The following is a 115,343-nucleotide window of genomic DNA, read 5'->3' as shown; positions in this document are numbered from 1 at the left end:
GACCTGCTCGACCCCGCCCACTACACCGGCTTCGCCGGTTCCCTCACCGACCGTGCCCTGGAGCGATCTTGACCGCGAAACTCCTCAACCACCTGGAAGAAGGCCCGGCTTCCGCTCCCCCGCTGCTGCTCGGGCCCTCGCTCGGCACCTCCCTGGCCCTGTGGGACCAGGTCGCGCCCGAACTGTCCGCCGCCCACCGGGTCGTCCGCTGGGACCTGCCCGGGCACGGGGGCTCGGCGGCGGGCCTGATCGGGCCGGGCGCGCGTGTCGGCGACCTGGCCGCACTGGTGCTGGAGCTGGCCGACACCCTCGGCATCGACCGGTTCGCGTACGCGGGCGTGTCCCTGGGCGGCGCCGTCGGCCTGCACCTGGCCGTCCACCACCCCGAGCGGCTGTCCTCGCTGGCGGTGCTGTGCTCCTCCGCCCACTTCGGCGGGGAGGCGCCCTGGCGGGAGCGGGCCGAGCGGGTGCGCCGCGAGGGCCTGGCCGGGCTGGCGGACGGCGCCGAGGCGCGCTGGTTCACGCCCGGGTTCAGCGTGCCGGGGCTGGTCCGCGACCACCGGGAGGCCGATCCCCAGGCGTACGCCGCCTGCTGCGACGCGCTCGCCGCGTTCGACCTGCGCGACCGGCTGGGCGAGATCACCGTGCCGACGCTGCTGGTGGCGGGCCGGCAGGATCCCGCGACCCCGCCCGCCCATCTGCGGGAGATCGCCGACGCGGTGCCGGCGGCGACGCTGGTGGAGCTGCCCGGGGCCTCCCACCTGGCGCCGGCGCAGTGCCCGCGGGCCGTGCTGAGCGCGCTGCGCACCCACCTCGACGGACCGGCGGCGAGCGGCATGGCGGTGCGCCGGGAGGTGCTGGGCGACGCCCATGTGGATCGCGCGCAGGCCCGGCAGACCCCGTTCACGGCCCGCTTCCAGGACTTCATCTCCCGCTACGCCTGGGGGGAGATCTGGACCGACCCGACGCTGTCCCGCCGCGAGCGCAGCATGATCACGCTGACCGCGCTGGTCGCGCACGGTCACCACGACGAGCTGGCGATGCACGTCCGGGCGGCGCGGCGCAACGGGCTGACGCCGCAGGAGATCGGCGCGGTGCTGTTGCAGACCGCCGTGTACTGCGGGGTGCCGGCCGCCAACTCGGCGTTCGCGACGGCCCAGCGGGTCCTCGCCGAGGAGGAGACGGGCTGAGGGGCGAGGGTGACCCTGCTGGCCGCACTCCCGGCAGCGGCTCGCTCCCGGCGCTCGGGCGTGCCTAGGCTGGCGGTATGTCCACTGTTCTGATCACCGGCGCCACCTCGGGGCTCGGCCGGTACGTCGCCTTCGAACTGGTCCGCTCCGGTCACCTCGTCCTGGCCCACGGCCGCGACCGGGCGCGCACCGAGCGGCTGGTCGAGGAGCTGCGCACGGAGGGCGCGGCCGAGGGGTTCGTCGCCGATCTGGCCCGGCTGGCCGAGGTGCGGGAGCTGGGCGCGCGGGTGGCCGAGGCGCATCCCGGCCTCGACGTGCTGGTCAACAACGCGGGCGTGGGCGCCGGGACACCCGGCTCCGGGCGCGAGCTGAGCGCTGACGGGCATGAGCTGCGGCTCGCCGTGAACTACCTCGCGCCCGTGGTGCTGACCCGCGCCCTGCTGCCGGTGCTGCGGGCGAATCCGCCGGCCCGGATCGTCAACGTCGGCTCGGGCGGCCAGGAGCCCGTCGATGCCGCCGATCCCGAACTCACCCGCGGCTACAGCGGGATCTCGGCCTACTGCCGCAGCAAGTTCGCGCTCGCCGCGTACACGTTCACCCTGGCCGAGGAGTTGGCGGGCAGCGGTGTGTCGGTGAACGTGCTGCACCCCGCCACCTACATGGACACGGCGATGGTCCGCGAGGGCGGCATCACCCCGTGGAACTCCGTCGCCGACGGGGCACCGGGCGTACTGGCCCTGGCCACCCGGGAGACGGGCAGTGGCGGGTACTACGACGGGACCCGGCCGGCGCGGGCGCACGAGGCGGCGTACGACGCTGACGTGCGCAAGCGGCTGGCGGCGGTGACGGAGCAGTTGCTGGGCATGTGACGCCGGGGACGCCGGGTCGGTGCAGGCCCCGCCTGTCCAGCGCGGCTCAGCGCAGCCCCCGCCCCGTCTCCAGCACCTCCCGTGCCCGGGCCGCCAGGTGCTCGGCGCCGCACGCCCGGGCCAGGTCCAGGCTCCGGCCCAGTTCCGCGGCCGAGCGGGCGGCGATGCCGTACTCGACGCGGGCCGCCGCGTGCTCGTACTGGCAGGGTGAGGCCTCCAGGTAGGTGACGGCCCGGGCGGCGAGCTGGACCGCCCGCTGTCCCGTCGCCAGGGCGGCGGCGCAGCGCAGGGCCTCGCCGACGGCGGTGTCCGTGCCGAACCGCTCGGCCTGCCGGCGGGCGTCGGCCGCGAGCTGGGCGGCGCGGTCCGGGTCCTGCCCGGCGAGCGCCTGGGCGAGGTCGATGGACCAGGGCGCGAGGACCGGGTTGTGGCCGCCGCGGGAGGCTGCGGTCTTCTCGGCGGCCTCCAGTTCGTTGATGCCGTCCTCGGTGCGGCCGACGGCGAGCAGCAGCCGGCCGCGCACGGAGCGGATGTCGGGCAGCACGATGGTGGACGGGTACGGCGGCGCGAAACCGTACCGTTCGGCGACCGACCATGCCTCCTTGACCCGGCCCCGGGCCAGCAGGGTGTCGACCAGACCGCAGGTGGCCGACCAGTACAGCGGCAGGCGGCGGCCGACGCGTTCGGCGAGGACCACGGCCTCGCGCAGGGTGGACTCGGCGTCGCGCAGCCGGCCCTGCCTGCGGTAGGCGAGCCCGAGGAAGGCGTTGGCCAGGGAGAGGTGGACGCCGTGCCAGCCGGCCGTGGTGTAGACACGCCGGGCTTCGGCGAACAGGCTCTCGGCGCGGTCGAGCCGGTCGGCGTAGGTGTAGGCGCTGCCGAGCATCATCAGCAGTTCCATGCCCCACTCGGTGTCGGTCCAGCCGAGGCCGGGCGCGAGGCGGCCGTTGACCAGGGCGCGGTCGCACAGGTCGATGACCTCGTCGGCGCTCTCGCCATGGGTCATCGCGTCGAAGGCGCGCAGGATCAGCAGGACGCGTTCGGCGTTGTCGCGGCCCGCACAGGTGCTCGCCAGTTCGGCCAGGCGCCGGGAGCGGGCCGGGGAGACGGTCTCGCCGTGGATGCCCTCCCACATGAACTGGAAGGCCCGCAACCGCATCCGGACGGGGCCCGCCTCGTGCCGGGCGGCCTCGGCCTCGACCGTGCGGACGGCCTCCTCCAGCTGGTCGTTGTGGAGCAGCGCCTGGGAGAGGCGGACGACGGCGTCGACCCGGTCGCCGTCGAGGCCGGGCATGCCGAGGGCGCTCTGGAGGTGGTCGATGGTGACCGCGGGGTCGGTCAGCAGGGTGGCGCAGCCGAGTTCGTAGAGGACGTGCGCGTGCACCTCGGGGAGGGGCGGCTCGGCCAGGGCGCGTTCCAGGCAGCGGCGGGCCGCGTCGGGCGCGCCGACGGCGAGGTGTTCGCGGGCGGCCTCGCGCAGCTGCTCGACCAGTTCCTCGTCGTCGTCCGGGTGCACCTTCAGCAGGTGGCGGGCGGCCTCGGCGGCGCCGCGGCCTCGCTCGGTGATCATCTGCGCGGCGACGCCGTGCATGGCGGTGCACACGCCGGACGGGATGGAGTTGTAGACGGCGGTGGCGATGAGGGGGTGGACGAACTCCAGCTCGCCGTCCGTGCGTCGGGTGCCGGCGGACGGTTCGGGCGCGGTGAGGATGCGGGCGTCGCAGAGGAGTTCGGCGCACGTGCGGGCCAGTTCGTCGTTCATGGTGGCGAGTTGGGCGACCATGTCGACGGTGATGCCGGTGCCGAGGATGGCGGCGGCCCAGGCGAACCGGGTGGCCTCCAGGCCGAGGCCCTTGAGCCGGTCGACCAGTCCGCCGTCGCGGGCGGCGCGGTTGAGGGCGCGCAGCTCTCCCGCCTGCGCCTCGACGGGCGGGAGTTCGCTGTCCCGGACCTTGGCGAGGAGTTCGACGGTGTCGTAGGGGTTGCCGCCGGTGACGGCCCAGACCTCGCGGCAGAACGCGTCGTCGGCGTGCCGGCCGACGGTGGCGCGGGTGAGTCCGGCGGTGGCGTCCGGGGTGAGGGCGCTGAGGTTGTGGACGGGGCGGCCGGCGGCGGCCACCGCGTCGAGCAGGCGGGCGCCGTCCCCGCTGACCTCCCCGGGCCGGCGGGCGACCACGACGAGGACGGACAGGTCGTCCAGGCGCTCGGCGAAGGCGGCGAGCCAGCGCAGGGTCTCCTGGTCGGCCCAGTGCGCGTCGTCGACGAGCAGGACCAGCGGCCACTGGCGGCGGGAGAGCCGGCGCACGGCGGCGACGAGTCCGTCGCAGACGTACTGCGGGTCGGCCTTGTCGGCCCGCGGTTCCGCTATGCCGAGGGCGGGACCGGCGATGTCGTACCAGTCGCCGAGGTACTCGCGGGCCTCCTCGGGCAGTAAGGACAGCAGCGCGGGCTGGAGCAGTTGCCGTACGACGTGGAAGGGGACGGATCTCAGCGTCTCGGCGCCGCGTGCGGACCAGACGGCGCAGCCGCGGCGTTCGGCGATGCGCCGGATCTCGGCCAGCAGCGCGGTCTTGCCGAGTCCCGCCTCGCCCCGGATGACCAGCAGGCTGCCCGCGGACGACTGGTCCGCGCACAGGACGTCGAGCGCCCGCGCGACGGTGGCGAGCTCGGCGTCCCGCTCCCACAGGGGAGCCGAGCCGGCCGCCGACGGCCGTCCCTCCGTCATCCCGTTACCTCCCCAGGTCGCCCGAATGACGTACGGAACCCGAGCGTAGCCGTCGGGCGGGGCCCTCGGTGGCCGCTCGCGGCAGCTGCTGCCCGGCCGGGTGAAACAGGGGGCGGGCGGGCGACGCGACCGCCCGCACGACCAGCGAACGGAGTGTCAACGACGTCTGACGGAGGGCGGCACCGAAAAATCCGGGGAAAAATATTCCGCTTTGCCCCCTTGGCGGCGGATCCTCTCATCCCGCTTTCACGGTCGCCTCATACGGTGGGGGCATGACGCAGGTGACTCCTCCCGGGTGGTACCCCGACCCCGGGCAGACGAACGACGGTCCGCCCACCGAGCGCTGGTGGGACGGCAAGGCATGGACGGACCAGACCCGCCCCGCCGGCACGGCCGCCGCGTGGGGTCCCCCGGGCGGGCCGGTGCCGGACGGCGGACCGCACCCGGCCCAGCCGGCGGGTCCGGCGCCCTCGGCTCCCGCCGGGTTCGGCGCCCATCCGGGGTATCCGGAACAGCAGGGGTATCCGGGCCGGCAGGAGTATCCGGCGCAGCCGGGCTATCCGGCGTATCCCGCCCCACCGCCCGCCCCCTCCCGGCGCCGGCTGCGCACGGGCATAGCCGTCGCGGTGACGGCCGCGGTACTGGCGAGCATCGGGGTCGGCGTGTACGCCCTCACCAAGGACGGCGGGGGCGGCGACGACCGCGCCGGGTCGCAGCAGGGGCCGGGCGGCGGCCAGGACGGCGGCCGGGGCGGACCGTTCGGCGGGCCCGGCGGCGGCTCGGGCGGGAACGGCGGCTCCGGCGGGAGTGGCGGCTCCGGCGGGGCCTCGCCGTCCCCGCGTCGGTCGGAGGCGCCGAAGGTCAAGGGCGGCGGCTCGGTGCCGGACCCGGTCAACGGCATCAGCCTGCCGGTACCGAAGGGCTGGACCGGACAGACGATCAGCGTCGGGGCGCAGGTGACCTCCGACGACGCCTACAAGTGCCCGGGCAACTCGGCCCAGACGTGCACCGCGGGCGGCGCCTACACGGCCCCGGCGGTGGCGCTGGGCATCGAGGACGACACGGCGGAGGAGGTCGCGAAGGCGGACATCGCCGCCAACGCCAAGCAGTCGTACGGCGGCACCACCTACGGCAGCATCACCTCGCACGAGGTGCTGGCCTCCGAGGCGGTGACGGTGGCCGGGCAGAAGGGCTACCTGGTGCGCTGGAAGGCGGTCACCAGCAAGGGGTCCGACGGCTATGTCGAGTCGGTCGCCTTCCCCTCCCCCAACGACGCCCGGCAGATCGTGGTGGTCCGCTTCGGCGTGGACGTCGGGCAGAAGCTGTCGGTCGTCGACGAGATCCTCAAGGGCATCAAGGTCTCGTCCGGCGGCGGGAGCGGCCAGGACGTCTGAGAGACGGATCGGCCGGGTGGGATTCCCCTCCGCTCAAGGGGAACCCCACCCGGCCGGGGGGTGCGCGCCGCCCCCGTCCCCACGGTGCGGCGCGGGCAGGTCACCGTCCAGTCATCCCGTGAACGGCGGCCTGGGTCTCATGTCAGTCCGAGCGAGGGCAGCACGGCGGCCTCCACGAAGCGGACGAGGTAGTCGGAGTCGGCGTAGTGGCCGTCGAGCACCGGCCGCACGCGCAGGACGCCGAACATCATGGCCGGGACGTACTCCAGCGCCGGGTGGCCCGCCCGGACCTCGCCCCGGGCCACGCCCCGGGCCAGGATCTCCTCCAGCGCGGCGATCTCCGGGTGCACCAGCGCCTCGCGCAGCGCCTGGGCCAGCTCCTGGTCCGCCGTCACCGCGTGCCCCAGCGCCTGGAGCAGCCGGGTGTCCTTGCCGGACCAGTCGCCGGCGGCCCGCGCGGCCTGGCGCAGGTCCTCGGCGAGCGATCCGGTGTCGATGCCGGCGAACTTCACCCGGCGGTTGGCGCGCAGTGCCGCCGCGACGAACTGCGGCTTGGTCTTCCACTGCCGGTAGAGCGTGGACTTGCTGCACCGGGTGCTGGCGGCGATGCCCTCCATGGTGACGGAGTCGTAGCCGCACTCCCGGATCTGTTCCAGCACGGCGTCGAAGAACTCCCGCTCACGCTCCGGCGTGATCTTGGAGCGGCGCGAGGCGACGACCGTGTCCGGTGCGTCCGCGGCCTGCGACGTCATGCGGTGCTTCCCCTCACTCGTGCTTGTTTCCCGTGGCTGCGCGGTGCCTGGTGCCCGCGCGTGGTTCCAGTGTGGCGCACATCAATCGATACGCAAGTGTACCGGTACCGGACCGTATCGGTACACTGGCGTATCGGTACGGCAACGTATCGATGAGTTCCGGTGCGGACCGGGGCTCGTCCGCACCACGACACGCACCACCGTCAGCGAGGGGGCCGGGGGATGAACGCCCGAACCGAGCCTGCGGAGACGGAGGCGGAACCGGGGACTCCGGCCCGTCCGTCTCTGATACGTGAGTTCCTGCTGGTCGCCGGGCTCTTCCTGGTCTACAAACTGGGCCGCCAACTGGCCACCGGCCACACCGCGGACGCCTTCCGCAACGCCCGGCACGTCTGGCACCTGGAGCGGAGCGTCCACCTCCCCGACGAGACCGCCGTGCAGTCCGCACTGCTGCACGGCGACACCCTGGTCCACCTGGCGAACACCTACTACGCGACCGTCCACTTCCCGGCCACGGTCGCCTTCCTGGTCTGGCTCTACCTGCGGCGGCCCGCGCACTACGTCTGGGCCCGACGAGTCCTCGCGGTCCTCACGACGGCCGCCCTCGTGCTGCCGTTCACGTTCCCGCTCGCCCCGCCGCGCATGCTGACCGGGACGGGCCTGGTCGACACCGCCCGGATCTACGGCCCCTCCGTGTACGGCCCGCCGTCCAGCGACCACCTCTCCAACCAGTTCGCGGCGATGCCCTCGCTGCACTTCGGCTGGGCGCTGATGGTGGCGATCGGCCTGATGGCCGCCACCCGGTCCCGCCGGCGCGGGCTGTGGCTGCTGCACCCGCTGATCACCCTGCTGGTGATCGTGGGCACGGCGAACCACTACTGGCTCGACGCGATCGTCGCCACGGCCATGCTCGGCCTCGCCCTCGCGGTCGTCCCTCCGCCACGGCCCACGGCCACCACGGCGGGACGCGGCACCGGCCTGCTGAAGCCGCGCGAGACCGTCCTGGCGGGAGCGGGCCGATGAGCGCCGCCGCACTGGCCGCCCTCGGCCTGTCCCTGGTGTCGGCCGTCGCCTACGCGCTCGCCGCCGTCGCCCAGGAACGGCTCGCCTCGCGCAGCGCCGGCACCGGCCTGCTGCGGCTGCTGGGCACCGGCGCCTGGTGGTCGGCGGTCGGACTGAACGCCGCCGCCGCGCTGCTGCACGTCGTCGCCCTGAAGTACGGCCCGCTGACCGTCGTACAGCCGCTGGGCGCGCTCACCCTGGTCGCCGCCGTGCCCCTGGGTGCGCGCGCGGCCGGCCGGCGGGTGAGCGCGCTGGAGTGGCGCGGTACGGCGCTCACGCTGCTCGGGCTCGCCGCGCTGCTGGTCACCGCCTCCGGCCCGGCGCCCGCCCGGGTGCTGTCGCTGACCGAGGCCCTGGTGGTCGCGGGTACGACCGCCGCCGCGATCGGCCTGCTGTCCCGGCCCGGCGCCCGGCCGGGCCTCAGGCACGCCACCGCGTCCGGCTTCGCCTCCGGGGTCGCCTCCGCGCTCACCCAGACGGTGACCGTGGCGGCGACGGACCGCTCGGGCCCGGTGCTGAGCACCGGGGTGATCGTGGTCGCCGTACTCGTCGCCGCGTTCGCCGTCGGCGGACTGCTGCTGTCCCAGACGGCCTATCGCGGCGGCCTCGGCGCCCCGCTGGCCGTGGTCACCCTCACCAACCCGGTGGCCGCCGCGGTGATCGGCCTGACGCTGCTGGGACAGGGCCTCCAGGGCGGTGCCGCCGGGGTGCTGCTGGCCCTGGCCGGCGCGGGGCTGGCCTCCTGGGGCGTGGTGCTGCTGACCCGGGCGGCCCCCGCGCCCGCCGGTCATGAGGAGGCCGGCGACGACGACGAGCACCCGGTGGCGGCCGTGCTGGCGCTGGAGCCGGGAACGGCGACCGCGGAGCCGGTGCTGCTGCCCCGGCAGCCGGAACAGCCGGGGCACCTCACGGCACTGTGACCACCCGGGCACACGGCGGCGGCCGGTGCGCGCGTTCCGCGGGCACCGGCCGCCGTCGCCGTGCTGCTTCCTGCTGTCCCGTGTGCCGGTCAGCCCCAGCCGCGCGCGTCCTGCTTGAGCGCGGTGTCCACCGTCAGCGCGGTGGCCACCACGAGGCTCAGCAGCGGTTCGGGCAGCTGGTAGTGGATTTGCAGGACGTAGTTGTCCGCCGTCGTGAACAGCGTCTTGGCGAGGCCTTCCCAGGTCTTGGTGATCCGGGCGACCTCGTTGTCGGCGTGGTCGACGATCGCGAAGTTCCAGGCCCGCCAGTTCTCCGCCTTGATCGCGCCGACCTGCTGGCCGTTCGCCGTCATCGCGAAGTTGATCTTCCCGATCATGTTCTTCTGGACGATCTCACCGACCGGCGAGCCGTCCGGGCGGGTCACGATCACCCGCGACTTGAAGATCTTCGCGGGCCGGGTCAGCAGCAGCTGCGGCTGGCCGTAGGCGTCGCGGATCTCCAGCTTGTGGGTGAGGAACTGGTCCAGGCTGGAGACGAAGCGCAGGATCTTGCGCAGCACGCCCTGGCCGACCTGGGTGACCGAGCCGATCTCCCGGCCGTTCTGATCCATGACCTTGTACTCGTTGGTCAGCTCGATCAGCTTGGCCTTCTGGTTCACGACCAGGACGGGCTCGGTGAAGAGGGTGCCCCCGCCGGGGCCGCCGGCCGCGACGCCGGCCTGCTGCTGCACCTGGCGCTGCACCCTGGCCTCACCGGCCTGCTGCTGCGGGAAGGCTGCCTGCTGCGGCGGAACCTGCCCGGCCTGCTGCTGGGCCGGGTTGGTGTGCTCGGTCCACTGCGCGCCGTCCCAGTAGCGGAGCGTCTGCGCCGCTCCGTGCGGATCCGGGTACCAGCCAGCAGGAGTGTTCGATTGCGTGGTCACCGGGGCACACTACCCTGATGTGACCGGTACCCGACCAGTCCGCACGGAGCGGTGTTCATCGCCCGTTCACCCCGTGACGATCGCCGGGTCGCTGACGCCGGGCCGCCCGTTCTCCACGTGCCCGGCGAAGCCGCGCAGGAAGGCCGGGTCGGCGTCGGAGGTCACGGTCAGGTCGTACCAGCGCTTGCTGGCCCCGAGCGCGACGGTGTGCCGCACGGTCGCGCCGGGCCGGACCGTCACCGTGACCGGCTTGCCGCCGTAGCCGTTGACCAGCTTCAGCTTCGCCGTGCCGGAGCCCTTGTTGGTGAAGGTGAGCTCGACGTCGTCACCCTTGTGCCGGGCGGTGACCTCGGGGCCGGCGGCCTTGTTGTGGCCCTTGAAGACGCGCAGGAAGCCGTTGGGGCCGTGCACGGCGAGGTCGTAGTCACCGCCGGAGTACGCCGAGTTCCAGGTGTCCGAGAGGGTCTTGCCGGCCTCCGTGGTGTACGTCCAGGGGCCGTCGGTACGGCTGTTGGACGTGACGAGGAAGACCGCCCCCGCGTGCGCCCCCGAGGCGAACGTGAGCGTGAACTTGCCGGCCGCGGTGTCCGCCGAGCCGTCGACCACCGGGGCGTACTTCAGCGGGCGGGTGGGCCGGCTGCCCCGCTCCTGCCGGGGAAGGGTGCCGTTCGCGGGAGGCTTGGGCACGTAGTCGGGGTGGCGGTCGTGGTCCTTGGGCTGGTAGCCGGCCGTGGAGGGCAGCACGACCCGCGCGGTGTCCTTGCGGGAGAAGTCGAAGGCGCTCGTCAGGTCGCCGCACACGGCCCGCCGCCAGGGCGAGATGTTCGGCTCCTGGACACCGAAACGTCGCTCGATGAACCGGATGATCGAGGTGTGGTCGAGGGTCTCCGAGCAGACGTACCCGCCCTTGCTCCAGGGGGAGACCACCAGCATCGGCACCCGCTGGCCGAGCCCGTAGGGGCCGGCGGCATGGCCGGCGTCGCCCTTGAACAGGTCCGGCGCGGGGTCGACCGTCGACTTGCCCTGGGCGGCCGAGGCCGGCGGGTAGGGCGGGATGACGTGGTCGAAGAAGCCGTCGTTCTCGTCGTAGGTGATGAACAGCGCGGTCTTCCCCCACACGTCGGGGTCGGAGGTGAGCGCGTCCAGGACCTGGGAGACGTACCAGGCGCCGTAGTTGGCGGGCCAGTTAGGGTGCTCGGTGAAGGCCTCGGGGGCGACGATCCAGGAGACCTGGGGCAGCTTGCCGCTCCGGACGTCCGCCTTCAACTGGTCGAAGAAGCCCTCGCCCTTGCGGGCGTCGGTGCCGGTGCGGGCCTTGTCGTACAGCGGGTCGCCGGGCTTGGCGTCGCGGTACTGGTTGAAGTACAGCAGCGAGTTGTCGCCGTAGTTGCCGCGGTAGGCGTCGTTGATCCAGCCCCAGCCGCCGGTCGCGTCGAGGCCGTCGCCGACGTCCTGGTAGATCTTCCAGGAGACCCCGGCCCGCTCCAGGCGCTCGGGGTACGTGGTCCAGCCGTAGCCCGCCTCGTCGTTGCCGAGGACCGGGCCGCCGCCCTTGCCGTCGTTGCCGGTGTAGCCCGTCCACATGTAGTAGCGGTTCGGGTCCGTGGAGCCGATGAACGAGCAGTGGTAGGCGTCGCAGACGGTGAAGGTGTCCGCGAGCGCGTAGTGGAAGGGGATGTCGTCGCGGGTGAGGTACGCCATCGTCGTGGCGGACTTGGCGGGCACCCACTTGTCATACTTTCCGCCGTTGAAGGCGGTGTGTCCGTCGTTCCAGCCGTGCGGGAGGTCCTGGATGAAGGCCAGGCCCAGGTCGTCGGCGTCCGGGTGGAAGGGCAGGATGTCCTTCGTGCCGTCGGACTGCTTCCAGACGGACCTGCCGTTCTGGGTGACCGGGCGGGGGTCGCCGAAGCCGCGGACTCCTCGCAGCGAACCGAAGTAGTGATCGAAGGAACGGTTCTCCTGCATGAGGACGACGATGTGCTCGACATCGTCCACCGATCCGGTGCGGTGGTGGGCGGGCAGGGCCGCCGCACGCTGGATGCTGCTGGACAGCGCCGTGAACGCCGTGGTGGCGCCCGCGATCTGGAGGAAGCGCCGCCGGTTGACTTCGGACATGGGTGAGGATCCTCTCATCCTGACGTACGCGATGCCGCCAGGTGACGGAATCCGCGCGGAGCGAGTGTTCCAAGAGCAGCAAACGTCAGGGAAGGGTGCGGTGGCGCCCACATGAAGTCGTGGAGACGGAAGGAACTCGGGTGCCGCCCGGCCTCTCGCCTGCCCCGGCTCCCGGTTCCGCGGGTGTGCGCGGGCGCCCCGGCCAGTCGTGCTGCCGGGGCGCCCGGTCCGGTCGGCAGGACGGGCCGGTCAGGACGTCTGGTACGCCTCCACCTCGCTGAACTGGCCCGCCGGCCAGCCCGTGTTGGCGGTGACGGTCAGGCGCAGGTAGCGCAGGTTGGTGCCGCTCGGCAGGGTCACGGTCGCGGTGTTGCCGGTGGCCGGGTCGAAGCGGTAGCCCTGCGCGCCCAGCACGGTCGAGTACCCGGAGCCGTCGGTGCTGCCGAGCACCGTGACGGTCTGGGTGCGGGCGCCCCAGGCCGAGGACGGCGGCAGCTTCAGCACCAGGCGGCGCACGGCGTAGGAGGAGCCGAGGTCGACCGTGAGGGACTGCGGGAAGGCGTTGTTGGTGGACTCCCAGTACGAGTTCGCGTCGCCGTCGACCGCCTTGCCGGGGGTGTAGACGTCCTGGGAGCCGGTCGCGGTGGCCGGACGGCCCTTGGCGAGGTTGCGGTTCGGGTCGGGCTCCGGGTTGCCCTGCCCCGGCTGCGGCCAGGTGGAGCAGTCCGACCAGGTGCCGGACCAGCCGGAGTTGCCGCCGCCGTCGGTGAGGGCGAAGGAGCCGGAGTTCGCCGGGTAGGGGCAGTTGTAGACGCCGGCCGCGCCGACCTGGGTGGCGGTGACGTTCTTGAAGGTCGCCGCGCCCTGCGCCTCGGCCTGGACCACGACCGTGCCGGTGTTCCGCACGGTCGCGCCGGTGACGTTGACGTTCCGCACCGGGTAGCCCTGCCCGCCGCCGGAGACGAACTCGAAGGCGCTGTACGGGCTGTCGGTGATCGTCGTGTTGGTGATGTTGACGGTCGCGTTGATGGCGCTGTCGTAGGAGTCGACGCGCAACGCGCCCATGGGGTGGTTCCAGTTGGGGTTCATCGCGCCGGTGCGCACCAACGTGTTGCCGTCGACCGTGATGGTGCCGGCGAGGGGGTGGAACGGGTCGAGGAACTTCTGGTTGGAGATGGCGATACCGCTGCCGAGGGCGTTGGTGTCGGAGATCAGGTTGTTGCGTACGGCGATGTCGGTGCCGCCGTAGATGGCGATGCCGTTGGCGAGGTTGGGCTGCGAGATCGTGTTGTTCTCGAAGCTGGAGTCGGTGTCCGGGGAGTACAGCGACCACATGGCGAGGGAGTCGTCGCCCTGGTTGCGCAGGAAGTTGTTGCGGACGCGGACGCCCTTCGCCGTGCCGTTGAGGTTGAGTCCGTCGGCGGTGGTGTCGAGGATGCGGTTGTTCTCCACCACCAGGTTGTCGTTGTTGCCCGTGAGCCACAGGCCGACCTTCAGGTGCTGGATCCACATGCCGGAGACCGAACTCCCGGGTCCCAGTGAGCCGTTGACGAAGTTGTCCGGGCTGGAGTCGACGCGTTCGGTGACCTCGCCGATGACCGCGAAGTCCTTGATGCGGACGTTGCCCGCCGAGCCGGACTGGTCGATGAAGCGGGAGGTGTGCACGACCGAGTACCAGCTGCCCGCGCCCTGGAGGGTCACGTTCTGTACGCCGCTGAGCGAGGACGTGATCCGGTAGTCGCCCGGCGGTATCCACACCGTGCCGCCCTGGGCGGCGGCGATGGCGTCCCGGAAGGCCTGGGTGGAGTCGCCGTTGCCGCTGGGGTCGGCGCCCTTGGAGACGACGGACACCGAACCGGCGGGCTGGCCGGCGGCCGGGGCGACCTGTTCGAAGTCGGCGACGTCGACGGTGACCTGGACGCCGGCCGCCTCCACGGCGACCTTGTCGCCGGCCTGGACGTTCTGCCCGAGCAGCAGCCGGGTGTTGTCGAAGAAGTGGTGCGTCCTGGCGCCGGGGATCCAGCCGGTGTCGACGTAGGAGTACTTGGAGGTCACCGGGAGGGTCTTGGCGAGCCTGGTGCCGTTGACGTACACGTTCGGGGCGCCGGACTGGCCGTCCGGCACGCTGTAGGCGATGTTCACCGCGTTGGAGGCGCGTGGCACGGTGAACTCCACCCGCTGCCCGGGGGACAGCCGGACGGCCTGCCGGCCGGAGGCCTCCGAGGCGAGGCTGCCCTGCGTGTAGTCCGGGCCGATCTTCGTGCCGTTGCCGGTCGCCGACTCGGCCTCCACGGAAGTGAAGGGGAGGGTGGCGCCCGCGGCGGCGTGGGCGGCCGGGGCGATGCTGACGAGCATGCCCGCGGCGAGGGCGACGACCGCCCCGACGGCGGGCATGCGCCGGAGGTGTCCGACGGTGCTGCTGTGCATGTGCTGATCCCTTCGTGGTGGGGGTGCGTGGGATAGCAAGGTGCGTACGGGCGCGGCTCAGGCGCGCAGCCAGGCCGCCGTGTCCCGCGGCAGCCGGCCCGTGTCGTCCAGCGGGCCGCTGCTGAGCAGGAGCCGGGAGTGCGCGGGCAGGTCGACGGGCGTGGCCGCGAGGTTGACCACGCACAGCGCGTCCGCGCGGGAGAAGGCGAGCACGCCGTCGGGGGCGGGCAGCCAGGTCAGGGGGCCGTCGCCGAACTCCGGGCGCAGCGCGATGGCCTCGCGGTAGAGGGTGAGCGGGGAGTGGGGGTCGCGCTGCTGCCGGTCGACCGCGTACGAGGGCCAGTCGGCCGGCTGCGGCAGCCAGGGCTCGTCGCGGGAACCGAAGCCCGCGTGCGGCAGGCCGGCGGCCCAGGGCAGCGGCACCCGGCAGCCGTCGCGGCCGGGGTCGGCGCCCCGCGAGCGGAAGTACATCGGGTCCTGGATGCGGTCGGCCGGGATCTCGGCCTCCGGCAGGCCCAGCTCCTCGCCCTGGTAGAGGTACACCGACCCGGGCAGCGCGAGGGACAGCAGGGCGGCGGCCCGCGCCCGCCGGGTGCCGAGCGCCAGGTCGGTGGGGGTGCCGAAGGCCTTGGTGGCGAAGTCGAAGGCGGTGTCCTCGCGGCCGTACCGGGTGACCGTGCGGGTGACGTCGTGGTTGCACAGCACCCAGGTGGCCGGGGCGCCGACGGGGGCGTGCTCGGCGAGGGTGGTGTCGATGGAGGCGCGCAGCCGGCCGGCGTCCCAGGGGCAGGACAGGAAGGAGAAGTTGAAGGCGGTGTGGAGTTCGTCGGGGCGCAGGTAGCGGGCGAAGCGCTCGGGGTCGGGGAGCCAGACCTCGCCGACGAACACACCGCCGTACTCGTCGGCGATCCGGCGCCAGGAGCGGTAGATGTCATGGAGTTCGTCGCGGTCGACGAACGGGTGCGGCTCCGGGTGCGTGGCGAGGTCGGGGAGGCCTGGGTCCTTGGCGAGGAGGGCCGCCGAGTCGATGCGGACGCCGGCGACGCCCCGCTCGAACCAGAAGCGCAGGATGTCCTCGTGCTCCTGGCGGACCGCCGGGTGCGCCCAGTTGAGGTCGGGCTGTTCGGGGGTGAACAGGTGCAGGTACCAGTCGCCGTCGGGCAGCCGGGTCCACACCGGGTCGGTGGAGCCGACGAACTGGGACGGCCAGTCGTTCGGCGGGAGTTCACCGTGCGCGCCGCGTCCGGGCCGGAAGTGGAACAGCTCGCGCTCGGGGCTGCCCGGCCCGGCGGCGACCGCGGCCCGGAACCAGGGGTGCTGGTCGGAGACGTGGTTGGGCACGATGTCGACGATGGTCCGGATGCCCAGCTCACGGGCCTCGGCGATGAGTTTCTCGGCCTCGGCCAGGGTGCCGAAGGCCGGGTCGATGGCCCGGTAGTCGGCGACGTCGTAGCCGCCGTCCTTCAGCGGAGACACGTACCACGGCGTGAACCACAGGGCGTCCACGCCGAGTCCGGCGAGGTACGGCAGCCGGGCGCGGACGCCCGCGAGGTCGCCGGTGCCGTCGCCGTCGCCGTCCGCGAAGCTGCGGACGTACACCTGGTAGATGACGGCCGAGCGCCACCAGTCAGGGTCCTTCCGGGCATGGCTGGGCTGTCCCACTGGGCTTGCCTTTCTGTAGACGGGGGCGGCGGCGTCAGCCCTTGGTGCTGCCCGCGCTGATCCCGGCGATGATGTGCCGCTGGAAGACGAGGAACAGCGCCACCATCGGGATGCTGGCGATCACCATCGCGGCGATGAGCACGGTGAGCTGGATGTTCTGCGACAGCTGGACCAGGGCGACGCTGATCGGCTGCTTGCCGGTGTCGGAGAAGACCATCAGCGGCCACAGGAAGTCTTGCCAGACGGCGACCAGCGCGAAGATCGACACCACGCCGAGCACCGGCCGGGACATGGGCAGGACGACGGACCACAGGATGCGGAGCTTGCCGGCGCCGTCGATCTCGGCGGCCTCCAGGACATCGCGCGGCAGCTGATCGAAGAACCGTTTGAGCAGGTAGAGGTTGAAGGCGTTGGCGACGGCCGGCAGCCAGATGGCGAGGGGGTCGTTGAGCAGGCTGGTGTGGATCAGCGGCAGGTCGGCGACGGTCAGGTACTTCGGGACGACCAGCGCCTGCGCCGGGACCATGAGCGTGGCGAGGATGCCGCCGAGGACCACCTTGCCGAAGGCGGGCTTCAGCTTGGACAGGGAGTAGGCGGCGGCCGTGCAGAACACCAGCTGGAAGGCCCAGGCGCCGGCCGCCTGGACGAGCGTGTTCCCCAAGTGCCGGGGCAGCTCCATGAGGTCCCAGGCGTCGGTGTAGCCGCTGAGGTGCCAGTGCTCGGGAAGCAGCGTCGGCGGGGTCCGGGCCACTTCGTCCGGGGACTTCAGGGCGCCGGTCGCCATCCAGTACACGGGGAAGAGGAAGGCGAGCGCGAAGAGGACGACGACGGCCGTGAACACCGTCCAGTAGAGGGCCTTGCCGCGCGGGCGGGCGAGGGTGGCCGGGGAGATCAGGGTGCGGGTGCCGGTGGTCATGCGTCCCCCTCGGAGCGGGTGAGCCGCAGATAGACCGCGGAGAAGGCGCCGAGCAGCAGCAGGAGCATCACGCTGAGGGCGCAGGCGCCGCCGAAGTCGTTGTAGAGGAAGGCGTACTTGTAGATGAGGTACAGCACGGTGACGGTGGCGTTCTCCGGGCCGCCGCCGGTGATGACGAACGGTTCGGTGAACACCTGCATGGTGGCGATGATCTGGAGGAGCATCAGCATCAGCATCACGAACCGGGTCTGCGGGACCGTGACGTGCCGGACGCGCTGGAGGAGGTTCGCGCCGTCCAGTTCGGCCGCCTCGTACAGCTCGCCGGGGATGGACTGGAGGGCGGCCAGGTAGATGAGGACGGTGCCGCCCATGTTGGCCCACGTGGCGACGATGACCAGGGAGATCAGCGCGGTGTCGGTGCCGTTGGACCAGTTCGAGGTGGGCAGGTGCAGGAAGCGCAGCGCCTCGTTGGCGAGGCCGGCTCCGGGGTCGTAGAACCACTTCCACAGCAGGGCGCTGACCACCGGCGGGATCATCACCGGCAGGTAGACCACGACCCGGAAGAAGGCCTTGGCGTGCCGCAGCTCGTTGAGCACCAGGGCGAGGACGAAGGGGATCGCGAAGCCGATCAGGAGGGCCAGCAGGGTGAACGTGAGGGTGTTGCGCCAGGCGGCCGTGAACTCGGGGTCGTGCAGGACCCGGGTGAAGTTGGCGGTGCCGATCCACTCGGGCGGGGAGCCCGGGGTGTACTTCTGGAAGGCGATGACGACCGCGCGGATCGCCGGGTACCAGGAGAACAGGGCGAAGCAGAGCAGTCCGCCGAGGAGGAAGCCGTAGGCGCGGAGCTGGTCGGTGAGGCGGCGCCGCCTCCGGTCCCCTGCCGGGGGCGGCGCCGGGACCGGGGGGACGGCGGTGTGCGCCGGGAGCCGTCGCTCGGCCGTCTTCGTCATGGCGGTCAGCTCCGGGCCAGAATGCTGTCGATCTTGCCGGACGCCTCCTTGAGGAGCTGGTCGATGTCGGCGTCCTTCTTGGTCAGGACGGCGGAGACGGTGCCGTCGAGGACGGAGTAGATCTGCTGGGCGTGCGGCGGCTCGATCTTCAGCTGGAGCTTGTGGTTGCCGTCGAGGAACGCCTGGTAGTTCTCCACCGGGACGTTGGCGTTGGCCTTCTTCACCCGCTGGTCGGTGGCGTCGGCGGCGCCGGTGAACAGGCGCGGCTCGGGCAGGCCGACGGGGGCGTCGTGCTTCTTGGCGCGCGCGTAGTCGCCGAGGAAGCCCTTGCCGGGGGTGAGGAACATGTGGTCGAGCCACTTCAGGCCGGCGCGGATCTGGGCGGGCGTGGCCTTCCTGTTGAACATGTAGCCGTCGCCGCCGATGAGGGTGCCCTTGCCGCCCGGCATGGGGGCCAGGGCGAGGTCCTTGTAGTTTCCGCCCTTCTCCTTGACGAGGATCGGGATGTTGTCGGGGGCGGCGAGGTACATGCCGAGTTTGCCCGAACCCATCATCTGCTGCGCGTCGTTGATGACGAGGAGCTGCTTGCTGCCCATGGAGTCGTCGGTCCACCGCATGTCGTGCAGGTTCTCCAGGACGGCGCGCCCCTCGGGGGTGTCGATGGTGGCCTTCTTGCCGTCCGCGCTGACGACGTCGCCGCCCTGGGAGTACAGCTCGGCCGTGAAGTGCCAGCCGCCCTGGTTCTGCGCGCTGTAGTCGGCGTAGCCGACGGTGCCGTCGCCGAGGGCGGCGATCCTCTTGGCGGCGGCACGGACCTCGTCCCAGGTCGCCGGGGGCTTGTCGGGATCCAGGCCGGCCTTCTGGAAGAGCGCGCGGTTGTAGACCAGCCCCATGGAGTACCCGGTGCGCGGGATGCCGTAGACCTTCCCGTCGACGGTGTAGATGTCCCGCAGCTGCTTCTGGATGCTGTCGTAGTCCTTAAGTTCCCTGAGTTCCTTGAGGTACGGGGTGAGGTCGGCGGCCTGGCGGACGTCGACGACGTGCCGGGCGTCCGTGAAGTACGTGTAGAACACGTCCTCCATCTGGCCGCCGGCGAGCTTGGCGTCGAAGGTCTTCGGGTCCTGGCAGGGGAAGGCGTCGTGCGCGACGACGTCGACGTCCGGGTTGGCCTCCTCGAAGGCCGCGATGTCCGCCTCGAAGAAGGAGCGGTCGAGCTTGGCACTCCTCGGCGGTTCGCAGTTGACGGTGATGCGGGTCTTGCCGCTCGCCGAACCGTCGTCACCGGACCCGCAGGCGGTGGCGGCGAGGGCGAGGGAGGAACAGACGCCGATCGCGAGGACGGCACGGCGGAACCCGGTGTGTCTCATCGGTGGACCCCTCATGGCACTCAAGGCAGGAGCGGTGGGCGTCGCACACTCAAGCACCGCCGACATCGGTCCGCAAGATGTCGCGCGGAATCTGCAATTGTTCGACAGTGAGCTGGATCTTCCGGAGCTCAGTCGCGCGGGGCTTGCGCGGTGGAGCCGCGCACCACCAGCTCCGGCTCGAACAGCAGCTCCTCGGCGGGTACGACGGTGCCCCCGATCTGCGCGTTCAGCAGCTCCACGGCCGCGCGCCCCATGGCCTCGATGGGCTGGCGGACGGTGGTCAGCGGGGGCTCGGTGCAGTTCATGAACGCCGAGTCGTCGTAGCCGACGACCGAGATCCGGCCCGGGACGTCGTACCCCTTGCGGCGCGCCGCCCGGACGGCGCCGAGCGCCAGCGGGTCCGAGGCGCAGATGATGCCGGTGACGCCCCGGTCGATCAGGCGTGCGGCGGCGGCGTGGCCGCCCTCGATGGAGAAGATGGCCCGCGCGACGAACTCGTCCGGCAGCCCGCCGGCGATCGCCCGGGCGGCGGCCAGCTTGCGCGCCGACGGCACGTGGTCGCCGGGGCCGAGCACCAGCCCGATGCGCTCGTGGCCGAGGGAGGCCAGGTGGCGCCAGGCCTGCTCGACAGCGACGGCGTCGTCGCAGGACACACCGGGGAAACCGAGGTGGTCGATGGCCGCGTTGACCAGCACGACCGGGATGTTGCGCTCGGCGAGCAGCCGGTAGTGGTCGTGCGGCGCGTCGGCCTGGGCGTACAGGCCGCCGGCGAACACGACGCCGGAGACCTGCTGCTGGAGCAGCAGCTCGACGTAGTCCGCCTCCGACACGCCGCCCTTGGTCTGGGTGCACAGCACCGGGGTCAGCCCCAGCTGGGCCAGGGCACCGCCGATGACTTCGGCGAACGCCGGGAAGATGGGGTTCTGCAACTCGGGCAGGACGAGACCGACGAGCCGGGCGCGCTCACCGCGCAGCTGGGTGGGGCGCTCGTAGCCGAGGACGTCGAGAGCGGTCAGCACCGCCTGCCGGGTGGCTTCGGAGACTCCGGGCTTGCCGTTGAGGACCCGGCTGACCGTGGCCTCACTGACCCCGACCTTCTTCGCCACTTCCGCAAGTCGTCGCGTCATGCGCGCAAGAGTAGCGCAAACGATGCAAGCGGCTTGCGTCGACGACGCGCACAAGGAGCCGGAGATCCACGTGAGGAGTCGGGGGTGCGCGAGAGGAGTCGGGGGTGCGCGGAAGAGGCCGGGGGTGCGCACGGTAGGGACCGGGGATGCGCGCGGAAGGGACCGGGGGGCGCCGGGGCGGTGACGCGCCGAAGGAGCCGGGGGCTGCGCAAGGGGTCGGGGTCCACGCCGGGAGCCGTGGGGAGCGCACGGAGTCGGCCGTGCACCGAAGGAACCAGGAACCGCGCAGCGAGCCGCGGGGCGCGCAAGGCGTCGAGATCCACGCCAGCAACCGTGGGGAGCGCAAGGCGTCGGGATCCACGCCAGCAACCGTGGAGGCCGTGCGGAATCGGCCGCGCACCGAAAGAGCCGGGGACCGCCCCCGGATTCGGGGTGGGCGACGGCCGTACCGCTCGGCTCCCACGGGGAGCCCGTGTGCCGGCCCGGCGCCGTCGGCGACCTGAACGCCGGCGGTGCCGGGTCAGTCCTCCGTGGACGGCACGACCGTCAGGTGCGAGGCGGCGTCCCGCGGGCGGCGCGGGCGGCGCACCGGCACGGCGGGCCGGCGGGGATCGCGCAGGACCATCGTCAGACGCCGGTAGCCCAGTTCCCGCAGCGGCTGCGGGATCTCCTCGACGATGCGGCACTCGGTGCGCCCGCGCCGCGGGTCCGGGTGGTGCAGGAGGCGTACGGCGCCGTCGAGGCGGGTCGCGGCCTCGCCGACGGCCCGTATCCAGTGCGGCAGGCCCTGCCGGTACGCGGCTTCCATGATCGGGTCCTGGGCGATCTCCCGGCGGACCGCCTGGAGTTCGTGGTCGTGCCCGTGGGTCTCCAGGGCGGTGCGGAGCTGGGCCAGCATCGGCAGGCACCAGCCGGGCTCGTGCTCGCCGAGGACCTCGCCGGCGTCGGGGTGGAAGAGCACGAACCGGAGGAAGTTCTCCCCCGGCATGGCCGTGGGGTGGGGGCGCACCCCGTGGAAAAGTGTCTCGAACGCGCTGTTGGCCATGACCACGTTCCAGTGGTGGTCGACGACCAGGGACGGGCAGGACTGCGACTCCAGCAGCGTTCCGTAGTCCTGGAGGTACGCCTGGATCTCGCAGGTGTCGGGGACGGGCCGCGGTGCCGGCCGCTGCCCTCCTGCCTGATATGCCATCGGGAGGTCACCCCTCTTGCCTCTGCGGCCTTTCTCGCGGCCATGCGATCCTGCTGCCCAGGCAAGAGCCATGTCAACTATCGTGGCATTTCGTGCCGGTCGACGGCTGAAATTCGCCACAGTTGTGGCGACACCTGGATGTGAGTTCGAGACACCCGCTACTCTCCGGGAAGTTCACGCCGATCGCTCGTGAGAAGCACGGACGCATCTGAAGCCCTCTAGAGACGTAGGAGTTCTGTCGGTGACGGATGGCTACGAGGATCCGGGCGCCTCGGCGACCGCCCAGCTGCCGGCCGTCGTCGCCCGCGTCACCGCGCTCGCCGACCGCCTCGGCGTCCCGCACGCCGAGGTCTTCGACGTGGGGCGGCTCTCGACCGCCTGCGGGGTGCCGGAGCCGGTGGTCAAGGCCCTGCTCAGCGGTCGGCCCGCGGGCGAGCCGGACGTCCAGGCCCGCTTCCTGCAACGCCTGGACCTGCTGCGCCGTACCCGGCTGAAGCCGGGCGGACGCCGGTACACCCAGCAGGAGATCGCCGACGGCGCGGGCATGTCACGGCAGCAGGCCGGCGCCCTCATCAACGGCGACCGGCGGCCCACCATGGAGCACTGCGACGCCCTCCAGCGCTTCTTCCGGGTGCACGCCGGCTTCCTCACCGCGGAGGACCCCGAGGCGCTGGCGGGGGCGCTGCAACGCACCGAGCAGGAGCTGTTGCAGAAGCTCGCGGACCGGGAGCGGGCCGCCGCCGAGGACCTGGAGGATCCGCTGGAGCGGCTGTTGCAGGACCACGGCGTGCGCGGAATCGCCTGGCGCGCCGCGCAGTTGCCCACCGACCAGCACCGGGACAAGGTCGCTGAGTGGCTCGACATGCTCCTGGAGAGCGTCAAGCGGCCCGAGTCGTGAGCCGGGGGAGAACTGTGGGCATCGGCAGGGACATGCGCCGGCTGTGCAACGAACTGGTGGGCGGGCTCACGCTGCCCGTGCCCGCGCCTCCGGATGAGCTGTACCGCGCGCTGTGCGAGGCGATGAGCCACCGGCGCGGGCGTGCGGTGCACTTCCGCACGGCCGCCTTCCCGCCCGGCACGGCCAGCGGGCTGTGGCTGGACCTGACCGACCGGGACGTCGTCGTGGTGGAGGAACGCACCGCCCCCGAACACCAGTTGGTGATCCTGGGCCACGAGCTGTGGCACATGCAGGCCGACCACTGCGGGCTCCACACGGACGGCGTCGGCACCGCGACCCGGCTGCTGAGCGACCACACCGACCGGGAAGCGCTCCAGGCGGCGGTGCAACGCGTCGCGGCCCGCAGCCGCTTCGACGTCGCCGAGGAGCGGGACGCCGAGACGTTCGGGCTGCTGCTGGCCAGCAAGTGCCGCACCTGGCTGGCCGGTTCGGGGTTGCGCGGGCCGGCGCAGCGGGACGGCGTGGCCGGCCGCATCGAGGCGTCGCTGGGGTACCCGGGTCCGCAGGGCTGAACCGGACCGGGGTCGCCGGGCGGCCGGCCCTGTGGCACTCCGAGCGCGCCCGGCGCCGTACGGCGGGAAGCCGACGCCGCACCGCACGGGAGCCAGGTGTGCCGTGCGGAAGTTGAGAAACGTTTCGTCGGGTCGGGCGGCACGTCGTGCGGGGTGATCGGGGCGGTTCCGCCTCGGCTAAGCGGGCTAACCGGCGCGGAGCCGGGCGGCGTTGTCAGTGGTGGGCGGCAAGCTGGGAGTGTGCGCCGTACGACGCGGTGCACGGCGCCGCAGGGCGCGTGACCGTGACGCCTACTCGGGGAGAGCCGACCGATGCCCACCGCCGTACTGACCGACCGCGAGCGTACCGCCGTACAGGCCTACCTGCGTCTGCTGCACACGGTGCGCGCCGCCTTCGACGGGCCACCGGAGGAGGACCGGCCCGCCGTCGTCCCGCCCGTCGTGCTCGCGGAGGCGGAACAGGCACTGGCCCGTGCGGGGCTCGCGGGCAACGAGGCGGAGTTCTTCCGGCTCCTGCACGACTGGTGCCGGCCCGTGTGAGCGTCGTGACGGCTCGGCGCCGCCGCCGTCACCCGGACGACGGTGGCGGTGCGGGCCGGGTGGGACCGGCTGTCAGGGGCGTGGGGCGGGGTGCGGTATGACCACCGACGTGGCCACCACGCCGTGCCGTACGGTCCACCGGCCCTCGAAGACCTGGAGCCGGTGCCCGCCGATCACGGGGCCGGGGACGAGGAGCTCGGCGCGCAGGCCGCCGGACGATTCGCCGTCGGCGTCCGGCCGCACGGTGATGTCGGCCTCGGAGAAGTCCAGCCACATGCGGGTGAGCGGGAACCACGCCTTGTAGACGGACTCCTTGGCGCTGAACAGCAGCCGGTCCCAGTGCACGGCGGGCCACCGCGCGGCCAGCCGGTCGAGGCGCTCGGTCTCGGCGGGCAGGAAGACGGACGGGCCCACCCCTTCCGGCAGCGGCCCGTGCGGTTCGGCGTCGATGCCCAGGGAGGCGAGGTCGGTGGCGCGGACCAGCGCGGCGGCGCAGTAGCCGTCGCAGTGGGTCATGCTGCCGAGCAGCCCGTCCGGCCAGCGCGGGGCCCCCCGCTCACCGGTGAGCACGGGCTGCGGCGGCACGCCGAGCTTCTCCATGGCGCGCCGGGCACAACCCCGGACGGCCGCGAACTCACGGCGCCGCTTGGCCACCGAGCGCGCGACGAGCGCCTCCTCCGCCGGGTAGAGCGGGGAGTCCCACAGCGGGTCGTCAGCGCGCGCCTCCACGGCCACGACCGACTCCGGGAGCAGCTCCTCGATCACCTGCTTCGACCTCCATCGGCAGGACACGGCGCAGCCTTCCCGGCGGATCCGGACGCTTGCGCCACTCGCGGGGATATCCCACGGAGACCTCCATGAAGCGGACTCCGTCGTGCCACGTGGTGCGGGGGATGTGCAGATGGCCGTAGACCGCGGTGGCGACCCGGAACCGGCGGTGCCAGTCGGCGGTCAGCGTGGTGCCGCACCACATGGCGAACTCGGGGTGCCACAGGACCTCGGTGGGGTGCCGGTCCAGCGGCCAGTGCCCGGCCAGCACGGTCGGCAGGTCCGCGGGCAGCTCGGACAGCCTGCGCTCGGTCTCGGCGACCCGCGCCCGGCACCACGCGTCACGGGTCGGGTAGGGGTCGGGGTGCAGCAGATACTCGTCGTTGCAGACGATGCCGGTGCTCTCCGCGTAGGCCAGGCCCTCCGCCTTGGTGGCGGAGCCGGCCGGCAGGTACGAGTAGTCGTAGAGCAGGAAGAGCGGGGCCACGACGGCCGGGCCGCCCGCGCCGCGCCACACGGGGTAGGGGTCCTCGGGGGTGACGACGCCGAGCTCGCGGCACACCTCGACCAGGTGCTCGTAGCGGGCGACGCCACGCAGCGTGACCGGATCGCTCGGATGGGTCCACAGCTCGTGGTTCCCGGGTGCCCACAGCACCTTGCTGAAGCGGCTCGCGAGCGTGCCGAGGGCCCAGCGGATGTCGGCGACGGTCTCCGCGACGTCACCGGCCACGATCAGCCAGTCGTCGTCGCTCTCGGGGCGCATGTCGTCGATCAAGGCGCGGTTGTCCGGATAACCGATGTGGAGATCGCTGATGGCCAGCAGCTGTCCGGCCCCGGCCGTCGACTCCACCCCGCACACCCCTTCCGATCATCCGATGACACAACGAGAACACATGCCCCGGGCACGGGACAAGAGGTTCCGGCCGCCGCGTGTCGCGATCCGGGCCCGGTCCGCCTCGCGCGCGTCCGGGACGACCGGGACGAGACGGCCGCGCGTCCGGGACGGGACGGCCCGCGCATCCGGTACGAGACGGCCCGCGCGTCCGGTTACGGGACGGCCCGCGAATGCGTGACCGGACGGCCCGCGAATCCGTAACACCCGCGTTGCACGAGGGACCCCTGGAAAGCCGTATGATCGCCCCAACACCAGCGCCCTCAACCCCCCTGTTTCCAGGGCTGTTTGGTGACCCTTCCTCCTCCCTGCCCGGGCACGGGCCGCTCCGCCCTGCCCGCACACCCGAAAGGGGCCCGCATGCTCTCTCGCGTACGCGTCTGGCTCAACCGCACGTACGCGGAGAACGTGTTCTTCATGGATCAGCTGCGGAGAAATCCCAGCGACCGCGCGGTCGAGATCCACGCCACGCACGGCGACCCGGACTCCCCCGTGCTGGCCGCCGCCGACACCGCCGAGCTGGAGCCGGAGGGCCTGTCCCCGGCCGCGTACGTCGAGTACGCCCTCGACCAGTGCGCCCGGCGCGGCATCGACGTGTTCGTGCCCCGGCTGCACCAGGCCGCGATCGTGGCGCACCGGGCCGAGTTCGCGGCGGCCGGTACGGCGCTGCTGGCCCCGACGCCCGAGGCGGTCGCCGTGTTCGAGGACAAGGCGATCGCGTACGCGGCGGTCCGCTCGGTGGGCGTCCCGGTGCCGCCGTGGCACCGGGTCCGCACGGCGGACGAACTCCTCGCCGCGGTCGAGGAGTTGGAGGCGGACGGGCACCGGGCGTGCTTCAAACCGGCCGCCGGCGCGGGCGGGGTCGGCTTCCGGATGATCACCCGTGCCCCCTTCTCGCTCACGCACCTCACCGGCTTCCCGGGCCCGTACGTCCAGCTGGACCTGGTCGTGGAGGCGCTGCGGCGGGCCGAGGAACCCGTGGACTGGCTGGTGATGCCGCGCCTGGAGCAGCCCGAGGTGTCCGTCGACTGCCTGACCGGGCCGGACAACCGGGTCCGGCTCGCGGTGGGCCGCACCAAGAACGGCCGCCGCCGGGGCTTCACCCTGGACGAGCGGTGGCTGGCGCCGGCCCGGCTGATCGCGGAGGGCTTCGGGCTGCACCACCTGTCCAACATCCAGTTCCGGATGCTCGGCGACCGGCCGGTGCTGCTGGACGTCAACACGAGGCCCGCCGGTGGCCTGCACCAGCTGTCGCTGTGCGGGGTGAACGCGCCGTGGGCCGCGGTGCAGGTGGCGCTGGGCGAGGACCCCGGAGTCATCGAGCCGCCCTTCCTGGGGCAGGACTACACGGTGGTGTCGGGGCCGCGTCCGCTGGCGCCCGTGACGCTTCCGCGGCAACGGGTGGAGTCCGAGGTCCTGCTGCCCGTGGCGCCGGCGCCCGTGCCGGCGGCTTCGGCGGGCGAGGTACTGCCGCTCTAGGTGACCGGCCGGCCGCGGGTGCGTCGTGGCTCGTAGCGCGGTTCCCCGCGCTCCTTCCGGAACACTGGCGCCCACCGGTATGGACCAATTCCGTTCTTCTCCTTGACAGGGTGGATTGGTCCATACCACATTCATTGACGCAACGCTTCCGCACTCCCCAGCACTCCCGAACACCCCACCCCTGACAGGGAGATCGCGTGCGCGACACACTCGGGCGTTCCAGACGCCGGCTCCTCGCTCTGCTCGGCTCCGCCGCCCTCGCGGTCGGCGGGGCCATCGCCCTCCCCGGTACGGCCCACGCGGCCAACATCCTCACCAACCCCGGCTTCGAGTCCGGCGGCCTCTCCCCCTGGACCTGCACCGGCAACCTCGGTTCGGTCGTCTCCTCCCCCGTGCACGGCGGCGCCAAGGCGCTCCAGGGCGCGGTGACGTCGAGCGACAACGCGCAGTGCAGCCAGACGGTCGCCGTCCAGCCGAACACGACGTACAGCCTCAGCGGCTGGGTGCGCGGCAGTTACGTGTACGTGGGCGTCAACGGCGGCGCGTCCACCTGGACGTCGTCCCCGTCGGCGTACAGCCAGCTCAGCGTCTCCTTCACCACCGGCGCCTCGCAGACCAGCGCCACCATCTATGTGCACGGCTGGTACGGCCAGGGCACCTACTACGCCGACGACATCGGCCTGGACGGTCCGGGCGGCGGGGGCGGCGGCGACACCCAGGCGCCGACCGCGCCGAGCGGGCTCGCCTCCACCGGCAAGACGTCGTCGAGCGTGTCGCTGAAGTGGAACGCGGCCACGGACAACACGGGCGTGACGGCGTACGACATCTACAGCGGGGCCAACCAGCTCCTGAGTGTCTCCGGTACGTCGGCCACGGTCAGCGGGCTGTCGCCGAGCACGAGTTACACCTTCACCGTGAAGGCGCGGGACGCGGCCGGGAACGCCTCGCCGGCCTCCAACTCCGTCACCGTGACGACCGACGCGGGCACCGGCGGCGGCACCGGCTTCAAGCAGGCGGCGCCGTACCTGTACCAGGGCTGGGGCGACCCGCCGAACCCGACCACGGTGATGAACGCGACCGGGGCCAAGTGGTTCACGATGGCGTTCGTGCTGGACTCCGGGGGCTGCACCCCGGCCTGGGACGGCAGCCGGCCGCTGACCGGCGGCGTGGACCAGTCGGCGATCAACCAGATCCGGTCCGCCGGTGGTGACATCGTGCCGTCGTTCGGCGGCTGGTCGGGCAGCAAGCTCGGCGCCAACTGCTCCTCCGCGAGCGCGCTCGCCGGGGCGATCCAGAAGGTGGTCGACGCCTACGGCCTGAAGGCCATCGACTTCGACATCGAGAACACCGACGAGTTCGAGAACGAGGCCGTCCAGGCGAAGATCCTCACCGCGCTGAAGACGGTCAAGGCCAACAACCCCGGCCTGAAGACCATCGTCACCTTCGGCACGTCCACCACCGGGCCGACGTACTACGGCAACCGGCTCATCGAGCAGGCGCAGGCGCTGGGCGCGAACATCGACGTGTTCACCATCATGCCGTTCGACTTCGGCGGCGGCTCGGACATGTACGGCAACACGGTGAACGCGGCGGAGGGGCTGAAGAACAAGCTGAAGTCCACCTTCGGCTGGGACGACGCCACCGCCTACGCGCACATCGGCATCTCCGGCATGAACGGCCTGTCCGACCAGCAGGAGTCGACGACTCCCGCGATCTGGACGCAGATCCGGGACTGGGCGAACTCGCACCACATCGCGCGGCTGGCCTTCTGGTCGGTCAACCGCGACCGGCCCTGCCCGGGCGGCGGTGTCGCCGAGAACTGCTCCGGGATCAGCCAGAGCAACTGGCAGTTCACCTCGATCACGGCCGGCTTCACCGGCTGACGCGCGGGTGAGGTGACACGGAGGGCCGCTCCGCGGAGCGGCCCTCCGTTCTCATGCGAGGTACGCCAGGCCGGGGTGGACCTCGGTGTAGCGCTCGACCAGTCTGCGGGCGACGGTGACCGAGTCGACCAGCGGATGCAGCGCGAAGGCCGTCACGGCGGAAGCCCGGGAACCCGACTCGGCGGCGGCGAGCACCTCCCGCTCGACGGCCTTGACCGCGCACACCAGGCCGGTGGCGTGGCCGGGGAGCGGATCGGCGGCGAAGGGGTGGGCCCCGCTCGCGTCCACCAGGCACGGGACCTCGACGACCGCGTCGCCGTCCAGGGCGGAGAGGGTGGAGCGGTTGCGGACGTTGAGGATCAGGGTGGCGCGTTCGTCGCGGGCGATGGCCCGCATCAGGGCGAGGGCGACCCTCTCGTACCCGCCGGACAGGTCCTCGGCCTCGCGTTCACCCGCGCCGGCGCTCTCCCGGTTCTCGGCCATGTAGGTCGCCTCGCGTTCGGCGCGGGTGCGGTCCCAGGCGCGCAGGGCGGAGACGGCGGGGTCGGCCGCCTCCTCGTAGAACCGGGCCTGCTGGTCGCGGAGGAAGGCGCCGCGGGTCTTCCCGGCCTCCTGGCAGGCGCGGACGGTCTCCCGGTTGAAGTAGTAGTAGTGCAGGTACTCGTTGGGGATCGCGCCGAGCGAGCGCAGCCAGTCGGCGCCGAACAGCCTGCCCTCCTCGAAGGATCCGAGCAGCGCGGGATCGCCGAGCAGGCGCGGCAGTTCGTCGCGCCCGGCGACGCGCAGGCCGCGCACCCAGCCGAGGTGGTTGAGGCCGACGTAGTCGACGTAGGCCTGTTCCGGGCGGGTGCCGAGGACCCGGGCGATACGGCGGCCGAGGCCGACCGGCGAGTCGCAGATGCCGATGACGCGGTCGCCGAGGTGACGGGACATGGCCTCGGTGACCAGCCCGGCCGGGTTGGTGAAGTTGATGACCCAGGCGTCCGGGGCGAGCCGGGTCACGCGCCGGGCGATGTCGACGGCGACGGGCACGGTGCGCAGGCCGTAGGCGATCCCGCCCGCGCCGACGGTCTCCTGGCCCAGCACCCCTTCGGCGAGCGCGACCCGTTCGTCGTTCGCCCTGCCCTCCAGGCCGCCGACGCGGATCGCGGAGAAGACGAAGTCGGCGCCGCGCAGGGCCGCGTCCAGGTCGGTGGTGGCGGTCACCGCGGGCGCGTCGGGGACCCCGGCGGCCTGTTCCGCGAGGACACGGGTCACCGCGCGCAGTCGGCGGTCGTCCAGATCGTGCAGGACGACCTCGGTGACCCGCCCCTCGGCGTGGTCGGTCAGCAGCGCGCCGTACACCAGGGGAACCCGGAATCCGCCGCCGCCCAGAATCGTCAGCCTCACGCCCGCACCTTTCCTCACACCCGCACTCTCGCAGACCTCCGCGGTGAGGGACGAACCCGTGCCGACACCGCGCTCGCGGGCCACGGGGCGGCCATCGAGTCAACGCCGTTTCTTCGGGGCGGCTTCACCCGGGAGTCCCGGGGCCACGGAATCATGCGGCGCGTGGACGAGGGACGACCGGCCGGGCCCGTGGGCGCGGGGCCGGACGACAGCGGTACGGCCGCGCCCGGCCGCCGCGGGGCGTACGGCGGTGACGCCGGCGCGCGGGTGGGGCCGCAGAGCGCGGCACCGGTCGGTGTCCGGTGTCACCGGCACGAGGGGATCGTGGTCACCAACCGGCAGCGCGTCCGGGGCCTCGGATGGCTGGCGGCCACCTGGGAGCTGGCCCTGGCCGACGGCCGCCTGCTGACCGCGCCCGCCGGGCTGCCGGATCTGCGGCCGGGCGAGACCGCGGCCGTGCCCCTGCCGTGGCGGCGGCCGGCGGAGGGCGGTCCGGCCTGGCTGACGCTGCGCGTGGTGACGGCCGAGGACCGGCCGGGGGCACCGCGCGGTACGGAGGTGTGCGCACCGTGCGTCCCGCTGCGGGGGGCGGGGGGCGACAGCTCGGTGGACGGCTACCGGTCCTACGGCCGTGCGGTGCTCGGAGACGTGGTGATCGTCCGGAACGGCAGCGCGGTCTGAGCCGGTACGGGCGGCCTCACCCCGTGAACTGCCGTACCGGGCAAGGACTTTCCTTGCTTCGACTCTTGACGGCCCCCGGGGCGGGGAGCACATTGGCGGCACCGTGAGAGCGCTCTCAAGCAGGCGTGCCCCAGCACGTCTGGGAGCGCTCTCAGGGAACCTCCGCACACACCCGTACCCGAGAGGCTCCCCATGAGCGCATCCTCCGGCATCCCCAGACCCCGCCCGCTGCGGCGCGCGTTCACCGCCGCCGTCGCCACGCTCGGCCTGGCCGCGGCCCTCGCCACGGCCGCCACCGCACCCGCCGACGCCTCCGCGCCCGCTCCGCCCTCGCGCTGTCGCGAGGGCAGCGGCCGGGTACCGGGGGTACGGGCCAAAGGCGTTCGCCGGACCCCGTGGCCGGCGGGCGGGCCGGCGGGCTCGGGTCCGGTGCCGCCGCGAGCGCTCAGCGCAGCTCCGCCCGGAAGGCCACCGGCGTCTGGCCGGTGTGCAGGTGGAAGAACTTGGTGAAGTTCGCCGCGTCGGGGAAGCCCACGGCCACCCCGACGCGGCCGATCGGCAGGTCCGTGTGGGCGAGGAGGCGCTTGGCCTCCAGGACGACGCGCTTGTCGATGAAGCCCTTGGGCGTCTCGCCGGTGGCCGCGCGGACGGCGCGGACCAGGGTGCGGCGGGAGTAGCCGAGGGCGTCGGCGTAGGCGCTGACGCTGTGGTTGGTGGGGAAGCCCCGCTCGACGGCGTCCCGGAAGCGGGTGAAGGTGCTGTCGGCGTGCTGCCGGGAGGTCTCGGCCGAACTGGCGGCGAGATGGGCGAGGCGCAGCAGGCACGCGGTCAGACTGTGCCGCAGGACGGCCGTGTGCAGGCTGAGCGGGAGCGTCTCGGTGTCCTCGTACTCGCGGCGCAGCTGGTCGAAGGCCGCGTGGAGCGCGGCCAGCTGCGCCGGGTCGGGGTGCAGCAGCGGCGGCAGGTCGTAGCGGTACAGGCCGGCGGCCTCGACGGTGGCGCGGGGCAGGAAGCCGGGCTGCATGGTCAGGACGGTTCCGCGGTACTCGGACTCACGGGAGAACCGGTGGACCTGTCCGGGGCGGATCCACAGCAGGTCGCCGGCCGTGGCCTCGTACTCGGCGAAGTCGATCATGTGCCGTACCGGGCCGTCGATGAAGAGCATGACGACATGGAAGTCGATACGGTGGACGCGGTGCAGGGGGGCGTCGACGTGCCAGCGGTGGTCGGTGCCCATCGGGCCGATCTGCATGCCGACGCCGCCGACGGCCAGGTCGGCCGGGAAGGGGAACGTTCTGATCACGTCACCCTCAGCCTGCTGTCTTATGCCCGTCATGCCCGGTTCGCCCTATCTCTGTCGGGTGATCACTGTCCCAGATTCACCACAGGCTGACACACCCCGACCTTTCCTCAAAAAAGTCAGACTTTTAAGTTTGAACGCGTCCGGCCAGCCATCCCGTACTAACCGAGGACTTCTTGAAGATGACTACGCAGACTTCCGACAGCTTCGAGTGGACCGACCTCGACCGGCGTGCCGTGGACACCGCCCGACTTCTGGCGGCCGACGCGGTGCAGAAGGTGGGTAACGGACACCCGGGCACCGCGATGAGCCTGGCGCCTGCCGCGTACACGATCTTTCAGAAGGTGATGCGACACGACCCGGCCGACCCGGAGTGGACCGGCCGTGACCGGTTCGTCCTCTCCCCCGGCCACACCTCGCTGACCCTCTACACGCAGCTGTTCCTCGCCGGCTACGAGCTGGAGCTGGACGACCTCAAGGGCTTCCGCACGCACGGCTCGAAGACGCCGGGCCACCCCGAGTACGGGCACACCGCAGGTGTGGAGACCACCACCGGCCCGCTCGGCCAGGGCGTCGCCAACGCCGTCGGCATGGCGATGGCCGCCCGCTACGAGCGCGGCCTGTTCGACCCGGAGGCCCCGGCCGGCGCCTCCCCCTTCGACCACACCGTCTGGGCCATCGTCTCCGACGGCGACCTGGAGGAGGGCGTCTCCGCCGAGGCCTCCTCGCTCGCCGGCCACCAGAAGCTGGGCAACCTGGTCTTCGTCTACGACGACAACCACATCTCCATCGAGGGCGACACCGCGACCGCCTTCTCCGAGGACGTGCTGAAGCGGTACGAGGCCTACGGCTGGCACACCCAGCGCGTCGCGCCCACCGCCGAGGGTGACATCGACGTCCCCGCCCTTCACGCCGCGCTGGAGGCCGCCCGGGCCGAGACCGAGCGGCCCTCGATCATCGCCATGCGAACGATCATCGCCTGGCCGGCCCCGAACGCCCGGAACACCGAGGCCTCGCACGGCTCCGCGCTGGGCGAGGAGGAGATCGCCGCCACCAAGCGCCTCCTCGGTTTCGACCCGGAGCAGACCTTCGAGGTGGCCGACGAGGTCCTCAAGCACACCCGGGGGGCCCTGGACCGGGGTGCCGAGGCGCACGCGGCCTGGGACAAGCGGATCGCCGAGTGGCGCGCCGCCAACCCCGAGCGGGCCGAGCTGTTCGACCGCGTCAGCAAGGGCGAGCTGCCCGAGGGCTGGGAGGAGAGCATCCCGGTCTTCGAGGAGGGCAAGTCGGTCGCCACCCGCGCCGCCTCCGGGAAGGTGCTCCAGTCGCTCGGCCCGGTGCTCCCCGAGCTGTGGGGCGGCTCCGCCGACCTGGCCGGCTCGAACAACACCACCATCGACAAGACCAGCTCCTTCCTGCCGAAGGGCAACCCGCTGCCCGGGGCCGACCCGTACGGCCGAACCGTGCACTTCGGCATCCGCGAGTTCTCCATGGCCGCGGAGATGAACGGCATCGCCCTGCACGGCAACACCCGGATCTACGGCGGCACCTTCCTGGTGTTCTCCGACTACATGCGCAACGCCGTCCGGATGTCGGCGCTCATGCAGCTGCCGGTGACGTACGTGTGGACGCACGACTCCATCGGCCTCGGCGAGGACGGCCCCACCCACCAGCCGGTCGAGCACCTGGCCTCCCTGCGCGCGATCCCGGGCCTGAACGTCGTCCGCCCGGCGGACGCCAACGAGACCGCGATCGTCTGGGCCGAGATCCTGAAGAGGCACGCCACGCACCCCGCCCCGCACGGGCTCGCGCTCACCCGCCAGGGCGTGCCGGTGTACGCGCCGGACGCGGACGCGGCCAAGGGCGGCTACGTGCTGCGCGAGTCCTCGACGGAGGTCCCGGAGGTGATCATCATCGCGACGGGCTCCGAGGTGCAGCTCGCCGTGGCCGCGCGGGAGCGGCTGGAGGCCGAGGGGATCGGCACGCGGGTGGTGTCCATGCCGTCCGTGGAGTGGTTCGAGGAGCAGCCGCGCGAGTACCGCGAGCGGGTGCTGCCGCCGGCCGTGAAGGCCCGGGTCGCGGTCGAGGCCGGCATCGGCCTGACCTGGTACCGGTTCGTCGGTGACGCCGGACGCATCGTCTCGCTCGAACACTTCGGTGCCTCCGCCGACGCCAAGACCCTGTTCGCCGAGTTCGGCTTCACCCCCGAGAACGTCGCCGCGGCGGCCCGCGAGTCGCTCGCCGCCACGCGCGCCTGACACCGCGCACACCAAGCGCACCGACGCATACCAAGCACACCGACGCACAGAAGACGCACCAAAAGAGAGATGAGCACAGTGACCGAAGCAATCCCGACCCCGGGAGCCCTCAAGCGCCTCGCCGACGAGGGCGTGTCGATCTGGCTGGACGACCTGTCCCGCAAGCGGATCACCTCGGGCAGCCTCGCCGAGCTGGTGGCGAGCGGAAGCGCCGTCGGTGTCACCACCAACCCGTCCATCTTCCAGGCCGCCATCGGTTCCGGTGAGGGCTACGAGGAGCAGCTGACCGACCTCGCCGTGCGCGGGGTGACGGTCGACGAGGCCGTACGGATGATGACGACCGCCGACGTGCGGGACGCCGCCGACATCCTGCGTCCCGTGTACGACGCCTCGGGCGGCCGTGACGGCCGGGTCTCCATCGAGGTCGACCCGCGCCTCGCGCACGAGACCGAGGCCACGATCGCCGAGGCCAAGCAGCTCGCCTGGCTGGTGGACCGGCCCAACGTGATGATCAAGATACCGGCGACCAAGGCGGGCCTGCCGGCGATCACCGAGGTCATCGGCCTCGGCATCAGCGTCAACGTGACCCTGATCTTCTCCCTGGAGCGCTACCGCGAGGTCATGGCCGCCTACCTGGCCGGCCTGGAGAAGGCCCGCGAGCGGGGCGTCGACCTCTCCACGATCCACTCGGTGGCGTCCTTCTTCGTCTCCCGCGTGGACAGCGAGATCGACAAGCGGCTGACCGCCCTCGGCACCGACGAGGCCCTCGCCCTGAAGGGCCGCGCGGCCCTCGCCAACGCCCGCCTCGCCTACGAGGCGTACGAGGAGGTCTTCGCGTCCGACCGCTGGCTGGCGCTCGCCGGGGACAAGGCGAACAAGCAGCGCCCGCTGTGGGCGTCCACCGGTGTGAAGGACCCCGCGTACAAGGACACTCTGTACGTGGACGAGCTGGTCGCGCCGGGCACCGTCAACACCATGCCCGAGGCCACGCTGAACGCGGTCGCCGACCACGGCGAGATCACCGGTGACACGGTGACGGGCGGCTACGCGCAGGCCCGCGCCGACCTGGCCGCCGTCGAGCGGCTCGGCATCGCCTACGACGAGGTCGTCCGGCAACTGGAGAACGAGGGTGTCGCCAAGTTCGAGGTGGCCTGGCAGGACCTTCTGGACGCCGTAGCGACGTCCCTGAAGAGCAAGGGAGTTGACGCCCGATGACCGAGAACGCACCCGCCCAGGCGCCCGCACCCGAGGAGGTGCGCGTACCGGTGGCCCCGGCCGCCGACTGGGTGAACCCGCTGCGGGACGCCCGGGACCGCCGGCTCCCGCGCATCGCCGGTCCGTCGGGCCTGGTCATCTTCGGGGTGACCGGTGACCTGTCCCGCAAGAAGCTGATGCCGGCCGTGTACGACCTGGCCAACCGCGGTCTGCTGCCGCCGGGCTTCTCCCTCGTCGGGTTCGCCCGCCGGGACTGGGCCGACCAGGACTTCGCGCAGGTCGTGCACGACGCCGTGAAGGAGCACGCCCGCACCCCGTTCCGCGAGGAGGTGTGGCAGCAGCTCGCCGAGGGCATGCGGTTCATCCCCGGCGACTTCGACGACGACACCGCGTTCAAGCAGCTCAAGGACGCCGTCGACGAGCTGGACTCCTCCCGGGGCACCGGCGGCAACTTCGCCTTCTACCTCTCGGTGCCGCCGAAGTTCTTCCCGAAGGTCGTCCAGCAGCTGAAGAAGCACGGCCTGGCCAGCCCGCCGAAGGGCTCCTGGCGGCGCGCGGTCATCGAGAAGCCGTTCGGTCACGACCTGGACAGCGCGCGTGAGCTGAACGCGATCGTGCACGAGGTGTTCGAGCCGGACCAGGTGTTCCGCATCGACCACTACCTCGGCAAGGAGACCGTCCAGAACATCCTGGCGCTGCGCTTCGCCAACCAGATGTACGAGCCGATCTGGAACCGGTCGTACGTCGACCACGTTCAGATCACGATGGCGGAGGACATCGGCATCGGCGGCCGGGCCGGCTACTACGACGGCATCGGCGCCGCCCGGGACGTCATCCAGAACCACCTGCTCCAGCTCATGGCGCTGACCGCCATGGAGGAGCCGATCGCGTTCGACGCGGAGGCGCTGCTCACCGAGAAGCTGAAGGTGCTGAAGTCGGTGCGGCTGCCGGAGGACCTGGGCGGGCACACCGTGCGCGGTCAGTACGCGGCCGGCTGGCAGGGCGGCGAGAAGGTCGTCGGCTACCTCCAGGAGGACGGCATCGACCCCAAGTCGAAGACCGACACCTTCGCCGCGATCAAGCTGGGCATCGACAACCGCCGCTGGGCGGGCGTCCCCTTCTACCTGCGCACCGGCAAGCGGCTCGGCCGCAGGGTCACCGAGATCGCGGTGGTCTTCAAGCGGGCCCCGCACTCCCCGTTCGACTCCACCGCCACCGAGGAGCTGGGGCAGAACGCGATCGTCATCCGCGTCCAGCCGGACGAGGGCATGACCGTGCGGTTCGGCTCGAAGGTGCCGGGCACGTCGATGGAGATCCGGGACGTGTCGATGGACTTCGCCTACGGCGAGTCGTTCACCGAGTCGAGCCCGGAGGCGTACGAGCGGCTCATCCTGGACGTACTGCTCGGCGACGCCAACCTGTTCCCCCGTCACCAGGAAGTGGAAGAGTCCTGGAAGATCCTCGACCCGATCGAGGAGTACTGGGCGGCGCACGGCAGGCCGGCGCAGTACGCGTCGGGCAGCTGGGGACCGAGTGAAGCCGACGAGATGCTCGCACGAGACGGACGGAGCTGGCGCAGGCCATGAAGATCGACCTGACCGACACCACGGCAAGCAAGATCAACAAGGCGTTGGTGCAGGGCCGCCGCGCCATCGGGACGCCCGCCGTGGGCATGGTCCTGACGATGGTCATCGTCACGGACGAGGAGAACGCCTACGACTCGATCAAGGCGGCCGAGGAGGCCTCGCACGAGCACCCCTCGCGCACCCTGGTCGTCATCCGGAGGCAGGCCCGCACCCTGCGCGACCGCACCCACTCGCGGCTCGACGCCGAGGTCCGGGTCGGCTCCGAGGCCGGCACCGGCGAGACGGTGGTGCTGCGCACCTACGGCGAGGTGTCCGACCACGCCGACTCGGTGGTGCTGCCGCTGCTGCTGCCGGACGCCCCGGTGGTCGTGTGGTGGCCGGTGGACGCGCCCGAGGCGCCGTCCAAGGACGCGCTGGGCGCGCTCGCCCAGCGGCGGATCACCGACCTGTACGCCGTCGAGCGCCCGCTGGAGGTCCTGAACACCCGGGCCCGCACCTACGCCCCCGGTGACACCGACCTCGCCTGGACCCGGCTGACCCTGTGGCGGTCCATGCTGGCCGCGGCCATGGACCAGGCCCGTGTGAAGGTGACGTCGGCGGCCGTCGAGGCCGAGGCCGACAACCCCAGCGCCGAGCTGCTCGCCCGCTGGCTCCAGGCCCGCCTGGGCGTGCCGGTGGACCGGGTGCACAGCGCCGGCCCGTTCGTGACGACGGTACGGCTCGGCACCGCGAACGGCGAGATCGTCGTCGACCGCCCCGAGGGCCCGCTGGCCACGCTGACCCTGCCGGGCCAGCCGCCGCGCACCCTCGCCCTGAAGGTCCGCCCCACCTCCGAACTCATCGCCGAGGAACTGCGCCGCCTCGACGCGGACGAGATGTACGCCATCGCCCTCCAGGGCGAGGGCACCAAGGAGAACGCCTGAGATGGCCGAGTACCCGAAGCTCACCCACCGGCCCGAGTGGACGGCCCTCGCCGACCACCGCGCCCAGGGCCAGCCGCGCCTGCGCGAGCTGTTCGCGGCCGACCCCGGCCGCGCCGAGCGGTACGTCGTGCGGGTCGGCGACCTGCACATCGACTACAGCAAGCAGCTGATCACCGACGAGACCCTGGCGCTGCTCCAGGAACTCGCCACCGCCACCGGCGTGTTCGCGCTGCGGGACGCCATGTTCCGCGGCGAGAAGATCAACCTGACCGAGCGGCGGGCCGTGCTGCACACCGCGCTGCGCGCCTCGCGGGACGCGGTGGTCGAGGTCGACGGCGAGAACGTCGTGCCGAAGGTGCACGCCGTGCTCGACAAGATGGCCGGCTTCGCCGAGCGGGTCCGCTCCGGCGAGTGGACCGGCCACACCGGCCGGCGCATCAAGAACGTCGTCAACATCGGCATCGGCGGTTCCGACCTCGGCCCCGCGATGGCCTACGAGGCCCTGCGCCCGTACACCGCACGGGAGTTGACGTTCCGGTTCGTGTCGAACGTGGACGGCTCCGACCTGCACGAGGCCACCCGCGACCTGGACCCGGCCGAGACGCTGTTCATCGTGGCGTCCAAGACGTTCACCACGATCGAGACGATCACCAACGCCACCTCCGCCCGCTCCTGGCTGCTGAACGGCCTGGACGATGGGGGCACCTCCCGTTCGAGCGAATTCGAGAACGGGGGAGACAAGGCCGTGGCCAAGCACTTCGTGGCGCTGTCCACGAACGCGGAGAAGGTCACCGAGTTCGGCATCGACCCGGACAACATGTTCGAGTTCTGGGACTGGGTCGGCGGCCGGTACTCCTACGACTCCGCCATCGGCCTCTCCCTGATGATCGCCATCGGACCGGACCGCTTCCGCGAGATGCTGGACGGCTTCCGGATCGTCGACGACCACTTCCGCACCGCGCCCGCCGAGGCCAACGCGCCGCTGCTGCTGGGCCTGCTGGGCATCTGGTACGACAACTTCTTCGACGCCCAGACCCACGCGGTGCTGCCGTACTCGCACTACCTGTCGAAGTTCACCGCGTACCTCCAGCAGCTGGACATGGAGTCCAACGGCAAGTCGGTGCAGCGCGACGGCAAGCCGGTGGAGTGGCAGACCGGCCCGGTCGTCTGGGGCACGCCCGGCACCAACGGGCAGCACGCCTACTACCAGTTGATCCACCAGGGCACCAAGCTGATCCCGGCCGACTTCATCGGCTTCGCCCGGCCGGTCGCGGAGCTGAGCGAGGAACTGAAGGCCCAGCACGACCTGTTGATGGCCAACTTCTTCGCCCAGACCCAGGCGCTCGCCTTCGGCAAGACCGCCGAGGAGGTCCGCGCGGAGGGCGTGGCCGAGGAGCAGGTCGCGCACCGCACCTTCCGCGGCGACCACCCGACCACCACGATCCTCAGCCCCGAGCTGACCCCGTCGGTGCTCGGCCAGCTGATCGCCCTCTACGAGCACAAGGTGTTCGTCCAGGGCGCGGTGTGGAACATCGACTCCTTCGACCAGTGGGGCGTGGAGCTGGGCAAGGTCCTCGCCAAGCGCGTCGAACCGGCCCTCACCGAAGGCGCGGACGTGCCGGGTCTCGACCCGTCCACCACGGCCCTCGTCGCCGCCTACCGCACTCTCAAGAACGCATCGGAGAACTGATCATGCAGCTCGGTCTCATCGGTCTCGGCAAGATGGGCGGCAACATGCGCGAGCGGATCCGCCGCGCCGGCCACACCGTCATCGGCTACGACCGCAACCCTGAGGTCTCCGACGTCAAGAGCCTCGCCGAACTGGTCGAGAAGCTCGAGGCGCCCCGCCAGGTGTGGGTGATGGTCCCGGCCGGCACGGCCACCCAGACCGTCGTCGACGAACTCGGCGACCTGCTGTCCCCCGGCGACACGGTGATCGACGGCGGCAACTCCCGCTGGACGGACGACGAGAAGCACGCCGCCGCGCTCGGCATCAAGGGCATCGGCTTCGTCGACGCCGGTGTCTCCGGCGGTGTGTGGGGCCTGGAGAACGGCTACGCGCTCATGGTCGGCGGCGACAAGGAGAACGTGGACCGGCTCCAGCCGATCTTCGACGCGCTCAAGCCGGAGGGCCCGTACGGCTACGTCCACGCGGGCCGGGTCGGCGCCGGGCACTTCTCCAAGATGGTCCACAACGGCATCGAGTACGCCATGATGCAGGCCTACGCCGAGGGCTGGGAGCTGCTGGAGAAGGTGCACTCCGTGGAGAACGTCCGCGAGGTGTTCCGTTCCTGGCAGGAGGGCACGGTCATCCGTTCCTGGCTGCTGGACCTCGCGGTCAACGCCCTGGACGAGGACGAGCACCTGGAGAAGCTGCGCGGCTACGCGGAGGACTCCGGCGAGGGCCGCTGGACCGTCGAGGCGGCCATCGACAACGCCGTACCGCTGCCCGCGATCACGGCGTCGCTGTTCGCCCGGTTCGCCTCGCGGCAGGACGACTCCCCGCAGATGAAGATGATCGCCGCGCTGCGCAACCAGTTCGGCGGCCACGCGGTCGAGAAGAAGGACTGACCTGCCGTGGGGGACCTCCTTCTGGTCCGCCACGGTGAGACGGAGTGGAGCCTGTCGGGACAGCACACCAGCTGGACCGACCTGCCCCTCACGGAGCACGGCGAGGAACAGGCCAAGTCCCTCGCCCCGCTTCTCACCGGCCGGACCTACGCCCTGGCGCTGGCCAGCCCGCTGAGCCGCGCCCTGCGCACCGCCGAACTGGCGGGCATACCCGGGGTCGTGCCCGACCCCGACCTGCACGAGTGGGACTACGGTGGCTACGAGGGCATCACCACCGTCGACATCCACCGTGCCCGGCCCGACTGGGACCTGTGGACCGACGGCGTGCCGCCCGGCCCCGAGGGACACCCGGGCGAGTCGCCGGAGGAGATCGGCGCCCGCGCCGACCGGGTCCTGGCCCGGCTGTCCCCGGCCCTGGCCGAGGGGGACGTGGTCCTCGTCGCCCACGCCCACTTCCTGCGGGTCCTCACCGCCCGCCGGCTGGGCCTGCCGCCCGCCGAGGGACGGCTGTTCCAGCTCGCCACGGGCACGGTCAGCCGTCTGTCGACGGAACACGACCGCCCGGTGATCACGGAGTGGAACGTCCGGCCGTAGCCGCGGCGCACAGCCGTGTGCCCCCGGTCCGCCGACAGCGGCGCACCGGGGCACACCCCGTTCAACGCCCCGGCGGTCCGGGCGGATTGACAGGTGCCTGCCCCTCGGGTGAGAGTCCCGCTGGTGGAGATCGACGATCTGACGGCGGCCGAGGAACGGGTGTGGCGGGCCTTTCCGCGCGGGGAGCCCGTGGACTTCCGTCAGTCGCCCGGCGAGGACCCCGCCGACGGGGCCGGCTGGGGCGCCGAACGGACCGTGCGGGCCCGGGTGCTGCGGGCACTGCTCCTCGGCGGCCCGCGGCAGGACGGGGAGACGGCCGCGCTCAGTCTCGCGGGCGCCCGGATCACGGGCCGACTGGACGTGCAGTACGCCACCATCGACCATCCGGTGCGGCTGCGGCACTGCCACTTCGACGAGGCCCCGCGGTGCCACGCCGCCCGGCTGCGCGAGCTCAACCTCAGCGAGTCCGTCCTGCCCGGACTCGTCGCCCATGCCGTGCAGGTCGACGGTGTCGTGCGGCTGACCCGCGCCCGGTGCACGGGGATCGTGCGGCTGGCCGGCGCCCGGATCGCCGGCAGCCTGTACCTGGAGGGCGCCGAGGTGGCCGCGCCGGACGCCGGGGAGCCGGTGCTCCAGCTCAACCAGGCCGCGGTCGGCGCCGACCTGTGGGCGCCGGGGCTGCGCGTCCACGGGCAGACACGGCTGAGCGGCGCCACCGTCGCCGGGTCGGTCAACCTCGGCGAGGCGCGGCTCGGCAACCCCGGGCACGCCGCGCTGGAGGCGGAGACCTTCACCGTCGGCGGCGACCTGCTGGTGCGGCACGCGCAGGTGCGCGGCTCGGTGGGCCTGCGCGGCGCCCGCATCGCCGGGCGGCTCGATCTGTCGTACACCTGCCTGTCCCATCCGGAGGGTTCGGCGCTGCGGGCCAGCAGCTCGACCATCGGCGAGCTGTGGCTGCGCAAGGGGCCGCCCATGGACGGCGCCCTCAATCTGCGCCGCGCGCAGATCGACGTCCTGTTCCTGGAACCGGAGTCGGCGCCCGGCGAGGTGCTCCTCAACCACCTGTCGTACACCTCCCTCGTCCCGCACGAGCCCGCCGAGCGCCGCCTGCCCATGCTGGAACGGGACCGCGACGGCTACATCCCGCACGCGTACGAGCAGCTGACGACCGCCTACCGGCGCGTCGGCGACGACCACGCGGCCCGGCTGGTGCAGCTCGCCAAGCAGCGCCGGCACCGCCACACCCTCCCCTGGTACGGCCGGCTGTGGGGCCTGGTCCAGGACGTCACCGTGGGCTACGGCTTCCGGCCGCTGCGCGCCGCCGGCTGGCTGCTGTCACTGCTCGCGCTCGGTTCCGTCGCCTTCGCGCTGCACCACCCGCAGCCGCTGAAGGCGGACGAGGCACCGCCGTTCCAACCGGTGTTCTACACGCTCGACCTGCTGCTGCCGGTGATCTCCTTCGGGCAGGACTCCGCCTTCGCACCGCGCGGCGGCTATCAGGTGCTCGCCTACGTCCTCGTCCTCACCGGCTGGATCCTGGCGACGACGGTGATCGCCGGCGTCACCCGCGCGGTCAGCCGCCAGTGAAGCCGCGCACCGCGTGCTGGGCCGCCAGCCGCACCGGCGCGTTCACGGCGCCGTACCCCTGGTAGCCCGGATCACGCTGGACCAGCTCGAAGAAGACGCGGCCGACGGTCTCGGTGTAGCAGTGCCGGAAGGCGCCGCCCGCCTCGCGGTCGTAGAGGATGCCGAGGTCGCGGTACGCCTCCAGCTCCCCGTCGGCGAACTCGTACCGGGCGGCGAGGTCGTCGTGGTAGTTGGCCGGTACCGGCAGCAGCCGTCCGCCCGCCGCGCGGAAGGCACGGGCGGCGGCCACCACGTCGTCCACGGCGAGCGCGATGTGCGCCGCGTGCACGGTGTCGTCACCGGGGGCCGCGCCGACCGCGAGGGCGATCCGGACGCTGCCGTCGGCATTGGTGACGGCACGGCTGCGCAGGAGCCCGTAGGGGTCGGCGAGGTCGACGCTCTCCTGTGCGTGCAGGCCGAGGACGCTGCGGTGGAAGAGCGTCGCCTCGTCGAAGTGGTGCCAGGGCTGGGCGAGCGCGAGGTGGTCGATGCGGGAGACGGAGTCCGCTGCCTCCGCCAGATCCTCGAAGTCGGCGCGCCAGTCGGGGAGTCCGGGGTGTCCGGTGGCGCAGAAGAAGAGTTCCGTGCCGTCGGGTGCGGCCACCGCGTCGAGCGGGACGTCCTCGGGGGCACGGCGCCGGGGCAGCACCGGGGCCAGCAGGTCCTCCGCTCGGCGGGCCGCGCCGGCCGGGTCCGGGGACTCCAGGCCGATCGCGGTCAGCCGGGTACCCGCCCGGCGGGCGGCGGGGCCGGTGTTGACCAGGACCCGGGCGGTGCCGCGCTGCCACAGGTCGACGGGTTTGCCGCGGTGCCGGGCGGCCCGGGTGAAGCCGAGGGCGCCGAGCAGGGCGGTGACGGGTTCGGCGTCCGGGGTGAGGAGTTCGGCGAAGGCGACGCCGGTCGGGACGACGGGCGCGGGCAGCTCGGCCACGCCGACGGCCTCCTGGAGGAGCAGCAGGGAGCGGTGGGCGTCGACGGCGGTGGGACCGGCGTCGGCCTGCCGGAAGACGTCGTTGAAGACCTCCAGGGAGAGCGGACCGCAGTAGCCGGTGCGCAGCACGTGGGTGAGGAGGCCCGGCAGGTCGAAGCCGCCCTGGCCGGGGAAGCAGCGGTAGTGGCGGCTCCACTGGAGGACGTCCATTGCGAGCAGCGGGGCGTCCGCCAGCTGGAGGAAGAAGATCTTCTCACCGGGGATGTCCTCGATGCCCTTGGGGTCGCTGCCCCGGGACAGGATGTGGAAGCTGTCCAGGCAGGTGCCGAGGGCCGGGTGCCCGGCGGCCTCGACGACGCGCCAGGCGTGGTCGTACGTACTGACGTGCCGCCCCCAGGCGAGCGCCTCGTACGCCACCCGGATGCCGGACTCGTCCGCCAGGTCGGCGAGCCGGCTCAGCTGCTCGGCGGCGAGGGCGTCGTCGTCCAGGGCGTCCGGGGAGACGCTGGAGCAGACGAGGACGGTGTCGGCGCCGAGCCGCCGCATCAACTCGAACTTGTGCCGGGCACGGCGGAGATTGCGCGCGAAGACCTCGTCCGGCACGGCCTCGATGTCCCGCATCGGCTGGTAGAGGTCGATGGCCAGACCGAGGTCGGCGCAGCGGGCCCGGACCTCCTCGGGCGAGAGGGGGCTGGCGAGGAGGTCGTTCTCGAAGATCTCCACGCCGTCGAACCCGGCGCGGGAGGCGGCGGTGAGCTTCTCGGTGAGGGGGCCGCTGAGGGAGACGGTGGCGATGGAGGTGTGCACGGGGGACTCCTTGGGATTTCACGGTGCCTGTGCCGTTCCCCGGGGGGTGCGGGGCTGTGTTCACGCGGGCGGACCGGCGACGGGCGCGGACCCTCACCTGTGGCCCCGCCTCGTGGGCGCGACCGCTACGACGGGCCCGCGGCCGTCAGCCGGCAGCGCTCCCCGAGCGCTCGGCCCCGGCCAGTTCCTCGATGTCGGCCAGCATCCGCGCACTGTCCGGCTCCCGCCCGGTGAACAGCCGAAACGCGTCCGCGGCCTGGAAGACGGCCATCCCGCCGCCGCCCAGCACGGCGCAGCCGGCCGTCCGGGCGGCCCGCACCAGTTCCGTCTCCAGCGGCCGGTACACCACTTCGGCGACCCACAGCCCGGGCCTCAGCCACTCCGCCGGCAACGGCAGACCGGGGTGGGCGGCCATGCCGGTGGGCGTGGCGTGCACGAGGCCGTCGGCATCGCGCAGTGACGCCTCCAGCCGGTCCGCCGTCGCCGTCCCCGCCCGGTCGAGGCCGAAGTGCCGCTGGAGGGAGGCCGCCAGGGCGGCGGCCCGGTCGGGCAGGGCGTCCACGACGGTGACCCGGCCGGCGCCGAGGGTGAGGACGGCGTGCGCGACGGCCGCGCCGGCGCCGCCCGCGCCGAGCTGGACGACCCGTTCCATGGGGGCGTCCGGCAGACCGCGGGCGAAGGAGGCGGCGAAGCCGGTGACGTCGGTGTTGTGCCCGACGGTCCGGCCGCCGTCGAAGACGACGGTGTTGACCGCGCCGAGCGCCTCGGCCCGTGGGTCGAGCGCGTCCAGGTGCGGCAGGACGAGCTGCTTGCAGGGGTGGGTGATGTTGAGCCCGTCGAAGCCGAGGTCGCGGGCGGCGCGGACCAGGTCGCCGACCGCCTCCGGCGGCACGCCGAGGACGTCGGTGTCGAGGAGCCGGTACAGGTACCGCAGGCCCTGCCGGTCCGCCTCCCGGTGGTGCAGGGCCGGGCTGAGCGAGGGGCCGATCCCGGCCCCGATCAGCCCGACGAGATACGAGTCCTTGGCCACGCGGGACCTCCCGAGGCGAAGCTAATGTACGAACCAGTACGTTAGCTATATCAGCCGCACGGATGGTGCGGAAGACCCCCGCCGTGAGCCCGAGCCCTGCTTCTACAATCACCGGCACGCGAACGAGCGCGCCGCCCCGGCGCCTCACGGCCCGAAGGACAGCGATGACCAGCGTCGACGAACCGGTACGACCCGGCGGGCGGGTGCGCGACGCCGCCCGCACCAAGGCCGAGATCCTCGACGTGGCCACGCAGGAGTTCGCCCGGGCCGGCTACGACGGCGCCCGCGTGGACGAGATCGCCGCCCGCACCCGCACCACGAAGCGGATGATCTACTACTACTTCGGCGGCAAGGAGCAGCTGTTCACGGCCGTGCTGGAGCGGGCGTACGGGGTGATCCGGGAGGCCGAGCAGCAGCTGGACGTGGACCACCTGGACCCGGTGGCCGCGATCCGGCGGCTGGCCGAGCTGACCTTCGACCACCACGAGCGGCACCCGGACTTCATCCGGCTGGTCAGCATCGAGAACATCCACGGCGCCGAGCACATCGCGGCCTCCGAGAAGCTCGGCCGGATCGGCTCCCCGGCACTGGACGTGATCCGCCGCATCCTCGCCGCGGGGCAGGAGTCCGGGCTGTTCACGGCCGACGTGGACGCGGTCGACCTGCACGCGATGATCAGCTCGTTCTGCTTCTTCCGGGTCGCCAACCGGCACACGTTCGGCGCCCTGTTCGGCCGGGACCTGGTGGACCCGGCGCAGCGGGAGCACTACCGGACCATGCTCGGTGACATGGTGATCGCCTACCTGACGGCGGAGCGGACGGCCGGCTGACGGTTTCGCGGACGGCCGGCCGACGGTTTCGCGGGCGGCCTCCCGGGACCGGGGACGCGCGAACTCTTGACAGCGGGGAAACGCGGGCGCAACATCCCACCCAACCACGACTAACTACCCAGTGGGTTAATTAGCCGCCGCGATCCGGCCCTCGCCCCGCTCATCCCCCTCCCCCTCCCCCTCCCCCTCCCCCGCGCAGGGTGGAGTCCTCCCCGAAGGAGCACCGCCGTGTCCGTCCCCGCCCCCGCTCCCGCCCCCGGCCCCGCGGCCCCGCCCGGCCAGCCGTGGAAGGCGGCCATGGCCGCCTGGATCGGCAGCGCGCTGGAGTACTACGACTTCTTCCTCTACGGCAGCGCCGCCGCCCTGATCTTCCCGAAGGTGTTCTTCGACGCCTCCGACCCGGCGACCGCGACCCTGCTCTCGCTCGCCACCTTCGGCGTCGCCTACGCGGCCCGGCCGCTCGGGGCGCTGGTCCTCGGGCACGTCGGCGACCGGCTCGGCCGCAAGAAGATCATGGTGTTCACGCTCATGCTGATGGGTGTGTCGACGTTCCTGATCGGCTGTCTGCCCACCCGCGCCCAGGTCGGCACGCTCGCGCCCGTCCTGCTGGTGCTGTGCCGCGTCCTGCAAGGCGTCTCGGCGGCCGGCGAACAGGCGAGCGCCGGCTCGATGAGTCTGGAGCACGCGCCACCGGACCGGCGCGGCTTCTTCACCAGTTTCACGCTCAGCGGCACCCAGGGCGGCCAGCTCATCGCCACCCTCGTCTTCATCCCGGTCGCCCAACTGCCCGAGGAGCAACTGCTGTCGTGGGGCTGGCGGGTGCCGTTCTGGCTGAGCGTGGCCGTCGCCGTCGTCGGCTGGGCCGTCCGGCGCCGGCTGCACGAGACCCCGGCCTTCGCCCGGCAGGCGGCGGACGGGGGCGTGGCCCGGCTGCCGCTCGCGGTGCTGCTGCGCGAGCACTGGGCGGATGTGCTGCGGGTGATCGCGGGCGCGCTCATCGCGTCGGTCAGCACGGTCTTCACGGTGTGGGCGCTGACGTACGCCACGAGCGACGCGGTCGGCATGTCCCGTACCGCGATGCTGTGGGTGGGCGCGCTGGCCAACCTGGTGGCGCTCGGCGCGATCCCGTTGTGGGCGACGCTGTCGGACCGGATCGGGCGCCGGCCGGTGTACCTGATCGGCGCGGTCGGCAGCGCGGTGGCGATGACGGGTTATCTGTGGGCGATCTCCACCGGCTCCTATCCGCTGACGCTGCTGCTCGGCGTCGTGGCCTTCGGCATCGTCTACAGCGCGGCGAACGGCGTGTGGCCCGCCTTCTACGGCGAGATGTTCGCGACCCGGGTCCGGCTGTCCGGCCTCGCGGTCGGCACGCAGACCGGGTTCGCCGTGGCCGGGTTCGCGGTCACCTTCGCCGCCGAGATCGCCGGTCCGGGCGGCGACGACTGGGCGGCGGTGGCCCTGTTCACGGCGGCACTGTGCGTCCCGCCGGCGCTCGCCGCGCTCACCGCCCGCGAGACGCACCGGGTACCGACGGAACTGCTCGGCGAGCGCGCGACACGCGAGGCGTCCCGCCGGGAGCGGGTTCCGGCCTGACACCCGGGGTGCCGGGCGAGAGGACCTCGCCGGAGGCACGCCGGGGTGACCACGGCCTACGGCCACAGGCCAGCGAAGGGACCGCGGGGAAGGCACGCCGGGGGGACCAGAGTCCTACGGCCACAGGCCAGGCGAAGGGATCGCGGGAAAGGCACGCCAGGAGGCCAGGTGCCCACACGAAACGGCCACGCCGGAGGCACACCGGGGTGGCCGGGCGCCCACGGCCACCGGCCAGGCGACACGGCCGCGCGGAAGGCACACCGGGGCGGCCAGACGTCCACGGCCACAGGCCAGGGGCTTGGAAGCTGCGCGGACAGGGGCGTGTCACGGTGGTCGGCTTGAGCTGTTGTCCCAGCGGTGGGTGCTCCAGGTGCGGCGGATGAGGCTACGCGCGGTACGCCTTCAAGTGGCCTTTGCACTTGGAGGTGCTCGCTCAGCAGGTCAATGTGTTCTCGTCGTCCGGTCGTGGCCGCGACCTGTCACGGACTCAGATGCTGCTATGAAGGCTTGTACGAGGGGACGGTTGTCTCCTCGGCGGGTGGCCATGAAGATCCGGCTCGCTGTGGGAGGCCCGTCGAGTTCGAGACGTTGGGCGCCTGGGGGGAGCAGCGTCGTGACGCTGTAGGGGGCGATGGTGACGCCAAGGCCGGCGGCGACGAACATGATGATGGTGTGCCAGTTCGAGCACTCCTGCGCGACCTGGACGTCGATACCGGCATCCCGCAGTGGCTGCGTGTTGAGGTCGAACGCTTGAGCTCCTGCTGTACGCGGGAACAGGATCAGCGGGTCAGCGGCCAGCGCCGTTGCTTCCACATGGTCACCCCGTGCGGCGGGGTGCTCGGTGGGGATGACGGCGACAAACCGTTCCGTCGTCAGCAGGGAAAGGTCGATGCCGTCTCGCTCCTCAGCGTCCCGCACGATCCCGACGTCGGCTGTGCCCCGCTCCAGGGCCGCCAGGACATCGACAGTGAAGCCGTCGTGCAGCTTGATCTGGACGTCTGGGCGGCGGCGTGAGAATTCACGGAGCCGTTCGCTGACGATCGCGGTGGCGGAGGTGATGAAGGCGACATCCAGGCGGCCGGCCTCGCCTCGCCCGACACGGCCGGCCTCGTCGAGGTCGGCCGCCAGACGGCCCAGAAGGTCGCTCGCCCGTGGCTGGAACGCCGCTCCCGCCTCTGTGAGGCGGACGCTTCGGGAGGTCCGCCGGAACAGCTCCACCCCGACAGCCTTCTCGAGCTGCCTGATCTGCTGGGACAGGGCCGGCTGGGCAATGTTCAGCCGCTGGGCGGCACGGCCGAAGTGGAGTTCCTCGGCTACAGCCAGGAAGTACCGCAGATGGCGGAGTTCGATTCGCTGATCCATAGCTCAAACTTATCGATAGAGGCTACTGGCTGTATTGGACATATGGGTGAGTGGGGCCGGAGGCTGCTAGCGGGAAGCTGCACCGGAAAGGAAACCTGCCTCATGCCGTACACCTCTGCCCCGACCGTGGTCTCCTCGATCGCCTCACAGAGTGATGCCGACGCGTTCCGCGCGTTGAACGAGGAGTGGATCTCGCGCCTGTTCACCCTTCAGGAACAGGACCGGGCGGTTCTCGGAGATCCGTTCGGCCGCATCGTGGGCCAGGGCGGCGACGTGCTCCTGGCACGCGAGCCGGGCAGCGGCACCGTCGTCGGATGCGTCGCGCTTCTGGCCTACCCGGGAGCCGTGTTCGAGCTGGCGAAGATGGCCGTGGCCCCGGCCGCGCAGGGACGCGGCATCGGCCGCCAGCTCATAGCCGCAGCGATCGACCGCGCCCAGGCACTCGGTGGGGCTCGGCTGTTTCTCGGCACGAACAGCAAGCTGGCTGCCGCCATCCACCTCTACGAGGAAGCCGGGTTTGTCAGGATCACCCGCGACCGTCTCCCGGTGACCGACTATTACGCCCGCGCCGACACCCTCATGGAACTGAAGTGACGCCGCGGCCCAGAGCCCGAAGTCTGCCTCGCCACGGCTGTCTTCACCAGCATGTCGGTTCCTCCACCGCCCGCAGCACGCGATACCTGCCAAGTCGTGGCCGGACCATCCGGGCGGCTACCTCGACGACACCCCGCACGGGTCGACCGCACTTGCTCACGCCTGGCAAAACGCCTTTCACCGCCTCGCCCGCTGCTACGAGCGGCACGTCACCGTCATCGACGCGTTCTTCGACCTCGCCGACACGATCATCACCGTGCGTAGCCTGAACCGACGGGCGTGGACGACTCGACTCACCGCTGGAACGAACGCCCGAACCGCCGACCATGACCACACGCCTATCCGGGCGGCCTCCTAGACGCCCGTGGCGGCGTCGAGCAGGGGGCCCAGTTCCTGCACGACCGTCGTGAGAGGCCGCACGTCCTGCTCCGCGCGCGCCATCAGGATCGCCCCCTCCAACGCGCTGATCATGAGGGTGGCCAGGGACTCGGCGCTGGACGGGGGGACGCCCATGCGGGTCAGCGCCTCGGCGACCGGGCCCCGCCAGGTCGCGAACGCGGTGGCCGCCGCCTCCCGGGTCGAGTCGCCGGACGTGGCGCAGTCGACGGTGGCGGCGGCGACCGGGCATCCCGCCGCGAAGCCGTCCGCCGCGTACTCGTCGGCCCACTGCGCGGCCATCGCCGCGAACAGGCCGCTCGGCGTCGGCCGGTCGAGTCCCGCGAGGAAGCGGTCGACCCTCTTGCCCGCGTACCGGCCGGCCCACGCGACCGCCTCGTTGACCAGCTGTTCCTTACCCCCGGGGAAGTAGTGCTGGAGGGAGCCGCGCGGTGCGTCCGCGTGCGCGGCGACCTCGCGCATGCCGGTCGCGGTGACCCCCTGCCGCCGGATGAGCTGGGCCGCGCTGAACACCATCCGCTCCCGCGGTCCGCGCCGCGCCTGCGTCATCGTCGACCTCCGTTCCTCCGCCGCCACTCTATGACCGGCGTCATAGCGGCGGCTACTATGACCGCTGTCATAGTCGACCCGCGGCGCGGAGGGCGGCCAGCCATGCACGTCGGATTCATCGGTCTGGGAGTGATGGGGCGGCCCATGGCCCTGCGCCTGGCGTCGGCCGGCACCCCCCTGCTGGTCTGGAACCGGACCCCGGAGCGGGCGGAGCCGCTGCGCGTGGCCGGTGCCGAGGTCGCCGCGGACGCCGGCGAGGTGTTCGCGCGGGCCGAGGTGGTACTGCTGATGCTCGCCGACGAGGCGGCGACGGACGCGGTCCTCGGCCGGGGCACGCCGGAACTGGCCGCGCGGGTCGCGGGCCGGACCGTCGTCCACATGGGCACGACCTCGCCGGAGTACTCCCACGCCCTGGAGACCGAGATCCGCGCCGCCGGCGGCCGGTACGTCGAGGCGCCCGTCTCCGGGTCCCGGGTGCCGGCGGAGCAGGGTCAGCTCGTGGCCATGCTCGCCGGGGAGGAGGCCGCCGTGGCCGCCGTACGGCCGCTGCTCGCGCCGGTGTGCCGGGAGGCGTTCGCGTGCGGGGCGGTGCCGGGTGCGCTGCTGATGAAGCTGGCGGTGAACCTCTTCCTGATCACCCAGGTGACCGGGCTGACCGAGGCGTTCCACTTCGCCGAGCGGCAGGGCCTGGACCGCCGGCTGTTCCTGGACGTCCTGGACGCGGGCCCGATGGCCAGCGCGGTGTCCCGGATGAAGGCGCCCAAGCTGCGCGAGCGGGACTTCGCGGTGCAGGCGGCGGCGCTGGACGTGCTCAAGAACAACCGGCTGATCGCCGAGGCCGCCCGCAAGGCCGCTCTCGCCTCGCCGCTCCTCGACGTCTGCCACACCCTGTTCGAGGAGACGGTGGCGCAGGGGTACGGCGGCGAGGACATGGTCGCCGTGCTGCGGGCGATCGAGGCGCGGACCGCCGAGGCGCCGTGAACGGGCGACCGGGGGTGGGCCCGTTCTGCGCGGCGCGGTGAGCGGGCGGCCGTGGGTCAGCCCTTCGCGGCGCCGTGAGCGGGCGGCCCGGTGCGGGTCAGCCCTTCGGGATGCCGTACGCCCGCTCGACGCGCAGCCGCACCACCAGGCGGCGGTCGCGGACCATCGCGGCCCGGTAGTCGTCCCAGTCCGGGTGCTCGCCGAGGACGTCCCGGTAGAGCCGGACCAGCTCCTCGACGGTCTCGTCGTGCGGGCCGGCGGCGACCGGTGTCAGCTCGGCGGTGCCCTCGGCGACGGTGTACGCCCAGCGGTCGTCGCTGGTGACGTGGTACGAGGCGCGGGGGTCCCGGCGGAGGTTGCGGGTCTTGGCGCGGTCGTCGGTGACCGAGATCCGGATGATCCCCTCCTCGGGGTAGTAGGCGTGACTGACGTTGGACAGCTGGGGGCGGCAGTCGCGCCTGAGGGTGACCAGTACGCCGGCGTGTCCTGCGGAGAGGAGACCGAGCAGCGCGTCCTGCGAGGAGTCCTGAGTCATACCAGGGTCAACTCGCGGCGGCTCCCCGTGCATTCCCCGGCCGAAGGTGAGCAGTAGACAGTGTCTACGCACGCCTGGTAGACACTGTCCATGACCGACTCCGACGCGGGCCTGCGGGCCCGGCTGGTGGACGTGGGCGTGGAGCTGCTGGCCGCCGAGGGCCCGCAGGCGCTGACCCTGCGGGAGATCGCCCGGCGCGCGGGCGTGTCGCACGGGGCGCCGCGCCGCTACTTCCCCACCCACCTGGAACTGCTCTCCGCCATCGCCCGGCGGGGCTTCACCGAGCTGGGCGAGCGGGCACACGCGACGCTGGCACAGGAGCCCGGAGGGCCACGCGCCCAGGTGGCGGCGCTGGCGCGGACGTACCTGGAGTTCGCGCTGGAGCGACCGGGCATGTACGAGCTGATGTTCCGTCACGATCTGCTGGAGAGCGGCCACCTGGGGCTGCGGGACACGAGCCTTCCGCTCTTCACCCTGCTGGCGCGGCTGATCGGCGACGCGAACCCCGGTGCCGACGCCCGGCGGGTGGCGGGTGCCCTGTGGGCGAACCTGCACGGAACGGCGCAGCTGTGGCGCTGGCGCAGTCTCCAACTGGCCCTCGGCGAGGAGGACTTCGGCCCGCTGCTTGACACTGTCCTCACCGCGTACCTGGGCGCCACCGGGGACGGCCGGTGAACCGGCCCTGGACGCTGGCGAGCAGCGTGGCGGGCGCGGTGGTCGTCGCGCTGGACGGTACGGTCCTCACCGTCGCGCAGCCCAGTCTGCAACGGGAGTTGCACGCGTCGTTCGCCGAGGTGCAGTGGACCAGCACCGCATACCTCGTCGCGGTCGCGAGCCTGCTGGTGTTCGCGGGGCGGCTCGGTGACCGGTACGGGCAGCGGCGGGTGTTCGGGCTCGGCATGCTGGGCTTCGCCGCCGCCTCGGCCGGCATCGGCCTCGCGCCCGGGGCGGGGTGGGTGATCGGACTGCGGGCGGTGCAGGGTGTGTTCGGGGCGTTGGCGCAGCCGGCCACACTGGGCATGCTGCGGGCCGCCTATCCGCCGGACCGGCTCGCGTCGCCGCTGGCCGTGCGGACCGCCGCGATCGGGCTGGCGGCGGCAGCGGGACCGCTGGTGGGCGGGGCGCTGGTGACCGGCCTCGGCTGGCGGGCGGTGTTCTTCGTCAGCGTGCCGACCGCGCTCGCCTTCGGCCTGCCCGCCCTGCTCCGCCCGGAGCGGCGCCCGGCACCCGCCCGGACCCCGCTGGACCTGCCCGGGGCCGTCCTGCTCGCGGTGACCCTGGCCGGCCTGGTGTACGCGGTCACGGCCCGGCCGGTCTCCGGGGCGGGCCTCGCCCTGTCCGTGGTGACGGCGGCCGTGCTCGTCCGGCACGAGCGGCGTACGGCGAGCCCGCTGCTGCCGCCCGAGGTGATCGGCTCGCGTGCGGTGGGGGCGGCGCTCGGCATCCTGGTCGCCGTCTCCGCGTCGCTGTTCGGCACGCTGTTCGTCGCCACGTACGTCCTCCAGCGCCACCTCGGCCTCGACCCGTTCGACAGCGCCCTGCGCAGCCTGCCGCTGGCCGTGTTCATGGTGGTCTCGGCCTCTCTGTGCCCCGCGCTGCTGCGCCGGTGCGGTGCGCGGGCGACGACGGCGGGGGCGACGGCGGTGCTCGCGCTCGGCGTCCTCGTGCTGTCCGGGGCCACCGGAACGCCCGCGCTCGGGTGCGGGTTCGCGCTGCTGGGCGCCGGGTTCGGCACGGTGATGGTGGCGGCCACGCAGGTGATCGTGCGGCGGGCGGAGGTGACGGTGGCCGGGGTCGCGGGCGGGTTGCAGCAGACCGCGCTGAACGTCGGTCCCGCCGTGGGCGTGGCCTGCGCGACCGCGCTGCTGAGTACGGGCACCGGTCCGACCCTGCTCGCCCTGGCGGCCCTGACCGCCCTCGCCCTGCCCGCGACCCACGCCCTGCCCGCCCGCGCACACCCCACCCCGCCGGCAGCGACCACGCCCCCGATCGCACACACCCCGCACCCCTGAGAAGGGCCCCGCGCCCCGCCCCCGTCGCGCGCCCCGCCCGCCGGCCGGCTCCCCCGGCTCCCCCGGCTCCCCACGACGTCGAATCGATCACACCCACCCCGGATGGACCCGTCCCGACCAGGGGTCCTGCGCGACGATGAGAGGTGGGTGCGGGCCCGCGCGGGAGTCGGGCCGCATCGGCGACGACGCGACCGGAGGAGAGCGATGGGACTGCTGCGACAGGACGTGGAGCCGGCGGAGGCGGGGCTGGACGCCGAGGCGCTGGACCGTCTGGACCGGCACTTCGCCCAGCACGTCGACGCGGGACGCCTGCCCGGCTGTCTGGTGGCCGTGGCCCGCGGCGGCCGGGTCGCGCATCTGACCACGTACGGCCTGCGGGACGTGGCCGCCGGGCGGCCGGTCGAGCCGGACACGCTGTGGCGGATCTACTCGATGACCAAGCCGGTCACCGCGGTCGCGGTGCTGCTGCTGGCGCAGGAGGGCCGGCTGTCCCTGGACGACCCGCTGGACCGTCATCTGCCCGCCTTCGCCGACCCCCGTGTGTACGTGGGGGGTTCGGGCGCCGGCGTGCGCACGCGCCCGGCCGCCGGTCCGATCCTGATCCGGCATCTGCTCACCCACACCGCGGGCCTGACCTTCGGCTTCTACCACCGCCACCCGGTGGACGCGCTCTACCGCGAGGCGGGCCTGGAGTACTCGGTGCCGCCGGGCAAGGACCTCGCGGAGACCGTCGAGGTCTACGCGCGCATGCCGTTGCAGTTCGACCCGGGCACCCAGTGGAACTACTCGGTCGCCTCCAACGTGCTGGGCCGGGTGATCGAGGTGGTCTCGGGGCAGCCGCTGGACGCGTTCTTCGCCGAGCGGATCCTCGGCCCGCTCGGCATGACCGACACCGGCTTCCACATCTCGCCCGAACAGGCGGACAGGCTCGCCGAGTTGTACGGCGAGACCGACGAGGGCGGGATCGAACCGGTGCCGGGCCTGCCGGTGCGCGGCCGGCCGCGGTTCCTGTCCGGCAGCGGCGGCCTGGTCTCCTCCGCGTACGACTTCCACCGGTTCATGGAGCTGCTGCGCCGGGGCGGCGAGCTGGACGGCGTACGGCTGCTGGCCCCCGAGACGCTCGCCCTGATGACCCGCAACCAGTTGCCGGGCGGAGCCGCCATCCGCTCCTTCGGCGCCCCGGTCCACCGGGAACCGGGCATGGACGGCCTCGGCTTCGGCTTCAACGTCTCCGTCGTCACCGACCCGGCCCGCACCCTGGCCCCGTCCCACCTGGGCACGTACGGCTGGACGGGCGTGGCCACCACCGCGTTCTGGGTCGACCCGGCCCACGACCTGACCGTGCAGTTCATGAGTCAGGTGCGCCCGAAGAAGCTGAAGGTCTTCCCCGAGCTGCGGCGGCTGGTGCACGCGGCGGTGACGGACTGACCCGGCGGCCGGCTACTGGCCCAGGGTCAGGGTGAACTCCAGCCCGTCGTCGGCGAGTTCGGCCAGCCAGCGGTCCGCGCGCTGGGCGGTTCCCGCCGCCCGGTGCAGTCCGGCCCGCAGGCTGCCGTCCAGGATGTGCCGGACGCCGAGGGCGAGCGGGCGGGAGACGCACCGGGCCATCGCGGACTCCTCGGCGTCCCCGGTCAGGTCGAGCAGGTAGGCGCCGGTCCAGGGCCGTCCCTCGCCCGGGTCGACCGTGAGGGAGACGGAGAGCACCACCCGGTCGCGGTCGGCGTCCGTGGTCGGGTGGGCCGCCGCCAACCGCCGTGCCAGCGCGGCGATCCGCTCGTCGTCGCCCGTCGTCAGCTCCTCGAAGACCGGCTCCCACGCCTTCAGCCAGCCGTCCAGCCGGAGGGTGCCCCGGACGAAGGTGCGCGGGGTCCAGGCGGCGGGCAGGCCGTACTGGGCGACGAAGGGGACGCTGTCGCGGTTGGGGTAGGCCTCGAAGGTCTCGCCGTCCAGGACGAGCGGGCGGGTCGCCTCCCAGGGCCGGTCGGCCGTGACCTCGGCGCCGTCCTCCAGGTACCGCGCGGGCGAGCGCAGGGCGCCCAGCACGCCGAGCGGCGCCCAGCTGAAGCGGTAGCGGAAGTCGTTCGGCACGGCCGGGACGCCGCCGCAGTACGAGGTGAGCCGGTAGGAGGCCGGGGTGTGCTCGCCGACGCGCGCCCGGGCCCGGCCGATGAGGCTGTGCGCGAAGAGGTGGTCGACGCCCGGGTCCAGGCCGGTCTCGGTGAGCACGACCAGGCCCGCCGCCCGCGCCGCCTCCGCGTGCGCCGACAGCTCCGGCGACACATAGCTGGAGCAGGCGAAGTGCGCCCGCGCCCGCACGCAGACGGCCAGCAGCCCGGCGTGCTCCGGCGCCGGCAGCATCGACACCACGACGTCGCCGGGCTCCAGCGCGGCGGCGAGGGCGGCCGGGGCGGTGAGGGCGCGGGGCTCGGCCCGTCCGGTCAGGCCGAGGCCGGCCAGCGCCTCGGCCGCGCGGTCCTCGGTGCGGTGCCACAGCAGGACCCGGCCGGCCGTACGGCACAGCCCGGCGAGCCCGCTGCCGGTGGACAGTCCGGCGCCGACCCAGTGGACGGTTCCGCTCGCCGGGACACGGTCGGTCATGAGCGTGACTCCCCCTCCTCGATGCCGAGTTCACGGCAGGTCTGGTGGAACCGGTCGAGACAGCGGCCCCAGGCACCGCCGGGGCCGAAGGCGAGCAGCTGCGGCAGCAGGGCCGCCGAGAAGTCGGTGCTGGACTCCCGGGGCAGCAGCGACGGCAGGTTGTCGATGGCGATCAGGTCCAGCGGCGGCTCCTCCCGCAGCCTGCGCACGGGCTCGGCCCAGTCCGTCGTACGGTCGTAGACCGGCAGGACGTTGAACGGGGAGCCGACGTCACAGGTGACGTCGCACAGGGTGCGCAGCCTGCGGGCCGGGGAGTGCAAGTCCTCCTCGCGCAGGAACGGCGGGACCAGGGTGGTGGCGAGGACCGCGTTCACCATCACGTCGTGCCCGAGCAGGGCCCGCCGGTCCAGGTCGCGGGTCTCCGCCAGGTCCCAGCGGGTCACCTCGACGCCCGCCGTGCGGAAGGCCGTCGACGCGCCCCGCCCGCTGCGCCCGAGGGCGCCGATCACCAGCGCCGTGAACTCGGTGTCCCCGGGCGCCTGGCGCAGTACGGCGTCCAGGTCGTCCTTCGTCGTGGGGGTCAGCGGTGCCGTCAGCCGGTCCCGGTGCCGGAGCACGGCGAGCGCGGCGCCCAGGTATCCCGCCCAGTAACCGAAGGCGGCGAGCCGGCGGCCCGCTTCGTCCACCAGGTACTCCAGGTCCAGCAGTGCCCCGCCGCCGGCCGCGAACCGGCGCAGCAGCCCGGTGGCGCCCGGCTGCTGTTTGTAGGCGTGCCCGAAGAAGATGTGCCGGTGGACCAACTCGTCCGGTTCGTCGGGGAGTTCCTTCAGGCCGAGGATCACGGTGTCGCGGGGTGCCGCCATCCAGGAGCCCGCTGGTGCGCGGCGGCAGCCGGCCGCCTCGTACTCCTCGGTGGGGAAGATCCGCTGCGGGGACTCCTCGACGGTCAGTGCGACCCCGCTGTCGACCAGCCGGCGGGCGTCGGCGGGGACGACGGGCGTGCGCCGTTCGGTCGTACGGGGCTCGTGGCGCAGCCACAGGTGGAGCTCGGTCATACCAGGTTGGCCTCCGGGCGCGGGGCGTCGGCCGCGAACCGGCCGGCGCTCAGGGGGCTGATGTCCAGGAAGGGTACGCGGCCGAGGTACAGGTCGCGGATCACCTCGCCGACGGCCGGGCCCTGGAGGAAGCCGTGCCCGGAGAAGCCGGTGGCGTACAGGAACCGGGACACTTCCGGGGCCTCGCCGATCAGGGCGTTGTGGTCGGGGGTGTTCTCGTACAGGCCCGCCCAGCCGCCCGTGCGGGGTGCGTCGAGCAGGGCGGGGGCGCGCTGCCGCATCGCCTCGGCGAGTCGCGGGATCCACCGGTCGTGGGTGTCGGTGGCGAAGCCGGGCCGCTCGTCCGGGTCGGACATGCCGAGCAGCAGGCCGGGGCCCTCGCGGTGGAAGTACAGGCTGGTGGTGAAGTCGATGGTCATGGGCAGCGTGGGCGGCAGGCCCGGCACCGGTCCGGTGACGGCGATCTGCCGGCGCAGCGGCCGTACCGGCAGCTCCACGCCCACCATGGCGCCGACCGCGCGCGACCAGGCGCCGGCCGCGCAGATCACCGTGCCGGTCTCGATCCGGCCGAGGGTCGTAGCGACCGCGGTGACGGTGTCGCCGCGCAGTTCGATGCCGGTGACCTCGGTGTGGCGCAGGATGCGGGCGCCGTGAGCGCGGGCGGCGGTCGCGTAGCCGTGGACGACGGCCTCCGGGGTGCAGTGGCCGTCGTCCGGGGAGTACGCGGCGGCCAGCAGGCCGTCGGTGCGGATCAGCGGGGAGAGGCGGCGGGCCTCCTCGGGGGTGAGCAGGCGGCTGGGCACCCCGAGGGAGTTCTGAAGCCGCACGCCCGCCTCGAAGGCGGCCACCTGTCCGGGCGTGGAGAGGAGGAACAGATAGCCGACCCGGTGCAGCCCTATGTCCTGCCCGACCTCCGCCGCGAACCGGCCGAACGCCTCCAGGCTGCGCGCCCCCAGCCGGATGTTCAGCTCGTCGGAGAACTGCGCCCGCACTCCGCCCGCGGCCTTCGAGGTGGAGCCGGCGGCGAGTTCGTCCCGTTCGACGAGGACGACGTCCCGTACTCCGGCCCGCACCAGGTGCCAGGCGATGCTCGTGCCCATCACCCCGCCGCCGACGATGACCACCTCGGCCCGAAGGTCCACGCCGCCTCCTTCACCGCGCCGCACGCCCGTCGCCTGATCCTTTCCGGAACCCGGCCCGTCGAACCGGCGACCGGGCGTTCAGGAGCCGTGGGCGACGGCGTCCAGATGGGGCAGGTGGTGGTCCATCCGCTCCCGCTTGGTCCGCAGGTACGTGATGTTGCTCTCGCACGGCTCGATCAGCAGCGGCACCTGCTCGGCGACCTGGACGCCGTGCCGGACCAGCGCCTCCCGCTTGCGCGGGTTGTTGGACATCAGCCGGACCGAGCGCACCCCGAGGTCGCGCAGGATCTCGGCGGCCACGCCGTAGTCGCGGGCGTCGACCGGCAGGCCCAGCGCGAGGTTCGCCTCGACCGTGTCCAGGCCCTCCGCCTGGAGCGCCATCGCGCGCAGCTTGGCGAGCAGACCGATGCCGCGGCCCTCGTGTCCCCTCAAGTAGACGACGATGCCGCTGCCTTCGTCGACCACGGCGCGCATGGCTGCCTCCAGCTGGTCCCCGCACTCGCAGTGCCGGGAGCCGAACGCGTCCCCGGTCAGGCACTCCGAGTGCAGCCGGGTCAGCACGTTCTCGGCGCCGATCTCGCCGTACACCAGGGCCACTTGCTCGTCACCGCGGTCGTGGTCCAGGTAGCCGATCGCCTGGAATTTCCCGTACACGGTGGGCAGCGGTGCATTCACGACGCGTTCCGCGCCGGAACGCAGCGAGGATTTCTTGCCGAGTACGCCGATGTTGTCGCCGGTGTTTTCTGTCATGATCTGATTCCTAAGCAGAGACGAAAGGCCGTGGAAAGATGAGTGGTTCGGGCGCGCGGACGGCGGCGTACGGAGTGGTGAGCGGCGTGGTGCCGACGGACACCACGCAGGACGTACGGACCCGGGGGGCGGGCGTGTCAGCACAGGTCGCCGTCCTTCCCGTCGGGAGCTTCGAACAGCACGGTCCGTTCCTTCCGCTGGCGACGGACACGCTGGTCGCCTGCGCGGTGGCGCGGGAGATCGCCGCCGCGTACCCGGTGCACCTCCTCCCTCCGGTGACGGTCTCCTGCTCGCACGAGCACGCGGCCTGGCCGGGGACCGTCAGCATCTCCGCCGTGACCCTCCACGCGGTGGTCTCGGACATCGCGGCGTCGCTGCGCCGTTCGGGCGTCGACGCGCTGGTCGTCGTCAACGGGCACGGCGGCAACTACGTGCTGGGCAACGTCGTCCAGGAGGCCTCCGCGCGCGGTGAGCGGATGGCGCTGTTCCCGGCCGCCGAGGACTGGGAGGCGGCGCGGGAGCGGGCCGGGGTGGTCACCTCGCTGCTCACCGACATGCACGCGGGAGAAATCGAGACCTCGATTCTGCTGCACGCTCACCCCGAATTCGTCCGCCCTGGTCACGAGTCCGCCGATTTCGTCGCCGACGACCGTCGCCATCTGCTCACCGTGGGAATGTCCGCCTATACCGAATCGGGCGTCATCGGCCGTCCTTCCCTGGGTTCGGCGGAAAAGGGAAAGGAACTGCTGGCGAGCCTGGCGGAATCCTTCGACCCGTGTTTCCGACTGCTCACCTCGGCGCCGGACCGGGACTGACCCCGGCCGGCGGCCCCCTGCCGACCGGGACCCGTGGGGGCGGCCCCGGTCGGCGGGCGGTCGTCGGGGGCGGGGGTGAGGAGCGGTGTGGCGGGCTCGGGGCGCAGGGTCTCGTACCAGCGCCGGAACAGGACCACGACGCCGGGCAGGCTCGCCACGAAGCTCAGCACGCCGTAGACGACGGCGACCGCGACACCGGTGTCCGCCCCGAGCCCCGCCGCGCCGAACGCCCACGCGGTGACGCCCTCGCGGGGGCCGAAGCCGCCGACGTTCAGCGGCAGCCCCATGGCCAGCAGCGCCAGTACCGCGAGCGGCAGCAGCACCGTGACCGGTGCGGCCGAGCCGGCCACCCGGGCCGCCACGACGAACATGACCAGGTGCCCGGCCAGGACGACCGCGGAGGACAGTGCGACACCCGGCCCGCTGCGCCGGGACGCCAGTCCCCGGCGGGCCTCGCCGAGCGTCCGGCGCAGCGCGCCGGGCCGGCGGGCCGGCGGACGGTTCATCCGGAGGGCGAGGACGACGGCCAGCGCGCCGGCCGCGGCCGGCACCGCGAGCGGGGCGAAGCCACGGATGCCGGCGCGCACCGGCGACGGCAGGGTCAGCAGCACCGCCGCGCCCACCACGGCCAGCGCGATCTGCCCCGCGACCCGCTCCAGCACGACCGCCTTCACCCCGCGCCGGACATCCCCCGCGCCCTGCCCGTGCCGGACCGCCCGGTGCACATCGCCCAGGATTCCGCCGGGCAGGGCCGCGTTCAGGAAGAGCGCCCGGTAATAGTCGGCCACGGCCGCTCCCAGCGGCAGCCGCAGCCTGAAGCCCCGGGCCACCAGCTGCCAACGCCACGCGCTGCACACGGTGGTGACCACGCCGATGCCCAGCGTCGCCAGCACCGTCACGGCGTCGATCCGCCGCAGCCCGTCCAGCAGGGCGCCGGTACCGAGCCGCCACAGGAGCGCGGCGAGGATGCCGGCTCCGACGAGGGTGCCGAGGTGGGTGCGGAGGGCCCGGGAGGTGCGGCGCCGGGGGGTGGGGGGCGCCTGCGGGGACGTCACGTCCGCGCGGAGCGCCTGCGTCTGCGTCTGCGTCACGCGCGTGCGCGCGGGAGCCGGGTCGGGTGCCGCGCATGCCGGTTCCGCCGGTGCCGTACGCGCGTACGTGCCCGTGTCCTCCCCCGCCGGTGCCGTACGCGCGTACGTGCCCGTGTCCTCCCCCGCCGGCATCCTCGTGCCCGCCGCCGTCGTCCTCCCGCTCACGCCGCCGCGCCCCTCGGCCGGGGCAGCGCCAGCAGGTCGGTGTGGTGGACGGTGACCCGTAGCGCGCCGGCCGCGCAGGCGGCGAGCCGGGCGCTCAGGTACGCCGCGGCCCGGTCGCCCAGTTCCGGCCGTTGTTCGACGGCGGCGCCCGCCCAGCCGCGCAGCCACTGCTCGGTCAGCGCGGCCTCCTCGGCGCCGAGCCGCCACGGACTCGCGTGCACCCGGACCGTCGCCCCGCGCTCGGCGAACGCCTCGCGGGCCACGGTGACCGCGTCCGGGCCGAGCAGCCCGGCGCGCCGCTGGTGGGCGTTGAACGCCTCGGCGATCTCGGCGTCCAGCGGGTCCTGGGGGGCGAGTTCGACGCGTCCCGCGACGGAGAGGGTGAGCAGCGCCGGGCAGCCGGCGCCCGCGCAGGCGTCCGCCAGGGCCTCGATCTCCGCCCGGGTGAGCACGTCGAGCAACGCGGACGCGGTCACCAGCGAGGCCCCGGTCAGCGCGTCCGGGGTGAGCCGGGCGACGTCACCGCGCCGGGTCTCGACCGTGACCCGGCTGCCGTCGGCGGCGGAGCGCGGGGAGGCCGCGGCGGCGAAGTGCAGCAGGTAGGGATCGCGGTCGTGCAGGATCCAGTGCTGGGCGCCGTCGAGGCGTGGTGCGAGCCAGCGGCCCATCGAGCCGGTGCCGCAGCCCAGGTCGTGCACGACCAGTCCGCCGGACCGGCCCGGCGGGTTGGCGAGCCGGATCCGCAGCGGGTCGAGCAGTTCCTCCGCGCGGGCCGCCGCGTCGGCGCCTTCGCGCAGGTGCAGCCACTCGGGCGCGTAGCGCGGGGGTTCCTCCGGGTCGCCGTCCCGCAGCCGTACGGTGGCCCGGTCGACGGGACGGACTACGGGCCCGGCACCGGCGATGACCGGTCCGGCACCGCGGTCGCCCGCGCTCGGCTCCCCCGCCCCGGGAAAGCCCCCGGAACGCGCGTCCGCGTCCCTCTCCGCACCTACGGTCTCCACGCCCGGTACCTCCTCGCTCCGCGCACGCGCGGCACCCCGTACGGACCCGCCCACCCGGCGTCCGAGCCGAGCCGGCATCAGTCCCCCCGCACCCAGTCGGACGGCCGCCTCAGCATCCCTACGGTCGCCCGCGCTCGGCTCCCCCGCCCCGGGAAAGCCCCCGCCACGCGCGTCCGCGTCCCTCTCCGCACCTACGGTCTCCACGCCCGGTACCTCCTCGCTCCGCGCACGCGCGGCACCCCGTACGGACCCGCCCACCCGGCGTCCGGACCGAGCCGGCATCAGTCCCTCCACACCCGGTCGGACGGCCGCCTCAGCGTCCCTCGGCCCGCCTGTCTCCCCCCGGAAGCCCCTGTCCCGGCGCCCGCTCACGCCGTCCTCCGCGGTGGTTCCGGGAGGCGGCCGAGGACCGCCGCCAGGCTGCGGGCGGTGGTCGCCCAGCCGTCGAGGGCGGCGCGGCGGCCACGGGCCGCGGCCTTGAGGCGGCGGCGCACGTCGGGTTCGCCGAACCAGCCGCGCAGTTCGGCGGCGAGCGCGGCGGGGTCCTCCGGCGGGACGAGGATGCCGGGCACCCCGCCGTCCGGGGCGCGGCCGACCGCCTCGGGCAGTCCGCCGACGTCGGTCGCGAGCACGGGGATGCCCCGGGCGAGAGCCTCGGTGACCGCCATGCCGTAGGTCTCGGCGTAGGAGGTGAGGACCATCAGGTCGGCGGCGGCGTAGGAGGCGTCGAGGCCGGCGCCGGAGCGGGGGCCGGTGAGGTGCAGGCGGTCGGCGAGACCGTACCGGGCGATCAGCTCCCGCAGGTGGGCCACGTACCCGGGGTCGTGGCCGAGGCCGCCGACGCACTCGCAGGTCCACGGCAGGTCCCGGACCGCCGCGAGCGCCTCCACCAGCCGGTGCTGGCCCTTGCGCGGGGTCACGGCGGCCACGCACAGCAGCCGGGAGACTCCGTCGGTGCCGGGGGCGAGGGGCGCGATGTCGGCGCCGGGCGCGGCCACGTGCACCCGGTCGGGGGCGAGTCCGTGGTGGGAGACGAGCCGGCGGACCGCCCAGTCGCTGGTGGCGATCACCGCGGGCACCGCCCGCAGCACCGTCCGCTCGCGCGCGTCCAGGTCGGCGGCGACGGCCGGGTCCAGGCCGGTCTCGTCACCGAGGGGGAGGTGGACGAGGACCGCGAGGCGCAGGCGCCGCCCCTCGGGGACGACGGTCTCCGGGACTCCGCAGGCGACGAGGCCGTCGAGGAGGACGACGGAGTCGTCCGGGAGGTTCCGGAGCGTGCGGGCGAGCGCTTCGCGGGCGGCGGCGTCCGGGCGCGGCCAGGTGCCGGGTACGGCGTGCCGGGTGACCTGCCAGCCGAAGCCGGGCAGGTCCAGGCAGACCCTGCGGTCGTAGGCGTTGCCGCCGCTGGGCGCGGCCGGGTCGTCGACGCCGCCCGGCATCACGAAGTGCACACTGCGCAGGGACATGGGGACGATTCCGGTGTTCGGGGTGGCGCTGGGCTGCGCGGGCAGGTACGCGAGGCGGGCCCGCTCCACGGTCAGGTCGGTCACAGGCCACGCTCGTAACTCGCCCAGGCGATGTGCGACTCGTGGAGCGTGACGGTGATCCCGGCGAGGCCCTTGGCGCCCTCGCCGAGCGCGCCCTTCGCGATCCGCTCGGCGAGCCGGTCGGCGACGACCTTGGCCAGGAACTCGGTGGAGGTGTTGACGCCGGCGAACTCGGGCTCGTCGTCCAGGTTCCGGTAGTTCAGCTCCGCGGTGACGGTGCGCAGTTCCCGCGTGGCCAGGCCGATGTCGACCACGATGCCGTCCTCGTCCAGCTGCTCGCGGCGGAACGTCGCGTCCACGAGGAACGTGGCGCCGTGCAGGCGCTGCGCGGGGCCGAAGACCTCGCCGTGGAAGCTGTGGGCGATCATGATGTGATCGCGGACGGTGATGCTGAACAACGGACGACCCTCCCGGTGCGGCGCGTCTGGTCCCCCGCCTGGCCCGCCGGGGGATGCCGTGTAGTACGGCTCCTCGCTTCCCCGTGTTCAGCCGCCTCTCACCCTTTTCTCAGGTCAGGCCGGTCTCCGTGTAGCGGATCCGGTGGCACAGGGCGGGGATCCCACCGGACGCCAGCTGGGGCATGACGTGCGGGAGTTCCTCGAAAGCGCTCTCCCCGGTGATGAGCGCGTCCAGCGCCGGGTCGGCGAGCAGGTCCAAGGCGAGCGCCATCCGGTCGGCGTAGGTACGGCCGGACCGGGCGGCCGGGGAGACGGTGCCGACCTGGCTGCCGCGCACGGTGAGCCGGCGGGAGTGGAAGGCCTCGCCGAGCGGCAGCGTCACCTGCCGGTCGCCGTACCAGCTCAGTTCCACGACCGTGCCCTCGGGGGCGAGGAGTTGCAGGGCCCGGGTGAGGCCGGCCTCGGTGGCGCTGGCGTGGACGACGAGGTCGCAGTCGCCGAGGGCGTCGGCCGGCGTGGCGAAGTCGACGCCGAGCGCCTCGGCGGTCTTGGCGCGGGCCGGGTCGGCGTCCACCAACTGGAGGCGGACGCCCGGGAAGCGGGCGAGCAGCGCGGCGACCGAGCAGCCGACCATGCCGCCACCGACGACCGCGATCCGGTCGCCGAGCAGCGGTGTCGCGTCCCACACGGCGTTGACGGCGGTCTCGACGGTCCCGGCGAGCACGGCCCGCCCGGCCGGCACCCGCTCGGGCACGACGGTGACGGCGCTCACCGGAACGACGTAACGGCTCTGGTGCGGGTAGAGGCAGAAGACGGTACGGCCGACCAGCGCGGCCGGGCCCTCCTCGACCACGCCGACGCTGAGGTAGCCGTACTTCACCGGCGCCGGGAAGTCGCCCTCCTGGAACGGTGCCCGCATCACGGTGTGCTGGCTCTCCGGCACGCCGCCCCGGAAGACGAGGGTCTCCGTGCCCCGGCTGACTCCGGAGTACAGGGCCCGTACCAGGACCTCGTCCTCGGCGGGGGCCGCGAGGGTGACGTCGCGCAGCTCCCCGTGGCCGGGCGAGCGGAGCCAGAACGCGCGGGCCGAGTGGTTCATCGGCATCCTCCTGAACGATCGGGAAGTTGTTCACGTACCGAGTTGTGCACAGGCCGCGCACAGTACGCGGCGTTGATCGACTCTGTCACTCGGCCGGAGGGTGTGCGGTGGCCCTGAACAACACGTATGACGCGAGGCTCCAGCAGGAGACCGCTGTGGGAGCGGGCGTGCAGATCCTGCTGCTGGCCCTGCTCGGCCCGGCGGTCGGCATGGGGCCGGCCGGCTGGCTGACGGGGCTCGCCTTCGCGTTCGCCACCTGGGCGGTCCTCTCCCGTGCCGTGCACCGCTCCCGGCTGCGCTCCTTCGGCCCCGCGAACCGGGTCACGCTGGGCCGGACCACCCTGGTCGGCGGGGTGACCGCGCTGGTCGCGGACTCCTTCGAGAGCGCGCCGCCGGTGACGCTGCTGGTCGCGCTGACCGCCGTGGCGCTGCTGCTGGACGGCGTGGACGGCAAGGTCGCCCGCCGCACCGGCACCTCCTCCGCGCTCGGCGCGCGCTTCGACATGGAGGTCGACGCGTTCCTGATCCTGGTGCTGAGCGTGTACGTCTCGACGCGGTTGGGGCCGTGGGTCCTCCTGATCGGCGGCATGCGCTACGCGTTCGTCGCCGCGGCCCGCTTCGCTCCCTGGCTGACGGCCCCGCTGCCGCCGTCGTTCGCCCGCAAGGCCGTGGCGGCGATCCAGGGGATCTGCCTGCTCCTCGCGGGCTCGGAGCTGCTGCCGGCCCCGGCCGGCCTCGCCGTCGTCCTGCTGGCGCTGGGTTCGCTGGTGTGGTCCTTCGGACGGGACGTGCTGTGGCTGTGGCGGAACGCGCGGGCGGTGCGCCCGGCGCCGGCGCGGCCGGTACGGGAACTGGTGCCGTCGGGCCGCTGACGGCACCCGGCACCGCCTGCCGGCCGACGCCGGCGGGGACCGCCCCTCGGTGAAGAGGCACAGCCCCCCACCGTGCCACCGCCCGCGCGGCGTTCCGCCCGGCGCGGTTGTCACTGGTGAGCGATATGCTCGAAGGCGCTTGTGACACATGTGTCTTCAGACCACGGGGGGTGTCCATGCACGGCCGTGACCACGGCTTCCTTCAGGACTGCCCGGGTGATCACCCGGGCATGTCGACCGAGGCCGGAATCGACGTCCAGCGGCAGCTGGAGTCCCTGATCCAGGACTTCCGGACGAGCGATCGCCCGATGCCGGTCATCGTGCTGCACGCCGAGGACGCAGCGGACGACGACCGCGTCATCGAACTCGTCGACGAACTGCGCGAAGGACAGCAGCGCCACGGGACGCGCCTGGCCGTCGCCCCGACCGAGCCGCAGCCGGGGGACGTCGACCCCCTGGCCAGGGCCACGCGGCTGCTGTGGGACCTCGGCGACCCCAGGAAGTGGGGCGGCCGGTCCGCCGCCTACCGGCCCTACGCCTTTCCGCGCCTCAACCTCGTCCGCGCCCTCCAGGAGGCCACCGACGCCCCGGAGATGCGCGAGCACTGGCCGACCGCACCCGCCGGCACACCGGACGGCAACGCGCAGCGGGAGCAGGCCCAGACGCACCTGCTGCGCATCCTGGCCCGGCAGCGCTGGCGGCCCCGCAGGCCCTCGCGCTGGCACCGGCAGTTACTCCTCAACGACGTGCAGCAGTTCCTGCCCATGGGCATCCTGGGCGCGTTCACCGCGCTGCTCACCCGCCCCGAGTGGTACGTCGCCGCTCTGGCGGGCATCGGACTGATGATCCTGCTCGCCGGCCTCAACCACGTCCCCGGGCGCGCTCCCCTCTTCCTGTGGCTGCGCACGGAGAGCCGGTGGTTCCTGACCACGACGTTCCTCCAGTCCGCGGCCCGCCGCCAGTCGACCAGCGTGCGGCTGCTGCGGCCCGTCCACTCCTGGAGGGCCATAGCGGCCCGCGCCTACGACGTGGCCGAGGCGATGCGGGAGGGCGGCCCGTTCCCGCTCCAGCTGTACGTGCTGGCGCTGTTCGAGGACCTGCGGGACAACCACCGGCGCGGCAGCTGGGACCTGCGGGGCCTGAAGCGGACGCGTCCGCCCGTGCTGTTCCTGCGCCGGATCAGCCGGGAGAACGGCGGCGTCGAACTGATCAGGGCGGTGAGCGACGTCCGCAGCCGGCGCAGTGAGCTCGATCCGCTGCTGATCGTGGCGGGCGTGGCGGCGGGCGACGCGGCGCTGCTCGACCGCGGCACGGACGCGGAACCACCGGCCGGCCGGCCGCAGCCCGCGCCCTGGCGCCTCCAGCAGCGGTTGCGGCACTGGTACGACGAGTGGGCGGGGAACCTCCGGGCCGACCAGTCGCCGAGCCGCACGAACGCCCTGCCCTGGGTGCTCAGGGCGCCGCTGCCCCGCGACGAGCTGGTGCAGTTGCGGCAGACGGACTGGCGGTGCGTGCGGGCCAGGCACCGGCCGCCCCTCGCCCGCGTGGTGTGGTCGGCGTACAGCCTGGTCCTGGTCCTCGTCCTCGCCGGCACCGCGGGTGTCGTCCACTCCCTCGACCTGCACCGCGCGTACTGCTCGGCGGGCCTGGTGAGCGCCGATCGCGACACCGTACGGCGTCCCGCGCCCGGCGGCGGCACGGAGTGCGTCGGCATAGCCACCGGAGACGTCCGGTTCGGCGCGTACCTCGTGGGCGGAGCCCACGGGGAGGGCAAGCGGATGCGTGAGCTGGAGGACCTGGTGCGCGCCGAGAACGCCGACGTGCTGCACCAGCACCCCGGCACGTACGTCACCGTGGTGTACGCGGGCCCGCTGAGCTCCTCCGCGACGGACTCCTCCCTCGTCAAGGGCGCCGAGGAACTGGCCGGCGTGTACCTCGCCCAGCGCGTGGTCAATGCGAACTACACGGTGAAACTCCGGGTGCTGCTCGCCAACGCGGGTGTGGACATGGGGCAGCAGCGCGTGGCGGCGGACGCGATCGCCCGGTACGCCGACCGCGACCCGACCGTCGTCGGCGTGGTCGGCTTCGGACGTGACCTGCAAAGCAGCACCTACGTCACGCGCCGGCTCCACGAGGTGGGACTGCCCATCGTCTCCGGCACCAACTCGGCAACCTACCTGCCGAAGCGGTTCTCCAACTGGTTCAGCCTCGCGGCTCCCGACGAGCACCAGGCGGAGGCGCTCGGCATCGTCGCCCGGCAACTGCGCGCCCGGGAGAAGGACCCGTACGCGCTGGTGCTGGCCCGCGACACCAAGGATTCGCAAGACCGCTACACCAGCGAACAGGCCGCCTACGGCGGGAAGATGCTGCTCCGGGAACGGTTCCGGCTGCTGCCCGAGGAGCGCTACCGGGTGGCGAACGGCAAGCCCGAGCTGCGGCTGCTCGCGGGGAGCATCTGCCGGGCGGAGAGCGTCCCCTCGGTGATCTACTTCGCCGGACGGGTCGAGGACATCGGTCCGCTGATGACCCAGCTGGGCACCGAACCGGGCTGCGCGGACCGGGAGATCTCCATCCTCACCGGCGACGACCTGAGCAAGGCCAGGTTCTCCGGCACGGGCGGCCGCGACGGCGTGGCCCCGCGGATCACGCTCTACCACACCGCCCTGGCCGAGCTGAGGGAGGCCGCGTCCACGACCGCCTTCTACGAGGACGCCGCCAAGTACCTCCCCTGGCTGGACGGCAAGGAGGTCGCGTACGACTCCACCGACCTCGCCAGCGGCCAGACGGCCCTCGCCCACGACGCCACGCGTGCGCTGTACTGGGCGGCCAGCCTCGGCGATGTGCGCCAGAGCCGCGCGGCGACCTGGGTGAACCTCAGGGGCGTGAAGCTCGACGGGATGGCCACCGGGACGATCGACTTCACCGACGCGCCGCTGTACGGCGAACGGCGCGGCCACAGCATCGTGATCAAGCGGGTCCGCAGGACGTCCAGGGGCGTCTCGGAGACGGAGGTGCTGTGCAGCAGACCGGCCGGCAGCGCCAAGCCGCTCAGTGTGAAGGAGTGCTCGATCGGATGACCGGACGGGGTCCGGGCCAAGGCCGCACCGGCCCGGCCCGGACCCGGGCGGGAGGGCCGTACGGACCGCTCCACGGCGGTTGTTAGGCTCGCCGGATGAGCATTCCGGGACCCGACGAGATCCGTGCGCTGCACGAGAAGTACGCGCCCACCGCCGAGGCGTTCGCCCTCGTCCACACGCACTGCGAGATCGTCTGGAGCATCGCCCGGCAGCTCCTGTCCGCCCCGCGCCTGCGCCACCTCGACGCCGACCTCGTGCGCGCCGGCTGCCTCCTCCACGACATCGGCGTCTACCGCCTCTACGACGCCGACGGACGGCTGGACCACGCGCGGTACATCCGGCACGGACTGCTCGGCCACGAGATCCTGGAGCAGGAGGGCTTCCCGGAGCCGCTGCGCCGGTTCTGCTCCCACCACACCGGAGTCGGTCTCACCCGGCACGACGTCCTGAGCCAGGGCCTCCCGCTGCCTCCCGCCGACTACCTGGCGGTGACGGAGGAGGAGCGGCTGGTGATGTACGCGGACAAGTTCCACACCAAGTCCCGCCCGTCGGCGTTCCTCACCGCCGACGAGTACGCCGCCCACGTCCGCCGCTTCGGCGAGGACAAGGTCACCGCGTTCCAGGCCCTGCGGGCGGAGTTCGGCGAACCGGACCTGTCGGGTCCGGTGCCGTGCGGCGGCACCGGACCCGCCGCCGGCGTCCTCGGCCGCTCCGAGTAGCAGCCACACCAGGGAGCTTGAAAGCACCGTCAAACACGTTGACGGATTTGACGAGTGCTGTAGGTTGTGGACCGTCCGCAACCGAGAGGCCGCCATGCCACCGTCGTCCGCCCAGGTCACCGCCGCCGAGATCTCCCGCATCGCGGGAGTCACCCGCGCGACGGTGAGCAACTGGCGCCGTCGGTACGAGGACTTCCCCGATCCGTCCGGCGGCACGGAGAGCAGCCCGCTGTACGACCTGGAGGCCGTGCGTGCCTGGCTGGCCTCGCGCGGGCACGCCTCGGCGGCGACCCCGTCGGAGGAGCTGCGCACCGTCCTGCGCCTGCGCGCGCAGAGCGGCGGCGGCACGCCCGAGGGCCTGCTGCTCCTCGTCCTCGCCGCGGCGGGCCGCTCGGCGGAGGAGCTGACGGCGGCCACGCGGTCGCCGGACGCGGACCTCGCCGCCCGCGCGCAGCGGGACGCGGCGTCCGCTTCCGGCGCCGTGCCGGCCGCGGAGGCGGTCCGCTTCGAGGCGGACGACGCCGCGGTGCTGCGCGCCCTGTACACGTGTGTACGCGACGAGGGCGGACAGACCGCGCTCGGCGTGCTCGCGGAACGGGAGCTGGAGGACAGTGCCGCGTCCGGCACGTACCGGACCCCCGTGCCGCTGGCGGACCTGCTCGTCCGTCTGGTTCCCGGCTCCCCGGCCCGCGTCCTGGACCCTGCCTGCGGCAGCGGCACGCTGCTGACGGCCGCCGCCCGCCGGGGGGCGCGCGAACTGTACGGACAGGACGCGCTCGTCGTGCAGGCCCGGCGCAGCGCCGTGAGCCTGATGCTGACTGCTCCGGACGCCGCGGTCACCGTGCGCGCCGCCGACAGCCTCCGCGCGGACGCCTTCCCCGGCCTGGCCGCCGACGCGGTGCTGTGCAACCCGCCGTACGGCGTCCGCGACTGGGGCCACGACGAGCTGGCGTACGACCCGCGCTGGGCGTACGGCGTCCCGGCCCGCGCGGAGTCGGAGCTGGCGTGGGTCCAGCACGCGCTCGCCCACCTGGCACCAGGCGGTCACGCGGTCCTGCTCCTGCCGCCCGCCACGGCCGGCCGCGCGTCGGGGCGCCGCGTACGGGCCGAGCTGGTCCGCAGCGGGGCGCTGCGCGCGGTCGTCGCGCTGCCGGTGGGTGCGTCGGCGCCGCTGCACATCGGCCTTCAGGTCTGGGTGCTCCGGCGGCCCGAACCGGGCGGCCCCGAGCGCCGGTCGGTGCTGTTCGTGGACACCGCGGCGGACCCGGCGACGGCCGCCGGACGCGGCGGGACGGCGGTGACCGCGAGGACGCGGGGCGGGAGCCGGTCCGCGTCCCTGGACTGGGAGAGGATCACGGCGCGCGCTCTGGACGCCTGGCGGGCGTTCGCCAAGAGCCCCGACACGTTCGAGGGCGAACCCGGCGTGGCGCGCGCGGTCGGCGTGGTGGACCTGCTGGACGACGTGGTGGACCTGACCCCGGCGCGGCTGGTGCGGGCGTCACGGGCCGAGGTGGACCCGGCGGAACTGTCCGTCGGGGTCGACACCGCACGACAGAACCTCGTGCGGGCCGCGAAGTCCCTCGCACGGACGGCGGGCGACGAGAGCTGGAGTGCCGCGGGCCCCACGGCCCGCGAGTGGCGGACGGCGACGGCCTCCGACCTCGCGCGCGGTGGGGCGCTCACCCTGCTGCGGACCCAGCCCGACAGCGCGCGCACCCGGGCGCAGGCCGCGGACGGCGGGACCGGCGGGGGCGGGGGGACCGCGACACGGTCGGTGCTGACCAGCTCGGACATCGCGACCGGTTCAGGGCCGACGGCGGACCCGGTGGGACCGTACGACGACACGGCACCCGTGATCGCGGTCGGGGACGTCCTCGTCCGGGCGGTCGCGAGCGCGGACGGCCCGATGGTCCGGGTCGCGGGCGGGGCGGACGCCGGGGCACTGCTCGGCCACCACGTCCACCTCTTCCGGCCGGACCCGGCACGTCTGGACGCCTGGTTCCTCGCGGGGTTCCTGGGCGCCGAGGAGAACATCGCGGGCGCGTCGACGGGCAGCACGATCCTGACGGTCAGCCCCGGCCGGCTGCGCGTGCCCCTGCTGCCGCTGGAGGAGCAGCGGCGGTACGGGGAGGCGTTCCGGCACGTGCACGAGCTGCGGGCGCAGGCGCGGCGGGCGACGCGGCTGGCGGAGGAGACCGCACGGCTGCTCGCGGGCGGGCTCACGGGCGGGCAGTTGCTGCCGTCGCGGGAGGCGGCGGAGGCGGGCGGCCGGGGTGGCGATTCGCCCCGTTAGGCACGCCCTCACACAGGGACCACACTTGTCGGACCGTCCCGGCAGGCCGATCGACTCGGCCCGCCCGCGGGCGGTGGGGTCGGGACATCGCGGAAGGAATCCGGGGATCCAGTTGAACATCGGTAAGCACACGGAGTTGGCGAACCACGCGTGGTCCGTCGCCGATCTCCTGCGGGGGGACTACAGGCAGTCGGACTACGGCAAGGTCATCCTGCCGTTCACGGTGCTGCGGCGCCTCGAGTGCGTGCTGGACCCGACCCGTGAGAAGGTCGCGGAGCTGGCGGAGCAGCACAGGGACAGCGGGATCGACCCGGACCGCTTCCTGCGCCGTGCCTCGGGCCACTCCTTCTACAACACCTCCCGACTGACGCTGCGGAAGATCGCGGCGGACCCGCAGAACGCGGCGGGGAACCTCCAGGTGTACGTGGGGGCCTTCTCGGACAACGCGCGGGGTGTGCTGGACCGCTTCGAGTTCGCCCAGCAGATCAAGCGGCTGGACGGCGCCGGGCTGCTCTACCAGGTCATCGGCAAGTTCACGGACCTGGACCTGCGGCCCGAGGTCGTGCCCAACCACAACATGGGCTACATCTTCGAGGAGCTGATCCGCCGCTTCGCCGAGCAGTCCAACGAGACGGCCGGTGAGCACTTCACCCCGCGTGAGGTCATCCAGCTCATGGTGCGGCTGCTGGTCGCCCCGGACGGCGACGCGTTGCAGCTGCCGGGTGCGGTGCGCACGGTGCTCGACCCGGCCTGCGGTACGGGCGGCATGCTCTCCGCGATGGACGACACCATCAAGGAGCTCAACCCGGACGCCACGGTGGAGGTGTACGGGCAGGAGCTCAACCCCGAGTCCTGGGCCATCTGCCGGTCCGACCTCATGATCAAGGGGCAGGACCCGGAGAACATCGCCTTCGGCAACTCCTTCTCCGACGACGGTCACGCCCGCAAGACCTTCGACTACATGCTCGCCAACCCGCCGTTCGGGGTGGAGTGGAAGAAGGTCAAGGAGGAGGTGGAGCACGAGCACAAGGCGCTGGGCGAGGCCGGCCGCTTCGGCGCGGGACTGCCGCGCATCAACGACGGCTCGCTGCTGTTCCTCCAGCACATGGTCTCGAAGATGAAGCCGGTGGACGTGAACGGCGGGGGCGGCTCGCGCCTGGCGATCGTCTTCAACGGCTCGCCGCTCTTCACGGGCGCGGCGGGATCGGGTGAGTCGGAGATCCGCCGCTGGATCCTGGAGAACGACTGGCTGGAGGGCATCGTCGCCCTGCCGGACCAGCTCTTCTACAACACGGGCATCGCGACGTACTTCTGGATCCTGACCAACCGCAAGAACCCGGACCACAAGGGCAGGGTCGTGCTGCTGGACGCCCGCGACCAGTGGCAGAAGATGCGCAAGTCGCTGGGCGACAAGCGCAAGGAGCTGGGCAGGGACCACATCGCCACGGTGGTCAGGCTGTACGGCGAGGCCCTGGCCGTGGTGGACGACCCGGAGCACCCGCTGCACGGCAAGGTGCGGGTCTTCTCCAACGAGGACTTCGGCTACCGGCGGATCACCGTGGAGCGCCCGCTGAAGCTGCGGTTCGAGGTGACGGAGGAGACGCCGGCGGCGCTGGAGACGTCCAGGGCGATCCAGCGGCTGCCGCAGGCTCCGGCGCTGGCCGACGCCATCAAGTCCCTGACGGGCACGGGCTGGAGCACGAAGCAGGATGCCTGGCTCGCGCTGAAGGACGCGGTGGTGCGGGCCGGCGGGACGTGGCCGACGGGGGCGCCGTTCAACAAGGCGCTGCGGGACCTGATCGGGGTGCGGGACCCGGAGGGCGAGGTACAGCTCGTCAAGGGCGCGCCGGAGCCGGACCCGGAACTGCGGGACTACGAGAACGTACCGCTGGGCGAGGACGTCGAGGAGTACCTGGCCCGCGAGGTGCACCCGCACGTGCCGGACGCGTGGATCGACCACGACAAGACGAAGGTCGGGTACGAGATCCCGTTCACGCGGCACTTCTACGTGTACGAGCCGCCGCGGTCGCTGGCCGAGATCGACGCGGATCTCAAGGCGCTGGAGGCCGAGATCCAGGAACTGCTGGGGGAGGTCACGGAATGACGCACGCCCGGCTTCCGTACGGTGGCGGTGCCACGCCGGACACCTGGGACGTCGTCCCGCTGAGGTACCTGGCCACGCTCACGAACGGCTACGTGTTCAACTCCGCGGACCGCTCCGACGAGGGCACCCCCATCGTCCGGATCGAGAACCTGAACGGGTCGCCCCACTTCAACCGCTCCGCCCTGTCCCTGCCCGACAAGTACCGCGTGGAGGCGGGAGACCTGCTGTTCTCCTGGTCCGGGAACCCCGGGACCTCGTTCGGCCCGTACCTGTGGGCCGCACCCGGGAAGCACTACCTGAACCAGCACATCTTCAAGGTCGGGGTCCACGGCTGTGACCCGCGATGGCTCTACTGGGCCCTCAAGGCGGCCACGCACTGGATCGAGCGCCGGCTCACCAGCGGCATGATCGGCATGGTGCACGTCACGAAGGAGGACCTCGCCGGGGTTCCGATCCCGGTCCCGCCCAGGGAAGCGCAGATCCGCATCGCCGACTACCTTGATGCCGAGACCGGTCGCATCGACACGCTCGAACGCGTCCTACGGCGCGAACTGGACCTTCTCGCGGAGCGTCGTTCGGCGGGTGTGGTGGCGGCCGTGTCCGGCAGTGCGCACGATCACCGCCGGACGTCGACGCTGCCCTGGCTCGACACCGTCCCCGCTGCCTGGCAGGAGGTGCGCCTGGGGTTGCTGGCTCGTATGGGCAGTGGCCACACCCCCAGCCGCTCCCATCCGGAATGGTGGACCGACTGCACCATCCCGTGGATCACCACGGGCGAGGTCAAGCAGGTACGGGACGACCGCGTCGAGGACGTCCACGAGACCCGGGAGAAGATCAGTGAACTCGGACTCGCCCATTCGGCGGCCGAGTTGCACCCGAAGGGGACCGTGTTCCTGTGCCGCACGGCCTCGGCCGGCTATTCGGGGGTCATGGGCCTCGACATGGCCACGAGTCAGGACTTCGTGACGTGGACCTGTGGACCCCGCCTGGTCCCGCACTACCTGTTGTGGTGCCTCAGGGCCATGCGGCCTGATCTTCTGGGGCGCCTGGCCATGGGGTCCACCCACAAGACGATCTACGTTCCCGACCTCCAGATGCTGCGCGTCCCGTTGCCGCCCGTCGAGGAACAGGAGCGGATCGTCCGGGAGATCCGCCGGCGGAACTCCCGGTTCGACGCGCTCACCGACCGGGTGCGACGCCAGCAGGAACTCCTCAGGGAGCGCCGCCAGTCCCTCGTCACCGCCGCCGTGACCGGCCAGTTCGACGTGTCCGCCGCCGGCCGCACCGCAACCGCAGGAGTGGCCGCATGAGCCCCGTGCACGACGAGTCCTCCTTCGGATCGGCCATCGTCGCCGCCCTGTGCGAGCGCGGCTGGCGGGAGGCGGACCCCGGGGACTACCGGGCCGACCTCGGGCTCGACACCGACGAGTTGTTCGCCTTCATCGACGAGACACAACCCGACGAGTGGAGCGAGCTGCTCACCGTCTACGGGGGTGACTCCCACGAGGCCCGGCGCGGCTTCGCGCGGCGTCTGGACCGGGCCATCGCCGACGACGGCCTCCTCCGCGTCCTCCGCAACGGCGTCAAGGACCGCGGCGTGCGGTTCCGCGTCGCCCACTTCAAGCCCAACCTCATCTCCGCCGACTCCGTCCTCGACGGCTACCGCGCCAACCGCCTCACCGTCGTCCGGGAACTCCCCTACGCCACCAAGCAGGCCGACCGGGGCCACCGTCTCGACCTGGCCCTGTTCCTCAACGGCATCCCGGTGGCCACGGCCGAGCTGAAGAACCCGCTCACCGGTCAGGGCGTCGAGCAGGCCAAGGAGCAGTACCGGACCGACCGCGACCCGACCGAGCTGATCTTCACGCGGCGGGTCGTCGCGAACTTCGCCGTCGACCCGGACCTGGTCTTCGTCGCCACCCGGCTGCGCGGCAGGGGCACCCGGTTCCTGCCCTTCAACACCGGCTCGAACGGTCCGGGCCGGCCCGGCGGGGCCGGGAATCCGGCGCCCACGGCCCACGGCACGTACGCCACCTCCTACCTGTGGGAGCAGGTCTGGCAGCGTGACAACTGGCTCGACCTCCTCCAGCGCTTCGTGCACCAGCAGAAGCACAGGACGCCCGGCGGCGGCACCACCAGGACGACGGTCTTCCCCCGCTTCCACCAGTGGGACGTCGTCCGGAAGCTCACCGCGCACGCGGCCACCCACGGCGCCGGCCAGAACTACCTGATCATGGCCTCCGCCGGCTCCGGCAAGTCGAACACCATCGGCTGGCTGTCCCACCGGCTCAGCGACCTGCACGCCGGCACCGACCCGGCCGCCCTCGACCCCGAGGCCGTCGCCGACCAGCGCATCACGCCGGGCGAGCCCGTCTTCGACAAGGTCATCGTCATCACCGACCGGCGCAACCTGGACGCGCAGCTCCGGGAGACCGTCGGCAGCTTCTCGCAGACCGACGGCCTGGTCGTGAAGGTCGACGAGAAGCACGGGGCGAAGAGCGAACAGCTCGCCCGCGCCCTGTCCCGGGACACCGGCAAGATCGTCACCGTCACCCTGCACTCGTTCCCGGCGCTGCTGGACTACATCAAGCGCAACCCCACCGAGATCAAGGGCACCCGCTTCGCGATCGTCGTGGACGAGGCGCACTCCTCCCAGTCGGGCGACGCGGCCACCGCCGTGAAGTCCGCCCTGCGCGACCTCGGCCTGGACGCCGACTCGGACGACGAGGGCGCGACCACGCTCACCGTGGACGACAAGCTGAAGGCGAAGGCGGTCGCACGCTCCCGCGCCGCCAACCTCTCCTACTTCGCCTTCACCGCCACGCCCAAGGCGAAGACGCTCGAACTCTTCGGCACGCGGGACGTGGAGGACGGCAAGGCGGTCTACCGCCCCTTCCACACCTACTCCATGCGCCAGGCCGTCGAGGAGGGCTTCATCCTCGACCCGCTGCGCAACTACGTCACGTACACCACCTACTGGAAGCTCGCGAACCTCAACCACGACGAGAAGGAGGTCGACCCCTCCCGGGCGAACAGCCTGCTCGCCCGGTTCGCGCTCATGCACGAGCACACGGTGTCCCAGCACGCCCAGGTGATCGTCGAGCACTTCGTCGCCCATACCCGCGGCCGGCTCGGCGGGCGCGCCAAGGCCATGGTGGTCACGGCGTCCCGCCACTCCGCCGTACAGACGGCCCGCGCCATCCGCAGCTACATCGCCGACCGCGGGTACGACTCCGCGTACCCGGACCTCGGTGTCCTGGTCGCCTTCTCCGGGTCCCTCACCATCGACGGCGAGGAGACCACCGAGAGCAAGGAGAACGGCGGTCTCCCCGAGAGCGCGCTGCCGAAGGCGTTCGGCTACACCCGCGCCGACGACAAGGCCGCGAAGGCCGGCGGCACGGGGCAGCGGGAGTACCGGATCCTCGTCGTCGCCGAGAAGTACCAGACCGGCTTCGACCAGCCGCTGCTGACGACGATGTACGTCAACAAGACACTGACCGGCATCGCCGCCGTGCAGACCCTCTCCCGCCTCAACCGCACCGCCGAGCGCAAGTCGCAGGCCGACCTCGCCGTCCTGGACTTCGTCAACGAGGCCGAGGACATCCGGGACGCCTTCCGCCCGTACTTCGAGGAGGCGCACACCCTGCCCTCCGATCCGAACCTGCTCTACACGGCCCAGAGCCGCGTCATGTCCGCCCCGGTCGTCTCCGAGCAGGACATGGACGCGTTCGTCGCCGCGTACTTCGAGGCGCGGGAGAAGGCCGGCGGCTCGCAGTCCACGTGGGAGAAGCTGCACGCCGAGCTGTACCGGCTGCTCTCCCCCGCGGTCACCCGGTTCACCGCGCTGCTGGACAGCCAGGAGGAGGACGACGTCGAGACGGCCGAGGAGTTCCGGGCCCATCTCCACGACTACGTCCGCAAGTACGGATTCCTCGCGCAGATCGTCCCGTACCACGACCCCGAGTTGGAGCGGCTGTACCTGTACGGACGGCACCTGCTCAACCGCCTGCCGCGCCGCGCGGACGGCGGGGTCGACATAGGCGAGGTGGACCTCAGTCACCTGCGGGTCGAGAAGACCGGCGAGGTCGACGTGTCGCTCCGCGCCGACGGGCCCGCCGAGCTCAAGGGCTTCGGCGACGGGGCGGGCGGCGCCGGGGACCCGGAGACGTCCCTGCTGTCCGAGCTGATCGAGAGGTTCAACGCCAGGTTCGGTACGGAGTTCACCGCGCAGGACGTCCTCCCGGCGTTCAACGCCACCAAGGAGGACCCGAAGGTGCGGGCCGCCGCCCTCGTCAACGACGAGGAGAACTTCGGCATCGTCTTCGACAAGAAGTTCGAGGAGAACATGATGGACCACGTCTCCACGATCGACACGCTCGGCAAGCGGTACTTCGGGACGGACCGGGACTTCAAGTCCGGCCTCGACCGCAGCGCCCGCCGGGCGGCCTGGCGGATGATCCGCCGGGAAGCGGGCCTGGAGGACATCTGACGGCGCTGGACGGACGGATCCCCCGCCCGCGAAACTGATCACCAAACCACATCGAAAGATCACTTCGGACACTCGACGGGGGCGGGGACCAGGTGCCGGACGTACGGCGGATCGCGGAACGGTACGAGCTGCTGGAGCGCTTCAGCCATGGCGGGATGGGGGACGTCTGGCGCGGCTACGACGCCGTGCTGGACCGGCCGGTCGCCGTGAAGCTGATCCGGCCGCAGGCCGTGACGTCGCCGCACTTGGCCCAGGAGCTGGAGAAGCGGTTCCGCCGGGAGGCGAGGATCACCGCGCGGATCCGGCACCCGGGCGTGCCACAGGTGTACGACGCGGTGCTCGGGGAGTCGTACGAGCAGCTGTTCCTGGTGATGGAACTGGTCGACGGCGTGCCGCTGACCGCGTACGCGCACCCGGACCGGCCGCTCCCGGTCAGCTGGGCGGTGGCCGTCGCGGCGCAGGTGGCGACCGTGCTGTCGTACGCGCACGACGTGCCGGTGGTGCACCGCGACCTCAAGCCGGGCAACGTCCTCGTCGCCCGGGACGGCACGGTGAAGGTGCTGGACTTCGGCATCGCGGCGATCCTGCGGACGGACGTCACCAAGCTGACCTCGACGGGCAACCCCCTCGGGACGCACCAGTACATGGCCCCGGAACAGGTGCGCGGCGGACGGGTCACGCCCCGCACCGACCTGTACGCACTGGGCTGCGTGCTGCACGAACTGCTCTGTGGCCGGCCGCTGTTCCAGGGGGACAGCGAGTGGCAGCTGATGACCCAGCACGTAGGCGCGGCCCCGACGCCGCTGCGGCGGCTGCGGGCCGACGTACCGGCGGCCTTGGAGGAGCTCGTGCTGCACCTGCTCCGCAAGGCACCCGAGGCGCGTCCGGCGGACGTGCAGGAGGTGTACGAGCGACTGCTGCCCTTCCTGCCGCTTCCCGGCGACGGCCCCGTGCCACGAGAGGCGGGGCCGGCCGGGGCGCCCGACCCGACCGGGATCTTCCGCCACCCCTGCGCGCCCCGCTCGCGGACCGGCGCCGAGGACGGCTGGCGGCCCGCCGCACCCGCCGCCGGTCCGGACGCGCCACCCCTCGTCCCGGCCGCCGAGCGCGAGGCGCTGCGGGAGCGGATCCGTGAGGTCCACGCGCACTACGTGGCCCTGATGGAGGAGGAGCGGTACGCGCAGGCCGCCGAGGTGGTGGGCGAGATGACCGAGCCGGCCGCGCGAGCCCTCGGATCGCAGAGCAAGGCGGTCCTGAGGTTGCGCACGTGGCGGGCGGTGAGCCGTCAGCTGGCGGGCGACCACCGGGCCGCGCTGCCGGAGTTCGAGGCGCTCGCCGACGCCTACGAGCGGGTGAGCGGCCAGAGCAGTGAGGAGGCGCTGGAGTGCCGGGCCCAGGCGGCGCGCTGCCGCGGTGAGCTCGGTCAGGTGACCGAGGCGCTCGCCGGGCTGCACGGCGTGCTCGACGCCGTCCGCGCCATCGAGGGCGACGTCAGCGAGAGCGCGGTGGAGCTGCGCCGCGACATCGGCATGCTGCTGCTCGCGCAGGGACGGGCCGCCGACGCGTTCGACGTCCTGGAGCCGCTGCACGCCGATCTGTGCGTGGTGTTCGGTCCCGGCGACGAACTGACCGCCGAGGTGGCCGAGACCCTGGCCGTGATCCGGCTGGATCTCGATGGCGGTTCCCGTTCCACCCCCTGACCTGGCCTTCTCCCGCACGGCAGCCCGCGCGGGCACTAGGATTCCCGCATGCCGCAGCTCGCCTTCGACATCGGCTTCTTCGCCGAGCTCCCCAAGCTTCAGCCCCCGGTCAGGAAGGGCGTGCTGGACGCCTGGGAGAAGTTCGGCCGGCTCACCCTCGACCAGCTCTTCAAGGACCCGGGGCTGAAGCTGGAGAGCCTGACGAACGCGCGGGACAGGCAGATCCGGACCATCCGTATCGACCAGTTCTGGCGCGGTGTGGTCCTCGCCCCGGCCACCGGGGACACCTTCGTCCTGCTGCGGGTCATGCAGCACGACAAGGCCATCGCCTGGGCGAAGAAGCAGAGGTCCAGCATCAACGAGGTGACGCGGGCCGTCGAGATCCGGGACGCGGCGACCCTGGACGAGCTCACGCCGGCGTACGAGCGGGTGGCCGAGACCTCGCCGAAGGAGCGGCTGTTCGGGAAGTTCTCCGACGGGGACCTGAAGGCGCTCGGCATCGACGAGGAGACGCTGCGGCAGGCCCGGTCGCTGGTCGACCAGGAGCAGCTTGAGGTCTTCGCGCCGCTGCTGCCGCAGGACCAGCGCGAGGTGCTCCAGTACCTCGCCGCGGGCTGCACGGTGGAGGAGGTCTGGCAGGACATCGTGGCGCCCGCGCTCCAGGCGTCGGCACAGCCGGTGGACACCCGGGACTTCGAGACGGCGATCCGGCACAGCCGGGCCCGCATCGCGCTGGTCACGGCGTCCGAGGAGCTGCGGGACATCCTGGAGAAGCCGTTCGCGGCCTGGCGGGTCTTCCTGCACCCCTCCCAGCGGAAGGTGGCCTACCGGGCGTCCTACGCGGGGCCCGCCCAGGTCACCGGCGGGCCGGGCACCGGCAAGACCGTCGTCGCCCTGCACCGGGTCAAGCACCTGCTCGGGTACCTGCGCGACGGCGACCGCATCCTGCTCACCACCTACACCAACGCCCTCGTCAACGCGCTCCGTTCGGGCCTGGACTCCCTGGTGGACGATCCGGGGCTGCGGGAGCGGGTGGACATCTCGACGGTGGACGGCCTCGCCGGCCGTGTCGTCGCCGAGGCGCCGGGGGCGGTGACGCTGCGGCCACTGCCGGACAACGAGGAGGAGAGCCGCTGGCGCGAGGCCGCGGAGGCGACGGGCTTCACCGGCAGCGCGCGGTTCCTCGCCCAGGAGTACCGGCACGTCGTCCTGGCCCAGGACATCAGGACCCTGGCCGCTTACCAGGCGGCGGACCGGCGGGGTCGCGGGAGCCGGCTCGCGGCGGCCGAGCGGCCGTTGGTCTGGCGGACCGTCGAGCGGTTCACGGCCGGCCTCGCGGCGGACGGGTGCCGCACCTGGCTCCAGACGTGCGCGGAGGCGGCGCGGCTGCTGGCGGAGACGGGGCCGCGGTACCGGCACGTCGTGGTGGACGAGGCGCAGGACCTGCACCCGGTGCAGTGGCGGCTGCTGCGCGCCGCCGCCCCCGCCCGTCCGGACGACCTGTTCATCGCGGGCGACCCGCACCAGCGCATCTACGACTCCAAGGTGTCCCTCAAGTCGCTCGGGATCAAGGTGACCGGGCGGTCGGTGAAGCTGCGCAAGAACTACCGCAGCACGCAGGAGATCCTGCGCTGGTCCACGGCACTGCTGATCGGCCGCCCGATCGCCCAGCTGGAGGACGAGAACCGCAACGAGACCCTGCTCGGCTACCGTTCCGCCCTCCACGGCGACGGGCCCACCGTGCACGCGGCGGAGTCGGAGGAGGCCGAGCTGGACGCGCTGGTCGCCCGGGTGCGGGCGTGGCTGGACGCGGGTGTCGGCGCCGGGGAGATCGGGGTCAGCGCCCGCTTCAACAAGACGTGCGCGAAAGCGGTGGCGCGCCTGAGGGACGCCGGTGTCCCGGCCGCCACCCTGCGCACCGCCGGCGCCGCCACCGGGGACGCCCCGACCGTGCGGGTCGGGACCATGCACTCGTTCAAGGGCCTGGAGTTCCGCTGCGTCGCGGTCATCGGCGCCCACGACGACGCGCTGCCGTTCCCGAGGGCGGTCACCCCGCCGGAGGTGGACGCCCAGCAGCACGAGACGGACCTGATGTCCGAACGCTGCCTGCTCTTCGTCGCCTGCACCCGGGCCCGCGACAGCCTGTACGTCTCCTGGTCGGGCAAGCCCAGCCGGTTCCTGACGGAGGCGGGCGTGCGAAGCTGACCCTGGACCGCGTCATGCCCGGCAGGACCTGCGCGACCGCGTCCCGGGCGTGTCCGGTCAGCCCTTCTGCTCCACCCGCACCCAGTCGATCTCGGCCTGTACTCCCCCGCCCGCGATCCGGTCCACGCTGGACTGCGGCAGGCCCCAGTAGGGGGTGGTGACCTTGTTCCAGCCGGCCGGGTAGGCGCCGCCGAGGGCGAGGTTCAGGATGACGTACTGGTCGTGGTCGTAGACCCACTGGCCCCGGGTGGACTCCAGCTTGTCGCGGGTCGTCTCCTGGACCAGGCGGTCGTCGACGGAGAACCGCAGTGCCGTCGGGGTCCACTCGACCGCGTAGGTGTGCCACTGGTCGGCCGTGCCGCCGCCCGGGTACGTCTGGCGGGCGCCGATGTTGCCGTCGGCCGAGTAGCCGGGGCCGTGCAGGGCCGTGCTGGTCCAGTCGGGGTAGCCGATGTTCTCCATGATGTCGGTCTCGCCGGAGGCCGGCCAGGAGACGGAGGGGTCGTCCACGTTGCTGCCGAGCAGCCAGAACGCCGGCCAGAACCCGTCGCCGACGGGCAGTTTCATCCGGGCGCTGACCTTGCCGTAGGTGAAGTCGACGTGGGTGTGGGTGTCGACGCGGCCGGAGGTGAAGTCGTAGGTGCCGCCGCCCGCCCGGGTGCAGCCCTTGCAGTACTTCGCCCGCAGGATCAGCTCCCCGTTCTCGGTGCGGATGGTGTCCGGGGAGTCGACGTACGCCTGGGACTCTCCGTTGACCGGGCCCATCTCGGTGCCGGTGCGCACCACCCGCCACTTCGAGCGGTCGAGAGAGGCGCCCGTGAAGTCGTCGAAGAAGGTGGTGCGGTACGTGCCCGGCTGGTCGGCGGGCAGGGCCGGGTAGGCGGCGGAGGCGCTGCCGCCGGTGCCCCAGACCTGGAACTCGTACAGCGAGTAGCCGAACTGGGCCGTGGCGGGGGCCGGGTTGTGGAAGGAGCGGCGCTCCTTGCCGAGCATGCGGACGTAGCGGCCGGTCACCGGTGCGGGGAGGGTGATGGTGTCGTGCAGGCCCACGGCCTCGGACGGGGACTTCACGTTCGCGCGGCGGGCGGCCACGTCGGCGGCCGAGGGCTGGTACACCGTGCGCCAGGTGCGGTTGTCGTCGGAGACCTGGAGCTGGTAGTCGACGGCGTAGGCCGCCTCCCAGTAGAGGTCGACGGAGGAGACGGCCGACGGGGCGCCCAGGTCCACCGAGACCCAGCGGTCCGCGTTCCAGTCGCTGGACCAGCGCGTCGCGTCGTCCTTGAGGTTGTCGGGCCAGCCGCCGTCGGTGACGAACGCGGGCGAGTTCCCGGCGTGCTGGTAGTGGTTCGAGTACGCCGGGTGGTTCAGGGCGAGGTTGGTGCGGGTGGTCGACGCGGGTGCGGGCTCGCCTCCGTAGACCTTGAAGTCCCACAGGGAGTAGCCGTACGGCGTGGCGCGTTCGCGGCCGCGCAGGCGGACGTAGCGGCCGGTGACCTCCTGGGGGTAGGTGTGCGCGGTGACCGAGCCGCCGGTGCCCGCGGTCTCGGTGTAGAAGGGTGTCCAGTCGGTTCCGTTCCGGGACACCTCCAGCACGTAGCGCTTGCCGTAGGCGGCCTCCCAGTCGAGGACGACGCGGTCGACGCGGATCACCGAGCCGAGGTCGACGCGGATCCAGGCGTCGTCGGCGAAGTCGCTGGACCAGCGGGTGGTGCCGTTGCCGTCGAAGGCGAGGCCGGGCGCGGTGCCGGCGTTCTCGCTGCCGGAGGCGGTGACGGCCGCGGGGTTCACCGCGTAGGCGGTGGCCGCGCGGTCGGTGTCCCAGCCGGCGACGGGGGCCGCGGCGGCGGGCCCGGCCAGGACCGGACCGGAGCAGAGCAGGGCCGTTGTGGCCAGGGCGGCGAGCAGGGTGCGGGGGATGCGGCTGGGCATGCGGCTCTCCTTGTGGGGTGGAGGTGCGCTTCCTGATCTATGTCAAGTGCATGACAACCATGGGGAGGGCGTGCGGGGCGGGCCGGTGGACACGAACTCCCCGGTCGTGTCCACCGGCCGTCCGGGCCGGGCTCAGGCGGCCCGGCGTGTCTGGCCGCGGTGGACGCGGACGATGTCCGCGTACCGGCGACCGCTGCCCTTGATCGTGCGGACCTGGGTGCGGTAGTCGACGTGGACCAGGCCGAACCGCTTGTCGTAGCCGTACGCCCACTCGAAGTTGTCCAGCAGCGACCAGGCGAAGTAGCCGGCCAGCGGGGCGCCCTTGCGGACGGCGGAGGCGCAGGCGGCGAGGTGGCGCTCCAGGTAGTCCTGGCGCTCGGGGTCGTCGACGCTGCCGTCGGGGCGGACCACGTCCGGGTAGGCGGAGCCGTTCTCGGTGACGTAGATCTTCCGGGCGCCGTACTCCTCGGTGAGCCTCAGCAGCAGCGTCTCGATCCCGGACGCGTCGATCTCCCAGTCCATGCCGGTGCGCGGGACGCCCTCGCGGCGGACGGAACGGACGTACGGAGCGGCCCCCTCGGGGTCGTCGGTGACGTACGCCGGGAAGTAGTAGTTCAGGCCGAGCCAGTCGAGCGGGGCGGCGATGGTGGCCAGGTCGGCGTCGTCCACCGGGAGTTCGACGCCGTAGGTCTCCACCATGTCGGCGGGGAAGCCGCGGCCGTGCACCGGGTCGAGCCACCAGCGGTTGACATGGCCGTCGTGCCGGCGGGCCGCCGCCAGGTCCTCGGGGCGGTCGGTGACCGGGTGCACGGTGGAGAGGTTGTTGACGATGCCGACCTGCGCGCCGGGGGCGGCGGCGCGGATCGCCTGGGTGGCGAGGCCGTGGCCGAGGAGCAGGTGGCAGGAGGCGCGGACGGCGGCGGTGAGGTCGGTCCAGCCCGGCGCCATCGTGCCTTCGAGGTGGCCGATCCAGGCCGAGCAGGACGGCTCGTTGAGGGTGGCCCAGAGCTTGACGCGGTCGCCGAGGCGTTCGGCGACGACGGAGGCGTACTCGGCGAACGCCAGGGCGGTGTCCCGCTCCGGCCAGCCGCCGCGGTCCTGGAGCACCTGCGGCAGGTCCCAGTGGTAGAGCGTGACCGACGGGGTGATGCCCGCCTCCAGCAGCGCGTCCACCAACTCGTCGTAGAAGGCCAGTCCCTTGGGGTTCACCGGGCCGGTGCCCCCCGGGACCACCCGCGGCCAGGCCACGGACAACCGATAGGCGTCGACGCCGAGTTGCCGCATCAGGCCGATGTCCTCGCGCCAGCGGTGGTAGTGGTCGCAGGCGACGTCGCCGTTGTCCCCGTTCACGATCTTCCCCGGGGTGTGGGAGAAGGTGTCCCAGATCGAGGGCGAGCGGCCGTCCTCGGCGACGGCCCCCTCGATCTGGTACGCCGCTGTGGCCGTGCCCCACAGGAAGTCGTGCGGGAGGGCGGCGAGGTCGATGGGTTCGGACACGGAAGTCCCTTCGGGATCAGGGGTGTGGGTCACTTGACGGCTCCCGCCGTCAGACCCGCGACGAGATAGCGCTGCAACAGCAGGAAGCCGGCCACCACGGGCACGCTGACGACCAGCGAGGCGGCCATGATCTGGTTCCAGTAGACGTCGTAGAGCGTGGAGTAGCCCTGGAGGCCGACGGCGAGGGTGCGGGTGGTGTCGTTGGTCATGACCGAGGCGAAGAGCACCTCTCCCCAGGCGGTCATGAAGGCGTAGACGGCGACCGCGACGATGCCCGGGATCGCGGCCGGCACCACGATCCGGAACAGCGCGCCGAACGGGCCGCAGCCGTCCACGAGCGCCGCCTCGTCCAGGTCGCGCGGCACCGAGTCGAAGTAGCCGATCAGCATCCAGATGGAGAACGGCAGTGAGAAGGTGAGGTAGGTCAGGATCAGCCCGCCACGGGAGCCGAACAGGGCGATGCCGGTTGCGTTGCCGATGTTGACGTAGATCAGGAAGAGCGGGAGCAGGAACAGGATGCCCGGGAGCATCTGCGTGGACAGCACGGTGACCGTGAAGACGCGCTTGCCCCGGAAGTCGTAGCGGCTGACGGCGTAGGCCGCGAACACGGCGATGACCACCGAGCAGACGGTCGCCGCGCCCGCCACGATCAGCGAGTTCGCGAAGTACTTCGCGAGCGGCACGGTCGACCAGATGTCGATGTACGGCCGGATGGTCAGCTCGCTGGGCAGCCAGCGGAATCTGCCGGTGACGTCGGCGAGCGGCTTCAGCGAGCTGGAGATCATCACGTACACCGGGACCAGCACGAACCCGGCGAGCAGGGTGAGGAACACCCGGCGCGACCACAGGAACGAACGCGGGGGCGCCATCGGCGAGTTGCGCTGCGCCGTGAACGACGTGTCACGCATCGGAAGCCCTCCGTCCGCGCGAGGTCAGCAGCAGGTACCCGCCCGTCACGACGAGCAGGAACAGCAGCAGCAGGACGGACATGGCCGAGCCGGTGCCGAAGTTCCAGGAGACGAAGGAGGACTGGTAGATGTGCACCGAGATGAGGTCCGCGGCCTCGGGAGCGGCCTTGCCGAACAGCACGTACGGCGTGTTGAAGTCGTTGAACGTCCACAGGAACAGCACCAGGATCAGCACCTGGTTGACCGGGCGAAGCGACGGCAGGGTGATGCGGCGGATCTGCTGCCACATCCCGGCGCCGTCCAGCGCCGCGGCCTCGTACAGCTCCCGGGGGATGTTCTGGAGTCCGGCCGTCACGATGAGGAACGCGAACGGCCAGCCCTTCCAGACGGACACGGTGAGCAGGGCGTAGAAGCTGTTGTCGCCGATGAGCCAGAAGGACGGCTTGTCGGTGAGGTGCAGCTGGTCGTGCAGCACGTGGTTCACCAGGCCGTTGTCGTGCTGGAACATGAACACCCAGGTGATGACGGCCGCGTAGACGGGCAGCGCGTACGGCACCAGGAACAGGGCGCGCAGCAGGCCGCGCCCCCGGAAGGTGTCCTGCATGTACACGGCGGCGGCCGTGCCGATCAGCCAGCACAGGCCGACCGACAGCAGGGTGAAGCCGACGGTGGTGCCGAAGGACTGGAGCAGCGCCTTGCCGACGGGGGCGTCGAAGTCCACCGACACCTTGTAGTTGTCGAAGCCGTTCCAGGGGGCGGTGCCCCAGTCGCGGATGTAGAACTGGGTGAGCTGCTTGAAGCTCATCACGATGCCGATCGCCATCGGCACCAGGTGGACGAGGAGTTCGAGGAGCAGGGCGGGCAGCAGGAGCAGGTACGGCAGAGTGACGCGTCTGATCCGCCCGGTGCGGCGGCGGGGTTCGCGCGCCGCACCGGGGGAGGTCTCGCGCACCGGTTGCTTCAGTGCGGTGGTCGTCATGGTGGTCAGGCCGCCGGCATCTGCTGCTGGGCCTTCTCCAGCTTGGCCTTGACCGAGTCGGTGGTCACGGCGCGTCCGGCGGCGGCGTCGGCGAACAGCTCCTTGACGGCCGTACCGACCGCCGTCTCGAACTGCGACTCGGCCGGCACCTGCGGCAGCGCGGCGGCGCTCTTGGCGAGGGTGTCCCGCAGCACGGCGGTGTCCGGCGCGTTGAACGCCTGGTCGCCCTGGGCGGCCTTGACCGGCGGGATGGAGGTGTAGGCCGTGTTCAGGATCTTCTGCTCGGCGTCGGAGGTCATGAACTTCACGAACTTCGTGGCGCCGTCGAGGTTGTGCGTGTTCTTGAAGACGGCGATGTTGATGCCCATGACCGCCGAGTTGACCTGAGTGCCGGCACCGGGAGTCCCGGAGATCACCGGCACCGGCGCGACGCCGTAGGCGTCCTGGCTCATGCCCTGGGACTTGAGGTTGGAGGCGGCGGACTGCCACAGCAGCATCGCCTGCTTGCCCTTGGCGAAGTCGCTGACGGACTGGTTCTGCGCGTACTCGGCGTCGCCGGCCGGGATGACCTCGTCCTTGGCCATCAGGTCGACGTAGCTCTTCACCGCCTCGACGACCTTGGGGTTGGTGAAGTCGGGCTTGCCGTCGGCGGTGAAGAAGTCGGCGCCGTGCTGCTTGGCGAAGACGAAGACGTGGTGGATGTTCTCCGACAGGTTCGCACCCTCGGCGCCGAGCACGGACTTGCCCTTGGCCTTGATCTTCTTGCCGTCGGCGATGAGCTCGTCCCAGGTGGCCGGGGGCTTGCTGATCCCGGCGTCGGCGAAGATCTTCTTGTTGTAGTAGAGGGCGTACGCCATCGAGTACAGGGGCACGGCGGCCGGGTCCTTGCCCTGGACGCCGGTGGAGCCGAGAGCCGTGTCGGAGAACCGCTCCTTGCCGCCTATCTTGGCGAAGTTCTTCTCGTCCCACGACAGCAGCCCGCCGGTCGCCTGAAGGGAGGCGCTCCAGGTGTTGCCGATGTTCAGCACGTCCGGGCCCTGGCCGGAAGTGGTCGCGGTCAGGATCCGGTTGAGCAGATCCGACCAGGGCACGACCTCGAGCTTCACCTTGATGCCGGTCTGCTTCTCGAACTTGTCGAGCTCGGGCTGGAGCACCTGCTTGTCCACGGCGACACTGGCACCCTGGTTGGAGGCCCAGTACGTCAGCGTCTTGGGTGAGTCGTTCGACCCGCCGCCGGTGGACGAACCGCCTCCGCAGGCCGTGGCCGCGAGGGCGAGAGACAGGGTGACGGCGCCTACGGCCGCGGCTCGGATCCTGCGCATGGCTCCCGGGTCCCTTCAGGGATTGCACTCATGACTTAATTTAGGACGTGAGTTAATCCGCCGAAGAGGCGATCGTCAAGGGATTCGACAAGCGCAACCGAGTGGCGTGACCGAAACGTTGACCGGCGGCACGGTCGCGGTCGGCACGGCCGCCCACCCCGGTTCTCCGAGCCGCCGGCGAGCGTGACGCGCGGGCCGGTCATCGGGCGCCCCCGGGCGACCGCGCCTGACACGGCAGGATCCACGAACGGGCTTCCCGGCGCGCGTCGCTGGCATACGCTCACCCCCAACCAGCCCAGGCGAAGGGATCGTTGTGCGTCGACTGACGAAGATGTGGAGGGCAGTCCTCGCGGGCGTCCTCCTCCCCGCAACCGTTCTGATTCTCTCCAGCCCGGCCCACGCCGCCGTCACGGTCACCACCTCGGCCGTCTTCAACGACCCGTCAGGCACCACCGCCGACCAGAACCGGATCCGCGATTACATCGTCAGCCTGGTCGACGCCACCCCGGCCGGGGAGTCGATCACGGCGGCGGCCTACACGTTCACCGACGGCACGGCCGCCCAGGCGCTGGTCAACGCGAAGGCGCGAGGCGTCAAGGTCCGCATCATCGTGGACCACACCACCGTCACCATGACCGGGGGCGAGTACACCACCCTGGCCAACGGCCTGGGCACCGACCGCACCCAGTCGTCGTGGGTGATGGCCTGCCCCAGCGCACGCGGCTGCATCGGGGACCGAGAGCTCACCTCCGGCGACCCGGCGATCAACCACAACAAGTTCTGGCTGTTCTCCAACGTGGGCGGCGCGAGCAACGTGGTGGTGCAGACCTCGCACAACATGACCACCTCACAGCGCACCACCTACTTCAACAACGCCGTGACGATCCCGGATTCCGGTCTGTACGGCATCTACCAGTCGTACTTCTCGGACCTGCTGTCCTACGGATCCTCCTCGTCGGGCTCCGACACCTACTACAAGACCCCCACCAGCGCCACCGGCCCGTACAAGGCGTACTTCTTCCCCCGCCACGAGGCGTCCGGCACGTCGTGGAACAACGACGCGAGCACCGACACCGTCAAGCTGATCCTCGACAACGTCAGTTGTTCCTCGGGCACCCAGATCCGCGTGGGCATGAACCTCTTCAGCCGTGACGAGGTCGCCCAGAAGCTGGTGAGCCTGGTGAACTCGGGGTGCTCGGTCTACCTGGCGGCCGACGGCGCACCGGGTTCCATGAGCCAGGCGGTGACGGACACCCTCTACGGCAAGCTGACCAAGCGGGTGGAGTGCTACGAGAACAGCCCCGACGGCACCTACAAGATCGGGGTGCACTCCAAGTACCTGCTGATCCAGGGAACGTACGACGGGGTCGCCAACCGCAAGCTGGTGTGGACCGGAAGCCACAACTACACCTACTCCGCGCTGCGGGCCAACGACGAGGCGCTGCTGAAGATCGACAACGCGGCGATCTACGACCAGTTCAAGGCCAACCACGACACGCTGATGACCTACTGCGCCGGAAGCTGAACCGGCACCGCCGGCCGGCCCGCACCGGGATCCGGCCGGCGGTGCCGGGCGGACAAACACAGCGAGGACCGCGACCGTCAGGTCGAGGCCCTCGCATCCGTACCGCTACGGTGAGTGTCCGAGGGGGGACTTGAACCCCCACGCCCGATAAAGGGCACTAGCACCTCAAGCTAGCGCGTCTGCCATTCCGCCACCCGGACCAGGTGTCTGCCGCCTTGCGGGGTGTGTTCCGCGCGGCGACATGGACAACAATACCAAGGTTTCGGAGTGCGTTTCACCTGCGTATCCGTCCGCGGGGACGAGGCAGACGCCGGATTGCCGACGGTATACAGTCCGCGAGATCCCGTGTGCCGAGCGTGAGAGTCAGGGCATGAGCTGGTACTCCGGGAAGTTCCCGGGCAGCCGCTCCCCCGCCGCGCCCCGCGTCACCGCCCGGACCAGGAGCTCACCGCCGACGAACGCGCCGCGCCAGGACGCGCCGAACCCGCCGAACAGCTCGTCCCGGTCGCCGCGGGAGCGCGGGACGCCGTGCCCGGTCTTGAAGGCGCGGATCTGGGGGGCGAGCCGGTCGTAGGCGGCCCGGTCGTCCGTGGCGAGCGTGGCCACCAGCGCGCCGTTGGACGCGTTCATCGCGGCCAGCAGCTCGGCCTCGGTGTCGACGAGGACGATCGTGTCGACCGGCCCGAAGGGCTCGGCGTGGTGCAGCGGGGAGGACGGCGGCGGACCGAGCAGGGTGACCGGGTGGACGTAGGCGGAGGTGTCCTGGCCCGGCAGGAAGCGCGCCTCGTCCGGCCGGCCCCGGTACAGCGGTACGGCACCCCGGTCCACGGCCTCGGCCACCTGGTCGGTCAGCTCCTTGGCCTTGGCCGCGTTGATCAGGGGTCCGAAGTCCAGCTCGGGGAGCGGATCGGCCGGGTCCGCCACGGCGAGCGGGTGGCCCACGCGGACGGCCCGGACCGCCGGCAGATAGGCGGCGAGGAACGCGTCGAAGAGGGAGCGCTGGACGACGAAGCGCGGATAGGCGGTGCAGCGCTGTTTGCCGTAGTCGAAGAGCCGGGGGACGACGGCGGTGAGCGCCGCCCAGTCGGAGAAGTCCCAGATGCCCCAGGTGTTCAGGCCCTCCTGTTCCAGGACGTGCCGTTTGCCCAGGTCGGCGACGGCTGTGGCGACGGCCGCGCCGGTGTCGCGGCCCCCGACGAAGGAGACGCAGCCGATCTCCGGCGCCCGCACCAGCGCCTGGTTCAGCTCGCGCCCGCTGCCGCCGACCAGGGTCAGGGGCACCCCCTCGCGGGCGGTCAGCGCCGCGGCGAGGGTGAGGCACGCCACACCGCCGTCGGTCGGGGTCTTGGCGATCACCGCGTTGCCGGCCAGCGCCTGCACGAGCGCGGCGTGCACGAGCACGCTCATCGGGTAGTTCCAGCTGGCGATGTTCGACACGGGCCCGTCCAGCGGGGCCCGGCCCGCGAGCATCGGTTCGATCCCGTCGACGTACCAGCGCACGCCGTCGATCGCCCGGTCCACGTCCGCGAGCGCGAGCCGCCAGGGCTTGCCGATCTCCCAGACGAGCAGCAGGGCGAGCAGTTCGCGGTGCTCGGCGAGCGCGTCCAGGGTGGCGGCGACGCGGGCCCGCCGTTCGGGGAGCGGGACGTGCCGCCAGGCGCGGTGCTGATCGAGGGCGGCGCGTACGGCCTGGTGGGCGGTGTCGCCGTCCAGGCGGGGGGCGCCGGCGATGGGGGTGCCGTCGACCGGGGTGGCCGCGGGCAGTGTCCGGCCGTCGGGGTGCCAGCCACCGGCCCACAGATTGCCGGCGCCCTGCTCCCGGAAGGCCTCGGGGGCGACCGTGAGACAGCGCTGCCAGGCGTCGGCGTAGGAGGTGCCGGGTTTGAGGAGTGCGACGGGAGGAGGGGTCGGGGGCTGCGGGGTGAGGGTGGGTGACATGCGTGGTCTCCGCTCTCGCTGCACGGGGATGGAGGGTGCGGGGAGGTACCTGCCGTTTCTCGGATGCCGGTGGTGCGGGAAGCGCGCGCCCCGGATCAGCCCTGCCGCAGCGTCTCCAGCACCGCCCGGGCCGTCTCCGTGGGGGTGCGGCCCACCCGCACCCCGGCCGCCTCCAGGGCCTCCTGCTTGGCGCGGGCGGTGCCGGTGGAGCCGGAGACGATGGCGCCGGCGTGGCCCATGGTCCGGCCCTCGGGCGCGGTGAACCCGGCGATGTAGCCGACGACGGGCTTGGTGACGTGGTCACGGACGTAGGCGGCGGCCCGTTCCTCCGCGTCGCCGCCGATCTCCCCGATCAGGACGATCAGTTCGGTGTCGGGGTCGTCCTGGAACGCGGCCAGGCAGTCGATGTGGCTGGTGCCGACGACAGGGTCACCGCCGATGCCGACACAGGTGGAGAAGCCGGTGTCGCGCAGCTCGTACATGAGCTGGTAGGTGAGGGTGCCCGATTTGGAGACCAGGCCGATACGGCCGGGCTTGGCGATGTCGGCGGGGATGATGCCCGCGTTCGACCGGCCCGGGGAGATCAGGCCGGGGCAGTTGGGGCCGATGATCCGCGTGCCCCGCTGCCGCGCGTACGCGGTGAAGGCGACGGTGTCGTGGACCGGGATGCCCTCGGTGATGACCACGGCCAGCGGGATCCGGGCGTCGGCGGCCCCGGTGACGGCCGCCTTGGCGAAGGCCGGCGGGACGAAGACGACGCTGACGTCGGCGCCGGTCGCGCGCATGCCGTCGGCGACCGAGCCGAAGACGGGCAGCGGGTGCCCGTCGACGTCGACGGTACGGCCGGCCTTGCGCGGGTTGACCCCGCCGACGACGTTCGTGCCGGCCGCGAGCATCCGCCGGGTGTGCTTCATGCCTTCGGCGCCGGTCATGCCCTGGACGAGGATCCTGCTCTCCGTGGTGAGGTGGATGGCCATGTCCCAACTCCTCAGGCGGTGTGCGCGAGTTCGGCGGCCCGGCGGGCGGCGCCGTCCATGGTGGCGACCTGTTCGACCAGCGGATGCGCCCGTGCGTCGAGGATCGCCCGGCCGCGCGCGGCGTTGTTGCCGTCGAGGCGCACGACGAGCGGCTTGGTGGGCCGGACCCGGTCGACCGCCGCCAGGATGCCGTCGGCGACGGTGTCGCACGCGGTGATCCCGCCGAAGACGTTGACGAGGACGCTCCGCACGGCGGGGTCGGCGAGCACCACCGAGAGCGCGTCGGCCATGACCTCCGCCGAGGCTCCGCCGCCGATGTCGAGGAAGTCGGCGGGGCGGGCGCCGCAGCCGGCGACCACGTCCAGGGTCGACATGACGAGGCCGGCACCGTTGCCGATGATCCCGACCTCGCCGTCGAGCTTGACGTAGTGGAGCCCGCGGGCGGCGGCCTCGGTCTCCAGCGGGTCGCGCTGCTCCGTGTCCTCGTCGCCCCAGCGGGCCTGCCGGAAGCGGGCGTTGTCGTCCAGGGTGACCTTGCCGTCGAGGGCGAGGACGTGCCCCTGGGCGGTGCGCACCAGCGGGTTGACCTCGACCAGCAGGGCGTCCTCGGCGACCAGCACCTGCCACAGCCGGACGAGGACGTCGGCGGTCCGCGGCGGCAGCCCGGCGGCGCTCGCGATCTGGCCGGCCTTGGCGGAGGTGACGCCCTCGGCCCGGTCGACCGGGATGCGCGCCACGGCCTCCGGGTGCTGCGCGGCCACCTCCTCGATGTCCACCCCGCCCTGCGCACAGGCGATGGCGAGGAAGCCGCCGGCCGCGCGGTCCAGGACATAGGAGACGTAGAACTCCTCGGCGATGTCGACCGGTTCGGCCAACATCAGGGTGCGGACGCGATGGCCGTTGATGTCCGTCCCGAGGATCTGGCGGGCCGTCAGTTCGGCGGCGGCCGGGTCGGCGACGAGCCGGACCCCGCCCGCCTTGCCGCGCCCGCCCGTCTTCACCTGCGCCTTGACCACGGCCCGGCCGCCGAGCCGCCGGGCGATCTCCCGCGCCTCCTTGGGCGACCGGGTGACCTCGGCCCGCGGCACCGGGATGCCGTGGTCCTGGAAGAGCTGTCGTGCCTGGTGTTCGTACAGGTCCATGCCGGCTCCTGTCTGCGGGGATCATCGCGCGCTCCGGTGACTGGAATCGCCCGGACACCGATGACCGAAAACTGTGTACGCCCCCTGGACACCACCCACGGGATGCGGGATAACAAGCTTCATACAGTATTCGTCGACTGTATGCAATCTACTGCATACAGCGCCTCCCGCTGTACGCACCCCCGCACCCCCATGCTCCGCGAGCCGCGCAAACTCCTATGAAAGGGACGGGACTTCGTCATGCCCGACGACACCCAGGACGTGATCTCCGGTGGCCATCTCGTTGCCAAGGCGCTGAAGGCCGAAGGCGTCGACCGCATCTACACCCTGTGCGGCGGCCACATCATCGACATCTACGACGGCTGCGTGGACGAGGGGATAGAAGTCGTCGACGTCCGCCACGAGCAGGTCGCCGCGCACGCCGCCGACGGCTACGCCCGCGTCACCGGCAAGCCGGGCTGCGCGGTGGTCACCGCGGGGCCCGGGACGACCGACGCCGTCACCGGGGTCGCCAACGCCTTCCGCGCCGAGTCCCCGATGCTGCTGATCGGCGGCCAGGGCGCGCTCACCCAGCACAAGATGGGGTCCCTCCAGGACCTGCCGCACGTCGACATGATGGCGCCGATCACCAAGTTCGCGGCGGCGGTGCCGGACACGGCGCGCGCGGCGGACATGGTGTCGATGGCCTTCCGCGAGTGCTACCACGGCGCACCCGGCCCCTCCTTCCTGGAGATCCCCCGGGACGTCCTCGACGCGAAGGTGCCGGTCGCCCAGGCCCGTGTCCCGCGGGCCGGTGCCTACCGGGCCTCGACCCGATCGGCCGGCGACCCGGAGGCCGTCGAGAAGCTCGCCGACCTGCTCGTCCACGCCGAGAAGCCGGCGATCCTGCTGGGCAGCCAGGTGTGGACGACCCGGGGCACCGAGGCGGCCGTCGAGCTGGTGCGCACGCTGAACGTCCCGGCGTACATGAACGGCGCCGGACGCGGCACGCTCCCGCCGGGCGACCCCCACCACTTCCAGCTCTCCCGCCGGTACGCCTTCTCCAACGCCGACGTCATCGTCATCGTCGGCACCCCGTTCGACTTCCGCATGGGGTACGGCAAGCGCCTGTCCCCCGACGCCACGGTCGTGCAGATCGACCTCGACTACCGCACCGTCGGCAAGAACCGCGACATCGGCCTCGGCATCGTCGGCGACGCGGGCCTGGTCCTGAAGTCGGTGACGGAGGCTGCCTCCGGGCGGCTGAACGGCGGTGCGGCCAAGCGCAAGGAGTGGCTGGACGAACTGCGCGCGGCCGAGCAGTCGGCGATCGAGAAGCGGCTGCCGCAGCTGCGGTCCGACGCCTCCCCGATCCATCCGTACCGGCTGGTCAGCGAGATCAACGACTTCCTGACCGAGGACTCGCTCTACATCGGCGACGGCGGCGACATCGTCACCTTCTCCGGGCAGGTCGTCCAGCCCAAGTCGCCCGGCCACTGGATGGACCCGGGCCCCCTCGGCACCCTCGGCGTCGGCATCCCCTTCGTGCTCGCCGCCAAGCAGGCCCGCCCCGACAAGGAGGTGGTCGCCCTCTTCGGGGACGGCGCCTTCTCCCTCACCGGCTGGGACTTCGAGACCCTCGTCCGCTACGACCTCCCGTTCGTCGGGATCGTCGGCAACAACTCCTCGATGAACCAGATCCGTTACGGCCAGGCCGCCAAGTACGGCAAGGACCGCGAACGGGTCGGCAACACCCTCGGCGACGTCCCGTACGACAAGTTCGCGCAGATCCTCGGCGGCTACGGCGAGGAGGTCCGCGACCCCGCCGACATCGGCCCCGCCCTGCGCCGGGCCCGCGAGTCCGGCAAGCCGTCGCTGATCAACGTCTGGGTCGACCCGGACGCGTACGCCCCCGGAACCATGAACCAGACCATGTACAAGTGAGGTGGCCCGCATGACTGGAACGCCCACCAAGGCCCTGGCCGGCATCCGCGTCCTGGACATGACCCACGTCCAGTCCGGGCCGTCCGCCACCCAGTTGCTCGCCTGGCTCGGCGCCGACGTCGTCAAGCTGGAGGCCCCGACCGGTGACATCACCCGCAAGCAGCTGCGGGACCTGCCGGACGTCGACTCCCTGTACTTCACGATGCTCAACTGCAACAAGCGGAGCATCACGCTGAACACCAAGACCGAGCGCGGCAAGGAGATCCTCACCGAGCTGATCCGGCGCTCGGACGTCATGGTCGAGAACTTCGGGCCGGGCGCGGTCGACCGGATGGGGTTCACCTGGGACCGCATCAAGGAGATCAACCCCCGGATCGTCTACGCCTCCATCAAGGGGTTCGGGGACGGCCCGTACACCGACTTCAAGGCGTACGAGGTCGTCGCGCAGGCCATGGGCGGGTCGATGTCGACCACCGGTTTCGAGGACGGGCCGCCGCTGGCGACGGGGGCCCAGATCGGGGACTCCGGGACGGGTGTGCACGCCGTGGCGGGCATTCTCGCGGCGCTCTTCCAGCGCGAGCGGACCGGGCGCGGGCAGCGGGTCAACGTGGCCATGCAGCACGCGGTCCTCAACCTGTGCCGGGTGAAGCTGCGGGACCAGCAGCGCCTGGCGCACGGGCCGCTCGCCGAATATCCCAACGAGGACTTCGGCGAGGAGGTTCCCCGCTCGGGGAACGCGTCCGGCGGCGGTCAGCCGGGCTGGGCGGTGCGGTGCGCGCCGGGCGGTCCGAACGACTACGTGTACGTCATCGTCCAGCCCGTCGGCTGGAAGCCGATCACCGAGCTCATCGGGCGGCCCGAACTCGCCGAGGACCCCGAGTGGGCGACCCCGGAGGCCCGGCTGCCGAAGCTGAACAAGATGTTCCAGCTGATCGAGGAGTGGTCGGCGACGCTCCCCAAGTGGGAGGTGCTGGAGCGGCTGAACGCGCACAACATCCCGTGCGGCCCGATCCTGTCCACGAAGGAGATCATCGAGGACGCCTCGCTCGCCGCCAACGAGATGGTGGTCCGCGTCCCGCACCCCGAGCGCGGCGAGTTCGTGACCGTCGGCAGCCCGCTCAAGCTCTCCGACTCCCCCGTGGAGGTGACCGGCTCACCCCTCCTCGGCGAGCACAACGAAGAGGTCTACGTCGGCGAACTGGGCCTCGGCGACGAGGAACTGCGCCTACTGAAGTCGAACGGGGTGATCTGACGTGATGACCGAGGACCGGGTACTGCGGGTGCGGTCCCTGCTGGAGTCGGTGCGGGCCGAGGGCCGTACGGCGCTGACCGCGCCCGAGGGCCGCGTGGTCGCCGACGCGTACGGGATCGCCGTACCGGGCGAGGAACTGGCGGCGGACGTGGACGAGGCGGTGGCCGCGGCGGCGCGACTCGGCGGGCCGGTGGTGCTGAAGATCGTCTCGCCGGACATCCTGCACAAGACCGAGGCCGGCGGGGTCGTCGTGGGGGTGGAGGGCGCGGCCGGCGTACGTGCCGCGTTCCACCGGATCGTGGACAACGCGCGCGCCTACGACGCCGGGGCCCGCATCGAGGGCGTGCTGGTGCAGGAGTTGCTGCCGGCGGGCCAGGAGGTCATCGTCGGCGCGGTCACCGATCCGACCTTCGGGAAGGTGGTGGCGTTCGGGCTCGGCGGGGTGCTGGTCGAGGTGCTGAAGGACGTGACGTTCCGCCTCGCGCCGGTCACCGCCGACGAGGCGCTGTCGATGCTCGACTCCATCCGGTCGGCGGAGATCCTGCGCGGCGTCCGCGGCCAGGCCGGTGTGGACCGGTGGGCGGTGGCCGAGCAGATCCGCCGGGTGTCCCAACTCGTCGCGGACTTCCCCGAGATCGCCGAGGTGGACCTCAACCCGGTGATCGCGACGGCGACGGGAGCGGTCGCCGCCGACATCCGGATCCTCCTCGCCGAGCGGCAGCCGGCAACGCGCAGGACGTACTCACGCGAGGAGATCCTCACGTCCATGCGGCGGCTGATGCAGCCCTCCTCCGTCGCCGTGATCGGCGCCTCCAACGAGCCCGGCAAGATCGGCAACTCGGTGATGCGCAACCTGGTCGACGGCGGTTTCGCCGGGGACATCCACCCGGTGAACCCCAAGGCCGACGACATCCTGGGCCGCAAGGCGTACAAGAGCGTCACGGACGTGCCCGGCGAGGTGGACGTGGCCGTCTTCGCCATTCCGGCCCGCTTCGTGGCCGCGGCCCTGGAGGAGGTGGGGCGCAAGGGCGTCCCCAACGCCGTCCTGATCCCCTCCGGCTTCGCGGAGACCGGCGAGCACGCGCTCCAGGCGGAGATCGTGGAGATCGCCGAGCGGCACGGCGTCCGCCTGCTCGGGCCGAACATCTACGGCTACTACTCCACCTGGCAGGACCTGTGCGCCACGTTCTGCACGCCGTACGACGTCAAGGGCGGGGTGGCGCTGACCTCGCAGTCCGGTGGCATCGGCATGGCCATCCTCGGCTTCGCCCGCACCACGAAGACGGGCGTGTCGGCCATCGTCGGCCTCGGCAACAAGTCGGACCTGGACGAGGACGACCTGCTGACCTGGTTCGGCGAGGACCCGCACACCGACTGCATCGCGATGCACCTCGAAGACCTCAAGGACGGGCGGGCGTTCGTGGAGGCGGCCCGCGCGACCGTGCCGAAGAAGCCGGTCGTGGTCCTGAAGGCGGGCCGTACGGCGGCGGGCGCGAAGGCGGCCGGTTCGCACACCGGCGCGCTCGCGGGCGACGACGCGGTGTACGACGACATCCTCCGGCAGGCCGGGGTGATCCGGGCGCCGGGCCTGAACGACATGCTGGAGTACGCGCGCGCGTTGCCGGTGCTGCCCACCCCGCGGGGGGACAACGTCGTGATCATCACCGGCGCGGGCGGCAGCGGTGTGCTGCTGTCGGACGCGGTGACGGACAACGGGCTGTCCCTGATGGAGATCCCGCCCGACCTGGACGAGGCGTTCCGCCGGTTCATCCCGCCGTTCGGCGCGGCCGGCAACCCGGTCGACATCACGGGGGGCGAGCCGCCGTCGACGTACGAGGCGACGATCCGGCTGGGCCTTGAGGACCCGCGCGTCCACGCGCTGGTGCTCGGCTACTGGCACACGATCGTCACCCCGCCGATGGTGTTCGCCGAACTCACCGCGCGGGTGGTCGCCGAGTTCCGCGAGCGGGGCGTTCACAAGCCGGTCGTGGCGTCGCTCGCCGGTGACGTCGAGGTCGAGGAGGCCTGCCAGTACCTCTTCGAGCGGGGCGTCGTGGCGTATCCGTACACGACCGAGAAGCCGGTGGCGGTGCTCGGCGCGAAGTACCGGTGGGCACGGGCGGCGGGCCTGCTGGGGGGCGGTTCATGAGCTGAGCGGAACGGGGCCGGCCGGCGGTGCGCGCCGGCCGGCCCCGGGACCCGTCTGCGCACGAAAGGCATGGGACAGGGGGCGCCGGCCAGAACTTTCGACGCAAGGGGTGAGCGATGAGAACGACCGATTACTCGACGTCCGTGCCGTACCGGGAAGTGACGGACCGGAACGGACGCGTGTACCGGGTCGGCGAGTCCGACATCGACATCATGGGCCGCAGGCGCACCTGGATGGTCATCCTGCCCTGGGTGGGCATGATGGGCATCAGCTCCGCCGAGTACGCCTTCACATCGGCGGAGGACGCGCTCCACGAGGCGCATCTGTGGAGCAGCGGGCACATCTTCTGGCTGATGGGCGTCTGGGTGTTCTTCCAGGCGGCCGTGGCCTTCCCGGCGGGGCGGCTGCGGGAGAGCGGCCGGCTGCCCGCCCGTACGGCGATGCTGCTCGGCGCGGTCGGCACGCTGCTGGGTTATCTGTCCCTGGCGTACGCGCCGCATGTCGCCGTCGCCTACCTCGGCTTCGGCATGTGCAGTGGCATCGGCGCCGGCCTGGTCTACGCGACCTGCGTGAACATGGTCGGCAAGTGGTATCCCGAGCGCAAGGGCGGCAAGACCGGCTTCGTCAACGGCGGCTTCGCCTACGGCTCGGTGCCGTTCGTGTTCCTGTTCACGTCGTACATGGACCTGAGCAACTACCGGGGCGTGCTGGTCACGGTCGGCGTCGGACTGTGCCTGGTGGTGGCGTCCGCCGGCTGGTTCTTCAAGGACCCGCCGAAGAACTGGTGGCCGGCGCACGTCGACCCGCTCATGGTGACCCACGACCCCAGGATCCGGCGGGCGCTGGAGAAGAACCCGCCGGCGGTGAAGCAGTACACCCCGAAGGAGGCGGCCCGTACCCCTGTTCTGTGGATGATGTGGTTCTGTCTGCTGTGCACGGCCGGGATCAATATCTTCGGCATCGCCTTCCAGGTGCCGTTCGGCAAGGACATGGGCTTCGCGGGCGGGATCGTGGCGACGGCGATGTCCCTGAAGGCCATCGTCAACGGCACCGGTCGCGGGGTCATCGGCTGGATATCCGACCGCTACGGGCGCCGGCACACACTGATCATCGTGTGCGTCGTGCTCGGCTCGGCGCAGTTCGGTGTGCTGGTGTCCGGCCAGATGGGCAGCATGCCCTTCTTCCTGCTGTGCTCGATGGTCTCCGGTTTCGGCGGCGGGGCGATCTTCCCGCTGTTCGCGGCCATGACGGCGGACTACTTCGGCGAGAACAACAACGCCTCCAACTACGGGATGGTCTACAGCTCGAAGCTCGTCTCCGGACTCGTCGGTTCGGGCCTGGGCGCGGTCGTCGTCGACGCGTGGGACTACCACGGCGCGTTCGTCCTCGCCGGCTCGATCGGGCTGGCCTCCGCGGTGCTGGCGCTCTTCCTGAAGGCTCCGGGCAGGCCGAAGGCCCGGCGCATCGTCCCCAACCCGCATCCCCTTGGTGAGGAGATGGCATAAGCATGACGGCAGATCCACTCTCGGCCGACCTGCACGCCGCACCACGTCCCTATCGCGAGGTGACCGACTCGCACGGCCGCGTCTACCGCGTGGGCGAGACCGACCGGGACATCCTCGGCCACTCCCGCAAGCTCATGGTCTACCTGCCGTGGATCGCCATGATGGCGATCAGCGTCTTCGAGTACGCGTACGGCTCCGCGGAGGACACCCTCTCGCACGCGCACGGCTGGACCCAGTCCAACACCTTCTGGATCCTCAGCGTCTGGGTGTTCTTCCAGGCCGGCATCGCCTTCCCGGCGGGCTGGCTGCGCGAGAGGGGCGTCCTGACCGCCCGCCGTGCGATGTACACGGGGTCCGGACTGTGCCTGGTCGGGTTCCTGGCCCTGTCGCACCTGGACGACGTGTGGCTGGCGATCCTCGGCTTCGGCGTGGTCGGCGGCATCGGCGCCGGACTGGTGTACGCGACGTGCATCAACATGGTCGGCAAATGGTTCCCCGAACGGCGCGGCGCCCGCACGGGCTTCGTCAACGGCGGCTTCGCGTACGGCTCGCTGCCGTTCATCTTCATCTTCAACTACGCCTTCGACACGGAGAACTACCACCGGGTCCTGGACCTCATCGGCGTCTACGTGATGATCGTCGTGTTCGCCTCGGCGTTCTTCTTCAAGGACCCGCCGAAGAACTGGTGGCCGGCGGACATCGACCCGCTCGCCTTCGGCGGCGACGGCAAGAACGCCCGGTCGCTGGCTAAGAACCCGCCCGCCGTACGGCAGTTCACGCCCAAGGAGGCCATCCGCACCGGGATGCTGCCCCTGATGTGGATCTCCATCGTGATGACCGCGGGCGTGTCGATCTTCGGGATCTCCTTCCAGGTCGACTTCGCCAAGGAAGTGGGCTTCGGCCCGCTGGTGGCGGCGTCCTCGATGGGCGTGATGGCGGTCATCAACGGCATCGGCCGCGGTGTCGTGGGCTGGCTGTCGGACCGCTGGGGGCGCAGGACGACCCTCGTCTTCGTCATCGTGGTCCTCGGACTCGCCCAGTTCGGAGTCATCTGGGCCGGTGACGTCCGCAGCGAGTGGCTGTTCCTGTTCTTCGCCTTCCTCTCCGGCTTCGGCGGCGGCGCCTTCTACCCGATGTTCGCCGCGCTGACCCCGGACTACTTCGGCGAGAACTACAACGCCACGAACTACGGCCTGGTGTACAGCGGCAAGCTGGTCAGCGGCCTGTTCGGCGGTGGCCTCGGCTCGATGGTGGTCGGCGCCTGGGGCTACAACGGCGCCTACGCGCTGGCCGGCGGCGTCTCGATGGTGGCGGCGGCCCTCGCGCTCCTGCTGCGCCAGCCGGGCCGCACCGGGGGCGGCGAGCCGGTGCCGGCCACCTGACCGCCCGGCTCGACCGGTGCTCCCCCTCCCCGACCGGCTCGCCGGCCGCGGAGGGGGAACCGCGCGTCCGGCCGGGGCCGTTCCCTGCGGGATGGCGACTCGCCGGCGCCTGCGGGCGGCCGACAGCCCGCAGACGCCGACGAGGCCGCGTTCCGCTCCTGGCACGAGCGCCGCCGACCCTCCGCGCAGACGCCGGCCAGGCCGCGTTCCACTCGTAGTACGGGCGCGGGCGCCCCCCCGGCGAGACGAAGACCACGCCGCCTCCCACTCCTGGCACGAGCGCCGCCGACCCCCCACGCAGACGCCGGCCAGGCCGCCCCCACTCCTGGCACGAGCGCCGCCGGACCTCCGCCGAGACGTCGGTCAGGTCGCGTTCCGCTCGTGGTACGAGCGGCGGGTGTGCTCGGTGTGCGCGCGCATCAGCTCGGTGGCGCGCTGCTCGTCACGGGCGGCGATCGCGGTGATCAGTTCGCGGTGCTCGCGCCAGGACTGCCGGCCGCGCTGCCGGGCCACCGGCGTGTAGTACCAGCGGACCCGTCGGTCCACCTGGGCGGCGAGTCCGGCGAGGACGGTGTTGCCGGCCAGCTCCATCACCTTGGCGTGGAAGGCCGCGTTGAGGGCGACCGCGCGGTCCACGTCCTCGGCCGCCACCGCCGTCTCGCCCTCGGCGCACAGCTCCTCCAGCACGGTGATGCCGGCGCTGTCCGCGTGCGCGGCGGCCAGCCGGGCGGCCTCCGCCTCCAGCAGGGTGCGGACCGTGAGGAGCTGGTCGGCCTCCTCCTCCGTGGGCTCGTGCACGAACGCGCCCTGGGCGGGCCGCAGATCGACCCATCCCTCGGTGTTGAGCCGCTGCAAGGCCTCGCGCACGGGCTGCCGCGAGACGCCGAGGTGCCCGGCGAGTTCGCTCTCCACGAGGTGTTGGCCGGGCTGGAGAGCGCGGGTGGTGATGAGTTCCAGCAGCGCCTCGTAGACGCGCTCGCGCAGCGGGCCGGGCCGTTCCAGCTTGGGCACCGCCCCCTGCGGCAGTCCGGTCGACAACATCGCGGTCCCCTCCTGGGCAGGTCTGACGCGTGGACCCTGAGACGCTCGCTTCGACTCAGTATCAATTGTCTTTCGTCTACAGTCTACGGTGCACAGTATTCAGCACCAGGCGTACGGAAGCACGGGGCAATCCAGCCGAGTACGCACCTGAGCCCCCTGTGACTCGTATGGGCACCGCGCCGCTAGGGGCACCGCACGACCTGACCGGCGTACGACAGATTGCCGCCGAAGCCGAACAGCAGCACCGGATCGCCCGTGCTGAGCGCCCCCCGTTCGGCCAGCTTGGAGAAGGCGAGCGGGATGCTGGCGGCGGAGGTGTTGCCGGACTCGGTGACGTCGCGGGCGACCACCGCGTTGACGGCACCGATCTTCCCGGCCAGCGGCTCGATGATCCGCAGGTTGGCCTGGTGCAGCACGACCCCGGCGAGGTCCTCGGGGGCCACCCCGGCCTTCTCGCAGGCCTGGCGGGCGATGGCCGGCAGCTGGGTGGTGGCCCAGCGGTAGACGCTCTGCCCCTCCTGCGCGAACCGCGGCGGCGTGCCCTCGATCCGCACGGCGTGCCCCATCTCGGGCACCGACCCCCACAGCACCGGCCCGATCCCGGGCTCCCGGTCCGGCCCGCACGCCTCCACCACGGCCGCCCCGGCGCCGTCGCCGACGAGGACGCAGGTACTGCGGTCGGTCCAGTCGGTGACGTCGGACATCTTGTCGGCGCCGATGACGAGCGCCCGGGTCGCGGCGCCGGCCCGGACGGTGTGGTCGGCGGTGGCGAGGGCGTGGGTGAAGCCGGCGCAGACGACGTTGACGTCCATCGCGGCCGGCCGCGGGATGCCGAGGCGGGCGGCCACCCGGGCGGCGGTGTTCGGGGAGCGGTCGATCGCGGTGGACGTGGCCACCAGCACCAGGTCGATGTCGGCGGGCGCGAGTCCGGCGGCGGCGAGGGCCTTGGCGGCGGCGTGCGCGGCCAGTTCGTCGACCGGTTCGTCGGGGCCGGCGATGTGCCGGGTCCGGATGCCCACCCGGCTGCGGATCCACGCGTCACTGGTGTCGACCATGCCCGCCAGGTCGTCGTTGGTGAGTACCTTGGCGGGCTGGTAGTGACCGATGGCGGCGATGCGCGAGCCGTTCATGCCGGGTGTCCCCTCGTGCCGTGGGTAGCGGGATCCACAGTCTGATCAGTGACTCGCGAGTACGACGGCAGGTGAAGTCACAGGAATCGGGCGCCCGGGTTGTCGGCTTCCCTCAGGCCCCGGGACGCCCGGCGCCTCACCCGGTGAACAGCTGTGTCGCCTTCCGCACCAGCTCGTACAGGCCGTAGGCGAGGGGCGTGCCCACCCACAGCCAGGCGAAGGCGATCAGGCCCCTGCGGCTAGGCGGGCTGCTGTCGCTGGGCATCTGCGGCCTCCCTCGGGGCGGGGACGTGGTGGCGGGGGTGCACGGGGCGGACGAGTTCACCGGCGACGAAGCCGATGACGAGCAGCCCGATCATGATGCCGAACGACAGCCCGTACCGCGACGAGCCGTGTTTGCCGGCCGACTCCTGACGGTCGGCGATCCAGTTGACGATCAGCGGCCCGAGCACGCCGGCCGTGGACCAGGCGGTCAGCAGCCGGCCGTGGATGGCACCGACCTGGTAGGTGCCGAAGAGGTCCTTCAGATAGGCGGGGATCGTCGCGAAGCCGCCGCCGTAGAAGGAGAGGATCACCAGCGCGCACAGCACGAACAGCGGTTTCGAGGTGTCTCCGAACAGCGCGATCAGCAGGTACATCAGCGCGCCGGCGCCGAGGTAGACGCGGTAGATGTTCTTGCGGCCGACCCGGTCGGAGGTGGAGGACCAGCCGATGCGGCCGGCCATGTTGGCGGCCGACAGCAGCGCGACGAAGCCGGCCGCGGCCGAGGCCGACACGGGGGTGGAGCTGTCCGCGAAGAAGTCCGTGATCATCGGCGCGGCCTTCTCCAGGATGCCGATGCCGGCGGTCACGTTCATGCACAGCACGACCCACAGGCACCAGAACTGCGGGGTGCGCACGGCCTGGCGGGCCGAGACCTGCACGCCGTCGACGGCGCTCGGCCCGCTCTCGACGGGCCTCTCGGTGCGCGGCACACGGACCAGGAGGACGCCGAGGGTCATGAAGGCGGCGTACGACAGTCCGTGCACCAGGAAGGCGAGGGCGATGCCATCGTTGTCGGAGCCGAAGGATTCGAGCATCTGGGCCGACCACGGCGAGGCGATCAGGGCGCCGCCGCCGAAGCCCATGATGGCGATGCCGGTGGCCATGCCCGGCCGGTCCGGGAACCACTTGATCAGGGTGGAGACGGGCGAGATGTAGCCGATGCCGAGGCCGATCCCGCCGACGAAGCCGTAGCCGAGGACGATCAGCCAGTACTGCTCCGTCCGGGCGCCGAGGGCGGAGATCAGGAAGCCGGAGGAGAAGCAGGCGAGGGCCACGGTCATCGCCCAGCGCGGGCCGTTGCGTTCGACGAGCGTGCCGCCGAACGCGGCCGACAGGCCGAGCATCACGATCGCCACCTGGAAGGGCAGCGCGCTCTGGGTGCCGTCGAGACCCAGCGCGGATTCGAGCGGCGGCTTGAAGACGCTCCAGGCGTAGGCCTGGCCGATGGAGAGGTGGACGGAGAGGGCGGCGGGCGGGACGAGCCAGCGGCTCCAGCCCGGGGGTGCGACAGGGGGGCTGCTCATGACGCCGGACGGTAGGGCCGGGCACGGGCGTTGGGAAGGCGGCCGTCGACCGTATGCGGTGAACGGTATGCACGCCGCGCTCAACGGTCGGTCGCCGAGCGGACCCTCCGACGGTCGCCGCACGAGCCGTCCAACAGTCGCCGCACGAACCCTTGCTGACACCAACTCCATACTGTAGACAATATTTCGTCGACAGGATTCAGCCGACGTGTCCGCCGGCTCCCGTCCTCACCTCCGCGGTATCCCTCAAACCGAACGGAGCGTCCCTGTGAAAGTCGCAGTCCTCGGCGCCGGTGCCATCGGCGCCTACGTCGGTGCCGCGCTCCACCGCGCCGGCGCCGACGTGCACCTCATCGCCCGTGGACCGCACCTCGCGGCCATGAGGCGGCACGGCGTCCAGGTGGTCAGCCCGCGCGGCGACTTCACCGCGCACCCCCGTGCCACCGACGACCCGGCCGAGGTCGGCCCGGTCGACCACGTCTTCCTGGGCCTGAAGGCCACCGCGTACGCGGCGTGCGGGCCGCTGATCGCACCCCTGCTGCACGAGCGCACCACGGTGGTGGCCGCGCAGAACGGCATCCCCTGGTGGTACTTCCACCGGCACGGCGGCCCCCACGACGGCCACCGCCTGGAGAGCGTCGACCCGGGCGGCGCCGTCAGCGCGGTACTCGCCCCCGAACGGGCCGTCGGCTGCGTCGTCTACGCTGCGACGGAGCTCCAGGCACCCGGCGTGGTGCGGCATGTGGAGGGCACCCGGTTCTCCCTCGGCGAGCCCGACCGCAGCCGCTCGGCGCGCTGCCTGGAACTGAGCGCGGCGATGCGGGCCGGCGGGCTGAAGTGCCCCGTGGAACCGGACCTGCGCAACGACATCTGGCTCAAGCTGCTCGGGAACATCTCCTTCAACCCGATCAGCGCCCTGGCCCGGGCCACCATGCGGCAGATGTGCCGGCACGGCGGCACCCGCCGGGTCATCGAGACGATGATGCGCGAGACGCTCTCCGTCGCCGAGGCCCTCGGCTGCGAGGTGGGCGTCTCCATCGAGCGCCGGCTCGCCGGTGCGGAACGCGTCGGCGACCACCGCACCTCCACCCTCCAGGACCTGGAGCGCGGCAAACCGCTGGAGCTGGACGTGCTGCTCGCCGCCGTGGTCGAACTCGCGGAGATCACCGGCGTGGAGGTGCCCACCCTGCGCACCGTGCACGCCATCTCGGACCTGCTCGCGCTGAGGAGCGCCGCATGAGGAACCGGCAACCGAAGACCTACACCCGGCTGACGCGCCCCCTGGTGCGCGACTCGCGTGACGAACCGTTCCGGGAGGCGAGCTGGCAGGAGGCGCTGGACCGCGCCGCCCGGGGCCTGGAGCGCAACCGGGGCGCGTTCGGGATGTTCTCCTGCGCCCGCGCCACCAACGAGATGAACTACGTGGCGCAGAAGTTCGCGCGGGTGGTGATGGGCACCAACAACGTCGACTCCTGCAACCGGACGTGTCACGCGCCCAGCGTCGCGGGGCTGTCGGCCGCGTTCGGCTCCGGTGGCGGCACGTCGTCGTACGAGGAGATCGAGCACACCGACGTCATCGTGATGTGGGGCTCCAACGCCCGCTTCGCGCACCCGATCTTCTTCCAGCACGTGCTGAAGGGGATCCGGGGCGGCGCCCGGATGTACGCCGTCGACCCGCGCCGGACCTCCACCGCCGAGTGGGCGGAGAGCTGGCTCGGGCTGAACGTCGGCACCGACATCCCGATGGCGCACGCGATCGGCCGGGAGATCATCCACGCCGGGCTGGTGAACGAGGCGTTCGTCGGGCGGGCGACCACCGGCTTCGAGGAGTACCGCAAGCTGGTCGAGCCCTGGACGCTGTCCCTGGCCGAGAAGGTGACCGGCGTACCGGCCCGCGCCGTACGCGAGCTGGCGCACGCCTACGCCCGCGCCGAGCGGGCCCAGCTGTGCTGGACCCTCGGCATCACCGAGCACCACAACGGCACCGACAACGTCCGCGCGCTGATCAACCTCTCCCTGCTCACCGGCCACGTCGGCCGCTACGGCTCCGGGCTCCAGCCGCTGCGCGGGCAGAACAACGTGCAGGGCGGCGGCGACATGGGCGCCATCCCCAACCGGCTGCCCGGCTTCCAGGACATCCTCGACCCGGACGTCCGGCTGAAGTTCGAGTCGGCCTGGGACACCGTCATCCAGCCGCACTACGGGCTGAACCTGACGGAGATGTTCGAGGCCATGGAGGACGGCCGGCTGCGCGCGGTCTACTGCGTCGGGGAGAACCCGGCCCAGTCGGAGGCCGACGGCGAACAGGCCGTACGCCGCCTGAAGGCACTGGACTTCCTCGTCGTCCAGGACATCTTCCTGACGAAGACCGCCGAACTGGCGGACGTGGTCCTGCCCGCCACCGCCGGCTGGGCGGAGACCGAGGGCACCACCACCAACAGCGAGCGGCGCGTGCAGCGGGTGCGGCGGGCCGTCAGCCCGCCCGGTGAGGCCCGCGAGGACATCGACATCATCTGCGAACTGGCCGCCCGGCTGGGCCACGACTGGAAGTACGCCGACGCGGAGGCCGTGTGGAACGAGCTGCGGTCGGTGTCCCCGGACCACTACGGGATGACGTACCGCCGGCTGGCGGAGCACCAGGGCATCCAGTGGCCCTGCCCGAGCACCGAGGAGCTCGAACCTCCCTTCCTGCACGGCCGGTTGTGGGAGCCGGACCCCGGGCGGCGGGGCAGGCCGGCGCCGTTCGGGCTGGTGCAGCACGATCCGCCGGTGGACCTCACCGACGAGGAGTACCCGGTCCGGCTCACCACCGGCCGGCGGCTGGACTCCTACAACACCGGTGTGCAGAGCGGCGGTTTCGCCTCGCCGCTGCGGCGCGGCGAGTACATCGAGCTGTGCCCGGAGGACGCCGAGCGGTACGGGGTCGTCGTCGGCGAGGAGGTGCGGGTCTCCTCACGGCGGGGCTCGGTCGTGGCCCCCGTGTGGATCGACACGGCCCTGCGCCCCGGCCTCGCCTTCATGACCATGCACTTTCCCGACGAGGTCGACACCAACCGGCTGACCATCGAGGCGAACTGCCCGATCGCGGGGACGGCGGAGTTCAAGGCGTCGGCGATCCGGATCGAGAAGCTGCCCGCATCGACCCATGTGAGGTGACCTTCGTGGACCTGCACTTCGGCGACAGCAAACCGACGGACGAGGAACGCGCCGCCGTGGACGCGCTGCTGGGCCCCCCGGAATCGGCCTGGGAGGGCGCGGACCGTACCGACGCCGACCTGCGGTGGGCGCGCGGCGGCCGGGCGGCCCGCGACCGGCGCGATCTGCTGCTGCCGGGGCTGCACGCCCTCAACGACCGCGTCGGCTGGATCAGCGAGGGCGGCCTCGGCTACCTGTGCCGCAGGCTGACCGTACCGCCGGCCGAGGCGTACGGGGTGGCCACCTTCTACGCCATGTTCTCCGTCCGGCCGCGCCCCGCGACGGTCCTGCACGTCTGCACCGACCTGGCCTGCATGGCCGCCGGTGCCGAGGAGGTGTGCGCCGGGATCGAGGCGCGGCTCGGCCCCGGCAGCGGGGTGGGCGTCGAGCGCGGCCCGTGCCTGGGCCTGTGCGAACGCGCCCCGGCCGCGCTGGCGGTCCGGGCCGGCGACCCGGTGCGCACGGCGGTGTCGGCGCCCGCCTCCGTGACGGAGGCCGTCGACGCGGCGGGCGCACCGGACGCGGCGCCCGAGGAGCCGCCGGCCGTGGCCGCGGTGCCGCAGGCGGGAGACCCCTCGCTGACGCTGCTGCGCCGGGTCGGCGCGGTGGACCCGTCCTCGCTGGACGACTACCGGGCGCACGGCGGCTACACGGCCCTGCGCCGGGCCTTCGCGCTCGGCCCGGCCGGGGTGATCCGGGAGGTGACGGACGCGGGCCTGGTCGGACGCGGCGGCGCCGCCTTCCCCACCGGCCGCAAGTGGCAGGCCACGGCGTCCCAGCCGGACCACCCGCACTACCTGGTGTGCAACGCCGACGAGTCCGAGCCCGGAACCTTCAAGGACCGGGTGCTGATGGAGGGCGATCCGTTCGCGCTCGTGGAGGCGATCACCATCGCCTCGTACGCGGTCTCCGCGCACCGGGCCTTCGTCTACATCCGCGGTGAGTACCCGCGAGCGGTCCGCCGGGTCCAGCACGCCATCGACCAGGCCCGTGCCCGCGGTCTGCTCGGCGACGACGTCCTCGGCCAGGGGTACCACCTGGACATCGAGATCCGGCGCGGCGCCGGCGCCTACATCTGCGGCGAGGAGACCGCCCTGTTCAACTCCATCGAGGGCCACCGCGGCGAGCCCCGCAGCAAACCGCCCTTCCCCGTGGAGAAGGGCCTGTTCGGCAAGCCGACCGCCGAGAACAACGTGGAGACACTGGTCAACGTCCTGCCGATCCTGACCATGGGCGCCCCGGCGTACGCGGCGATCGGCACGGCGCGCTCCACCGGACCGAAGCTGTTCTGCGTCTCCGGCAGTGTCGACCGGCCCGGGGTGTACGAGCTGCCGTTCGGTGCCACGCTGGGCGAGCTGCTGAGCCTGGCCGGGGTGCGCGCGGGGCTGCGGGCGGTGCTGCTCGGCGGGGCGGCCGGCGGATTCGTACGGCCCGACGAGCTGGACCTCCCGCTCACCTTCGAAGGCACCCGGGAGGCGGGCACCACGCTGGGCTCCGGGGTGGTGATGGCCTTCGACGACACCGTGCCGCTGCCCCGGCTGCTGCTGCGCATCGCCCGGTTCTTCCGGGAGGAGTCCTGCGGCCAGTGCGTACCCTGCCGGGTCGGCACCGTGCGGCAGGAGGAGGCGCTGCGCCGGATCGCGGACCGCACCGGCGCCGGCGCCGCGGACGACATCGCCCTGCTGCGGGAGGTCGGCCGGGCCATGCGGGACGCCTCGATCTGCGGCCTCGGACAGACCGCGTGGAACGCCGTGGAATCCGCCATCGACCGTCTGGGGGCCTACTCATGACCGCGATACCGATCGGGGTGCCGCGCCGGCTGGTCGAGTTCACGCTCGACGGGCAGGAGGCCCGGGTTCCCGAGGGCGCCACCGTCCTCGACGCCTGCCGGGCCGCGGGCAAGGACGTCCCGACGCTGTGCCAGGGCGACACCCTGCGCCCGAAGAACGCCTGCCGGGTGTGCGTGGTGGAGGTCGAGGGGTCGCGGACGCTGGTGCCGGCCTGCTCGCGCCGGGCCGAGCCCGGCATGGAGGTGCGCACGGACACCGAGCGCGTCCGGCACAGCCGGAAGATCGTCCTGGAGCTGCTGGCCTCCTCGGCCGACCTGTCGACGACACCGCGGGCCGCCGAGTGGATCAAGGAGTACGAGGCGAAGCCGGACCGCTTCGGCCCCGACGCGGCCCGCCTGAACGACGAACCGAAGATCGACAACGAACTGTACGTGCGCGACTACGCGAAGTGCATCCTCTGCTACAAGTGCGTCGACGCCTGTGGCGACCAGTGGCAGAACTCCTTCGCGATCTCGGTCGCCGGGCGCGGTTTCGACGCGCGGATCGCCGTGGAGCACGACGCGGCGCTGACCGACTCGGCCTGCGTGTTCTGCGGCAACTGCGTGGAGGTGTGCCCGACCGGGGCGCTGTCCGCCAAGCGGGAGTTCGACCTGCGGGCGGCCGGCGACTGGGACGCGTCGCGGCAGACGGAGACGACCACCGTGTGCGCGTACTGCGGGGTCGGCTGCACGCTCACCCTCCACGTGCAGGACAATGAGATCGTGAAGGTCACCTCACCGCACGACAACCCGGTGACCCACGGCAACCTCTGCATCAAGGGCCGTTTCGGCTACCAGCACGTACAGAACCGGGGCTGATCAGACCATGGGACGAGTCACGGAACGACGCAAGGTCCTCCGCATCCGGGACGGGGCGGTCTCCACCCGGCCGGACACGCTCGTCGCCGAGGAACCTCTGGAGATCCGGCTGAACGGCAAGCCGCTCGCGATCACCATGCGCACCCCCGGCGACGACTTCGCGCTCGCGGCCGGCTTCCTGGTGAGCGAAGGAGTGCTCGCCACGGCGTCCGACCTCCAGAACATCGTCTACTGCGCCGGGGCGACGGTGGACGGCTCCAACACGTACAACGTGGTCGACGTGAAGACCGCTCCGGACGTCACGCTCCCGGACTTCACGCTGGAACGGAACGTCTACACCTCCTCCTCGTGCGGACTGTGCGGCAAGGCCAGCCTGGACGCCGTCCGTACGACCGCGCGCTGGCCCATCGCGGACACTCCCCCGCTCCGGATCACCCCCGAACTGCTGGCGAGCCTGCCCGACCGGCTGCGGGCGGCCCAGCGGGTGTTCGACCGGACCGGGGGCCTGCACGCGGCGGCCCTGTTCAGCGAGGAAGGGGAACTGCTGGACACCCGGGAGGACGTGGGCCGGCACAACGCGGTCGACAAGCTGATCGGCCGGGCGCTCCAGAACGACGCCCTGCCGCTGTCCCGCACGATCCTCATGGTCTCGGGCCGGGCCTCCTTCGAACTGGCGCAGAAGGCGGTGATGGCGGGCATCCCGGTGCTCGCGGCCGTGTCGGCGCCGTCGTCGCTGGCGGTGGACCTGGCCGCGGAGACGGGGCTGACCCTGGTGGGCTTCCTGCGGGGCAGCTCGATGAACGTGTACGCGGGCCAGGACCGGATCGCCCTGCGGGAGGCAGCCGCCCAGGGCTGACCGGGCCCCTCCTCCTTTGGCTTCGTTCGCCTCCGGGGGCGCCTCAGCCGGTGCCGAGAGCCCGATCGTGCTCAGCGCTTCGCGCCTCCGCGCGTTCGGTCTCTCGACACCGGCGCGCCCCCTGCGGCTCTCTTCGCGGCCGGCGCGTGGGGACAGCCGGGCTTGGTGGGCCCTTGCCCCTGGTCGGGGGTCTGTTCAGGCGAAGCTGATGTCCGTCGACCTCGTCACCGTGCCCAGTCTCGGGAAGTCGAGGCGTACCGATGCCTCGTGCTCGGCCGCGGTGAACGCTGCCATGGTGTCCTCGGCGAAGACGAGGTCGTAGCCGAGGTCGGCGGCGGCGCGGGCGGTGGACTCGACGCCCAGGTTGGTGGCGATGCCGCCGAACACCAGGGTGGTGATGCCGCATGCGCGCAGCCGCTCGTCCAGGCCGGTGCCCTGGAAGGCGCCGAGGGTCCGCTTGACGACCTCCAGGTCGCCGTCCCGGCGCAGGCCGGGCACCAGCCCGCTGCCGGGCGGTTGTTCGGCGACGGCGGGGCGCTCGACCCGCACGAGGACGACGAGGGCACCGGCGCGGCGGAAGGTGGTGGCCAACTCCTCCGCGGCAGCGAACACTTCGGTTCCTTTGCGGGGTTCCAGGGGCAGCGCGACGACACGGTCCATCAGGTCGACGAGGAGGAGGGCGGTGCGCTGCGGATCGAGCACGGGAGCTGCGGTCATGACGGAACGTTAACCGTCGTCAGCCGTCCGTGCCGGAAATCCGGATCAACAGGCCCATGAACTGATCGCGTTCGGCGGCCGACAGCGGGGCGAGCAGTTCGTCGTTGGCCTCGCGGGCGGCCTTCTCGCAGCGCACGAGGAGACGGGCGCCCTCCTCGGTGAGGGAGACGGCGTTCTTGCGCCGGTCACGGGGGTCGGGGGCACGCTCGACCAGACCGGCGGACTGAAGGTCGTTCAGGATGCCGACCACGTCCT

The 115,343-nt window shown here is 72.3% G+C and carries 89 protein-coding genes, 1 tRNA gene and 3 pseudogenes (2 of these 93 only partly in view); 49 read left to right on the top strand and 44 right to left on the bottom strand.

Annotated elements, in window-relative coordinates; genetic code table 11:
- The 3 genes from pcaB to IE294_RS17435 all read left to right on the top strand — a co-directional run.
- Nucleotides 1-72 carry the final stretch of a 3-carboxy-cis,cis-muconate cycloisomerase gene (pcaB, locus tag IE294_RS17445; RefSeq protein ID WP_189887023.1) on the top strand. It extends 1,269 nt beyond the left edge of the window, so 72 of the gene's 1,341 nt are visible here — the last part of the coding sequence; its start codon lies off the left edge, out of view; its stop codon occupies nucleotides 70-72.
- Nucleotides 69-1,190: a bifunctional 3-oxoadipate enol-lactonase/4-carboxymuconolactone decarboxylase PcaDC gene (gene pcaDC, locus IE294_RS17440; protein ID WP_189887020.1), complete on the top strand. Its 1,122-nt coding sequence runs from the start codon at nucleotides 69-71 to the stop codon at nucleotides 1,188-1,190. The genes pcaB and pcaDC overlap by 4 nt, the downstream gene beginning before the upstream one ends.
- A 77-nt stretch (nucleotides 1,191-1,267) precedes the next feature.
- A complete protein-coding gene (locus tag IE294_RS17435; protein ID WP_189887018.1) occupies nucleotides 1,268-2,059 on the top strand; it encodes an SDR family NAD(P)-dependent oxidoreductase in 792 nt (263 codons plus the stop codon).
- Between the two features lie 46 nt (nucleotides 2,060-2,105).
- Here the strand turns inward: IE294_RS17435 and IE294_RS17430 are convergent, their stop codons facing one another.
- Nucleotides 2,106-4,784, bottom strand: coding sequence for an ATP-binding protein (locus tag IE294_RS17430; RefSeq protein WP_189887016.1), 2,679 nt, complete (start codon nucleotides 4,782-4,784; stop codon nucleotides 2,106-2,108).
- 272 nt (nucleotides 4,785-5,056) lie between these two features.
- Here IE294_RS17430 and IE294_RS17425 point away from each other — a divergent pair, with 272 nt between their 5' ends.
- Complete coding sequence (locus IE294_RS17425; RefSeq protein ID WP_189887014.1) at nucleotides 5,057-6,178, top strand: DUF2510 domain-containing protein; 1,122 nt, start codon at nucleotides 5,057-5,059, stop codon at nucleotides 6,176-6,178.
- A gap of 137 nt (nucleotides 6,179-6,315) precedes the next feature.
- On the opposite strand, the gene IE294_RS17420 is transcribed toward IE294_RS17425, so the two are convergent.
- Nucleotides 6,316-6,930 carry a TetR/AcrR family transcriptional regulator gene (locus tag IE294_RS17420; protein WP_189887012.1) on the bottom strand — a complete coding sequence of 205 codons (615 nt, stop codon included), beginning with the start codon at nucleotides 6,928-6,930 and terminating at the stop codon, nucleotides 6,316-6,318.
- 222 nt (nucleotides 6,931-7,152) lie between these two features.
- Here IE294_RS17420 and IE294_RS17415 point away from each other — a divergent pair, with 222 nt between their 5' ends.
- A complete protein-coding gene (locus IE294_RS17415) occupies nucleotides 7,153-7,953 on the top strand; it encodes a phosphatase PAP2 family protein (RefSeq protein ID WP_189887009.1) in 801 nt (266 codons plus the stop codon).
- Nucleotides 7,950-8,912, top strand: coding sequence for a hypothetical protein (locus IE294_RS17410; RefSeq protein ID WP_189887007.1), 963 nt, complete (start codon nucleotides 7,950-7,952; stop codon nucleotides 8,910-8,912). Before IE294_RS17415 ends, IE294_RS17410 begins: the two co-directional genes overlap by 4 nt.
- Before the next feature lie 89 nt (nucleotides 8,913-9,001).
- Here the strand turns inward: IE294_RS17410 and IE294_RS17405 are convergent, their stop codons facing one another.
- The 9 genes from IE294_RS17405 to IE294_RS17365 all read right to left on the bottom strand — a co-directional run bounded on the left by IE294_RS17405 (nucleotide 9,002) and on the right by IE294_RS17365 (nucleotide 21,591).
- Nucleotides 9,002-9,835 (bottom strand): LURP-one-related family protein, encoded by an 834-nt coding sequence (locus IE294_RS17405; RefSeq protein WP_189887005.1) that lies wholly within the window; start codon nucleotides 9,833-9,835, stop codon nucleotides 9,002-9,004.
- Between the two features lie 66 nt (nucleotides 9,836-9,901).
- Nucleotides 9,902-11,950, bottom strand: a complete 2,049-nt coding sequence (locus IE294_RS17400) for a phosphocholine-specific phospholipase C (protein ID WP_189887003.1) — start codon at nucleotides 11,948-11,950, stop codon at nucleotides 9,902-9,904.
- Between the two features lie 249 nt (nucleotides 11,951-12,199).
- The gene (locus tag IE294_RS17395) at nucleotides 12,200-14,377 is read right to left on the bottom strand and encodes a discoidin domain-containing protein (RefSeq protein ID WP_189887001.1); all 2,178 of its coding nucleotides are present in this window, start codon (nucleotides 14,375-14,377) and stop codon (nucleotides 12,200-12,202) included.
- A 57-nt stretch (nucleotides 14,378-14,434) separates the two neighbouring features.
- Nucleotides 14,435-16,039, bottom strand: a complete 1,605-nt coding sequence (locus IE294_RS17390) for a glycoside hydrolase family 13 protein (RefSeq protein WP_189886999.1) — start codon at nucleotides 16,037-16,039, stop codon at nucleotides 14,435-14,437.
- A gap of 34 nt (nucleotides 16,040-16,073) precedes the next feature.
- The gene (locus tag IE294_RS17385) at nucleotides 16,074-16,955 is read right to left on the bottom strand and encodes a carbohydrate ABC transporter permease (protein ID WP_014676145.1); all 882 of its coding nucleotides are present in this window, start codon (nucleotides 16,953-16,955) and stop codon (nucleotides 16,074-16,076) included.
- Nucleotides 16,952-17,905, bottom strand: coding sequence for a carbohydrate ABC transporter permease (locus IE294_RS17380; protein ID WP_189886997.1), 954 nt, complete (start codon nucleotides 17,903-17,905; stop codon nucleotides 16,952-16,954). The genes IE294_RS17385 and IE294_RS17380 overlap by 4 nt, the downstream gene beginning before the upstream one ends.
- A 5-nt stretch (nucleotides 17,906-17,910) precedes the next feature.
- Complete coding sequence (locus IE294_RS17375) at nucleotides 17,911-19,272, bottom strand: ABC transporter substrate-binding protein (protein WP_189886995.1); 1,362 nt, start codon at nucleotides 19,270-19,272, stop codon at nucleotides 17,911-17,913.
- A 128-nt stretch (nucleotides 19,273-19,400) separates the two neighbouring features.
- Nucleotides 19,401-20,399 (bottom strand): LacI family DNA-binding transcriptional regulator, encoded by a 999-nt coding sequence (locus tag IE294_RS17370; RefSeq protein ID WP_189886993.1) that lies wholly within the window; start codon nucleotides 20,397-20,399, stop codon nucleotides 19,401-19,403.
- A gap of 520 nt (nucleotides 20,400-20,919) precedes the next feature.
- Nucleotides 20,920-21,591 carry an MmyB family transcriptional regulator gene (locus tag IE294_RS17365; RefSeq protein WP_189886991.1) on the bottom strand — a complete coding sequence of 224 codons (672 nt, stop codon included), beginning with the start codon at nucleotides 21,589-21,591 and terminating at the stop codon, nucleotides 20,920-20,922.
- A gap of 241 nt (nucleotides 21,592-21,832) precedes the next feature.
- Here IE294_RS17365 and IE294_RS17360 point away from each other — a divergent pair, with 241 nt between their 5' ends.
- The 3 genes from IE294_RS17360 to IE294_RS17350 all read left to right on the top strand — a co-directional run bounded on the left by IE294_RS17360 (nucleotide 21,833) and on the right by IE294_RS17350 (nucleotide 23,601).
- Nucleotides 21,833-22,489, top strand: coding sequence for a helix-turn-helix domain-containing protein (locus IE294_RS17360; protein ID WP_189815780.1), 657 nt, complete (start codon nucleotides 21,833-21,835; stop codon nucleotides 22,487-22,489).
- 14 nt (nucleotides 22,490-22,503) lie between these two features.
- On the top strand, nucleotides 22,504-23,061 hold the full coding sequence (locus IE294_RS17355; protein WP_189886989.1) for a toxin-antitoxin system, toxin component: 558 nt from the start codon (nucleotides 22,504-22,506) through the stop codon (nucleotides 23,059-23,061).
- A gap of 312 nt (nucleotides 23,062-23,373) precedes the next feature.
- Entirely contained in the window at nucleotides 23,374-23,601 is a 228-nt protein-coding gene (locus IE294_RS17350; protein ID WP_189886987.1) for a hypothetical protein, read from the top strand.
- Between the two features lie 72 nt (nucleotides 23,602-23,673).
- Here the strand turns inward: IE294_RS17350 and IE294_RS17345 are convergent, their stop codons facing one another.
- Together IE294_RS17345 and IE294_RS17340 are read right to left on the bottom strand one after the other, a co-directional pair.
- Nucleotides 23,674-24,366 carry a 4'-phosphopantetheinyl transferase family protein gene (locus tag IE294_RS17345; protein ID WP_189886985.1) on the bottom strand — a complete coding sequence of 231 codons (693 nt, stop codon included), beginning with the start codon at nucleotides 24,364-24,366 and terminating at the stop codon, nucleotides 23,674-23,676.
- A complete protein-coding gene (locus IE294_RS17340) occupies nucleotides 24,314-25,219 on the bottom strand; it encodes a metallophosphoesterase family protein (protein ID WP_189886983.1) in 906 nt (301 codons plus the stop codon). The genes IE294_RS17345 and IE294_RS17340 overlap by 53 nt, the downstream gene beginning before the upstream one ends.
- Nucleotides 25,220-25,621: 402 nt before the next feature.
- On the opposite strand from IE294_RS17340, the gene IE294_RS17335 reads away from it, so the two are divergent.
- On the top strand, nucleotides 25,622-26,740 hold the full coding sequence (locus IE294_RS17335) for an ATP-grasp domain-containing protein (protein WP_189886981.1): 1,119 nt from the start codon (nucleotides 25,622-25,624) through the stop codon (nucleotides 26,738-26,740).
- 197 nt (nucleotides 26,741-26,937) lie between these two features.
- Nucleotides 26,938-28,623, top strand: coding sequence for a carbohydrate binding domain-containing protein (locus IE294_RS17330; RefSeq protein ID WP_189886979.1), 1,686 nt, complete (start codon nucleotides 26,938-26,940; stop codon nucleotides 28,621-28,623).
- A 51-nt stretch (nucleotides 28,624-28,674) separates the two neighbouring features.
- On the opposite strand, the gene IE294_RS17325 is transcribed toward IE294_RS17330, so the two are convergent.
- Entirely contained in the window at nucleotides 28,675-30,012 is a 1,338-nt protein-coding gene (locus IE294_RS17325; protein WP_189886976.1) for a 6-phospho-beta-glucosidase, read from the bottom strand.
- A gap of 72 nt (nucleotides 30,013-30,084) precedes the next feature.
- Here IE294_RS17325 and IE294_RS17320 point away from each other — a divergent pair.
- A pseudogene (locus IE294_RS17320) lies at nucleotides 30,085-30,603 on the top strand (DUF4981 domain-containing protein); the annotation flags it as partial.
- A gap of 535 nt (nucleotides 30,604-31,138) precedes the next feature.
- Here the strand turns inward: IE294_RS17320 and IE294_RS17315 are convergent.
- Nucleotides 31,139-32,029 carry a helix-turn-helix domain-containing protein gene (locus IE294_RS17315; RefSeq protein ID WP_189886974.1) on the bottom strand — a complete coding sequence of 297 codons (891 nt, stop codon included), beginning with the start codon at nucleotides 32,027-32,029 and terminating at the stop codon, nucleotides 31,139-31,141.
- Between the two features lie 146 nt (nucleotides 32,030-32,175).
- Here IE294_RS17315 and tkt point away from each other — a divergent pair, with 146 nt between their 5' ends.
- From tkt to IE294_RS17275, 8 genes are all read left to right on the top strand, one after another.
- Complete coding sequence (gene tkt / locus IE294_RS17310) at nucleotides 32,176-34,251, top strand: transketolase (protein ID WP_189886972.1); 2,076 nt, start codon at nucleotides 32,176-32,178, stop codon at nucleotides 34,249-34,251.
- Between the two features lie 69 nt (nucleotides 34,252-34,320).
- Complete coding sequence (gene tal / locus IE294_RS17305; protein WP_189886970.1) at nucleotides 34,321-35,466, top strand: transaldolase; 1,146 nt, start codon at nucleotides 34,321-34,323, stop codon at nucleotides 35,464-35,466.
- Nucleotides 35,463-37,052 carry a glucose-6-phosphate dehydrogenase gene (zwf, locus tag IE294_RS17300; RefSeq protein WP_189886968.1) on the top strand — a complete coding sequence of 530 codons (1,590 nt, stop codon included), beginning with the start codon at nucleotides 35,463-35,465 and terminating at the stop codon, nucleotides 37,050-37,052. Before tal ends, zwf begins: the two co-directional genes overlap by 4 nt.
- Complete coding sequence (gene opcA / locus IE294_RS17295; RefSeq protein ID WP_189886967.1) at nucleotides 37,049-37,975, top strand: glucose-6-phosphate dehydrogenase assembly protein OpcA; 927 nt, start codon at nucleotides 37,049-37,051, stop codon at nucleotides 37,973-37,975. Before zwf ends, opcA begins: the two co-directional genes overlap by 4 nt.
- A 1-nt stretch (nucleotide 37,976) precedes the next feature.
- Nucleotides 37,977-39,665: a glucose-6-phosphate isomerase gene (gene pgi / locus IE294_RS17290; RefSeq protein WP_189886966.1), complete on the top strand. Its 1,689-nt coding sequence runs from the start codon at nucleotides 37,977-37,979 to the stop codon at nucleotides 39,663-39,665.
- Between the two features lie 2 nt (nucleotides 39,666-39,667).
- On the top strand, nucleotides 39,668-40,546 hold the full coding sequence (gene gnd, locus IE294_RS17285; protein WP_189886964.1) for a phosphogluconate dehydrogenase (NAD(+)-dependent, decarboxylating): 879 nt from the start codon (nucleotides 39,668-39,670) through the stop codon (nucleotides 40,544-40,546).
- Between the two features lie 6 nt (nucleotides 40,547-40,552).
- Nucleotides 40,553-41,140 (top strand): histidine phosphatase family protein, encoded by a 588-nt coding sequence (locus IE294_RS17280; RefSeq protein ID WP_189886962.1) that lies wholly within the window; start codon nucleotides 40,553-40,555, stop codon nucleotides 41,138-41,140.
- Between the two features lie 123 nt (nucleotides 41,141-41,263).
- On the top strand, nucleotides 41,264-42,727 hold the full coding sequence (locus IE294_RS17275; RefSeq protein ID WP_189887106.1) for a membrane-associated oxidoreductase: 1,464 nt from the start codon (nucleotides 41,264-41,266) through the stop codon (nucleotides 42,725-42,727).
- On the opposite strand, the gene IE294_RS17270 is transcribed toward IE294_RS17275, so the two are convergent.
- Both IE294_RS17270 and IE294_RS17265 read right to left on the bottom strand, forming a co-directional pair.
- Entirely contained in the window at nucleotides 42,714-44,504 is a 1,791-nt protein-coding gene (locus IE294_RS17270) for a bifunctional sugar phosphate isomerase/epimerase/4-hydroxyphenylpyruvate dioxygenase family protein (protein ID WP_189886960.1), read from the bottom strand. The genes IE294_RS17275 and IE294_RS17270 overlap by 14 nt on opposite strands.
- A 145-nt stretch (nucleotides 44,505-44,649) precedes the next feature.
- Entirely contained in the window at nucleotides 44,650-45,534 is an 885-nt protein-coding gene (locus tag IE294_RS17265) for a shikimate dehydrogenase (RefSeq protein ID WP_189886958.1), read from the bottom strand.
- 164 nt (nucleotides 45,535-45,698) lie between these two features.
- Here IE294_RS17265 and IE294_RS17260 point away from each other — a divergent pair, with 164 nt between their 5' ends.
- Both IE294_RS17260 and IE294_RS17255 read left to right on the top strand, forming a co-directional pair.
- A complete protein-coding gene (locus IE294_RS17260) occupies nucleotides 45,699-46,364 on the top strand; it encodes a TetR/AcrR family transcriptional regulator (RefSeq protein WP_189886956.1) in 666 nt (221 codons plus the stop codon).
- A 228-nt stretch (nucleotides 46,365-46,592) separates the two neighbouring features.
- A complete protein-coding gene (locus IE294_RS17255; protein WP_189886954.1) occupies nucleotides 46,593-47,957 on the top strand; it encodes an MFS transporter in 1,365 nt (454 codons plus the stop codon).
- 441 nt (nucleotides 47,958-48,398) lie between these two features.
- Here the strand turns inward: IE294_RS17255 and IE294_RS17250 are convergent, their stop codons facing one another.
- Nucleotides 48,399-49,319, bottom strand: coding sequence for a LysR family transcriptional regulator (locus IE294_RS17250; RefSeq protein ID WP_189886952.1), 921 nt, complete (start codon nucleotides 49,317-49,319; stop codon nucleotides 48,399-48,401).
- Nucleotides 49,320-49,421: 102 nt separating this feature from the next.
- Here IE294_RS17250 and IE294_RS17245 point away from each other — a divergent pair, with 102 nt between their 5' ends.
- Both IE294_RS17245 and IE294_RS17240 read left to right on the top strand, forming a co-directional pair.
- Nucleotides 49,422-49,913, top strand: coding sequence for a GNAT family N-acetyltransferase (locus IE294_RS17245; protein WP_189886950.1), 492 nt, complete (start codon nucleotides 49,422-49,424; stop codon nucleotides 49,911-49,913).
- A 157-nt stretch (nucleotides 49,914-50,070) separates the two neighbouring features.
- Nucleotides 50,071-50,243 (top strand): annotated as a pseudogene (locus IE294_RS17240) (IS5/IS1182 family transposase); the annotation flags it as partial.
- Between the two features lie 24 nt (nucleotides 50,244-50,267).
- Here the strand turns inward: IE294_RS17240 and IE294_RS17235 are convergent.
- Nucleotides 50,268-50,858, bottom strand: a complete 591-nt coding sequence (locus IE294_RS17235) for a TetR/AcrR family transcriptional regulator (protein WP_189886948.1) — start codon at nucleotides 50,856-50,858, stop codon at nucleotides 50,268-50,270.
- Between the two features lie 102 nt (nucleotides 50,859-50,960).
- Here IE294_RS17235 and IE294_RS17230 point away from each other — a divergent pair, with 102 nt between their 5' ends.
- Nucleotides 50,961-51,839: an NAD(P)-dependent oxidoreductase gene (locus tag IE294_RS17230; RefSeq protein ID WP_189886946.1), complete on the top strand. Its 879-nt coding sequence runs from the start codon at nucleotides 50,961-50,963 to the stop codon at nucleotides 51,837-51,839.
- A 97-nt stretch (nucleotides 51,840-51,936) separates the two neighbouring features.
- Here IE294_RS17230 and IE294_RS17225 read toward each other — a convergent pair whose 3' ends face one another.
- On the bottom strand, nucleotides 51,937-52,374 hold the full coding sequence (locus IE294_RS17225; protein ID WP_189886944.1) for a PPOX class F420-dependent oxidoreductase: 438 nt from the start codon (nucleotides 52,372-52,374) through the stop codon (nucleotides 51,937-51,939).
- 90 nt (nucleotides 52,375-52,464) lie between these two features.
- Here IE294_RS17225 and IE294_RS17220 point away from each other — a divergent pair, with 90 nt between their 5' ends.
- The 3 genes from IE294_RS17220 to IE294_RS17210 all read left to right on the top strand — a co-directional run bounded on the left by IE294_RS17220 (nucleotide 52,465) and on the right by IE294_RS17210 (nucleotide 55,814).
- On the top strand, nucleotides 52,465-53,049 hold the full coding sequence (locus IE294_RS17220; RefSeq protein ID WP_189886942.1) for a TetR/AcrR family transcriptional regulator: 585 nt from the start codon (nucleotides 52,465-52,467) through the stop codon (nucleotides 53,047-53,049).
- Nucleotides 53,046-54,386 (top strand): MFS transporter, encoded by a 1,341-nt coding sequence (locus IE294_RS17215; protein ID WP_189886941.1) that lies wholly within the window; start codon nucleotides 53,046-53,048, stop codon nucleotides 54,384-54,386. Before IE294_RS17220 ends, IE294_RS17215 begins: the two co-directional genes overlap by 4 nt.
- A 204-nt stretch (nucleotides 54,387-54,590) precedes the next feature.
- The gene (locus IE294_RS17210; RefSeq protein WP_189886939.1) at nucleotides 54,591-55,814 is read left to right on the top strand and encodes a serine hydrolase domain-containing protein; all 1,224 of its coding nucleotides are present in this window, start codon (nucleotides 54,591-54,593) and stop codon (nucleotides 55,812-55,814) included.
- A 12-nt stretch (nucleotides 55,815-55,826) separates the two neighbouring features.
- On the opposite strand, the gene IE294_RS17205 is transcribed toward IE294_RS17210, so the two are convergent.
- The 4 genes from IE294_RS17205 to ribA form a co-directional block, all read right to left on the bottom strand.
- Nucleotides 55,827-56,984 carry a saccharopine dehydrogenase C-terminal domain-containing protein gene (locus IE294_RS17205; RefSeq protein WP_189886936.1) on the bottom strand — a complete coding sequence of 386 codons (1,158 nt, stop codon included), beginning with the start codon at nucleotides 56,982-56,984 and terminating at the stop codon, nucleotides 55,827-55,829.
- Complete coding sequence (locus IE294_RS17200; RefSeq protein WP_189886934.1) at nucleotides 56,981-58,039, bottom strand: saccharopine dehydrogenase; 1,059 nt, start codon at nucleotides 58,037-58,039, stop codon at nucleotides 56,981-56,983. The genes IE294_RS17205 and IE294_RS17200 overlap by 4 nt, the downstream gene beginning before the upstream one ends.
- Nucleotides 58,036-59,181 (bottom strand): NAD(P)/FAD-dependent oxidoreductase, encoded by a 1,146-nt coding sequence (locus IE294_RS17195; protein ID WP_189886933.1) that lies wholly within the window; start codon nucleotides 59,179-59,181, stop codon nucleotides 58,036-58,038. The genes IE294_RS17200 and IE294_RS17195 overlap by 4 nt, the downstream gene beginning before the upstream one ends.
- A 78-nt stretch (nucleotides 59,182-59,259) precedes the next feature.
- A complete protein-coding gene (gene ribA / locus IE294_RS17190) occupies nucleotides 59,260-59,931 on the bottom strand; it encodes a GTP cyclohydrolase II (RefSeq protein WP_189886930.1) in 672 nt (223 codons plus the stop codon).
- 38 nt (nucleotides 59,932-59,969) lie between these two features.
- Between ribA and IE294_RS17185 the strand changes: the two are divergent.
- Nucleotides 59,970-60,728 (top strand): annotated as a pseudogene (locus tag IE294_RS17185) (creatininase family protein); the annotation flags it as partial.
- Here IE294_RS17185 and IE294_RS47620 read toward each other — a convergent pair.
- The 5 genes from IE294_RS47620 to IE294_RS17165 all read right to left on the bottom strand — a co-directional run bounded on the left by IE294_RS47620 (nucleotide 60,614) and on the right by IE294_RS17165 (nucleotide 66,047).
- Nucleotides 60,614-61,969 (bottom strand): lysylphosphatidylglycerol synthase transmembrane domain-containing protein, encoded by a 1,356-nt coding sequence (locus IE294_RS47620; RefSeq protein ID WP_229917191.1) that lies wholly within the window; start codon nucleotides 61,967-61,969, stop codon nucleotides 60,614-60,616. The pseudogene IE294_RS17185 and the gene IE294_RS47620 sit on opposite strands and share 115 nt — an antisense overlap.
- Nucleotides 61,970-61,998: 29 nt before the next feature.
- Nucleotides 61,999-63,003 carry a methyltransferase domain-containing protein gene (locus IE294_RS17180; protein WP_189886926.1) on the bottom strand — a complete coding sequence of 335 codons (1,005 nt, stop codon included), beginning with the start codon at nucleotides 63,001-63,003 and terminating at the stop codon, nucleotides 61,999-62,001.
- A gap of 368 nt (nucleotides 63,004-63,371) precedes the next feature.
- The gene (locus IE294_RS17175) at nucleotides 63,372-64,553 is read right to left on the bottom strand and encodes a glycosyltransferase family 4 protein (protein WP_189886924.1); all 1,182 of its coding nucleotides are present in this window, start codon (nucleotides 64,551-64,553) and stop codon (nucleotides 63,372-63,374) included.
- Nucleotides 64,550-64,948: a 6-pyruvoyl trahydropterin synthase family protein gene (locus IE294_RS17170; RefSeq protein ID WP_189886922.1), complete on the bottom strand. Its 399-nt coding sequence runs from the start codon at nucleotides 64,946-64,948 to the stop codon at nucleotides 64,550-64,552. Before IE294_RS17170 ends, IE294_RS17175 begins: the two co-directional genes overlap by 4 nt.
- 109 nt (nucleotides 64,949-65,057) lie before the next feature.
- Entirely contained in the window at nucleotides 65,058-66,047 is a 990-nt protein-coding gene (locus IE294_RS17165; RefSeq protein WP_189886921.1) for a zinc-dependent alcohol dehydrogenase, read from the bottom strand.
- A 107-nt stretch (nucleotides 66,048-66,154) separates the two neighbouring features.
- On the opposite strand from IE294_RS17165, the gene IE294_RS17160 reads away from it, so the two are divergent.
- From IE294_RS17160 to IE294_RS17120, 9 genes are all read left to right on the top strand, one after another.
- The gene (locus tag IE294_RS17160) at nucleotides 66,155-66,919 is read left to right on the top strand and encodes a CDP-alcohol phosphatidyltransferase family protein (protein ID WP_189886919.1); all 765 of its coding nucleotides are present in this window, start codon (nucleotides 66,155-66,157) and stop codon (nucleotides 66,917-66,919) included.
- A 230-nt stretch (nucleotides 66,920-67,149) separates the two neighbouring features.
- Nucleotides 67,150-69,996: a type 1 periplasmic-binding domain-containing protein gene (locus IE294_RS17155; protein ID WP_189886917.1), complete on the top strand. Its 2,847-nt coding sequence runs from the start codon at nucleotides 67,150-67,152 to the stop codon at nucleotides 69,994-69,996.
- A gap of 95 nt (nucleotides 69,997-70,091) precedes the next feature.
- Complete coding sequence (locus tag IE294_RS17150) at nucleotides 70,092-70,715, top strand: HD domain-containing protein (RefSeq protein ID WP_189886915.1); 624 nt, start codon at nucleotides 70,092-70,094, stop codon at nucleotides 70,713-70,715.
- 94 nt (nucleotides 70,716-70,809) lie between these two features.
- Complete coding sequence (locus IE294_RS17145; RefSeq protein ID WP_189886913.1) at nucleotides 70,810-73,008, top strand: N-6 DNA methylase; 2,199 nt, start codon at nucleotides 70,810-70,812, stop codon at nucleotides 73,006-73,008.
- A gap of 112 nt (nucleotides 73,009-73,120) precedes the next feature.
- Nucleotides 73,121-75,112, top strand: a complete 1,992-nt coding sequence (locus IE294_RS17140; RefSeq protein ID WP_189886910.1) for a type I restriction-modification system subunit M — start codon at nucleotides 73,121-73,123, stop codon at nucleotides 75,110-75,112.
- Nucleotides 75,109-76,422 carry a restriction endonuclease subunit S gene (locus IE294_RS17135; RefSeq protein WP_189886908.1) on the top strand — a complete coding sequence of 438 codons (1,314 nt, stop codon included), beginning with the start codon at nucleotides 75,109-75,111 and terminating at the stop codon, nucleotides 76,420-76,422. The genes IE294_RS17140 and IE294_RS17135 overlap by 4 nt, the downstream gene beginning before the upstream one ends.
- Nucleotides 76,419-79,601: a type I restriction endonuclease subunit R gene (locus tag IE294_RS17130; protein WP_189886906.1), complete on the top strand. Its 3,183-nt coding sequence runs from the start codon at nucleotides 76,419-76,421 to the stop codon at nucleotides 79,599-79,601. Before IE294_RS17135 ends, IE294_RS17130 begins: the two co-directional genes overlap by 4 nt.
- 92 nt (nucleotides 79,602-79,693) lie before the next feature.
- On the top strand, nucleotides 79,694-81,301 hold the full coding sequence (locus IE294_RS17125) for a serine/threonine-protein kinase (RefSeq protein ID WP_189886904.1): 1,608 nt from the start codon (nucleotides 79,694-79,696) through the stop codon (nucleotides 81,299-81,301).
- 48 nt (nucleotides 81,302-81,349) lie between these two features.
- A complete protein-coding gene (locus tag IE294_RS17120) occupies nucleotides 81,350-83,506 on the top strand; it encodes a UvrD-helicase domain-containing protein (protein ID WP_189886902.1) in 2,157 nt (718 codons plus the stop codon).
- A gap of 57 nt (nucleotides 83,507-83,563) precedes the next feature.
- Here the strand turns inward: IE294_RS17120 and IE294_RS17115 are convergent, their stop codons facing one another.
- From IE294_RS17115 to IE294_RS17095, 5 genes are all read right to left on the bottom strand, one after another.
- Nucleotides 83,564-85,435, bottom strand: a complete 1,872-nt coding sequence (locus IE294_RS17115; RefSeq protein WP_189886900.1) for a discoidin domain-containing protein — start codon at nucleotides 85,433-85,435, stop codon at nucleotides 83,564-83,566.
- A gap of 132 nt (nucleotides 85,436-85,567) precedes the next feature.
- On the bottom strand, nucleotides 85,568-86,932 hold the full coding sequence (locus IE294_RS17110; RefSeq protein ID WP_189886898.1) for a GH1 family beta-glucosidase: 1,365 nt from the start codon (nucleotides 86,930-86,932) through the stop codon (nucleotides 85,568-85,570).
- Nucleotides 86,933-86,961: 29 nt separating this feature from the next.
- Nucleotides 86,962-87,801, bottom strand: a complete 840-nt coding sequence (locus IE294_RS17105) for a carbohydrate ABC transporter permease (RefSeq protein ID WP_189887104.1) — start codon at nucleotides 87,799-87,801, stop codon at nucleotides 86,962-86,964.
- Nucleotides 87,802-87,832: 31 nt separating this feature from the next.
- Complete coding sequence (locus IE294_RS17100) at nucleotides 87,833-88,819, bottom strand: carbohydrate ABC transporter permease (protein ID WP_189886896.1); 987 nt, start codon at nucleotides 88,817-88,819, stop codon at nucleotides 87,833-87,835.
- A 5-nt stretch (nucleotides 88,820-88,824) separates the two neighbouring features.
- Nucleotides 88,825-90,141, bottom strand: coding sequence for an ABC transporter substrate-binding protein (locus tag IE294_RS17095; RefSeq protein WP_189886894.1), 1,317 nt, complete (start codon nucleotides 90,139-90,141; stop codon nucleotides 88,825-88,827).
- Nucleotides 90,142-90,472: 331 nt separating this feature from the next.
- On the opposite strand from IE294_RS17095, the gene IE294_RS17090 reads away from it, so the two are divergent.
- Nucleotides 90,473-91,666 carry a phospholipase D-like domain-containing protein gene (locus IE294_RS17090; RefSeq protein ID WP_229917187.1) on the top strand — a complete coding sequence of 398 codons (1,194 nt, stop codon included), beginning with the start codon at nucleotides 90,473-90,475 and terminating at the stop codon, nucleotides 91,664-91,666.
- Between the two features lie 115 nt (nucleotides 91,667-91,781).
- Here the strand turns inward: IE294_RS17090 and IE294_RS17085 are convergent.
- The 4 genes from IE294_RS17085 to sucC all read right to left on the bottom strand — a co-directional run bounded on the left by IE294_RS17085 (nucleotide 91,782) and on the right by sucC (nucleotide 95,723).
- Nucleotides 91,782-91,866: transfer RNA gene (locus IE294_RS17085), tRNA-Leu, on the bottom strand.
- 163 nt (nucleotides 91,867-92,029) lie between these two features.
- The gene (locus IE294_RS17080) at nucleotides 92,030-93,604 is read right to left on the bottom strand and encodes an aldehyde dehydrogenase family protein (RefSeq protein ID WP_189886889.1); all 1,575 of its coding nucleotides are present in this window, start codon (nucleotides 93,602-93,604) and stop codon (nucleotides 92,030-92,032) included.
- A gap of 95 nt (nucleotides 93,605-93,699) precedes the next feature.
- Nucleotides 93,700-94,581, bottom strand: coding sequence for a succinate--CoA ligase subunit alpha (gene sucD / locus IE294_RS17075; protein ID WP_189886887.1), 882 nt, complete (start codon nucleotides 94,579-94,581; stop codon nucleotides 93,700-93,702).
- Nucleotides 94,582-94,592: 11 nt separating this feature from the next.
- Nucleotides 94,593-95,723 (bottom strand): ADP-forming succinate--CoA ligase subunit beta, encoded by a 1,131-nt coding sequence (gene sucC, locus IE294_RS17070; protein WP_189886885.1) that lies wholly within the window; start codon nucleotides 95,721-95,723, stop codon nucleotides 94,593-94,595.
- 240 nt (nucleotides 95,724-95,963) lie between these two features.
- Here sucC and IE294_RS17065 point away from each other — a divergent pair, with 240 nt between their 5' ends.
- The 5 genes from IE294_RS17065 to IE294_RS17045 all read left to right on the top strand — a co-directional run bounded on the left by IE294_RS17065 (nucleotide 95,964) and on the right by IE294_RS17045 (nucleotide 103,934).
- On the top strand, nucleotides 95,964-97,646 hold the full coding sequence (locus IE294_RS17065; protein ID WP_189886883.1) for a thiamine pyrophosphate-binding protein: 1,683 nt from the start codon (nucleotides 95,964-95,966) through the stop codon (nucleotides 97,644-97,646).
- 10 nt (nucleotides 97,647-97,656) lie between these two features.
- Complete coding sequence (frc, locus tag IE294_RS17060; protein ID WP_189886881.1) at nucleotides 97,657-98,898, top strand: formyl-CoA transferase; 1,242 nt, start codon at nucleotides 97,657-97,659, stop codon at nucleotides 98,896-98,898.
- 4 nt (nucleotides 98,899-98,902) lie between these two features.
- Nucleotides 98,903-101,047 carry an acetate--CoA ligase family protein gene (locus IE294_RS17055; RefSeq protein WP_189886879.1) on the top strand — a complete coding sequence of 715 codons (2,145 nt, stop codon included), beginning with the start codon at nucleotides 98,903-98,905 and terminating at the stop codon, nucleotides 101,045-101,047.
- Between the two features lie 116 nt (nucleotides 101,048-101,163).
- Nucleotides 101,164-102,552 (top strand): OFA family MFS transporter, encoded by a 1,389-nt coding sequence (locus IE294_RS17050; RefSeq protein ID WP_189886877.1) that lies wholly within the window; start codon nucleotides 101,164-101,166, stop codon nucleotides 102,550-102,552.
- A 2-nt stretch (nucleotides 102,553-102,554) separates the two neighbouring features.
- Nucleotides 102,555-103,934, top strand: coding sequence for an OFA family MFS transporter (locus IE294_RS17045; protein ID WP_189886875.1), 1,380 nt, complete (start codon nucleotides 102,555-102,557; stop codon nucleotides 103,932-103,934).
- Nucleotides 103,935-104,297: 363 nt separating this feature from the next.
- Here IE294_RS17045 and IE294_RS17040 read toward each other — a convergent pair whose 3' ends face one another.
- From IE294_RS17040 to IE294_RS17030, 4 genes are all read right to left on the bottom strand, one after another.
- Nucleotides 104,298-104,975: a GntR family transcriptional regulator gene (locus IE294_RS17040; RefSeq protein WP_189886873.1), complete on the bottom strand. Its 678-nt coding sequence runs from the start codon at nucleotides 104,973-104,975 to the stop codon at nucleotides 104,298-104,300.
- 182 nt (nucleotides 104,976-105,157) lie between these two features.
- Nucleotides 105,158-106,105: a beta-ketoacyl-ACP synthase III gene (locus tag IE294_RS17035; RefSeq protein ID WP_189886871.1), complete on the bottom strand. Its 948-nt coding sequence runs from the start codon at nucleotides 106,103-106,105 to the stop codon at nucleotides 105,158-105,160.
- 136 nt (nucleotides 106,106-106,241) lie between these two features.
- Nucleotides 106,242-106,370, bottom strand: coding sequence for an MFS transporter small subunit (locus tag IE294_RS49040; protein WP_258055802.1), 129 nt, complete (start codon nucleotides 106,368-106,370; stop codon nucleotides 106,242-106,244).
- Nucleotides 106,345-107,673, bottom strand: a complete 1,329-nt coding sequence (locus tag IE294_RS17030; protein WP_189886869.1) for an OFA family MFS transporter — start codon at nucleotides 107,671-107,673, stop codon at nucleotides 106,345-106,347. Before IE294_RS17030 ends, IE294_RS49040 begins: the two co-directional genes overlap by 26 nt.
- Nucleotides 107,674-107,941: 268 nt before the next feature.
- Here IE294_RS17030 and IE294_RS17025 point away from each other — a divergent pair, with 268 nt between their 5' ends.
- The 5 genes from IE294_RS17025 to fdhD are packed head-to-tail and all read left to right on the top strand — an operon-like array spanning nucleotide 107,942 to nucleotide 114,371.
- On the top strand, nucleotides 107,942-108,913 hold the full coding sequence (locus IE294_RS17025; RefSeq protein ID WP_189886867.1) for a 2-dehydropantoate 2-reductase: 972 nt from the start codon (nucleotides 107,942-107,944) through the stop codon (nucleotides 108,911-108,913).
- Nucleotides 108,910-110,829: a molybdopterin oxidoreductase family protein gene (locus tag IE294_RS17020; RefSeq protein WP_189886866.1), complete on the top strand. Its 1,920-nt coding sequence runs from the start codon at nucleotides 108,910-108,912 to the stop codon at nucleotides 110,827-110,829. The genes IE294_RS17025 and IE294_RS17020 overlap by 4 nt, the downstream gene beginning before the upstream one ends.
- 5 nt (nucleotides 110,830-110,834) lie before the next feature.
- Nucleotides 110,835-112,658, top strand: coding sequence for an NADH-ubiquinone oxidoreductase-F iron-sulfur binding region domain-containing protein (locus IE294_RS17015; RefSeq protein ID WP_189887102.1), 1,824 nt, complete (start codon nucleotides 110,835-110,837; stop codon nucleotides 112,656-112,658).
- Nucleotides 112,655-113,515, top strand: coding sequence for a 2Fe-2S iron-sulfur cluster-binding protein (locus IE294_RS17010; RefSeq protein ID WP_189886864.1), 861 nt, complete (start codon nucleotides 112,655-112,657; stop codon nucleotides 113,513-113,515). Before IE294_RS17015 ends, IE294_RS17010 begins: the two co-directional genes overlap by 4 nt.
- Before the next feature lie 7 nt (nucleotides 113,516-113,522).
- Nucleotides 113,523-114,371, top strand: coding sequence for a formate dehydrogenase accessory sulfurtransferase FdhD (fdhD, locus tag IE294_RS17005; RefSeq protein WP_189886862.1), 849 nt, complete (start codon nucleotides 113,523-113,525; stop codon nucleotides 114,369-114,371).
- A 195-nt stretch (nucleotides 114,372-114,566) separates the two neighbouring features.
- Here the strand turns inward: fdhD and IE294_RS17000 are convergent, their stop codons facing one another.
- On the bottom strand, nucleotides 114,567-115,088 hold the full coding sequence (locus IE294_RS17000) for an isochorismatase family protein (protein ID WP_189886860.1): 522 nt from the start codon (nucleotides 115,086-115,088) through the stop codon (nucleotides 114,567-114,569).
- 19 nt (nucleotides 115,089-115,107) lie between these two features.
- Nucleotides 115,108-115,343 carry the 3' portion of a MarR family winged helix-turn-helix transcriptional regulator gene (locus IE294_RS16995; protein WP_189886858.1) on the bottom strand. It continues 202 nt past the right edge of the window, so only the last 236 of its 438 coding nucleotides appear in the window; its start codon lies off the right edge, out of view — the gene reads right to left on this strand; the stop codon is at nucleotides 115,108-115,110.

It is taken from the genome of Streptomyces canarius, assembly GCF_014650735.1.
Lineage (GTDB): Bacteria > Actinomycetota > Actinomycetes > Streptomycetales > Streptomycetaceae > Streptomyces > Streptomyces olivaceoviridis.
Note: the sequence above shows the minus strand (reverse complement) of the source record. Positions and strands in the feature narration are given on the sequence as shown.

Bases quoted from the DNA above. Each gene is read 5' to 3' on its own strand.
- IE294_RS17435 (WP_189887018.1), top strand. From the start codon at position 1,268: ATGTCCACTGTTCTGATCACCGGCGCCACCTCGGGGCTCGGCCGGTAC.
- IE294_RS17430 (WP_189887016.1), bottom strand. From the start codon at position 4,784: ATGACGGAGGGACGGCCGTCGGCGGCCGGCTCGGCTCCCCTGTGGGAG.
- IE294_RS17425 (WP_189887014.1), top strand. From the start codon at position 5,057: ATGACGCAGGTGACTCCTCCCGGGTGGTACCCCGACCCCGGGCAGACG.
- IE294_RS17420 (WP_189887012.1), bottom strand. From the start codon at position 6,930: ATGACGTCGCAGGCCGCGGACGCACCGGACACGGTCGTCGCCTCGCGC.
- IE294_RS17415 (WP_189887009.1), top strand. From the start codon at position 7,153: ATGAACGCCCGAACCGAGCCTGCGGAGACGGAGGCGGAACCGGGGACT.
- IE294_RS17410 (WP_189887007.1), top strand. From the start codon at position 7,950: ATGAGCGCCGCCGCACTGGCCGCCCTCGGCCTGTCCCTGGTGTCGGCC.
- IE294_RS17400 (WP_189887003.1), bottom strand. From the start codon at position 11,950: ATGTCCGAAGTCAACCGGCGGCGCTTCCTCCAGATCGCGGGCGCCACC.
- IE294_RS17395 (WP_189887001.1), bottom strand. From the start codon at position 14,377: ATGCACAGCAGCACCGTCGGACACCTCCGGCGCATGCCCGCCGTCGGG.
- IE294_RS17385 (WP_014676145.1), bottom strand. From the start codon at position 16,955: ATGACCACCGGCACCCGCACCCTGATCTCCCCGGCCACCCTCGCCCGC.
- IE294_RS17380 (WP_189886997.1), bottom strand. From the start codon at position 17,905: ATGACGAAGACGGCCGAGCGACGGCTCCCGGCGCACACCGCCGTCCCC.
- IE294_RS17375 (WP_189886995.1), bottom strand. From the start codon at position 19,272: ATGAGACACACCGGGTTCCGCCGTGCCGTCCTCGCGATCGGCGTCTGT.
- IE294_RS17370 (WP_189886993.1), bottom strand. From the start codon at position 20,399: ATGACGCGACGACTTGCGGAAGTGGCGAAGAAGGTCGGGGTCAGTGAG.
- IE294_RS17365 (WP_189886991.1), bottom strand. From the start codon at position 21,591: ATGGCATATCAGGCAGGAGGGCAGCGGCCGGCACCGCGGCCCGTCCCC.
- IE294_RS17350 (WP_189886987.1), top strand. From the start codon at position 23,374: ATGCCCACCGCCGTACTGACCGACCGCGAGCGTACCGCCGTACAGGCC.
- IE294_RS17335 (WP_189886981.1), top strand. From the start codon at position 25,622: ATGCTCTCTCGCGTACGCGTCTGGCTCAACCGCACGTACGCGGAGAAC.
- IE294_RS17315 (WP_189886974.1), bottom strand. From the start codon at position 32,029: ATGACGGGCATAAGACAGCAGGCTGAGGGTGACGTGATCAGAACGTTC.
- tkt (WP_189886972.1), top strand. From the start codon at position 32,176: ATGACTACGCAGACTTCCGACAGCTTCGAGTGGACCGACCTCGACCGG.
- tal (WP_189886970.1), top strand. From the start codon at position 34,321: ATGAGCACAGTGACCGAAGCAATCCCGACCCCGGGAGCCCTCAAGCGC.
- zwf (WP_189886968.1), top strand. From the start codon at position 35,463: ATGACCGAGAACGCACCCGCCCAGGCGCCCGCACCCGAGGAGGTGCGC.
- opcA (WP_189886967.1), top strand. From the start codon at position 37,049: ATGAAGATCGACCTGACCGACACCACGGCAAGCAAGATCAACAAGGCG.
- pgi (WP_189886966.1), top strand. From the start codon at position 37,977: ATGGCCGAGTACCCGAAGCTCACCCACCGGCCCGAGTGGACGGCCCTC.
- gnd (WP_189886964.1), top strand. From the start codon at position 39,668: ATGCAGCTCGGTCTCATCGGTCTCGGCAAGATGGGCGGCAACATGCGC.
- IE294_RS17260 (WP_189886956.1), top strand. From the start codon at position 45,699: ATGACCAGCGTCGACGAACCGGTACGACCCGGCGGGCGGGTGCGCGAC.
- IE294_RS17250 (WP_189886952.1), bottom strand. From the start codon at position 49,319: ATGGATCAGCGAATCGAACTCCGCCATCTGCGGTACTTCCTGGCTGTA.
- IE294_RS17245 (WP_189886950.1), top strand. From the start codon at position 49,422: ATGCCGTACACCTCTGCCCCGACCGTGGTCTCCTCGATCGCCTCACAG.
- IE294_RS17235 (WP_189886948.1), bottom strand. From the start codon at position 50,858: ATGACGCAGGCGCGGCGCGGACCGCGGGAGCGGATGGTGTTCAGCGCG.
- IE294_RS17230 (WP_189886946.1), top strand. From the start codon at position 50,961: ATGCACGTCGGATTCATCGGTCTGGGAGTGATGGGGCGGCCCATGGCC.
- IE294_RS17225 (WP_189886944.1), bottom strand. From the start codon at position 52,374: ATGACTCAGGACTCCTCGCAGGACGCGCTGCTCGGTCTCCTCTCCGCA.
- IE294_RS17220 (WP_189886942.1), top strand. From the start codon at position 52,465: ATGACCGACTCCGACGCGGGCCTGCGGGCCCGGCTGGTGGACGTGGGC.
- IE294_RS17210 (WP_189886939.1), top strand. From the start codon at position 54,591: ATGGGACTGCTGCGACAGGACGTGGAGCCGGCGGAGGCGGGGCTGGAC.
- IE294_RS17205 (WP_189886936.1), bottom strand. From the start codon at position 56,984: ATGACCGACCGTGTCCCGGCGAGCGGAACCGTCCACTGGGTCGGCGCC.
- IE294_RS17200 (WP_189886934.1), bottom strand. From the start codon at position 58,039: ATGACCGAGCTCCACCTGTGGCTGCGCCACGAGCCCCGTACGACCGAA.
- ribA (WP_189886930.1), bottom strand. From the start codon at position 59,931: ATGACAGAAAACACCGGCGACAACATCGGCGTACTCGGCAAGAAATCC.
- IE294_RS47620 (WP_229917191.1), bottom strand. From the start codon at position 61,969: ATGCCGGCGGGGGAGGACACGGGCACGTACGCGCGTACGGCACCGGCG.
- IE294_RS17165 (WP_189886921.1), bottom strand. From the start codon at position 66,047: ATGAACCACTCGGCCCGCGCGTTCTGGCTCCGCTCGCCCGGCCACGGG.
- IE294_RS17155 (WP_189886917.1), top strand. From the start codon at position 67,150: ATGTCGACCGAGGCCGGAATCGACGTCCAGCGGCAGCTGGAGTCCCTG.
- IE294_RS17150 (WP_189886915.1), top strand. From the start codon at position 70,092: ATGAGCATTCCGGGACCCGACGAGATCCGTGCGCTGCACGAGAAGTAC.
- IE294_RS17145 (WP_189886913.1), top strand. From the start codon at position 70,810: ATGCCACCGTCGTCCGCCCAGGTCACCGCCGCCGAGATCTCCCGCATC.
- IE294_RS17135 (WP_189886908.1), top strand. From the start codon at position 75,109: ATGACGCACGCCCGGCTTCCGTACGGTGGCGGTGCCACGCCGGACACC.
- IE294_RS17130 (WP_189886906.1), top strand. From the start codon at position 76,419: ATGAGCCCCGTGCACGACGAGTCCTCCTTCGGATCGGCCATCGTCGCC.
- IE294_RS17120 (WP_189886902.1), top strand. From the start codon at position 81,350: ATGCCGCAGCTCGCCTTCGACATCGGCTTCTTCGCCGAGCTCCCCAAG.
- IE294_RS17115 (WP_189886900.1), bottom strand. From the start codon at position 85,435: ATGCCCAGCCGCATCCCCCGCACCCTGCTCGCCGCCCTGGCCACAACG.
- IE294_RS17105 (WP_189887104.1), bottom strand. From the start codon at position 87,801: ATGGCGCCCCCGCGTTCGTTCCTGTGGTCGCGCCGGGTGTTCCTCACC.
- IE294_RS17100 (WP_189886896.1), bottom strand. From the start codon at position 88,819: ATGACGACCACCGCACTGAAGCAACCGGTGCGCGAGACCTCCCCCGGT.
- IE294_RS17095 (WP_189886894.1), bottom strand. From the start codon at position 90,141: ATGCGCAGGATCCGAGCCGCGGCCGTAGGCGCCGTCACCCTGTCTCTC.
- IE294_RS17090 (WP_229917187.1), top strand. From the start codon at position 90,473: ATGTGGAGGGCAGTCCTCGCGGGCGTCCTCCTCCCCGCAACCGTTCTG.
- IE294_RS17080 (WP_189886889.1), bottom strand. From the start codon at position 93,604: ATGTCACCCACCCTCACCCCGCAGCCCCCGACCCCTCCTCCCGTCGCA.
- sucD (WP_189886887.1), bottom strand. From the start codon at position 94,581: ATGGCCATCCACCTCACCACGGAGAGCAGGATCCTCGTCCAGGGCATG.
- sucC (WP_189886885.1), bottom strand. From the start codon at position 95,723: ATGGACCTGTACGAACACCAGGCACGACAGCTCTTCCAGGACCACGGC.
- IE294_RS17065 (WP_189886883.1), top strand. From the start codon at position 95,964: ATGCCCGACGACACCCAGGACGTGATCTCCGGTGGCCATCTCGTTGCC.
- frc (WP_189886881.1), top strand. From the start codon at position 97,657: ATGACTGGAACGCCCACCAAGGCCCTGGCCGGCATCCGCGTCCTGGAC.
- IE294_RS17055 (WP_189886879.1), top strand. From the start codon at position 98,903: ATGACCGAGGACCGGGTACTGCGGGTGCGGTCCCTGCTGGAGTCGGTG.
- IE294_RS17050 (WP_189886877.1), top strand. From the start codon at position 101,164: ATGAGAACGACCGATTACTCGACGTCCGTGCCGTACCGGGAAGTGACG.
- IE294_RS17045 (WP_189886875.1), top strand. From the start codon at position 102,555: ATGACGGCAGATCCACTCTCGGCCGACCTGCACGCCGCACCACGTCCC.
- IE294_RS17040 (WP_189886873.1), bottom strand. From the start codon at position 104,975: ATGTTGTCGACCGGACTGCCGCAGGGGGCGGTGCCCAAGCTGGAACGG.
- IE294_RS17035 (WP_189886871.1), bottom strand. From the start codon at position 106,105: ATGAACGGCTCGCGCATCGCCGCCATCGGTCACTACCAGCCCGCCAAG.
- IE294_RS49040 (WP_258055802.1), bottom strand. From the start codon at position 106,370: ATGCCCAGCGACAGCAGCCCGCCTAGCCGCAGGGGCCTGATCGCCTTC.
- IE294_RS17030 (WP_189886869.1), bottom strand. From the start codon at position 107,673: ATGAGCAGCCCCCCTGTCGCACCCCCGGGCTGGAGCCGCTGGCTCGTC.
- IE294_RS17020 (WP_189886866.1), top strand. From the start codon at position 108,910: ATGAGGAACCGGCAACCGAAGACCTACACCCGGCTGACGCGCCCCCTG.
- IE294_RS17010 (WP_189886864.1), top strand. From the start codon at position 112,655: ATGACCGCGATACCGATCGGGGTGCCGCGCCGGCTGGTCGAGTTCACG.
- fdhD (WP_189886862.1), top strand. From the start codon at position 113,523: ATGGGACGAGTCACGGAACGACGCAAGGTCCTCCGCATCCGGGACGGG.
- IE294_RS17000 (WP_189886860.1), bottom strand. From the start codon at position 115,088: ATGACCGCAGCTCCCGTGCTCGATCCGCAGCGCACCGCCCTCCTCCTC.